The sequence below is a fragment of the Micromonospora sp. NPDC049559 genome (assembly GCF_040676675.1).
GTDB lineage: Bacteria > Actinomycetota > Actinomycetes > Mycobacteriales > Micromonosporaceae > JBFAPK01.
Map to the genome: position 1 here is coordinate 36,927 of NZ_JBFAPK010000004.1, position 112,330 is coordinate 149,256.

Below are 112,330 nucleotides of genomic sequence, written 5' to 3' on the forward strand. Positions count from 1 at the left end.
GTGTTCAATCCCGGAAAACCCCTGTATTGTAAAACAACACACCCGAGGATTTGCCCTAGATCGACGGGGTCAGTGGTCCAGGTTGAGCTGCCAGGAGACGCCGAAGCGGTCGACCAGCCAGCCGAACTTGGCGCTGAAGCCGTACGACCCGAGCGGCATCAACTCCTGGCCCTTCTCGACCAGCGCCGCGTACCGCCGGTCGAGTTCGCTCTCGCTGTCGCACCGCACGTAGAGCGACATCGCCGGGGTGAACGTGAACCCGTGCGACACGCTGCTGTCGATGCACATGAACTGCTGCCCGGCGAGCGTGAACGTGGCGTGCCGGACGGAGCCCTCGACCCCTTCCTCGCCCGGACCGTAGCGCGACACGGCGAGGACCTCGGAGTCGTCGAAGAGTGAGGTGTAGAACGTCATCGCCTCCTCGGCGCGCCCCTCGAACATCAGAAACGTGGTGACCTTCTGCGCTGGCATGCTCGACATGGCCGCAGTATTTCGGTGCGGACTTATATAAGTCAAGCCCGGTACTTACTCCGGCGTGTCTCCCCGTCGATCTAGGGCAAATCCGTGCTAGTTGATCTCCAATCACGAGGATTTGCCCTAGATCGACGGTGTCAGTGCGGGGCGGCGCCCATCCGGGTGGCCAAGTCGGCCACGGCCGGCGGGGGAGTGCCCCGGACGCGCCGCCGCGCGTCGGACATCACCTCGTGGGCGACCGGCCGGTACCGGATCTCGGCCGGGGCGAGCCGGTCGCCCGCGACCGGCGCCGCCCCGGCGCTCGCCGCGTCGCCGACCTGGGCGTACGCGTGGGCGAGGTCGAGCAGGTGCTGGGCGCGGCGCTCGGCCGGCAGGGCGGCCAGCTCCGGCGCCGGGATCTCCTGGTGTACGCGTACCGCCCGGCCGCCCTCGCCCAGCTCCACCGCGGCGGCGACCCGGTGCAGCGCCACGTTGGTCGGGCCGAAGCTGGTCCAGTAGTGGTTCCGCCCGTCGCCGACCACGGCGGCGGCCCGCTCGGCCGCGTGGAGCAGCTCGCGTACCATCTCGCCCTCGCCCTGCCGGGCGGCGGCCATCGCGGCCTGGAGCAGCAGCTGCCCGTGCACCGCGAGCCCGGCCGGCTCGGTCGGCGCCGGGCCGCCCGGGGCGAGCCGGTGTGCGACGGTGAGCTGCGCCTCCAGCGCCGAGCGGGTCCGCCCGAGCGCGAGCAGCGCGTTGCCGGCCCGGGAGGCGGCGACGCCGGCCAGCAGCGGATCGTCGGCGCGCGCCGAGACTGCGGTCGCCCGGTCCGCGGCGAGCCAGGCCAGCTCGGGCGCGCCCAGCTTGCGCAGCACCGACGAGGCGATCTGGTACGCCTGCCCGAGCAGGTGCGCGGCGTCGCGTCCCGCCTCGTCGCCGTTCCGGTGGTGGTGCGCGTCGGCGGCCTGGGCGTGCTGCAGCAGCCCGGGCAGGCTGCGGACCAGCAGGTCGTACCCGGCGTGCTGGAAGCCGAGCCAGGCATGGTCGACGGCCTTGCGCAGCTCCCGCAGGTCGGGCTGCGGCAGGTCGCGGTCGAGGCACCAGCTCGCCGGCGGGTACCGCTCCAGCGCCGTCCGCAGCGCGTCCCAGTCGAGCCGCGCCGGGCCGCCGCCACCTCCACCGCCGCTGCTGCCGCTGCCGGCTCCCGATCCGGCCGCCAACAACAGTTGTACGTCGATCCGCAGCGCGCCGGCGACCTGTTGCAGCACGGAGAACCGGTCGAGCGTACGGACGCCGCGCTCCACCTTCTCGACCCAGCTCTTGGACCTGCCGAGCTGGTCGGCGAGCAGTTGCTGGGTCAGGCCCCGCCCGTGCCGCCAGTACGCGACCCGCTGCCCGATCGGCATCGTTAATTCCTCTGTCATATTTGCGTTTTGCTTTCGCGGCTCGTCGCCGCCCTTTGTTGCCCGGCCCTTCGCCTCCACGCCATTCCCTCCGCCGTTTCGGGGTGGATGGGCCGCCCGCATTCGGGTCGCGGGCGGCCCGCGGTTTAGCCCGTCCCCTAATGCCGATCATCGTCGGGGGAGAAGGCGACGACTTCTCGGAAAATCCGAGCGATTCCGCTGGGAACACTCTGGACTCGGGCCGGGTCCACGAGGGAGGATGCTGCGGGTACTACCTGGGGTGACCGCGTACTTACGACCGGAGTGTTGGATGAACCTCGACATGTGGATTCGCGCGTTGAAGGCCGCGCGGGCGAGTGCGGACATCTCTCAGGAGGGGTTGGCGAGCCTGGTCAAATGGAGCAGCTCCACCGTTGCGGCGATCGAAACGGGTCGTCGCCGGCCGACCATGGAATTCGCCGTCGCCTCCGACGAGATGCTCGGCACCGGTGGCCTGCTCGCCGAACTCCTGCCGATGGTGGATCAGCAACTTTCGCCGATCTGGTTCGCGCCGTGGCGCGGCTACGAGGCGGACGCGCTGCGGCTGCGCACCTTCGAGCCCTGCCTGGTGCCGGGGCTGTTGCAGACCGAGGCGTACGCCCGGGCCATCATCGGGGCCGGCGGACTGAATCCGCCCGACAAGATCGAGGAACTGGTCGCGGTCCGGATGGAGCGGCAGGAGCTGTTGCACCGGGAGGACCCGCCCGAGTTGCTCTTCATCCTCGACGAGGCCGCGCTGCGCCGCCCGGTCGGCGGCCCCGAGGTGCTCGACGCCCAACTCGGCCACCTGCTGGAGGTGGCGCGGCTGCGGCACGTCCGGCTGCACGTGATCCCCGCCGACGCCGGCGCGCACGTCGGGCTCACCGGGGGCTTCATCGTGGCCGACATTCCCGACGACGAGCAGGTGGTCTACCTGGAGAACGTGGCCCGGGGGCAGGTCGTCGACGACCCGGAACTGGTCCGGCTGATCCGCCGGAAGTGGGATAGCCTGCTCGGAGAAGCGCTCTCCGAGCGCGCCTCGCTGGAGCTCATCAAGAGTCTGAAGGTGACTTATGATCGATGACCCCCGGACCAGCGACTTCCGCACCGACTCGGCCGCCACTCCGCGCTGGCGCACGTCGACCCGCTCCGGCGACACGGGCGGCAACTGCGTGCAGGTGGCGGACAACCTCCCCGGCCGGGTGCTGGTACGCGACAGCAAGGACCGTACCGGCGGCACCCTGACCTTCGATCCGGCGGCCTGGCGTTCCTTCGTGGACTACGCGAAGGCATCGCGCCGGGCTGGATAAGACACGGCGCCCAGCGGCGCGCGCGGGGTTGGTGGCCTGACCGAGACATGGACGGCCGCACGGTCCCTTGGTCGCGTCGATCGAGGGCGCCCGTGCGGCCTTCCCTCGCGCCGACGGGCGGCTCGCTGCCGCTATGGTGCTCGCCGTGAATCGATCACTCGCCGTCGTCGCCGTGATTGCCGCCGTCGTAGGGCTGGCCGGCTGCGGAGCCGACAACTCCCCGGCAGCAAGCCCCTCCAGCGGCGCGCCGACTCCCACCAGGAGCCCGAGCTGGGCGGCGCAGCGCACCCCACCCGCGTGGGCGAACTACACCGCGGGCGATGGGAAAGCCCAGGAGGCGTGCAAAGGTACTGCTGGCGCGCAGCATTTCAAGCAGGATGGCGACCCAATGATCATGGCGGTCACTGCCGGCAACGCCAAGCGGTCGAAGGTCGAGCCGATCCGCGACGCCGGGCAGCGCGTGCTCGAAGCCGCCCAACTCGCCAAGTTTCGCGAGGGAGAGCCCGGCGAGGCGGAGGCCCGTGCCGGCCTGGTGAAAGCAACGGCCTCCTTGCGCGCCGAGTGCGTGAAACTCGGGCTGACGTACGAGGGGTATTTCCGGTAGGCGCTACTTCTGCCCGGGTACGACCAGCCCGGTCTCGTACGCGGTGATCACGGCCTGCACCCGGTCGCGCAGGCCGAGCTTGGTGAGCACGTTGCTGACATGCGTCTTCGCGGTGTGGGTGCTGATCACCATGGCGGCGGCGATCTCCGGATTGGACATGCCCTGCGCGAGCATCCGCAGCGTCTCGCGCTCCCGACCGGTCAGCACGGACAGCCGCTCCGCGGGCAGCGGACGGGCCACGCCGCCCGTGGTGAACTGCTCCACCAGCCGGCGGGTCACCGACGGCGCGAGCAGCGATTCACCCTCCGCCACCACGCGTACGGTGTGCACGAGGTCGTCGCGGCGCACGTCCTTGAGCAGAAAACCGCTGGCGCCCGCCCGCAGCGCGTCGAAGACGTGGTCGTCCTGGTCGAAGGTGGTCAGCATGACGACTCGGCAGTCGGTCTCGGCGCCGATGATCCGGGCGGCCTCGATGCCGTCCATGCCCGGCATCCTGATGTCGAGCAACGCCACGTCGGGGTGATGGTCGCGGACGGCGGCGACGGCCTGGAAGCCGTCACCCGCCTCGGCGACCACCTCGATGTCGGCCTGCGCGTCCAGGATCATCGCGAAGCCGGCGCGCACCAACTCCTGGTCGTCGGCGACCACTACCCGGGTCACAGCGGCAACCGCGCGCGTACCGTGAAGCCCGTGGGGCCCGGACCCGCCGACGCGGTCCCGCCGCACGCGGCGGCGCGCTCCCGGATGCCGACCAGGCCGTTGCCGCCGGACGGCAGCCCGGCCCGGGCGCCCCGGCCGTTGTCCCGAATCTCGATCGCCAACTCCCGCTCCCGCCAGCTCAGCCGCACGTCGACGCGGGACGCGTCAGCGTGCTTGACGACGTTCGTGAGCGCCTCCTGAGTGATCCGGTAGACGGCCGCCCCCACGTCCGGCGGCAGCGGCCGGGGCTCGCCCGCCACCTCGTACCCCACCTCGAACCCGGCCCCCGCCGCCTGCCGCACCAGGTCGGGCAGGTCCTCGACGGCCGCCCGCGGAGCGCCCGACCCCGGCTCCTCCCGGAGCACCGCGAGGATGCGGCGAAGCTGGTCCATCGCGTCCCGGCCGGCACCGGCGATGGCGTCGAACGTGGCCACGGCCCGCTCCGGGTCGGCCCGCACCACCACCGGCCCGGCCTCCGCCTGCACCACCATGAGGCTCACGGCGTGCGCCAGGATGTCGTGCATGTCGCGGGCGATCCGGGCCCGCTCCCGCTCGGCGGCCCGTTCGGCTGCCAGCGTCCGCTCCCGCTCAAGTCGGGCGGCCCGCTCCTCCAGGACGGCGGCGTGCGCCCTGCTCCCCGCCGCCGCCCGACCCAGGGCGTACGCGGTCACGGAGACGACGACGCCCCGAAGCGCGGTGTCCGAGGATCCGACCGTGAGCAGCCCGCCACCGAGGATGACGATGAGCGCGCCCCAGCGCACCCGCCGTCCGGACCGCGCGGACACCGTGTAGAGGGCGATGAGCGGCCCGTACCAGAGCGGCTGCGGCGCGACGGCGTCCACCAGGTCGTACGAACCACTGAAGGCGTAGGTGACGAACAGTACGGGCAGGGCCGCCCTCCGCCGAACCACCAGCGGCAACGCGGAACCGACCGCGACGACGTACCCCCACCAGTGCCACGGACCGTCCCGGGACAGCAGCGGCCAGAGCTGCGCCACCGCGGCACATACCGCCAGCGCGGCATCCGACCACGGCGAACGCGCCCACCGACCCCACCACACGGTGCGCCATGCTGTCATGCGGTCGCGGGAGTCCGCCGGGCGAGGGTGACCAGCGCGACCAGGATCAGCAGGCCGGCCACCGGGAGCAGATCCAGACTGGTCACCGCGACCCCGATGCCGAGCAGCAGCACCACCGGAACCCACGCCGCGACGCGCCGCCGCACCGCGAGGTGGACGACCAGCGCGAGCAGCCCGACGTAGAACAACGCCGGCCCCGGCCCGTAGACGGCCACCGTGACACCGGGCACGTCCTGCACCTGGCCGAACATCTGCCGCATGCCGGCCTTGTCGTCGGCCGCGAGCCCCACCACGACGTCGATGCCGATCTGCGCGATCGAACAGACCAGACCGGCCACGCCGACGACGGCGGCGGTGGTGGCGATCCTGCCGCCGCCGGTCGTCCGGCGCGCGGCGAGCAGCACGAACCCGAAGAGGACCAGGGCGACGAGGAAGGCGAGATGCCCCAGGGTCCAGAGGAGACCGGGGCCGTACCGCCCGTCGAGCCCGTCCAGCAGCCGGACCAGGCCGTAGACGATCGTGAGAGCGGGCGCGACGACGAAGGAGAGGTGAGTTTTCCGCACGCGGTCGATCGTGGTCCGTACGCGGCCCGGAAACCTCGCCGACGTCGGCGATCTTCCGGCTCACCCACACGACCCGGTACGGATGCACCGGTCGCCTGTCGAGCCAGCTCGTCGCCGGTCAGGCGGTGGTCGGGTCGCTCTCCGGGCGCCAGATCCAGTTGCGGCGGTCGTACCGGGGCCGCAGCCCGAAGCGCAGCATGTTGTTCAGCGAGCTGTTGGAGGCCCCCTCGGCCGGACGGCCGGTCTCGCCGACCAGCCACCGGCAGCCGGCCTCGGCGGCGGCGCGGGCGCGGGCGGCCAGCAGGGCGGACTGGGCTCCCCGACCCCGGTGGTCGGGCCGGGTGGCGCCAGAGTTGAGCGAGGCGACCTCGCCGTGCAGGTAGAGGTTCGCCCCGGCCACGATCTCGTCGCCGTCCCAGGCGGCGAAGGGGCGGAAGTGCGGGTGCTCGACCGTGGCGGCGACCATCCGGCTCAGCCACTCGTCGGACATCCCGAAGGTGTCGCAGATCAGCGTGGCCCACTCCCGCGCGTCCGCCGGGCCGACCGGCCCCACCCGCAGGTCGGTACGCCCCGGCGTGACGTCCTCGACCGGGGCGGCGAGCTTGACCCAGCAGCCGCCCTCGGCGATGCCGTACGCGGCGCGGATCTCGTCCCAGTCGGCCGGCAGCGCCTCCGGGGCGATCTGCAACGTGGCCATCGGGCTGCCGTGCTCGCGGTGGAAGTCGACGATCTCGCCGATCAGGGGCGCCGTCACCGGCTCGGTCAGCCCGATCCCGAGGGACTTGCACCAGTAGCCGCCGCTCGGGTCGGCGCGCATGGCGAGCGAGACGCCGCCGCCGATCCGCCGGGCGGTGATGCCGAGCGCGGTACGGACCGGCTCCGGCGCGGACGCCTCGTACTGGAACATGAACTCCGCCTCGACGGACTCCGCGAGCGCGGTCAGGTTCTCTGTCACGGTGCGTTCCGATCGGCGCGGCGGGACGGGCGGGAGGCGTACCCGGGTAAGGCGTACCCGATCATCCAACCCGCCCCGGGCCCACCGCCCACCGCCGGGCCCGCGGGTGTGACCTGGGACGCGTCCGCGTCAGGGGGTCAGCTCGGTGTAGGCGGCGAGCACCTGCCCGTCCGGCCCGTACGCCACCAGCCGCCCGTGGGCCAGGTTCGCGCTGCGGAAGGAGAACTCCCGCCCGCCGGGGTGCAGGTCGAGCAGCGGGATCACCCGGGGCGCCCCGCCGGGCGCGGACTGGTACTCCAGCCGGGCGACGCCGGCGTCGACCACGCCGTTGACGCGTACCTTGGTCTTCTCGCGCACGACGCCGAAGTGCACCGCGGCGGCCGGGGCGGCGCAGCCCTCCCGCGGGCGGCAGAAGAAGAAGTAGCGCGGGTTGCCGGCGTCGGCGAGCGTGTACGCCTTGAACGTCGGGTCCGCGCCGGCCGGCAGCGGCAGCACGGCGAAGCAGGCCAGCGTGGCGGTGAGCGCGGTGGCCGCGCGCAGCCACCCGCGCCCGGTCCCGGCCCGGCCACTCCCGGCCCGGCGGACCGAGCCGACCGTGACCGCCGCGGCCCCGCCGAGCCCGGCCAGGCAGACGCCGACCGCCCCGAACGCGCGGGCGTTCTCCAGCAGGAACTGGAGCCCGGGAAAGGTCGAGACGTCGCTGAGCAGCGCGCCCAGCGAGAGGGTCATGGCCACCAGCAGCAGGACCCCGGCGACCCGGCGCGGCAGGCCGTGCGTGGCGATCATGAGCATCGCGGCGAGCACGGTCCAGACCTGGTGGTGGGTCCAGGAGACCGGGGAGGCGACCAGCGTGGCGCAGCCGACCAGTACCGCCGCCCGGGCCGGTTCGTCCGCCAACTGGATCTGCCGGGCCCGCAGCAGCGCGACGCCGCAGACCAGCGCGACGAGCGCCGCCCAGACGATCGGCAGCGTGTCGGGGGCGACGCCGACACGCATGAGCATGCCGTGCACGGACTGGTTGCCGAGTGAGGCGAGGTTGCCGATCCGGGACGTCTCCAGGACCGTCCCGGTCCAGTACGTCCAACTGTCGGCGGGGAACACGAGCGCGGCGAGCGCGGCGCAGCCGACGAACGCGGCGGCGGCGCGGGCGGCGTCCCGGTACCGGCGGGAGACCAGGAAGAAGACCACGAAGAGCAGCGGAGTCAGTTTGATCGCGGCGGCGACGCCGACCAGTACGCCCCGGTAGCGGGCCGGGGTGACGCCCACCGCGTCGGCCAGCGCCAGGAGCACGATGAAGACGCTGACCTGCCCGAACCTCAGGTTGCTCTGCGCCGGCGCGGAGAGCAGCAGCGCGCAGGCGACCGCCGCGACAACCAGCGGGCGCCGCCGCGGCGCCGTGGTGATCGCGTTGCCGAGCACGGTGGCGATGGCGGCGACCGCGGCGCAGACCAGGGCCAGCCAGATCACCTGCACCGCCGGCTCGGGCAGCGCCGCGATCGGGCGGAGCAGCAGCATCGCGAAGGGCGGATAGGTGAACGGGCCGCCGTTGGCGGCGGCGTACTCGTACAGCGGCCGGCCGGCCTCGACGGTCTGCGCCGCGCCGTAGTAGATGTGCAGGTCGGAGAGGCGGTCGCCGGCAGGGCGGAGCAGCACCAGCACCGACGAGGCCGCGCCGATCGCGGCGAAGAGCAGCCACAGCAGGCGGGCGCGGCGCGCCACCATCGGCTCCGGCCGCGCCCGCATTGACCCAGATCGCGCCACCATCGGCCCAGATTACCGGCGGAAGGCGCCGGATCACGGCCCGTCCACAGCGGAGTTGTGCGGTGTGTCCTCACCCAGGCCGGCCCTCACCCCGGCCGGCCCTCACCCCGGCCGGCCCTCACCCCGGCCGGCCCTCACCCCGGCCGGCCGGGAGCCGGCGCGGCCGACGCGCCCGGGACCCTCCGGTCCGGATGCCGGACCGGCGCCTGAATCCCGCTCGACATGATCGACAGAACGCGGCCTAATGGCACGGTGAGATCACCCGACACCGGCGAGGAACTGTTGTCGATCGGTCAGCTCGCGGCCCGGTTCGGGCTCGCCACCCACGTGCTGCGGCACTGGGAGGCGATGGGGCTGCTGACCCCGGCGGCCCGGATCAACGGACGGCGCTACTACGGCCGGGAGCAGCTCACCCGGCTCGGCGTGATCCGGTTGGGCAAGCGCGCCGGGCTCGGCCTGACGGAGCTGCGGCAGCTGCTCGCCGGCGGCGACCGCGCCGCCCGGGACGCCATCCTGCGCCGCCAGTTGGCCGCGCTGCGGCAGCGGATCGAGCAGGCCAGGGCTTCCCAGCGGCTCATCGAGCACGCCCTGGACTGCCCCCACCCGGACTACCTGAGCTGCCCCGACTTCCAGCGGGCGGTGGCCGCGGCGGTCCCCGCCGCACCCCGAGGCGCGGCTTGACTTCAGGTCGACCTGAAGTTGCAGGGTGGGGCCATGACCGAGATCGACGAACGGCCCCGGCCGGAATCCCCGACGGAATCGCTGGTACGGCGGCTGGACGCCGCCGAGACGTTGCCGGAGGCGGTACGCCTGCGCGAACGCTCGTACGAGCTGCTGCGGGTCGTACCGGGGACGACCGTGCTGGACGTCGGCTGTGGCGCCGGCCGGGCCGTCGCCGAACTCGGCGCGCGCGGCGCCCGGGCGGTCGGCGTGGACGTGCGGGAGGAGATGGTCGCGGTGGCGCGCGACCGCTGGCCGGACGGTACGTTCCGGACCGGCGACGCGTACGACCTGCCCTTCGCCGACGGGGAGTTCGCCGCGTACCGGGCGGACAAGGTGTACCACGAACTCGACGCCCCGCCCCGCGCCCTCGCCGAGGCACACCGGGTGCTCGCCCCCGGCGGGCGCGTCGTCCTCGTCGGGCAGGACTGGGACGCCTTCGTGATCGACTCCGACGACCCCGGGCTCACCCGGACGATCGTGCGGGCCCGCGCCGACACGATCGCCTCCCCGCGCGCCGCCCGGGGCTACCGCAACCTGCTGCTCGACGCCGGCTTCGAGGGAGTCACGGCGGAGGTGCGCACCGGCGTCTTCACCGACGCGACCATGCTGCCGATGCTCGCCGGGCTCGCCGACGCCGCCCGCGCCTGCGGGGCGGTGACGGCAGAGCAGGCCGACGCGTGGCGCGCGGAGCAGGCCGGGCGGGCCGAGGTCGGGCGGCTCTTCCTTGCCGTACCGATCTTCCTGGCCGCCGGGCGGCGCCCCTGACCCCCTCGTCCCGCCCGGTCGTCCCGCCCGGTCGTCGCGGCACCGGAACGGGGACGGTACCTTTGCGGACCGGGCGCCCGGTCCGGTCGCCTGCTGTTCGAGGACGGCGCCCCACGACGGCGCCCCACGACGGCGGTGGCCGCCGGGCGGACCAGTCCGCCCGGCGGCCACCCGACACCGGGGTCTCACCCGACGTCGACAGGTCTCAGCCGACTCTCACTCGACGTCGACGCAAGGCAGGCCGCGCGACTCGTACCGGCCGCCGCCGATGGACGCCCAGCCCTGGGCGCAGACGGCGCCCACCCCTCGGCCGTTGCCGCTGACCGTGGGCGAGGGCCCCTCGGGACCGTTCCGGAAGGGCAGGCCCGGTCCCCAGAGGTCCACGTGACCGTAGAAGTAGTCGTCGGCGTAGCCGATCGCGGAGTAGCCGCCGGCACCGCCGTACATCTCGATGCAGGTGTCGCGGCTGCACCCCGAGTCGTCGAGCGGTGCGGCGGCGGCGCCCTGCGGAACGTACCTGAGGCAGACGTCGCCGTCGCAGCTCCAGCCGGTCGCCCGGGGCACGGATTCCGCCGGCGCGGCCGACGCGGCCGACGCGCCGCCCAGCACCAGCAGGGGTACGGCCAACAGGACGGCCGCCAGTCGAGATCGAAGCATCCTTGATCCCCTTCGCGAAGGTGACCACCCCCGTCAGGCGGTCATCGATGCGGGAATCGAACCAACGGCCAGCTTCAATCGGGCGTCGGTTCGGCTTCACCGGGCGGCCCGTGGGGCGCGGGTGCCCGGCGCGGAGGTGGGTCCGGTGCGGCGCGGGTGCCCAGCGCGGAGGTGGGTGTTCAGCCGGGCCGCGATCGTGGCGGCATCTTTGCAAAGAGTGCCTTTGCAAACCGGCGCGCTATATTCGCGGCGTGACCGACGAGACCGCCGCCGAGCTCGCCCTGCGGCACCCGCTGCGAGCGGCCCTGCTCCGGCTGGTACGCGAGGTGGGGACGGTGACGTCGAACGACGCGGCGCGCCGGTTGGGGGAGAGCTCCGGCGCCTGCTCCTTCCACCTGCGCCAGCTCGCCCGCTACGGGTACCTGGAACAGGCCGGCGACGGCCGGGGCCGGACCCGGCCGTGGCGGCTGCGTACCGGCCCGGCAGGCGAGGGAGTGGCCACGATCGAGCAGGCGGCTACCGTCGAGGGGGCGGCCACGGCCGGTAAGGCCCCCACCGATCTCGAACTCGGGCCGCTCGCCCGCGACCTGGAGGACGAGGGCTACCGGCGCTGGCTGGCCCTGCGCCCGGCGGCACCCGAGCGCTGGCAGCGGGACGAGGCGTTCAGCACCGTGCTCTACCTGACCCCCGACGAGCTGGCCACCGTCTCGGCCGCCGTACGCGACGTCCTGGCGCCGTACCAGCGGCGCGAGGGCGACCCGGGGCAGCGGCCGGCGGCGGCCGGGCCCGTCGCGTTCGTGACCCGGCTCTTCCCGCTGCTGCCCGCCGAGCGGGCCGACGGCGGCGCGACCGAACGGTAGCCCGGCGCCGGGCCTGGCCCTCGGGTCACGCGGTGGTGTACGCCAGGTCGCGCAGCAGCTCGGAGGCCGTGACCGGGTCGAGCACCCCGAACGGCGTGCTGCGCGGCGCGTCCCAGCGGCCGTGCGCGGGACGGATCCAGATCTCCTCGAAGGTCTGTGCGGGGTGCATCGTCGGGTCGTCGAGCGCGATGCCCGGCTCCAGCCGTACGGTGAGGACGCGCCCGTCGGGCAGCGCCCGCTCCATCGAGTCCTGCCGCCCGCCGTCGCCGGCGACCCGCAGCCAGCCCCGCCGCTCCAACCCGACGATCTTGACGCTCTGCGCCTTCACGCCGTCGAACCGGGTCAGCCGGGTCGACTCGCGTTCGGCCTCGGTCAACCGCTGGACCTCCCGTCCGAGCTGCTCGAACGGTTGCAGGATCTCGTAGTCGGCCAGCAGTTCGCTCCAGGCGGACAGGTCGGCACCCAGCTCCGCCGGATGGGCGACGCCGATCATGGCGTCGTCCTCGACGGTGACCAGGTCGTCCTCGACGTCAGCGAGGCTGCGGTCCTCGGCCACGCGCAGCGCCGTGAGCATCTCGGCGTCCGGGCGGTACGTCGCCCAGACCAGCCGGCGGGCGAGCGGGTAGAGCAGCGGGTGGCGCAGGAACAGCCCGCGGAACTCGGCCCCGCTCCACCGCCGCCGGGAGACCATCGCCTGTTCCAGCCGGCGCACCTGCTCGGTGGTCGTCGTGCGTACGCTCCGCTTCAGCGCCGTGAAGCGCCGGTACGCCGCCGGCGCCAGCTCGGGGTCGTCGCTCGCCGCCGGCTTCGGCAGCTCCCCGCGGCGCGTACCGTCCTCGTTGGTCACGTACGGCCGGAGCTGCTCGTCGAAGCCGACGACGAACCGGCGCGGCCCGTAGTCGAGGCCGAGCGTACGGTCGTCCGCGAGGCCGAACCGGGGCACGATCCGGTCGGCGAGCTGCTCCGGCAGCAGACCCCGCGCCTGGGCGACGTCGCGCAGCCTCGCCTCGGCGCGGGTCCGGACCGCCTTCGCCTTCATCTTCGTGGCGATCTCGTGCAGCTGCGTCAACGCCGCGTCGGTGCCGAGCCCGGCGAGGACGTCCAGGCCGGCGGCGGTGCGGGCGTGCGCCCCCTCGTACGGCCACTCCCGCACGAGCCGGCCCAGCTCCCGCGCGGTCTCGTCGTCGCCGAGAAACGCCTGCGCGGTGAGCGCCCAGCCCTGCCGGGGCGGTGCGTCGGCGCGCAGCCAGCACGACAGCAGCGCCCGGGCGAACGCGCCGAGGCTCTCCGGGGTGCACGCGTCCCGGACCACGGCCAGCCCGGCGTACGGGGCGTCGAGCGTCGAGATCGCGCACATGGTGAGCACGTGCCGGACCGCCTCGACGGGCAGCGCGCCGGACCCGTTCCGCAGCCGGATCGGGGGCAGGGCCGCCGCCTCGGCCCACTCCGGCAGGGCCGGAATCCTCGCCGGCAGCAGCTCCAGGGGATCGCCGTCGAGCAGCTGCTCGATCGCGCTCGCCGCCGGGGCGCCGTACCCCCGGGCGGTGGCCAGGACCAGCTCGCGGTGCCCGGCCCCGGCGAGGGCGACGAGGGCCCCACCCGCGTACCGCCGGTCGGCTCCCGGTTTCGCGAGGGCGGCCGGTACGAGTGCCCGCGCCGCCGCGTCGGGATGCCGGTGCAGCCAGGCCAGCGCGTGCTGCCGCGCGGACTTCAGCCGGCCCAGCCACTGCGCCATCAGCAGCGCGACCTCGGGGCTGCGGTACGGCAGCAGGTGCGGGCCGGCCTCGGCGGGGCTGCGGCGGGCGAGCGCCACCGCCAGCGGATAGGCGGCGAGTTCGAAGCGCGCGACCACCGACGGCAGCCACCACGACACCCACCACAGGCGTTCGGGGCGCCACTGCGCCAGCAGCGGGGCGGCCAGCTCCTCCGGCGCGGTCTCGAAGAAGTCCTGCGCCTCAACGTGGTTGGCGGTACCGGCCTTGATCCGCGCGGCGACGGCCTCGACGTCGCGCCAGCTGCCCCGGGGCGCCGACGACCCCCGCCACCGTTCCCGTTCCCCGGGCTCCCAGGCGATCGTCGGCTCGTCCGCGCAGCGCAGGTCCGCGAGCACCACCGGCTTCCCCGCCTTCCGGCGCACCGTCCACGGCGGAGTGGTCAGCAGGGCCGGCAGCGACTCGACCGGCGCCACCACCGTGGCCGTCGGCGCCACGGGCACGGCGGCCCGGATTCGCTCGGCCGCCCCGGTCGGCAGGTCGGGCAGCATCTCCTCGACCAGCTCCGGGTGCCGCGCCACGTGCCGGCGGAGCAGCTCGGCCGCCCTCGGCCCGTCCGCCGCCTCCGCGAGCAGGCGCAGCGCCCGGCGCGGGTACCGCTCGGCGGCCTCCGCGACCGCCGCCGGCACGTACCGGGTGTCGAGGTGGTCGAGGAGCGCCCGGAAGGCCGGGTCGCTCGGCAGCGCCGCGAGCACCGACAACAGGGCGCGTCGGGTGGCGGTGTAGCCGTAGCCGCGGTTCCACCAGCGCAGGAACGTCCCGGTCCCGTCGGCGCCGAGCCCCTCGGCGAGGGTGTGCAGCATGGCGGGGTCGTAGAGACCGGCGTAGAACGGCTGGTCGATGACGGGCTCGACGAGCTCCACCTGCCGTGCCGCGGTGACGGAGGCCATCAGCAGCAGCGCGGCCGGGTTGTCGCGGCGGCGCTCCGCGACGGCTCGGACGTCCTCGTCGACCCAGTCGGCCCGGTCGGGCGCGAGGAAGGAGGTGGCGATGCGGGTCCGGAGCGTGCCGTCGCGGTAGCCCAGCAGCGCCGCGCGGGCGGCGGCGTGGACGTCGTCGGGGGCTGCCGCCAGCGCCGCCCGGACCCGGGCGAGGACCTCCACGACCCCCGGGCTCAGCCGGTTGTCGTCCAGGTCGACCGGCTGGAGCGGCTGCACCGCCGGCGTGAGGTGGTGGCCCGGCCCGCACCGCAGACCGGTCAGCTCGACGGCGGCCCGGACCGCGAACTCGATGCCGGGCCCGGCGATCCAGCCGTCCGCGATCAGTCGACGGTCGAGGTCCCGGTACGCGTACGGGCCGATCAGCGCCATCGCGGCCGCGGCCGCCCCGAGCGGCGTACCCTCGCCGGGGCCGGCCAGGTAGGCCAGCCCCGCGGCGCCGACGTGGCCCCGGGTGTCCGGATGGGACAGCGACTCGTGCGGGCCGGGCCGGTCGGCCAGCAGGCCGGCGAGGCGGGCCGGCGCGTCCGGCTCCGGGGCGTAGCCGACCGGCGCGCCCCCGCGTCTGGGGTGGAGGTCGCGGTACCACGCCGCCGGTACGACCAGCGTCTCCTCGTCCGTCATCGCTCGCCTCTCCGGTGGGGTGACGGCCGACACGCTAACCGCGACCACCGACACTTCCGCCCCCGCCCGGGGGAACGGGAGTCTCAGGCGGCGGTGAAGAGCAGCGAGACGTTCTGCCCGCCGAACCCGAAGGAGTTGCTCAACGCCGCAACGAGCTGCTGCTTGCGCGGCTCGCCGCTGACGATCTCCAGCGCGACCTCGGGGTCCTTGCGGTCCAGGTTGAGGGTGGGCGGGATGACCCCGTTGGCGACCGAGAGCAGGGTGACGATCCCCTCGACCGCGCCGGCGGCGCCCACGAGGTGGCCGATGCTCGACTTGGGGGCGGTGAGGACGACGTCGTCGCCGAGCGCCTGCCGGATCGCCGCCGCCTCGCCCACGTCGCCCACCACGGTGGACGTCGCGTGGCAGTTGACGTGCGGCACGTCGGCCGGTCGCAGCCCCGCGTCCTCGACGGCCCGCAGGATGGCGCGGATCTGACCGGCGCCGGTCGGGTCGGGGCCGGTGATGTGGTGGGCGTCCGACGTGACGCCGTAGCCGGCCAGCCGCCCGAGCACCCGGGCGCCGCGCGCGGCGGCGAAGTCGGCCCGCTCCAGGATCATGACGCCGGCGCCCTCGCCGAGGACGAAGCCGTCCCGGTCGACGTCGAACGGGCGGGAGGCCCGCTCCGGCTCGTCGTTGCGCTTCGAGAGGGTACGGGCCTGGGCGAAGCCGGCGATGGTCAGCGGCGTGATGGCGGCCTCGGCGCCACCGGCGATCACCACGTCGGCCTCGCCGGCGCGGATCAGGCGGGCGCCCAGGGCGAGCGCCTCGGCGCCGGAGGCGCAGGCGGAGACGGGGGTGTAGACGCCGGCGCGGGCGCCGTACTCCAGGCTGACCCAGGCGGCCGGCCCGTTGGGCATCAGCATCGGCACGGTGAGCGGCGAGACCCGCTGCGGGCCCTTCTCCTCGATCAGGTCGTCCTGGTCCAGCAGCGTGTTGACGCCGCCGATGCCGGTACCGATCACCGCGGCGAGCCGTACCGGGTCGACCTCGGGCGCGCCGGCGTCGGTCCAGGCCTGCTGGGCGGCGACGAGCGCGGCCTGCTGGCAGCGGTCCATGCGCCGCGCCTGGACCCGGGGCAGCGCCTGGTCGGGGGAGGCGGCCATCGGCGCGGCGATCAGGCTGGGCAGCGCCTCGGCGTGCGCGTACGACGACACCAGCTCGTCGATGCGGCGTACGCCGGAGCGCCCGGCGAGCAGGCCCTGCCACAAGGAGTCGACATCCGGCCCGAGCGGGGTGGTCGCGCCGAGTCCCGTGACGACTACGTCCTGGGCGCTCATCTTCGTTCTCCTCGTGAGGGGTGGCGTGGCGATTTGGCGATCACAGTTGTATCGCATACAACTACGAGGTGTCCACTTCCGAACAGGCCGGGGCCGGGCGTACGCGCCCGGCGAACATCCCGCCGGAGCCCACCGGCACCGGGCTCACCAGGGCCGAACCGCCCCGGGCGCGGGGGCGGCGCACCCGGGCGCAGATCCTCGACCGGGCCGTGGCGCTCTTCACCGAGCGTGATCTTGATGCGGTGAGCGTGGCCGAGATCGCCGCCGCCGCGGGGGCCCACCCGAACCAGATCACCTACTACTTCGGCTCCAAGGACGCGCTCTTCGTGCACGCGGCCTTCCTGATGCTGCTGCGCGACGCGGAGCGGCTGGAGCCGATCGGCCACCGTCAGCGCAGTCCGGAGGCGTTCCGCGCCACGCTGGCCCGCGCCGCGCTCGCCCTGCCGGCGGTACCGGTCGCCGTGCAGGCGATGTCGATCACCCGGCGCCGGCCGGAGCTGCGGCCGCTGGCGGCGCAGAACCTCGCGCTGCTGTTCCGGCAGGCCCAGCGCTACCTCACCGAGATCCTCGAACGGCACGACTGGGTCATCGACCGCCCCGCCGACGCCGAGGCGCGCACCTTCTGGAGCGCGGTGCTCGGCGCCCGGCTCATCTCCGAGTCCGGCTTCGGCGGCCGCTCCGGCGACGTCGACCTCGCCGGCGTGCTCACCGTCCGCGCCCGCGCCGGCGCCGCCGAGACCCGCCGCCGCTGAGCCCCGGCCGCCGCCGCGCGCGCCGGCCGTACCGGCCGGGGCCCTGCCCGTGCCCGCCCTGCCCGTGCCCGCCGGTGCCGGGCCCGGTTCCGCGTCCGGCGTAGCGGCCGCACGCTGCTGCAACCCGCCCGCCGACCCACCCGTTAACCGGACAAACAGCCGGACGGGGAGGAAGGGTGGCTGGCGATGCGTGACCCGACAAGCTTCGACGAGTTCTACCGGGTGACGTCGCCCCGGATGCTGCGCTACGCGATCGCGCTGACCGGTGACCGCGTCGAAGCGGAGGACGCGGTGCAGGAGGCGTACACCCGCGCGTGGCGGCAGTGGCGCAGGTTGGCCACCCACCCCGCGCCGGAGGCCTGGACCCGGCTGGTGGTCAGCCGGCTCGCGACGGACCGGTGGCGTCGGCTGGACGGGCTGCGGGCGGCGCTGGCCCGTCGGGGTCCGGCGCCCGTCGCCGTCCCCGGCCCGAGCGAGGACAGCGTCCTGCTCGTACGCGCGCTGCGCGACCTGCCCGCCAACCACCGCCAGGCGCTGGCCCTGTTCTACCTGTACGACCTCGCCGTGGAGGAGATCGCCGACGAACTCGCCGTCACGGCGAACACGGTCAAGTCATGGCTGTTCCGGGGTCGTACCCGGCTCGCCTCGGTCCTCGGTGACCTCGCTCCCGAGCCGCAGCTGGAGGTAACTGATGTCTGATCTCAACCGGTTGTACGCCGAACTCGCCGAGGCGGCCCGGGCCAACACGCTCCCGACCGCCGCCGAGCTGCGCCGGCGGGCCGACCGCCGGGCCCGGCTGACCATGGTGCTCGGTACCGCCGTGGCGGCGCTCGTGGTGCTGGTGGCGAGCGTGGCCACGGCCCGGGTCGTCCTCTCCGGACCGGACCCGATGCCGCCACCGCTGGGGGCCAGCCTGAACCCCACCCCGAGCGCCACCGCCACCAGCCCCGACCCCACCGGCACGCCGACGGCGGACCCGGGGACGCCGACGGGCGACCCGGTCCCGCCCACGGGCGTACGGCCGGGGCGCACCCCGGCGCGGAACGCCCCGGCCGGCCCGCCCCGGTCCGTCCCGGACCGGGCGTTCCTGGTCCAGCCGCCGAACACGCAGCACGGCGAGCCGCGCATGGAGGTCCGCGACGTCGCGGTCCTGCCCCGGCTCTGCGGCGCCCGGTACGGCAGCGACGGCGCCCTCGCGGCCCGCCGGACCATGCGGCACCTGTACTGGCTGCCGAACTCGCCGGACGACGCCGTCCCGCACGGGACCGTCTTCCAGACGATCAGCACCTACCGGGACCGGGGCGCGGCGGACTTCGTGGACCAGCTGGCGCGGGCGGTCCGGGCCTGCCCCCGGGAGACGGCCGGCGGGCTGTCGCGGCGGTACAGCCTGGTCGAGGCCGGGCAGCGTGGCGACCAGGCGCTGCTGATCCGGGAGGAGATCGACGTCACCGACGTCAACGGCGACCCGGGCGGCACGATGGTGCGGCAGACCTCCGTCGTACGGGTCGGCGCCGTGGTGACCGTGCTGCGCGACGAGGGCTGGGAGGGCGCCGACACCGTACCGTCGCTGCTGGGCGAGTTCACCCGCCTCGCCGTCGTCGCCATCCGCGACTGGCTCCGCTGAACTCTCGCCGCCGCGAGCCGCAGCGGCCACCTCCGGGTCTCGCGGGTCCGCGCGGTTCGCCGCCGGGACGGGGCCCGTCCCGCGCCGGTGCGTCGACGGCGGGACAGGCCCCGAGGTAGGGGTCGGACCTCCGGTCAGCCGATGGTGCAGCTGATCGGCGGCGTGCCGGCGCCCGCGCCGTTGACCAGGAAACCGAAGCTGGTCGAGCCGCCCGCGGGGAGCGCGCCGTTGTAGCTCACGTTCCGGGCCGTGACGGTCGCGCCGCTCTGCGACAGGGTGCCGTTCCAGGACTGGGTGATCGTGTGCCCGGCCGGCAGCGTGAAACGTACCGTCCAGCCGGTGATCGGCGCGGTGCCGGTGTTGCGGACGCTCACCTCGGCCTGGTAGCCGCCCTGCCACTGGCCGACCAGGCGCCATTCGCCGGCGCAGGTGAGGCCGGTGGGCGGGGGCGTCGGGTCGCTCGGCGTCGGGCCGGCGGTACGGGTCGCCGTGGGCGTCGGGGTCGCCGTACGGGTGGGGCTGGCGGTCGGGGTGACCCCGTTGATCGCGGCCGTCAGCGCCGGGTACCAGCGGTCGGACATCTTCTGGTCCCCGCTGGCGTTCGGGTGGACTCCGTCGTAGGTGTCGGCGGCCGTGCTGAAGCCGGTCCACTGGTCGACCACCACCACCGGCGACTGGGCCGTGGTACGGGCCGCGGCCCAGGCCGGGATGGCGTCGTTGAGCGCGACCGCCCGCTGGCCGCACGCCGGGCAGCTGCTCGGCGCCATCGGGATGATCTTCGCGACCAGGATCTTCATGGCCGGGTTGCTGGCCCGCATCTGGTCCACCAGCCTGGTGTACGCCGCGAGGATGGTGGCCGGCGCGATGTTGCTCCAGACGTCGTTGGTGCCGAAGTGCATGAGCACGATGTCGGGGCGGGTGGCCGAGAGCCAGCCGGGCAGCTGGTTCTGGTTGGCCACATTGGTCACCAGGAAACCGCCGTGACCTTCGTTGTCTCCGTCGTACGGCTGCCCACAGCCCTGCGGCCCGAGCGTACCGACGAAGTCGATGTTGGTGTATCCGGAGTTCTGGAGACGGTTCCAGAGGATCGAGCGCCAGCAGCCGGGCGAGCCGGTGATGGAGTCGCCGAGCGGCATGATGCGGGTCGGTGCCGGGGCGGCGGGGCGCGCCGGGCTGGCGAGGCCGGTGCCGACGAGGAGGGTCGCGAGCGCGGCCACGGCGGCGAGGAAGAGGGGCCGGCGGAGCATGGTGGTCTCCTGTCACGAGGTGAGATGGGTACGTGACGGCCCGGCGCTCCCGTTGTATTGAAACAGGACGATGGCCGGGACTCAACCGGTTCAGCTCGATCGCCGGGTGGCGTCCGTACCGCCGGATTCGCTGCTGGCGAATCGACGTGCCGTCCGGGCCGCGGGGCGGTCAGGATGATCGGATGACGCGCAGCGGGGCGGAGATCCGCCGACTGGACCTGGGGTACTTCGTCCGCCCGGCGAGCGAGACCGGCGGTGAGCACCCCCGGGTCGAGCCGGTCTACGGCTACCTGGTCCGCCGCGACGAGGGGCTGCTCCTCTTCGACACCGGCATCGGCGCGGCCGACCCGGAGACCGAGGCGCACTACCGGCCGCGGCGCCGGCCGCTGGCCGAGGCGCTCGCCGCCGCGGGCGTACGCGCCGAGGAGATCGCGCTGGTGGTCAACTGTCACCTGCACTTCGACCACTGTGGCGAGAACCCCCGCTTCGCCGGGACGCCGATCGTGGTGCAGCGGCGGGAGCTGGCGACGGCCCGGGGCGCGGACTACATCTTCCCGGAGCTGGTCGACTTCCCGTCGGCGCGGTACGAGCAGCTCGACGGCGCGGCGGAGCTCTGGCCCGGGGTCCTGGTCCTGCCGACCGCCGGGCACAGCGCCGGCCACCAGTCGCTGGCGGTGCGCCAGCCCGACGGTACGGTGCTGCTGGCCGGGCAGGCCCGGGACACCGCGTCGATCTTCGCGGCCGACGTCCTCGCCCGGCGGGCCGCCGCCGAGGGGGTCGCCGCGCCGCTGCCGCCCGTACCGCCGTGGCTGTCCCAGATTCTCGACCTCGACCCGGCCCGAGTACTCTTCGCACACGACGGCTCCGTCTGGGAGCCGGTTTCGCGCTGAGCCGGCGCCGCCGGTGGCGGCCCTCGGGCGGTCGCGCTCACGAAAAGTGACCGAGATTGCCTCCCAGGTTCCGGGAAAACCTATAAACCCGGTAGGTTTTATCGGCTAGTCTGTCCCGTGGTTGTCCCACTCAGTGACGAGGACTGACGATGGTTTCCCTATCCCGGAGGCGGACCGACCTGCTCGCGGTCGCCCGCCGGTACGCCGCAGATCCGGCATCCTGGCCGGAGCCCGTCCGATTCGACCCGGTCGAACGGTGGTACCGCCGCCTCGCCGGCGGCGACGAGCACGAGGTGTGGTTGCTGACCTGGCTTCCGGGCCAGGGCACCGACCTGCACGACCACGGCGGCTCCTCCGGCGCGTTCGTGGTGGTCGCCGGTGCGCTCACCGAGGAGATCCCGGTCGGCGCCGAACTGCGTCCCGCCACCCTGGCGGTCGGCCAGGGCCGGCGCTTCGGCCCCCGGTACGTGCACCGGGTCACCAACCGCGGCGACCAGCCGGCGGTCAGCGTCCACGCCTACTCTCCCGCGCTGCTGCGGATGACCCGCTACGACTTCGACGGCGGGCGCCTGCGGGTCGCCGAGGTGGCCGAGGCGGGGGTGGCCTGGTGAGCGGCGCGACGACGACGGGCACGAACGGCGGGGCAGCCCGATGCGGCACCCGGGGAAGGGGAACTCGATGAGCCAGCCGGGGAAGGGAGACCCGATGCAGCAGACCGAGTGTTCCGGCGCGACGCCGCCCGCCGGATCGCGCGGCATCGACCAGATCCTCGCCGAGGCCCGGGCGCGGTTGCGCCGGCTCGATCCCGAGGCCGCGCACCTGGCGTACCGGGCGGGCGCCGTGCTGGTCGACATCCGCCCCGCCGCCCAGCGGGCCGCGCACGGCTGGATCCCGGGCGCGCTGATCGTCGAGCGCAACGTGCTCGAGTGGCGCTTCGACCCGCGCAGCGGGGCGCGCCTGCCGATCGCCGACCGGTACGACCTGCCGGTGATCATCTACTGCCAGGAGGGCTACACCTCCTCGCTGGCCGCCGCGGCCCTGCAGGACCTCGGCCTGCACCTGGCCACCGACGTCGCCGGGGGCTTCGAGGCCTGGCGACTGGCCGGACTGCCGGCCTTCGGCCCGAGCGACGTCTTCGCCCAGTTGACGAACCTGCCGACGGCAACCGCCCGGCAACCGATCCCCTGAACCATCCCGTCCCGGACGGCACCGGCGCTCCGGTACGGGATCCGTTGCACCCCTAGGAGGGCCCCATGTCGGTCGTCGCCATCTCGCCTCGTACCTACCCGCCGGGCGGGACGGTCCGTTCGGCGCTGGCGCGCCGCCGCCCGGCACCGGGCGGTTCCCCGTCGGTGCTGACCGTCACCATCGACCTCACCCTCGGCGGCGAGGCGCTGACACCGCAGGCGTCCCGGGTGCTCGAACTGCTGGAGGAACTCGTCCAGCGGGGCGACGGTACGGTCACCGTGGCGGGCTCCGGAGCCCCGCCGCCGGTCGTGGAGCCGGCGCGTCCGGTCGCCCTCGACCCGGTCCAGCCGGGGGAGCTGCGCGTGCTCGCGGGCTCCCGCGTGGTGCTCCGCGACGGCGAGACCATCCCGCTGACCCGGCTGGAGTTCGACCTGCTGCACTTCCTCGCCCAGCACCCGCGTCGGGTCTTCACCCGGTTGCAGCTGCTCAACAGCGTCTGGGGCTACCACCACGCGGTGGCCCGCACCGTCGACGTGCACGTGCGACGGCTGCGCGCCAAGGTGGGGGAGTCGACCCCGCTGGTGACCACGGTCTACGGCGTGGGCTACCGGCTGGCCGACGAGGCCCGGGTCAGCGTCGACCCGCAGCGCTGACCCGGCCGCCGGCGGGCGTCGACCCGCACGAAGCCGAGCGGCCGGGTCGGGCGGGGCGAGCGCCCGCCCGGCACCGGCCGCGCCGGTTCAGGTCAGCGCGGTACGCAGCCCGAGCGCGACCAGCACCGTGCCGGTGGTCCGGTCGAGCGCCGTCCGGAACCGTCGGGAGCGCAGCACCCGGGCGGCCCGGCCGATCACCACGGTCCAGCCCAGCAGCCAGAGGGCGATGAGCAGCACCTGGGCGGTGGCGAGCACGAGCACCTGCCCGACCAGCGGCCGGCGCGGGTCCACGAACTGCGGTACCAGGGTGAGGAAGATCGACGCCGCCTTCGGGTTGAGCAGGTTGCCGAGCAACGCCTGCGGGTACGCGGAGCGACCCACCCAGGGCAGCGTCCGGCGCCGTCGGGCCGGGGCGGCGGTGCGCCGGGCCGAGGCGGCCCGCCAGCTCCAGAGGCCGAGCCCGACCAGGTAGGCCGCGCCGGCGTACCGGACCGCCGCGAAGACCTCGCTGGAGCGCATGACCAGCGCGGAGAGGCCGGCCGCGGCGAGCACGGCGTGCACGTACAGGCCGGTGGCGGTGCCGAGCACGACCGGTATGGCCGAGCGGGGCCCGTCGGCGCCGACCCGCTGGGTGAGCAGCGTGAGGCTGGCGCCCGGGGTGACGATCAGGGGAAGGATCGCGGCCAGGAAGCCCGCGACGGCGGCGGGATGCATGGGAACCTCCGTCCGCCCGGCTCAGTGCACGGCCCGGTAGTGGGTGGTGAGGGTTCCCTCGTCGTCGAGCACGTGGAAGGCGATACCGGGCGCCGCCTCCCGGTCCGCGGGCGCGTCGCCCTCCCACGGCAGCCGCAGCGTCCAGGTCACGCCGGGGGCGACCCGCAGCGGCCGACCCGCGAAGGTGCTCGCCGCCGCGGTGTGCGCGTGCCCCACCAGCACGGCGGCCACCTGCGGGTATCCGGCCAGCAGGTCGGCGAGGCGGGGCGCGTCGGTCAGCGGGAACCGGTCCGGCAGCGGATGGTGCACCGCGACCGGGGTGTGGTGGAAGGCGACCAGCGCCGGGGTCCGCGGTCCGAGGGCGTCGAGGGTCGCGGCCAGCCAGCCGAGCGTCTCGTCGCCGAGCTGGCCGTCGTCGTTGTCCGGGATCGTCGAGTCGCACATGAGGACCGCGGTGTCGCCGATCCGGTGCATCCGGTTGACCGGCCCGTCGGCCGCCGGCTCGCCCAGCAGCGCGGTGCGGTACGCGGCCCGGCGGTCGTGGTTGCCCGGACACGGCAGTACGGGGAACGGCGCGGCGAGCAGGGCGGCGGCCGCCCGGTACTCGGCCGGGTCGCCGTGGTCGGCGATGTCGCCGGTGACCAGCAGGGCGTCGACCGGCCGGGGCAGCGCCCGCAGGTGGTCCATGACCCGCGACACCCGTTCGGTGGACCGCGCGGTGCCGTCCAGGTGCAGGTCGCTGATCTGGGCGAGCAGCAGCATCTTCGTACTCCCGTGATCTCGGTCCGTCGGCTTCCGGCACGGTGCGCCTACCGGTTCTAACGGAAACTGGTTCGTTAACCGTTAGGTACGGTAGAGTGTTCGGGTGGCCCGAGGCAAGTCGGACCGGCCGCGCGGCGGGCCCGCGGTACGGCGGCGCGACGGGCGACCGGGAAGAATCCCGGGCGGCGCGGACGAGAGGGGTGGGCGATGGAGCGGTACCTGGCCCTGGAACTGGCCGGCACCATCCGGCACGACGGCAACGGCGGCGTCGCCGACGACCTGTCGGACGTCGCCGGGCTCGACGCCTGGATCGCCGAGCGGGTCGCGCTCCTCGACGGCGTGGACGCCCGGTCCCTCGTCGCCGACGAGGCGGCCCGCGCCGCGGTCGTCGCGCTGCGCGCGGCGGTGCGGGCCCTGTTCGCCCGCGCGGTGCGCCCCGGGCCGCCGAGCCCGGCAGACGCGCACCGGCTGCTCCCGGTCGAGGAGGCACTGCGCCGGATCAACGCGGCCGCGGCGGCCCAACCGGTCACCCCGTGGCTGGACTGGCCGGAGGCGCTACCGCCGGCGCGGCGGCTCGCACCGTCCCCGGTGGACCCGCTGACCGGCCTCACCGCCGCGCTGGCCCGCGATGCCGTCGACTTCCTCGCCGGACCGCTGCGGGAGCGGCTGCGCGCCTGCACCGCGCCGCGCTGCGTCCGCTACTTCCTGCAGGAGCACGGGCGGCAGGAGTTCTGCAAGGCGTCCTGCGGCAACCGGGCCCGCGCGGCCCGGCACTACCGGCGGCACCGCGCCGCTCAGCCGAGCCAGGCGGCGAGCGGTTCGGCTCAGTCGAGCCACGGGGTGAGCGGTTCGGCTCAGCCGAGCCAGGCGGCGATCAGCGCCAGCGACACCCCGCCGGCCACGGTGGAGAGCACCACCGCGTCCCGCGCCAACGACTCGGCCCGCCCGTAACGGGTGGCGAAGACGAAGACGTTCTGCGCGGTGGGCAGGGCCGAGGTGACGACCCCGGCCAGCAGCGCCGGCCCGCCGAGGCCGAGCCCGAAGCGCCCGATCGCGTACGCCAGCGCCGGCTGCGCCACCACCTTGAGTACCACCGCGGTGTACCGTTCCCGCGCCTGCGGACCGGCCGCCAGCGCGCGGCTGCCGGGCAGCGACATCCCGAGCGCCAGCAGCGCCAGCGGCACCGCGGCCGAGCCGACCAGCTCGAACGGGCGCATCACCTCGACCGGCGGCCGCCAGCCGGCCACCGACACCGCGAGCCCGGCCGCACAGCCCAGCATGATCGGGTTGCGGGCCGGCAGCAGCGCCAGCCGCCGCGGCGAGGGGCGCCGGTCGGTGCTGCTGCTCGCGTCCAGCACCGCCAGTCCGAGCGGCGCCGCCACCAGCACCTGGAACAGCAGCACCGGGGCCACAAAGGAGACGTCGCCCAGCACGTACGCCGCCACCGGCACGCCGAGGTTGGCGGCGTTGACGTACGAGGCGCTCAGCGCGCCCACGGTCGCCTCGCCGACCGGGCGCCGCCAGGCCCAGCGGGCGATCACGAGGTAGACCGCGGCGACGATCGCGGTGCTCAGCACGAAGACGGCGAGCGCCGGGGTGAACACGTCGGCGAGCGACGACCGGGCCAGCGTGGTGAAGAGCAGCGCCGGGGTGGCGACGAAGAAGACGAGCCGGGCCAGCACCCCCGTGCCCTCCGCACCGAGCACCTTGTACCGACTGATGAGATAACCGGCCAAGGCGACTGTCCAGATTCCGACGAAACCCGTCAGCACTCCGCGCATGCGATCATCCTGCCGGCTCCGGCCCCACCAGCGATTCCTGGTACTCAGAGCAAGCGATCGATTCCGGTGTGTTTGTCAAATGTCACAGTCGCGCAACGTGGTCTCCCCTTGACCCCCGCGCGAGCGGCCGGAACCATCATTGCGAGCGGCGTCCCGGCGTCGCGATCGAGACGCTGGAACCTGCCCAAGGAGGGCCATGTCGGTCAGCCCCGCCCCGTCGCGTGCCGGCCGGCACCTGTCCCAATCAGCGGGACCCGGCCGTCCGCCCGTGGCCGTACGCCGTCCGTCGAACCCCGGCACCCCGTCGCTGACCGTCACGCTCTCCATCCCGCTCGTCGGCGAGGAGGAGCTGACGCCGCCGGCGCGCCGGTTGCTCGACGCGGCGCTGGAGCTGCTGGAGCGGGGCGAGGGGATGGTCAACGGGGTGTCGGCGAGCGCCGAGCGCCGCACCGAGCCGGCGCCGCCGGACCGGCCCGTGGAGAACGGATCCGACCGGCGCACCGACGCGCCGCCGCCCGAGCCGCGCGCCGAGCGGGCGCCGTCCGAACCGGTCGCGCCCCGACCGCGTACGGCCGAACCGGCGCCCGGACCGCGCACCGAGGCCCCGCCGTCCGAACCGGTCGCGGCTGCCGAGCCGGTCGCGCCCGCGCCTTCGGCGTCGCGCCCCGCGACCGCCGGCACCGTACCGACGGTGCACATCCTGGCGGCCTCCCGCTCGGTGCTGCTCGACGGCGCGCCGCTGCCGTTGACCCGGCTCGAGTTCGACCTGCTCATGCACCTGGTCGCGTACCCCCGCCGGGTCTTCACCCGGTTGCAGCTGCTCACCGCCGTCTGGGGCTACGAACACACCGGGGTGCGCACCGTGGACGTGCACGTACGCCGGCTGCGCGGCAAGTTCGGCGCCGACGTCCCGCTGGTCACCACGGTCTACGGGGTCGGCTACCGGCTCGCCGACGACGCCCGCGTCACGATCGACCGTAACGGGTGAGCGGCACATGTCTGCGGTCGCGGCTCCGGTGCACGATAGGCGGGTGAAGATCCGTCCGATCAGTCCCGAGCTGCTCGTGGACGAGCTGGCCGACCGGCTCGCCGCCGTCGACCCCACCGGCTGGCTGCGGGTCGCCGTCGACGGCCCCGCCGCCGCGGGCCCCGACCGCCTCGCCGACGCGCTCGTGACCCCGCTGCGGGTACGCGGCCGACCCGCGTTGCGCGTCCGCGCCGAGGACTTCCTGCGCCCCGCGTCGCTGCGCCTGGAGCAGGGGCGGCAGAACCCCGACGCCTTCTACGCCGGCTGGCTCGACGAGGCGGGACTGCGGCGCGAGGTGCTCGACCCGGCCGGTCGCGGCGGCTCCGGCCGCGTCCTGCCCACGCTCTGGAACGCGCGGACCGACCGGGCCAGCCGCGCGGAGTACCTCGCCCTGCCGCCGCGCGGCGTCGTGCTCGTCAGCGGCCCGCTGCTGCTCGGCGGCGGCCTCCCGTTCGACGTGGCCGTCCATCTTCTGCTCACCCCAGGGGCGCTGGCCCGCCGTACCCCGGCGGAGGAACAGTGGACCCTGCCGGCGTTCGCACGGTACGCCGAGGAGGTCGCTCCGGCGACCTTCGCTGACGTGGTCGTCCGCATGGACGATCCGCGACACCCCGCGTTGGTGGAATCGGGTCAGGCCGGATGATCCCGCGAAAATCACCGGTTTGCCCGGCCCACCCGGCGGGTATTCGCCCGGCTCACAGCGGGCCGTCAACCGGGTCTCCACCCGGATGTCGGGCCCTTCATTCTCCCGGAAAGGCAGGCAGCCAATGGTCGTCAACGAATCGGTCGGCAAGGGCCGTTCTCAGGCGGACATCGACAAGATCCGCCTCTCCCTTCGGGCTCGGTACGACGAGCTGACCAGCGAGTACGACCAGGCGGTCGCGCAGAGCCAGGTCCTGCGGCTGGTGGAGGTCGGCGACACCGCCGGCGACGACCAGGCTGACAGCGGCACCAAGACCGCCGAGCGGGACACCGCGCAGTCGCTGCTGCGCAGCATCCTCGACCGGCGGGCCCAGTTCGAACACGCGCTGACCCGGCTGGACGAGGGGACCTACGGCTGGTGCGAGGGGTGCGCCGACCCGATTCCGGTGGAGCGGCTGGAGATCTTCCCGTCGGCGACCTCCTGCGTCTCCTGCAAGCAGTCGCGCGAGCGCCGGGCGGCGTGAGCCGGGAGAACCCGTGACCGGCCGACCGGGACGCGCGTTCGGGCGCTCCCGGCGGCCGACCCGCGCCGGCGGGCCCGTCGGCGCGGGCGGTGCCACCGGCGCCGGCACCGAGGCCGCCGTCGAGGCGGCGCCGGCCGGGCCGGTACGGCGGAGGAGTGGACCACCGGCGTGGGCGAGATAGCGGTCGGTACGGCCTCCTGGACGGACCGGACGCTGCTGGAGTCCGGGTGGTATCCGCGTACCGCGGACACGCCCGAGAAGCGGCTCGCCCACTACGCCAAGCAGTTTCCCCTCGTCGAGGTGGACGCCACCTACTACTCGCCGCCGTCGGAACGCAACGCCGACCTCTGGGTGCAGCGCACCCCGGTCCACTTCACCTTCAACATCAAGGCGTTCAGCCTGCTCACCGGCCACCCGACCAAGGTCTCGGCGCTCTACGAGGACCTGCGCCCGCCGGTGGACAAGGCGAACGTCTACCCGGGCGACCTGCACCCCCGGGCGTACGAGCAGGTCTGGACGCGGTTCCTGGCCGCGTTGGAGCCGCTCGCCGAGGCGGGCAAGCTCGGGGCGATCCTTTTCCAGTTCCCGCCCTGGTTCACCATCCGGCGCAGCAACAAGCAGTACCTGCTGGAGGTGCGGAAGCGCTGCCAGCCGCTGCGCGCCGTCTTCGAGCTGCGGCACGCCTCCTGGTTCGCCGGTGACAACCGCGACGAGACGCTGGACTTCCTGCGCGAGCACGAGTTGCCGTACGTCTGCGTGGACATGCCCCAGGGACATCGTTCGTCCGTACCGCCGGTGCTGGCGGCGACCGCGGACCTGGCGGTGGTGCGCTTCCACGGCCACAGCGAGCGCTGGACCAGCCGCGACATCCACGAGAAGTTCGGTTACCACTACTCGGACCGGGAACTGGCCGACTGGGCGCCCCGGCTGCGCGAACTGGCCGGGCAGGCCGAGCGCACCCACGTGATCATGAACAATTGCTACCGGGACTACGCGCAGACCAACGCCGCCACCCTCGCCCGCCTGCTCGACGCCGGCTGACCCGGGCGACGCGGGCGACGCGGGCCATGTGAGCGCCGGGGCGGGGAATACCGCGGGCCGCTCCGGGTACGCGCCGCCGCGACGGCAACGCGCGAGGGGGCAGCAGATGACGACGGGACGGTTGAGCGGCAAGACGGCCCTGATCACCGGCTCCGACTCGGGGATCGGCCAGGCCACCGCGATCGAGTTCGCCCGGGAGGGCGCCGACGTGGTGGTGCACTACCTGCACGACGGGGAGGGCGCGTCGCACACCCGGGACGTGGTCGAGCAGGCCGGCCAGCGGGCGGTGGTGGTCCAGGGCGACATCGCCGACGAGGGCCAGGTGGAGGCGATGTTCGACGCGGCGCTCGCGGAGTTCGGCGCGCTGGACATCCTGATGAACGACGCCGGGGTGGACGCCTCCGGCATCCCGGTGGCCGACATGGAGACCGAGACCTGGGACACGGCGATGCGGGTGAACGTCTACGGGGCGTTCTTCTGCTGTCGCCGGTTCATCCGGCACCGCAAGGAGATGGGCGGGTACGGGAAGATCATCAACGTGACCTCCGTACACCAGGAGGTGCCGCGGGCCGGCGGCAGCGACTACGACGCCAGCAAGGGCGCGCTGCGCAACCTGACCAACAGCCTGGCCCTCGAACTCGCCCCGCTCGGCATCAACGTGAACAACATCGGGCCGGGCATGGTGCTCACCCCGTTCAACCAGCGGGCCATCGACGATCCGGGGTACCTGGAGGAACAGGTGCAGAGCATCCCGATGCGGCGGGCGGCGCAGCCGGCCGAGATCGGTCGACTCGCCGTCTTCCTGGCCAGCCGGGACGCCGACTACGTCACCGGATCGACGTACTACATGGACGGCGGCCTGATGCAGAACCAGGGCCAGGGCGCGTGAGACGGCTCGCCCGCCGACGGCGGTTCATCCCGGGCGGGTGAACGGGGTTCACCCGGTGCCGGCGGACCATGGCGGCGAGGACGGTAGGAGTTCCGCGATCACGGGACGGGGGGATACAAGTGGCCAGCAAACCGGACGCGACGTTCGAGACCTCGTTGGAGAAGACCAACCTGATCCTCAAGGACATCGAGCAGACGTACGGGTGGTCCAAGGACCAACGGAATCAGTCGTTCGCCGCCCTGCGTACCGTGCTGCACCTGCTGCGCGACCGGCTCCCGGTGCAGGAGAGCGTGGAGTTCGCCGCCCAGCTGCCGGTGCTGGTGCGGGGCGTCTACTTCGACGGCTGGGACCCGAGCCTGGTACCGATCAAGCTGAACCGCGAGGAGTTCCTCTACGAGGTGCGGCAGGGCTTCCCGTACGAGGTGCAGGGCGGCGTCGAGGGCCTGGTCCGGACCGTACTGCACGCCCTGCGCCGGCACGTGACCGAGGGCGAGTGGGACGACGTGAAGTCCAACGTCCCGAAGGACCTGAGCCGGATCATGCCGTAGCGCCGGTGGGCGTGCGGCTGACCGGGAGACCGCGTCGCCGGGCGATCCCGGCCAGGGCCGTCGCGTCGACGACGGCGGCCCCGCCCGGATCGTTGTTGAAGTAGACGTAGACCGGTTCCCGCTCGTCGTACACCGCGGCGACGCGGGTCAGCCAGGAGCCCAGCGCGGTCGGGCCGTACCGGGGCCGGGGTTCGGCCCGTCCCTCGTGCAGCCGCAGGTAGCCGAAGCCGGCGGTGCGCCACAGCGGCGCGACCGGCCGGCTCCGGCGGTCCGCCCAGCAGAGGGCGGCGCCGCGCGCCTCCAGCACCCGCCGGGTCTGGGCGGTCCACCAGGACGGGTGCCGGGGTTCGACCGCCACCCGCACCCCGGCGGGGAAGCGGGCCAGGGTCGCGTCGAGCGCGGCCACGTCGGCGCGCAGGTTCGGCGGCAGTTGCAGCAGCACCGGCCCGAGCCGGTCGCCCAGCGCCTCGGCACGGCCGAGGAACCGGGCGACCGGCTCCTCGGGTTCGCGCAGCCGCTTGATGTGGGTGAGGTAGCGGCTCATCTTCACCGCCACGCAGAAGTCCGCCGGGGTCCGCTCCCGCCACTGCGCGAAGGTCTCCCGTTCGGGGAGCCGGTAGAAGGCGTTGTTCACCTCGACGGTGGCGAAGCGTTCGGCGTAGTGCTCCAGCCACCGTCGCTGCGGCAGCCCGGCCGGGTAGAACCGGTCGCGCCAGTCGCGGTACTGCCATCCCGAGGTACCGACGAGGATCATCTCGTCCGCCAGTATCGCCGGGGCACCGCCAGGTCGCGACCGGAACCCGCCGCCGGGGCGGTGGTCAGCCGAGGGTGACCTCCGCGGTGAGCCGGCGGTCGTGGCCCACCCGGCGCTCCGGCCCGACCAACCGCAGCCGGACCCGGTGCCGGTGCTCCACGCTGGAGGCGGAGAGCCGCAGCTCCAACTCGCCGGGCTCGACCAGCCGGTGGCCGTCGCGCCCCGTGAAGGCGGAGAGGTCGGCGTGCACCCGGAAATCGACCCGCCGGGCCTCGCCGGGGGCCAGCGCGACCCGGGCGTACCCGGTGAGGCGGTTGACCGGGCGGGTCACCTGCGCCACCGGGTCGTGCAGGTAGAGCTGGACCACGTCCGCCCCGGCGCGCTCGCCCGTGTTGCGGACCGTCAGCGAGACCGTCACCGCCGCGTCGGTGGCCAGCTCGACCACCTCGCCGTCGCGCGCGGGCACGCCGTCCACCAGCGGGCCGTCCCAGGCGAAGGAGGTGTACGACAGGCCGTGGCCGAAGGCGTAGATCGGGGTCGGGTCGATGTTGCTGACCGCGGTGCGCCCGGCCAGGTGCGGGGCGAGGTAGCCGGAGGGCTGGCCGCCGGGATCGCGCGGCACGGCCACGGGCAGCCGCCCCGAGGGGTTGACCCGGCCGGCGAGCACCCCGGCGACGGCGGCGGCCCCCTCTTCGCCGGGGAAGAACGCCTGCACGGCCGCGGCGAGCCGGTCGGCAAACCGGCCCAGCGCGTACGGCCGGCCGCTGAGCAGCACCAGCACCACCGGCGTACCGGTGTCGAGCAGCGCCTCCAGCAGCCGCGCCTGGTCGCCGGGGAGGCTCAGGTCGGCCGTGTCGGAGCCCTCGCCGGAGGTGCCGTGGCCGAACAGCCCGGCCCGGTCGCCGAGGACCGCGACGCAGACCTCGGCCCCCTGCGCGGCGGCCACCGCGGCGGCGAGCGCGGCGGGCTCCGAGCGGTCCACGGAGCCGCCGGGGGAGTGGACGACGGTCGCCTGGGGCAGTTCGGCCCGCAGCGCCGCCAGCGGTGTGGGGATCTCGACGCCGTCGGGTACCTGCGGGTGCTGCCGGCCGACGTGGCTCGGGAAGGTGTAGCAGCCGAGCATGCCGGTGACGTCGTCGGCGAGCGGCCCGACCAGCGCGATGCGCGAGCGTGGCGGCAGCGGCAGCGCGCCGGTGTTGGCCAGGAGCACCACCGACTCCTCGGCCAGTTCCCGGGCCACCGCCCGCGCGGCGGGCGGGTCCAGGTCGATCGTGCCCTCCGCGGCGGCGAAGTCCTGGCCGGGTCCGGGCCCGGCACCGTTGCCGCCGGCCCCGGTCCCCGGTGCGGTCTCCGTCGGCAGCGGCGACCAGTCCGGGTCGAGCAGGCCGAGTTCGCACTTCTGCCGCAGCACCCGGGCGGCGGCGCGGTCGACCAGCCGCTCCGGTACGGCGCCCCCGCGAACCGCGTCGACGAGCGGCGCGCCGTAGCAGCGTACGGCCGGCAGCTCGACGTCGACCCCGGCGGCCAGCGCCAGCCCGGCGGCCTCGGCCGGACCCGAGGCGACGTGGTGCAGGGTCTCCAGGAACGAGACGCCGAAGTAGTCGGCCACCACGGTGCCGGTGAAGCCCCACCGTTCGCGCAGCAGCTCGGTGAGGAGCACCGGGTCGGCGGCGGCCGGTACGCCGTCGACCTCGGTGTAGGCGTGCATGACCGAGCGGGCCCCGCCGTCGCGGATCGCCATCTCGAACGGCAGCAGCAGCACGTCGGCGAACTCGCGCCGGCCCACCGCGACCGGGCCGAAGTTGCGGCCGGCCCGGGACGCGGAGTAGCCGGCGAAGTGCTTGAGGGTGGCGACGACGCCGCCGGCCTGCAGCCCGCGCACGTACGCGGTGCCGACGGTCGCCACCAGGTACGGGTCCTCGCCGATGGTCTCCTCGGTACGACCCCAGCGGGGATCTCGGGTGACGTCCAGCACCGGTGCCAGTCCCTGGTGCACGCCGAGCCGGCGCAGCGTGTCGCCGATCTGCGCGGCCATCCGTTCCACCAGCTCCGGGTCGAAGCTGGCGCCCCAGGCCAGGGGCGTCGGGTAGACGGTGGCGCCCCAGCTCATGAGGCCGGTGAGGCACTCCTCGTGGACGACGGCCGGGATGCCGAAGCGGTTCGCCGCGACGATCTCGCCCTGCAGGCGGGCCAGGGCCTGCGCGCCGAGCGCCGGGTCGACCGGCGCGGTACCGAACGGCCGGGTGAGCTGGCCGAGACCGAAGCGGATCAGCTCGCTCCACTCCGGCGTCTCCTCGGTGAAGTCGTGCTGGTGCGGGGCCATGTCCTCGCTGGTCACCGAGGCGCCGAGCCAGAAACTGTAGAGCTGGGCGGCCTTCTCCTCCAGGGTGAGCCGGGCGAGCAGGTCGTCGACCCGCTCGTCGACCGGCCGGGCGGGGTCCTGCCAGGGCGGCAGCGGCGTCGCCGTCGTGGACCGGCCAGCCTGCGCGGCGTTGCCGTTGCTGCTCACGGGCAGCCTCCTCGTTCAGTCTCTCCGGCATCCCCGTGATCCACCGACCTTCTGTCGACGGTGGACGGCTGCCGCTACTTCCGACATGTTTCCGGAAATTTCCCGCGCCGTCGAGAGGGGACGTCTCTCGACCATGAACCCGAGGGTGCCTGGAGAGACAGGTTTTGACCGTCCGTTCATGCCCCCGCCGCGTGCGGCACATCACCTCGAATTATCGGACCAGGACCGAAAATTACGGCGGCGCGTCGGAGGCCACCCGGCCGGACCGGCGGCCGGCTCGCGCGTTCTCATCCGACCGGCTGTGCGTCCGGCGGGGTCGCCGCTCCGGTGGCCGGCCGCAGCGCCGCGAGGCGGCGCGGCAGCCAGGGCTCGGCCAGCAGGATGGCCAGGGCGAGCGCGGTGAGCACCCCGCCGGCCAGCGCCACGCTGCGGATGCCGAGCTGGTCGACGAGCGCGCCGCCGAGCAGGGCACCGGCCGCGATGCCGACGTTGAAGGCGGAGCTGACCCCGGCCGAGGCGAGGTCGAGGCTGCCCGGGGCGATCTGCAGGGTGCGGTTCTGCACGGCGACGGCCAGGGCGCTGAAGGAGAGCCCGCAGACGGCGAGCACGGCGACGGCGACCGGACGCAGCCAGCCGAGGGCGTAGAGGCCCAGCAGCGCGCCGGTGAGCAGCACCAGCGGCGTCATCAGCGCGGCGCGCGGCCGCCGGTCGAGCACGGTGCCGACGGCGAGGGTGCCGGCGAGCGCGCCGACGCCGGAGACGAGCAGCAGCGGCCCGAGCGCGGTCGGGGCGAACCCGCCGACGTCGAGCAGGAACGGCGTGACGTAGGTGTTGAAGGTCAGGAAGCCGGTGACCCCGATGGCGGTGCCGGCGACGAGGACGGCGTACCCGCGTCGGTCCGGGGTGGACCCGGTGGCGAGACCCCCGTCGGTGGCCGCCCGCTCCGGCAGCAGTACGGCGACCGCCGCGCAGAGCAGCGCGCCGATGCCGGCCAGCACGGCGAAGGAGGTGCGCCACCCCGCCTGCTGTCCGAGCCAGGTGCCGGCCGGGATGCCCAGTACCGGGGCGAGGGCGGTGCCGATCGCCAGGCGGGCGACCACGCGTCCCCGTACCGCCGGCGGGAAGAGGCCGGTGACCGTCGGCGGGGCCACCGACCAGAACAGCGCCTGCGACGCCGCGACGACCAGCCGGGAGGCCATCAGGACCGGATAGCTCGGCGCGAGCGCCGAGACCAGGGTCGCCGCCGCGAGGACGCCGAAGGTGGCGGCGAGCAGCCGGCGGCGGGGCAGCCGGTAGGTGAGCCGGGTCAGCGGGAGCGAGGCGAGCACGACGACGGCGGCGTAGCCGGTGACGAGCAGGCCGACCTGCGACTCGGTGCGGCCGAGGTCGGCGGCGATCACGGTGAGCAGCCCGATCGGCAGGACCTCGACGGTCACGTAGCTGAACGTGGCGACGCCGAGGACCACGAGCGCGGCGTTGGCTCGGGCGGGGGCGACGGGTGGCGACTGGAGTGGGGTGGTCATGCTGACGTCCATCCTTGATTCCAGCTATTCGGATTTTGATGGTAGCTTTGCATCCATGGATGCGTCAGGCAACCCGGAGTTGCGTCTGGTCGGCGGGCACCCGGCCCTGGACCTGGTCAACACGGTCGCGCCGCGCCGGCCGGACGACGCCGACCGGCACGAGTACCTCGCCGGGCCGGACGAGCTGATCGCCTGGGCCGAGCGCGCCGGGATCGTCGACGCGACCGAGGCGGACGCGGTCGCGCGGGCGTGGCGGGGCGCGCCGGACGGTGCCGAGCAGGCCCTGCGCGCCGCCGTGGACGTCCGCGAGGCGACGTACCGGGTGCTGCTGGCGCGGCAGGGCGTGCCGGGCGCCCCGCAGCCGGAGCCGGCGCTGGAGCGGCTGGCCCTGCGCTGGGCCGCGGCGGCGGCGCGCAGCGAGCTGCTGCTCGACCCGACCGGCGCCGGCGCGGTCCGGCTGCGCGTCGGCACCGCGCCCGCGCTGCTCGTACCGGACCGGCTGGCGTACGCCGCCGTCGAACTGCTGCGCACCGTCGACCTGGGCCGGCTGCGCACCTGCCCGCTCGACGAGGGCGGCTGCGGGTGGCTCTTCCTCGACTCCAGCCGCAACGGCTCCCGGCGCTGGTGCGCCATGGCCGACTGCGGCGCGCACGCCAAGGCGCGCCGGCTCACCGCCCGCCGGCGCGCCGCCCGGCTACCGGCGTAAGCCGTGTAACCGGTAGCGTTGCCCGGCCCGTATCCGAGTCGCCCACCGAAGGACGGCGCGCGGGTCCACCCTGGATCGGCGTGCGGGTCCGCCGCGGCGCTCTCCGCCGTGATCGTCGGCGCGAAGGACCGGGACCGCGCGGTCAGCGCAGGGCGAGCACGAGGGCGACCGCGGCCCCGAAGGCGACCACGACGGTACGCAGCACGTTCGCCGGCAACCGGCGGGCGACCCGCGCGCCGAGTACGCCGCCGAGCAGGCTGGCCGGGGCCATCACCGCCACCACCGTCCACTGCACCGGGCTGAACAGCGCGAACGCCAGCAGCGCGACCGTGTTGACGACCAGCGAGAGGACGCTGCGCAGCGCGTTGATCCGGTTGAGCCGCTCGGGTAGCAGCACCCCGAGGATGCCGAGCAGCAGCACGCCGAGCCCGGCGCCGAAGTACGCGCCGTAGACCCCGCCCAGGAACATCCCGCCGTGCAGCAGCGTTCCGGACAGCTCGGTCCGGGCGTCGCGTACCGGCCGGGGCCGGGCCGCGGTCGTGGTGGCCGCACCGCCACCGGCCGGTACGAGCTCGAACTCGGCGTCCCAGTCCACCGACCCCTCCGGGCCCGAGCGGTCCGAGCCGTCCCGGCCGTGCAGACCGTCCGGGCCGTGCAGACCGTCCGGGCCGTGCAGACCGTCCGGGCCGGAGGTGGCCGGTCGCGGGCCGGACCCACGGGCCCCGGGGCCGGGCCGCTCGGTCAGCCGGCGCACGGCCCGGCTCACCCACGGCTGCGCGCCGAGCAGGCCGCAGGCGAGCAGGATCAGCAGCGGCACCACCGCGTCGAAGAGGTCGCCGGGGGTGACCGCCAGCAGCAGACAGCCGAGGGCCGCGCCGACCGCGGCGGTCACCGAGTAGCGGGCGGTACGCGGCCCCTGACCGTCCAGGTCGGCGCGGAAGCCGACGACCCCGCCGACGTACCCGGGCCAGAGCGCCACGGTGTTGGTGACGTTCGCGGTGAGGCTGGGATAGCCGGCCGCGACCAGGGCGGGAAACGAGAGCAGGGAGCCACCTCCCGCGATGGCGTTGACCGCGCCGGCGGCCACCCCCGCCCCGAGGAGCAGGGGGAGACTTGCGAGGTCCATCTACCGGCCGACCGCGTATCCCTGCGCGCCGCGCGGGTTCGCCGCCGCCAGCAGCACCTCGCCGTCCCGGGCGACCGCCGAGAGCCGGCCGAGGGCCCAGTCGCCGGCCAGCTCCACCTCGTGCCCGCGGCGACGCAGCTCGGCCACGACCGCCGGGTCGAAGCGCTCCTCGAGCAGCAGTACCCCCGGGCGGGACTCGCGCGGGTAGAACGAGCTCGGGAAGTGTGCCGAGTGGAAGGCCGGCGCGTCGATCGCCGCCTGCAGGTTCGGTTCGGCGTGCACCACGGAGAGGAAGAAGTGCAGGCTCCACTGGTCCTGCTGGTCGCCGCCGGGCGTACCGAAGGCCAGCCAGGGCCGCCCGTCGCGCAGCGCGAGCGACGGGGAGAGCGTGGTACGCGGGCGCGCGCCCGGCCGGATCGAGGCGGGCAGGCCGGGCTGCACCCAGAACATCTGCGCCCGGGTACCGAGGCAGAAGCCGAGCCCGGGGATGGTCGGCGAGCTCTGCAACCAGCCGCCGCTCGGGGTGGCCGAGACCATGTTGCCCCAGCGGTCCACCACGTCGACGTGGCAGGTGTCGCCGCGGGTGCTGCCGTCGGTGCGTACCGTCGGCTCGCCCGTACCGCCGGCAGCCACCTCGGCGGGACCGCCGCCGGCCACCGGGTCGGGGAGCACCGGCCGCCGCCCGTCCGGGCTGCCGGGGCGCAGCTCGCGGCTGGCCTGCGCGCCGACGAGTTCCCGGCGCGCCGCGTTGTACTCGGGGGAGAGGAGCGTGGCCAGCGGTACGTCGTAGTGGCGCGGGTCGCCGTACCACGCCTCCCGGTCGGCGAAGGCGAGCTTGCCGGACTCGACGATGGTGTGCACCCAGTCGGCCGAGAGGTGTCCGGCCGCGCCCAGGTCGACCCCGGCGAGCAGGGCGAGCTGCTGCAGGAAGACCGGACCCTGTCCCCACGGGCCGGTCTTGTGGACCGTGTGGCCGTGATAGTCGAAGCTGGTCGACTCCTCCACCGTGGCTGCCCAGCCGGCGAGGTCGTCGCCGGTGAGCAGGCCCCCGTGCGGCCGCCCGGAGCTGTCGCGCCAGGCGGTACCGGCGGAGAACTCGGCGATCTGTTCGGCGACGAAGCCGGAGTACCAGCTGTCGCGGGCCGCGTCGAGCTGCGCGTCGCGGTCGCCGGAGCGGGCCTGCGCCTCGGCGACGATGCGCCGGTAGGTGGCGGCCACCCCGGGCTGCCGCAGCCGGGCGCCGGCCGGCGGTGGGGTGCCGCCGGGCAGCCAGGTCGCCGCCGAGGTGGACCAGTCGGCCTGGAACATCGGCGCGACGGTGGCGATGGTGGTGGCGATCTGCGGCAGCACCGGGAAGCCGCGCTCGGCGTAGCCGATCGCGTACTCCAGCACGTCGGCGAGGGGCCAGGTGCCCCACTGCTGGAGCAGCCGCAGCCAGCCGCCGAACGCGCCCGGCACGGTCGCGGCGAGCAGCCCGGTGCCGGGCACCGTGTTCAGGCCCAGTTCGGCGAAGCGTTCCGTGGTCGCGGCGGCCGGCGCGACGCCCTGCCCGTTGACGACGTGCACGCGCTGCTCGGACTCGCTCCACAGCAGGATCGGCACCTCGCCGCCGGGGCCGTTGAGGTGGGGCTCCACCACCTGCAGTACGAAGCCGGCGGCGGCCGCGGCGTCGAACGCGTTGCCGCCGCGTTCGAGCACGCTCATGCCGGCGGCCGAGGCCAGCCAGTGGGTGCTGGCGACCATGCCGAAGTCGCCGGAGAGCTGGGGCCGGGTGGTGAACACTCAGGTTCCTTTCGTGAGCAGCGGTGCGTCGCCCTCGGCGGTGACCAGGTGACACGCGGTCAGGTGGTCGGTACCGAGCAGGGCGGGTGGTTCGGACCGGCAGCGGTCGACGGCGACCGGGCAGCGGGTCTGGAAGTGGCAGCCGGCCGGCGGGTGCGTCGGGCTCGGCGGGTCACCGCTGAGCACCACGCGGCGCCGTTCCCGCTGCCGGACGGGGTCGGGCAGCGGCGCGGCCGACAGCAGCGCCTGAGTGTACGGGTGGCGCGGGTCGGCGAAGATCCGCTCCCGTGGCCCGGTCTCCACGATCCGGCCGAGGTACATCACCGCGATCCGGTCGGCGAGGAACTCCACCACCGACAGGTCGTGCGTGATGAACAGGCAGGAGAAGCCCATGTCCTGTTGCAGGTCGGCGATCAGGTTGAGGACGGAGGCCTGCACCGAGACGTCCAGCGCGCTGACCGGCTCGTCGGCGACGATCAGCTTCGGCCGCAGGATCAGGGACCGGGCGAGCCCCACCCGCTGGCGCTGGCCCCCGGAGAGCTCGTGCGGGTAGCGCTGGGCGAGTTCCGGGCGGAGGCCGACCCGGTCCAGCATCGTGGCGACCTGTTCCTTCGCGTCCCGTCCGCTGGCCAGCCGGTGGTGGCGCAGCGGCTCGCCGACGATCTGCCCGATGGTCATCCGCGGGTTCAGCGACGAGAACGGGTCCTGGAAGACCATGTGCACGTCGCGGCGTACCGGGCGCATCGCCCGCCGGGACAGCGCGGTGATGTCCCGGCCGTCGACGCGTACCGTGCCGGCCGTCGGGTCGGTCAGCCGAAGCACGCACTTGCCCACGGTGGACTTGCCGCTGCCGGACTCGCCGACCAGGCCGAGCACCTCGCCCGGGCGGATGGCCAGCGACACGCCGTCCACCGCGCGCACCACCTGCCGGCCCCCGGTGTGGTAATGCTTGACCAGGTCGGTCACCTCAAGGACGAACTCGCTCACCCGACCTCCTCCGGATGCAGGCACGCGACGACGTGATCAGGGCCGGCCGGCGAGAGTACGGGCCGCCGGCTGGCGCAGTCCGACTGGGCGCGCGGGCAGCGTGGCCGGAAGGCGCACTCGTCGGGATCGGAGTAGGGCGCGGGCACCAGACCCGGGATCTCGGCGAGCCGGCGCCGGCCGTCGGCGCCGACCGACGCGGCGGCCGGCAGCGCCCCGAGCAGCCCCCTGGTGTACGGATGCCGCGGCGCGGCGAAGAGCTCGCCGACCGGGGCACGTTCCACGGCGCGCCCGGCGTACATCACCACCACCTGGTCGGCGATGTCGGCCACGACGCCGAGGTCGTGCGTGATGAGGATGATCGCGGTGCCCAACCGGTCCCGCAGGTTCCGGAAGACGTCCAGCACACCGGCCTGGATGGTGACGTCGAGCGCGGTGGTGGGCTCGTCGGCGATGAGTACCTTCGGCGAGCAGGCGACCGCCATGGCGATCATCACCCGCTGCCGCATCCCGCCGGAGAGCTGGTGCGGATACTCCCGTACCCGCCGTTCGGGAGCGGCGATGCCGACCAGCCGGAGCAGTTCGACCGCGCGGTCCCGGGCGGCCCGCCGGGACATCCTCTCGTGCCGGCGCAGCACCTCCACGATCTGGAAACCCACCGAGTACGCCGGGTTCAGCGAGGTCATCGGCTCCTGGAAGACGACCGAGACGTCCCGTCCCCGGATGGCCTGGATCTCCCGTTCGGAGAGCGCGGTCAGCTCCCGACCGTCGAGCCGGATCGAACCGGAGATCCGGGTCGTCTCCGGCGGCAGCAACCGGGGGATCGACATGGCGGTGACCGACTTGCCGCAGCCGGACTCACCGCACAGCGCCAGAATCTCGCCGCGTTCGACGGCGAGGGAGATCTGCTTGACCGCGCGGACCTCGCCGTCCTCGGTGTCGAAGCTGACCGCCAGATCCGTGACTTCCAGCAGGCTCATCGGCCACTCCTCGGGTCGAGCACGTCGCGCAGCCCGTCGCCGAGCAGGTTGAACCCGAGCGTGGCGAGCGCGATCATCACACCGGGCCAGATCGCCAGCCAGGGTGCCTGCGTGAAGAACTGCTGGGCAGTGGTCAACATCCCGCCCCAGGACGGCGCCGGCGGTCGCACTCCCAGCCCGAGGAACGAGAGCGTGGCCTCGCCGAGAATTCCCGCCGGGATCGCCACGGTCGCCTGCACGATGAGCGCGCTGGTGGCGTTGGGGAGGACGTACCGGAAGAGGATGGACAGGTCACCGGCGCCGTCGGCGACGGCGGCCGAGACGAAGTCCAGTTCCCGGATGGCCAGCACCTCGCCCCGGGTGATCCGGATGATGCCCGGGATCTGCGAGACGGCGAGCGCGACCACCACGTTGCGCAGCGACGGCCCGAGGATCGCCGCCAGGCCGACCGCGAAGACGAGGAACGGGAAGGCCAGCAGGACGTCGACCAGCCGCATCACCACCGGGTCCAGCCAGCGCCGGTAGAAGCCGGCGACGAGGCCGATGGGGACGCCGACCAGCATGGCGAACGCGGTGGAGAGCACCCCGGCGGCCAGCGAGACCCGGGCACCGGCGGCGACCCGCGCGAGCAGGTCCCGCCCCTGGTCGTCGGTGCCGAGCGGATGCGACCCGGACGCCGGCTGGAACGCCGCGAGGAAGTCCTGCTTCTCGGGGTCGCCGAGGAAGACCGGGACCACGAGCGCCAGCAGCAGGAACGCCACGACGAGGACCAGGCCGAGCATCGCCAGCCTGCGGCGCCGTAGCCGGCGCCACATCCGCCGCCGTCGGTCGGCCCGACCGGCGCCCGTCGCGGGGCCGGGGGCGGTCACGTTGCCGGGTACGAGCGTGGAGGCCGGCGCGGGCGCACCGCGTTCGCTGCCCTCCGCCAACTCGTCGACGTCGGCTATCTCGTTGGTGTCAGCCATGTCGCGCTCCGGAGAGTCGCACCCTCGGGTTGAGCAGGCCGTAGGTGACGTCCACCAGCAGGTTGACCACGATGTATCCGATGACCGTGACCAGCACGACCGCCTGGATCACCGGGTAGTTGCGGGTGAGCACGGCGTCGATGGTGAGCTTGCCGAAGCCCGGGATGACGAAGATCTGCTCGGTGACCACCGCGCCGCTGATCAGCGCCCCGAGCTGCAGCCCGAGTACGGTGACCACGGTGGTCAGGCTGTTGCGCAGCGCGTGCACGCCGACCACCCGGGCGCCGGAGAGTCCCTTGGACCGGGCGGTGCGTACGTAGTCGCTGGCGAGCTGGCCGAGCATCGCCGAACGGGTCTGCCGCATCAGCACCGCCGCGAAGCCGGTGCCGAGCACCAGCGCCGGCAGGATCATGCGGCGCAGGTTCTCGCCCGGGTCCTCGCTGAACGGCACGTACCCCGACGCGGGCAGGATCTTGAGCTGGACGGCGAAGAAGAGCACCGCCAGCAGCCCGAGCCAGAAGTGCGGTACGGAGAGGCCGATCAGCCCGAATCCCGTCGCCACGTAGTCGGCGGCGCGGCCTCGACGGATCGCGGCGACGATGCCGGCCCCGACGCCGATGACGATCGCCACCAGCATCGCCAGCAGGGCGAGTTCGAGCGTGATGGGCAGCCGCTCCAGCAGGATCTGGCTGACCGGCAGCCTGTCCTGGGTGGACCGCCCGAAATCGCCGCTGAGCACCTGGCGGAGGTAGTCGACGTACTGCACCGGCAGGGGCCGGTCCAGTCCGTACTGGTGGCGGATCTGGGCGAGGAGTTCCGGGGTGGCGCCCTCCCCGGCGAGGACGACCGCGGGGTCGCCGGGGAGAGCGCGTACGCCGAAGAACACCAGCACGCTGGCGATCAGGGCCACGATCAGGGCGGCCCCGGTACGGCGAAGGACGAACCAACCCATCGTCAGGCCGCGAATCCGGCGGTGGCGAAGCGCGGGATGCCGTCGGCGTAGTACCGGATTCCGGCGATGTCGCCGGCGGTGCCGAGGAAGTAGCGCTCGTGGTAGAGGTAGATCACGCAGTGCTGTTCCTGCTGCGCCTTGATCGCCGTGGTGTACAGCTCCCGGCGCTTGGTGTCGTCGGTGGTGGCCGCCGCCTGGTGGATCGCGTCGTCGATCCGCGGATCGTGCAGGCCGCTGTAGTTGTTCGAGCCGCCGGTGGTGATGAGGTCGTTGACGTTGCCGTCCGGGTCGACCCGGCCGGACCAGCCGACCTGGATGGCGTCGAACTTGCCGGACTTGGCCTGGTCGAGCGAGGTGACGAACTCGGTCGGCTGCAGTTTGACGTCGAACCCGGCCTCCTTGGCCATGCCCTGGACGACCTCGCCGAGGCGCTGGTTGACCGGCGCGGCGGTGATCAGCAGGGTCACCGGGATCGGGGTGGGCACCCCGGACGCGGCGACGAGCTGCTTGGCCTTCGCCACGTCACGCTTGGTGCAGGTCGCGGCCGGGTCGCGGTACGGGCTGTTCATGGGCAGCGGGTTGCAGTCCGCCTCGTACAGTCCGTTGAAGACGACCTTGTTGATCGTGTCGCGGTCGAGGGAGAGTTCGAAGGCCTCCCGGAGCTGGACGCTCTTTCCCAGTGGCGTATTGACGGTGCCCGGCGCCTTGTCGGTGCCGGCCACGTTGAAGGCGTTGAGCGTGATGCCCTGGTAGCTGAGGCCGCCACCCACCAGCAGCTTGAACTTGCTGTCGGCCTGGAAGGCCGGTACGTCGTTGGTGGCCAGCCGCTCGGCCACCTGCAGGTCGCCGGAGCGCAGGTTGGCGGCGCGGACGTTCGAGTCGGTGATGATCTTGTAAACGATCTTGTCGAGCTTGACCTGGTCCTTGTTGTAGTACTTGTCCGACTTCTGCACCACGATCTCGCTACCCGAGGTGCGGCTGACGAACGAGAACGGGCCGACGCAGACCGGCTTGGCGCCGAAGTTGTCGCCCTCGGCGGCGAGCGCGGCCGGCGACATGATCATGCCCGCGCGGTCCGCGAGCTGCGCGGCCAGCGGCGCGAACGGCCGGGACAGGGTCAGTCGTACCGTGCTCGGGTCGACGACCGCGACGTCGCTCACCGCGCCGAGCTCGCTCCTGCGGGCCGAGTCCGCCTTGGTCCGGTTCCGGTCGAGGGTCTTCTTGACCGCCGTGGCGTCCATCGGCGTGCCGTCGTTGAAGAGCACGCCGGTGCGCAGCTTGATCGTGACGGTCTTGCCGTCCGCGCTGACCTCGGGTGCCGCCGCGGCCAGCTGCGGCACGATCTTCAGGTTCTCGTCGATGTCGTAGAGCTTCTCGCAGATGCTCGCGAAGACCTCGCGGCCGACGAAGGTGTTGGCGGTGGTGGGGTCCAGCGCGTCCGGGTCCTGGGAGAGGGCCACGTTGATCGTGCCGCCGGCCTTGACCGGGCGGGCGTCGAAGGTCGCGCCGGCCGGCGGGGCGATGGAAGGCGATGCGCCGCCGGAGCCGGAGGAGCAGCCGGCGAGGGCGATCGGCACCGTCATGGCGAGTACCGCGATGAACTTCCGGGTACGCATCAAGTGCACTCCTTGGGAGTCTCTCTCGTCCACAGTGGGGGATCTGCTACAGCGAGTAACATCGTCGGACCCGCTCGCCGGGAGACTGTATCCAAAACTTGGGGCGGGGTCACGAAAGTTTCTTAATCGTGATCACGGCTGGAGCTGCTCAATCGATGATCATTTCCGGCGACAACGCCGAGAGGTACGAACGGCGGGCCGCCTCCACATGCGCCACGGCGTGCTGCTCGGCGGCGGACTCGTCACCGTCCGTGATTGCGACGAGCAGGCCGACGTGCTCGGTCCACGAGTGCGGTGCGCGCGCCCCGGCGGTCTGCAGGAAGACCCACTGGGCCCGGCGCAGCATCGGTCCCGCGACGAGGTTCAGGTACGCGTTGCCCGCCGCCTCGGCGACGGCCGTGTGGAACTCGGTGTTCAGGTCCGCCACCGTGAGCAGGTCGCCACCCTCCACCGCGGCGCGGGACCGGGCCAGCAGGTCGCGCAGTTTCTGGATCGCGGCGGGGGACTGCTTCCGGGCCGCCAGCCGGGCGGCGAGTCCCTCCAGCGCCATCCGTACGTCGAACAGCTCCTCGGCCTCCTCGGCCGAGAGCCGGCTCACCGCGGCCCCGCGACGCGGGGTCACCTCGACGAAGCCCTCGGCCGACAGGACGCGGATCGCCTCGCGGACCGGGTTGCGGGAGACGCCGAGTAGTTCGGCGAGGCGGTCCTCGACGAGCCGCTCGCCCGGGACGAACTCACCGACGAGGATGCGCCTCCGCAGATCTTGGGTGACGAGGTCGCGCAGGGGCAGGTGGGAGCTGCCGAGGTTTCCGTTCATAGTGCTGACCACGGTAGGCAACGGTTCTGGCCGGTCCCCGGGTGGGTGCTGACCGGCGGTACCCACCCGGCGATGATAAATTGACGAACATCACTGCAGTGGAGGGAGGAAGTGGCATGAGAAGTCGTACCGCCGTCGTCGGCGTCGCCCTCGCCGCGAGCCTCGGGGCGGGAGGGCTGGCCGCGGCGGCGACCACGGCCGGACCGGGCGCCCCGGGCACGCTCGCGGCCGGGGACTTCGATTTCACCCGGCCGGAGGTGGTCGCCACCGGGCTGGCGACCCCGTGGGGCCTGGCGTTCCTGCCCGACGGGAGCGCGCTGGTCGCCGAGCGCGACAGCGCCCGCGTGCTGCGGGTACGCCCCGGGCAGGCGCCGCAGCAGGTCGCGCAGCTCTCCGGCGTGGCGCCCGGTGGCGAGGCGGGGCTGCTCGGGCTGGCCGTCTCCCCGACGTACGCCCAGGACAGCTACGTCTACGCCTACTACACCTCCAGCAGCGACAACCGGATCGTGCGGTTCCGGCTGGCCTCCCCGCAGACCCAGGAGCCGATCCTCACCGGGCTCGCCCGGGCCAACTTCCACGACGGCGGGCGGATCGCGTTCGGCCCCGACGGCATGCTCTACGCCGGGGTCGGCGACGCCGGCGTGACCGCGAACGCCCAGGACCCGCAGAGCCGCAACGGCAAGATCCTGCGACTGCGTCCGGACGGCGGCGTCCCGGCCGACAACCCCACCGCCGGCTCCCTGGTCTACAGCCTCGGCCACCGCAACGTGCAGGGACTCGCCTGGGACGGCCAGGGCCGGCTCTACGCCAGCGAGTTCGGGCAGAACACCTGGGACGAGGTCAACCAGATCGTCCCCGGCGGCAACTACGGCTGGCCGACGGTGGAGGGACGCGGCAACGACCCGCGCTTCCGCAACCCGATCGTCACCTGGAGCACCGCCGAGGCGTCGCCGAGCGGCGCGGCCATCGCGGGGAACCGGCTCTTCGTCGCGGCGCTGCGCGGTACCCGGCTCTGGACGGTACCGCTGGACGGCAGCGGCGGCGCCGGCACGCCGGTCGCCCAGCTCGCCGGCGCGTACGGTCGGCTCCGCACGGTCGCGGTGGCACCCGACAACACGCTCTGGGTCACCACCAGCAACCGGGACGGTCGGGGCACGCCGGCCGCCAACGACGACCGGATCCTGCGCTTCCCGCCCGTCGGGGCGACGACCACCCCGCCCACCGGCACCCCGACCGGCACCCCCACCACCCGGCCCCCGACGACACCGCCGAGCACGCCGCCGCTGACCGACACGCCGCCGCCGGTCTCGTGCTTCGTGACCTGGCAGGTCAACCAGTGGTCGGGCGGCTTCACCGCCAACGTGACGATCACCAACCGCGGCCCGGCGTTGAACGGCTGGACGCTGACCTGGCAGTTCCCGGGCGACCAGCGGGTCACCAACGCGTGGAACGCCCAGGTGAGCCAGCAGGGCGCCGCCGTCACCGCCCGCAACGTGGCCTACAACGCGAACATACCCACCAACGGCAGCGTGACCTTCGGCTTCCAGGCCAGCTACACCGGCACCAACACCCGGCCCGCCTCGGCCCAGTTGAACGGGGCGACCTGCGTCGTCAGCTGACGCGGCACGGTTCTCCCACGGCGCGGCCCGTCCCCGACGGGCCGCGCCCGCCGTCCGGCGTCGCCCATGCCCGCCGGTGGCTCTGTGACACGTTCCCTACGCGGTCACCGGAGACAGTTCCGGGCGGGCCTGCCGGATCGGGGTCAGCACGCCGACCATGGCTATCAGCACGGACGCCACGCCCGCGACGAGGCAGGTGGCGGCGGAGCCGTACCGGGCCGTCGCCGCGGTGAGCGTGGCGGCGCCGAGCGGCCCGAGCGCGGAGTGCACGGTCCAGAACGCCGAGGTGACCCGGCCCAGCAGGTGGTCCGGAGTCACCTGCTGCCGCAGCGACATCGAGCAGATCCCGGCCGCCCCGGCCGCGAACGTGTAGGTCGCCACGAGGGCCGCCACCACCGGTACGTCCGTGGCGACGCCGACCGCGGCGACGGCGATCCCGCCGGTCACGTTGGCGCCGATCCAGCAGGCGCCGAAGCCGAGCCGGCGGCGGGCGGGCGCCACGACCAGGGCGGCGACGACCGTACCGACGGCCGCCACGGCCAGCACGTAACCGACCGTGCCGTCGGAGCGCCCGAGGTCCTGCTTGAGGTGGTAGGTGAAGATGTCGGTCAGGCCCGTCGCCAGGAAGGTGAGCAGGGCGAGCAGCACCGTCAGGGTCCGCAGCACCGGGTGGCGGACGAGGAACCGGATGCCGACCAGGAGGTCCCGGCGGTACCGGGCCGCGCCCCGCTGCTCGGTGGTGCCGTCCGGCGCGATCGGCGGTGCCGTCACCCGCAGCCGTACCAGGGCCAGGCCCAGGGCGGAGACGCCGAAGGTCGCCGCGTCGACCGCGACGGCCGTGGTCGGGCCGGCCGCGGCGGAGACCAGCCCGGCGAGGATCGGCCCGACGACCCCGGCCACGGCGTATGTGGCGGAGAGCCGGCCGTTCGCCTCCGTGATCCGGTCGGCCGGGACCAGGCTCGGTACCGCGGCGACGTAGCCGACCTGGAAGATCATGCCGAGCGCGGCGCCGAGCGGTACCACCAGGTACAGCAGCCAGATCTGCGGCTGGATCAGCCAGAGCAGCGGTACCAGGGCGTACAGGCCGGCCCGGACCAGATCACAGGTGATCAGCAGGGCGCGCCGGTCGACCCGGTCGACCAGGACCCCGGCGAAGATCCCGGTCACCACCGCCGCCGCCCCGGCGAGCGCCGTGAGCAGACCCATCTGCGCGACCGAACCCGTCATGTGCAGCACGAGCAACGGCAGCGCCAGGGACGAGAAGGAGTCGCCGGCGACGGAGAGCGTCTGGACCAGCCAGAAGATGCCGAAGTCGCGCTCGCGCCACCCGCCGCGCCCGGTCACGCCCGCCCCCGTTCTGTGTCGCGTCGGCATGCTCCTCGATGGTGCTCAGTCTCCGCCGGCGCCGCCCGGCGCGATCTCCGTCCCGGCCGGGTCCGGCCCGTCGCCGGTCCCCGGGCCGTCGGGCGCCGGCAGCCCGATCGGGTTGGCCGGGGGCAGCGCGGCCCGGCAGACGCGGGCGATCGGGGCCAGCAGAGCGGCGGCGTGCTCCGGGTCGATGCCGGTCCACGCGGCCGCGGCGGCGTCGTCGGTCGACTCCTCGATCCGCGCGTACGCCGCCACGCCGACGGGCGTGGGAGTCCCCCGCTCGTCGAGCCAGCCGCGTTCGACGAGCCGCGCGGTGGCGGCGTCCCACTCGCCGTCGGACCAGCCCCGGTTGGGCTGCAGGACCTCGCGGCCGAGGTCGCGGGCGGCCCGCCAGACCAGCGGCTCGCAGCCACCGAGCCCGGCCGCGACCAGCGCCGCGACGTGCCCGTCCCCGCGGTGCTCGCGCAGCGTCGTGGCGGCCTGCCAGAGCCGGGCCAGCGGCTCCCGTGGCACCGGCAGCGCCGCGTTGGCCGCGCCGAGCGCGCGACCGGCCGGGTCGAGGCGGCCGACCGCCTCGGTCAGCAGGTCGGCGGCGGCCTCGATCGCGCCGCTCGGGATGCCGGCGGTCAGCCGCGCGAGCGTGTCCGCGGCACCGGCCAGGCGCGCCGCGAGCGTCTCCGCCGGGGTCGCCCGCCGCCAGACGTCGGGCAGGGCGCGGGCGACCATGGCGGGCGCGAAGTTGAAGAAGAGCGCGACCACCGGCGCGGCCCCGACCGGCCCGAGCGGGGCCGCCCGTCCGGCGAAGTAGCCCCGCCAGTAGCCGCGCAGCCCGGCCGCCTCGTACGCCTGCCGCGCCTCGGGCGCGAAGTGCGCGACGGCGTGCACCGGTTCGTAGAGCGTCCACATTCGTCGCGAGGTCCTCATCCGGCCAGCATCTCACCTCACGCCGTACGGGCCGCCCGGCCGCCGTCCCCGTCCGCCGGCCACCGTCGGGCACGTGTGCGCCGCCGGTGGGGTCGGGCGGGGCCTCTCGATAGATAAAGCTCGATTCTCTGTGGTTGCCTCGGCTGTCCGTTAGGTGGTGCAATGGTCGGTAGAGCCACGGTGCGGGGGCAACCGCACCGTAGGGCGTAGCCGGGAGCACGCGCAGCGGTGGCCGCCGGATCGGGCGGCCGGACCGGGCATTCCCCCTTCGCGGGTCGACGGGCGTCATCCTCCAGCGCCGTACGCCGAGCCGCATCCCAGGAAGGAACCACCGTGCACCTGCTCCGCAAACTCGCCGTGGCCGGCGTCGCCGCCGCCCTCGCCGCCGGCGCGCTGACCGTACTGGCGCCCACCGGGGCGAACGCCCACGGGGCGCTGATGGTCCCCGGCAGCCGTACCTACCTCTGCTACAAGGACGGCCTGACGCCCCAGGGCAACATCGTGAACAAGAACCCCGGCTGCATCGCGGCGGCCAACATCGGCGGTACGTCGCCGCTCTACAACTGGTTCAGCGTGCTCCGCTCCGACGGCGCCGGCCGTACCCGCGGGTTCATCCCCGACGGGCAGCTCTGCAGCGGCGGCAACTCGACGTTCCGCGGGTACGACCTCGCGCGCGCCGACTTCCCGACCACCCGCGTCACCTCCGGGGCCACCGTGCAGTTCCGGTACAGCAACTGGGCCGCCCACCCGGGCCGGTTCGACCTGTACGTCACCAGGAACACGTGGAGCCCGACCCGCCCGCTGTCCTGGAACGACATCGAGACCACGCCGTTCGTCTCGGTGACCAACCCGCCGCAGAGCGGTGGTCCCGGCAGCAACGACGGGCACTACTACTGGAGCGGGCGGCTGCCCACGGGCAAGAGCGGCCAGCACATCATCTACTCGGTCTGGACCCGTTCGGACAGCCAGGAGACCTTCTACGGCTGCTCGGACGTGACCTTCGGATGACCGTACGCCGGACGGAGCGCAACCGATGACCACCTTCCGCGGGTTGCCGGCGTTGCTGCGCAACCGGTTCGTCTGGGTCGCCGTGGTCCTGCTGGCGGTCTCGACCACCGCCGTGGTCCTGCTGCGTACGCAAGACGCCGCCGGCCGCCCCGAGGACCTGCGCGGCCAGCTCACCACCCGGCTGGTCGCGCTGCTGGAGCAACTGCCGCCCGACCAGCACCAGGGCCACGGGCACCACGCCGGGGCCAGCCCCGGGCCCGCACCCACGGTCGTCTGCGGGGTCCGGGTCTTCGGCTTCGAGCCGGCCGACGCCACCACCGTCTCCGCCGTCGACACCGTCTACGCGTTCCACTTCTGCGGCGTCGCCGAGCAGGGGACGCCGTGGGACTGGGCGGTGAAGCTGGTCGGTCCGGTGGTGGTGGGGCTGACCACGAACCCGCCGTCGGTGCAGGTCGCCCAGGCGACCGAGACGGTCAGCTTCCGTGACCGGGTCCAGCAGCTGTTCCCCGAGCGGTACCGCGAGGACGCGGTCAACGAGTCCCTCGGCGAGGAGGGCATGCGGGACCTCCGCCGGCGGTACGAGAAGGCCGCGCGGGTGTAGCCGGTACCCGGCGGCCGGGACGGACGATCCCGGCCGCCGGGTCGGCTCAGCGCTCGGTACCGGCGTCGAGCACCGGCTTCACGTCCAGCACGGGCGTGCCGTCCAGCGCCTCCAGGTCGCGCACGAGCATCCGCGTGCCCTCGACGGACAGGATCGTCACCCGATGCAGGCCGATCGGATTGGGCCGGTCGGGGGAGCGGGTGCTGAAGACGCCGGTCTCCGGCCGGCTGGTCTCGCCCCTCGGGTGTACCGCGAGCACGTCCCGCCGCGCCCGGTCCAGCCAGGTCAGCACGAGTACGTCGCTGCCCACCGCGAGGTCGCGCAGGCCCCGTTCGACGGACCCGTCGAAGACCAGCCAGGCGTCCGGTGAACCCTCGTCGCCCTGTCGCGGCGCCGCCGCCCGGTCCACCAGCGGGGACTCGACCCGCCCGATCGGTCGCACCAGATAGTCCGCGTCCACCCGCATCCGCCCTCCGGCTCGTTTCGGGCGAGGGTACCGTCCATCGCCGGGAATCGCGGGCGCTCCGGCCGGCGGCGTGTGCGCCGTCCATGCGCCCGCCCGCGTCCCGGCCGGGCGGTCCCGGCCATGCGGTCACTCGCCCCCGGGGCCGCCCGCACCACGGGGCGTCTCGCCGCCGGGCTGGTCGTCGCCGGTCTTCCCGTCGCCGGGCTCCTCGCCGCCGCGTTCCCCGCCGCTAGGCGTCCCGTCGCCGGGCCTCTCGTCGCCGGGTGTCGGCGCGCCTCCGCCGAACAGTTCGGCCTGCGCCTCGACGACGGCGCCGGTGGTGAGGGTGTGTCGCGGCGCGGGCCGGCGTACCTCCGGCAGCCGGCTGTGCAGCGAGCCCGTGCCGGCGCCGCCGCGCCGGGTCGTCACCGTGCAGGTGACCATCCGTACCGGCGGGGGCGGCGGGGTGAAGCCGCGGCTGCCCCAGCGCAGCCAGATCCCGATCCGCCCGGCCTCGATCTCGGCCCGCAGCTTCTCCACCGAACGCTGGCGGTCGGCCCGGTCCACCTCCACCACGACCGGCGGGCCCTGCGGGCGGGCGCAGGCGACGTCGAGCACCGAGCGCAGGTGCGCGTACGGCGGCGGGAGCGGCAGTACGCTCGCCGCCCGCCGGTAGACCCGCCACCCCTGCGCGGCGGCCCAGTCGGCGACGGTGTCGATCAGCAGCGCGGTCACCTCCTCCGTCGACCTGTCGACGAAGGTCAGCGTGGCCAGCCGCGCCGCGAGCGAGGCGGCCACCCGATCGGCGTCGGCGGTACCGTCCATGCCGTTCACGCTACGAGGCCCGGCCCGCGGACCGGTACCGAGGTGCCTCGCGCCGTTCCCACGGCCGGAGGCGGCGCGGCACCCTCGGCGCGGGGGGCGCCGCCCGGACGGCCGAGGTCCAACATCGACGGTCGGGTAAGCTGCCGGCGTTCGATACGCGGCGGAGGGAGACGATGTGTCGCGCAGCGGTAGCGGTGCCCCGCAGGAGCGTCCGGCCTCCGCGATCGACACCACGGTGCCGCACGCCGCCCGCGTGTACGACTGGTGGCTCGGCGGCAAGGACAACTTCGCGGTCGACCGCGCCGTCGGCGCGGCGATGATCGAGGCGATACCCCACCTGCGCACCATGGCCGGTGAGAACCGCCGATTCGTCCACCGGGTCACCCGCTACCTGGTGCGGCACGCCGGCATCCGCCAGTTCCTCGACATCGGCACCGGCATCCCCACCCGGCCGAACCTGCACGAGGTCGCCCAGGAGTTGGCCCCCGAGACCCGGGTGGTCTACGTCGACAACGACCCGATCGTGCTGGCCCACGCCCGCGCGCTCATGGTCAGTACGCCCGAGGGGCGGAGCAGCTACGTGCACGCCGACCTGCGCGAGCCGGAGAGCATCCTCGCGGCCCTCGGCGACACGCTCGACCTGGACCAGCCCGTGGCGATGACGCTGCTGGCGATCCTCATGCTGGTCGCCGACGCCGACGACCCGGTGGGCAAGGTGCGCGCCCTGATGGACCGGCTGCCGTCCGGCAGCTACGTCGCGATCACCCACGCCACCCCCGACTTCAACGCCGACCAGGTGAACGCCGCCGTGGCCGCCGCCACCCGCACGGGCGCCACGCTGGTACCGCGCCCCCGCGCGCACGTGGAGCGCTACTTCGAGGGGTGGGAGATGGTCGAGCCGGGCCTGGTGCCGGTCATGTCCTGGCGCCCCGACGGCGAGCCGCCGGCCGACCCGTACACGGCCTACTACTGGGCCGGCGTCGCCCGCAAACCCTGACCTCGCCGACTGCCGGTCAGTCGACGTCGCCGAGTCCGTGACCCGTTCCCAGCGCGGGTAGCGGGGCGGATGAGCTTGGCGTGCATGTCCTCGCGCCCGATGGTTACCTGTACGTCTACCGAAATGGCGGGATGAGCTTTTGGGCCCGACGGTGCCCCTGAAGGGTCACCGGTCACGGGTGGGGCTGGTGGGATTTTCGGCCCGGAGGTGGCCGGTGATGGGAGAACTTTGATGAAACGTGTTGGCTTTTTTGGCTCCGCCGAGGAAATCGCTGGTGCGACAGCGGACGTGGCGCACAGCTGGGAACCGTCGGTGACAGATTACCTGCGGCAAGGTGCCGTCGTCCTTTCATCCCCCGGCTGGGAAGATGACAGGTTGAATGAGGACGTGAAGATGATTAGTGGGTCTGCTGCTGTCCTGACGGATGGTGAGTGGATTTGGCCGGGAAGCTTGGCGTATTACGTGAGTACGTATCACGTGAATCTGCCTGGCGAATTTATTGATCATGTTGCATCTCATGGCGGAAAGGTGGCAAGCGTTGGCACCGAAGCCCTTGACGCGATCGCCGATTGGCTGATGATGGGAGAGGAGCCGGGTGTCATGGAGGCGTCGTCAAGGCGGCCATCGACGTGATGTGCTGAGAGTCGAGAGAGCGCGGGAAGCCGGGCGGGCGGGAAGTCGGCCACCGCGCCCACCTCGTCGGTTCCGTGGCGGTGGGTGAGCTGGCCGAGGAGCCGCGCCGCCCGACCCGTGGGTACCGCCCAGATCGCGTCATACCGGTCGTCCGCGCCGCATTCCGGGCGGGCGCCACCGGCGCGCCCGAGCCGGAAACCCCGGCGGTGTGTACTATCGGCCGCGCGAAGGCGTTGATGGGGACGAGTAACGCCGCACGCAGCCAGGAGCGACCCGGGGACGGTGGAAGCCCGGGGGTGTGCGCGGCGCGAAGATCACCCCGGAGCCGCCGGAAGAAAGGCTCCCCGGAGCCGAGTAGAACCGGTCGCACCGAAGTGAGTGGGCCGCGGGTGGCGTACGCGGCCAAGGAGGGTGGTACCGCGGGGCCGACGGCCTCGTCCCTCCGTTGGTGAGTGGACCCGACGGAGGAAACGATGTACCGGCCCGTACCGGCCCAGGTGGACCTGCCCGCCCTCGACCACGAGGTCCTGGACTTCTGGCACACCAACGGCGTCTTCGCGCGCAGCCTCGAACAGAGCGAGGGGCGGCCCGACTGGATCTTCTACGAGGGGCCGCCGACCGCGAACGGGATGCCCGGCACGCACCACATCGAGGCGCGCGTCTTCAAGGATCTCTTCCCGCGCTACAAGACGATGAAGGGCTTCCACGTCCCGCGCAAGGCCGGCTGGGACTGCCACGGGCTGCCGGTCGAGCTGGCTGTCGAGAAGGAGCTCGGCTTCACCGGCAAGCAGGACATCGAGGCGTACGGCATCGCCGCGTTCAACGCCAGGTGCCGCGAGTCGGTCACCCGGCACACCGACGCGTTCGCGCAGCTGACCGAGCGCATGGGCTACTGGGTGGACATGGACGGCGCGTACCGGACCATGGACCCCGGCTACGTCGAGTCGGTCTGGTGGTCGCTCAAGCAGATCTTCGACAAGGGCCTGCTGGTCGAGGACTTCCGGGTGGCGCCCTGGTGCCCCCGCGACCAGACCGCGCTCTCCTCGCACGAGCTGGACCAGGGGTACGAGCGGGACGTCGACCCGTCGGTCTACGTCCGGTTCCCGCTCACCTCGGGGCCCCTCGCGGGGGAGGCGTCGCTGCTGGTCTGGACCACCACCCCGTGGACGCTGGTCTCGAACACGGCCGTCGCGGTGCACCCCGACGTCACGTACGTGGTGGCCACCGACGGTGCCGAGCGGATCGTGGTCGCCGACCCGCTGGTGGAGGAGGCGCTCGGCGAGGGCTGGACCCGCACCGGCCAGACCTTCACCGGCAAGGAGCTGGAGCGCTGGACCTACCGGCGCCCGTTCGACCTGGTCGACGTGCCGGACGCGCACTTCGTCATCCTCGCCACCTACGTCACCACCGACAGCGGTACCGGGCTGGTGCACCAGTCGCCCGCGTTCGGCGCGGACGACCTGGCCAGCTGCCGGGCGTACGGGCTGCCGATGGTCAACCCGGTGCGCCCGGACGGCACGTTCGCGCCCGAGGTGCCGCTGGTCGGCGGGATGTTCTTCAAGGCCGCCGACGCCACGCTCGTCGCCGAGCTGCAGGCCCGGGGCCTGCTCTTCCGCGAGCTGCGGTACGAGCACAACTACCCGCACTGCTGGCGCTGCCACACGCCGCTGATCTACTACGCGCAGCCGTCCTGGTACATCCGTACCACGGCCGTCCGGGACCGGCTGCTGCGGGAGAACGAGCGCACCAACTGGCACCCCGAGACGATCAAGCACGGCCGGTACGGTGACTGGCTCACCAACAACGTCGACTGGGCGCTGTCGCGGGCCCGCTACTGGGGCACGCCGCTGCCCATCTGGCGCTGCCCCGAGGGGCACCTCACCTGCGTCGGCTCGCTGGCCGAGCTGGGCGAGCTGGCCGGCCGCGACCTGACCGACCTGGACCCGCACCGGCCCTTCATCGACGAGGTCACCTTCGCCTGCCACTGCGGCGCCACCGCCACCCGCGTCCCCGACGTGATCGACGCCTGGTACGACTCGGGCGCGATGCCGTTCGCCCAGTTCGGCTACCCGCACCGGAACAAGGAGCTGTTCGAGCGCAGCTACCCGGCCCAGTTCATCTGCGAGGCGATCGACCAGACCCGCGGCTGGTTCTACACCCTGATGGCCGTCGGCACGCTGGTCTTCGACCGCTCCGCGTACGAGAACGTGGTCTGCCTCGGGCACATCCTGGCCGAGGACGGCCGCAAGATGTCCAAGCACCTGGGCAACATCCTCGAACCGATCCCGCTGCTGGAGCAGCACGGCGCCGACGCGGTCCGCTGGTACATGGCCGCGGCCGGCTCGCCGTGGGCGGCCCGCCGGGTCGGGCACGGCACGCTCCAGGAGGTCGTCCGCAAGACGCTGATGACGTACTGGAACACGGTCGCCTTCCAGGCGCTCTACGGGCGTACGGCGAACTGGGCCCCCTCCGCGGCGGACCCGGCGCCGGCGGACCGGCCGATCCTCGACCGCTGGGTGCTCTCCGAGCTGAACGTCCTCGTGCGCCGGGTCGACGAGGCGATGGCCGCGTTCGACACCCAGGAGACCGGCCGGCTGCTCGCCGCCTACGTCGACGACCTCTCCAACTGGTACGTCCGCCGCAGCCGCCGCCGGTTCTGGCGCGGCGACCCGGCCGCCCTGGCCACCCTGCACGAGGCGCTGCGCACGGTGACCCTGCTGCTCGCCCCGATCACCCCGTTCGTCACCGAGAAGGTGTGGCAGGACCTGGTCGTACCGGTGGAGCCGGCGGCGGCCCGGTCGGTGCACCTGGCGGCCTACCCCGAGCCCGACGAGACCCTGGTCGACGCCGGCCTCGGCGAGCGGATGGCCCTGGTCCGGCGCCTGGTCGAGCTGGGCCGTACGGCCCGCGCCGAGTCGGGCGTGAAGACCCGCCAGCCGCTGGCACGCTCGCTCGCCTCGGCCCAGGGCTTCGACACGCTCGGCCCGGAGTTGATCGCCGAGATCGCCGCCGAACTCAACGTGGCCACCGTGCTGCCGGTCTCCGCCTCCGGCGACTCGCTCGTCGACACCAGCGCCAAGGCGAACTTCCGGCCGCTCGGCAAGCGCTTCGGCAAGGCCGTGCAGGACGTCGCCAAGGCGATCGCCGCCGCCGACGCGGCCGCGCTCAAGCGAGACCTCGCCGCCGGTACGGCGACGGTGCTGGTCAACGGCGAGCCGGTCGAGCTGAACGCGGACGAGGTCTTCATCACCGAGACGCCGCGCGAGGGTTGGGCGGTCGCCTCGGAGGCCGGCGCGACCCTGGCGCTGGACCTACACCTGACGCCCGAGCTGCGCCGGGCCGGCCTGGCCCGGGACGCGATCCGGCTGATCCAGGAGGCCCGCAAGTCCAGCGGCCTGGAGGTCTCCGACCGCATCGAGCTGCGCTACGTCGCCACCGTCGACGAGACGGCGGCGGCGCTGGCGGAGCATCGCGACCTCGTCGCCGACGAGGTGCTGGCCACCAGCTTCGAGCCGGGGGAGCCCGGGTGGGAGGCGAAGCCGCACGAGGACGAGGAGCTGGGCCTCACCTTCTGGCTCCGCCCGGCCTGAGCCCGGAGCACGGACCCGCGGAGGGGGCCACCCGCCAGCACGGCCCTCTCCGCACCGCCGGGCCCTCCGCACCGCCCGTCGCGGCCCCGCCGGCGCGAAAATGCTCTGCGGCGCGGCCGATCGGCGGCCAAGATTGGGCATGCTTGTCGATCACTATCCGATGCTGGCGCTGCGACTGACCACGCCCCGGCTCGAGCTGCGCCTGCCCGCGCCGGAAGAGTTGAGCGCCCTGGCCGACCTCGCCGCCGAGGGCATCCACCCCCCGGACGTCATGCCGTTCTCCGAACCGTGGACCGACCAGGCGCCCGCCGAGCGAGCCCGGAGCGTGGTACAGCACCACTGGCGCCACCTGGGTAGCTCCACACCGGACGACTGGGCGCTGAACCTCAGCGTGTTCGCCGACGGCGTCGTCGTCGGGATGCAGAGCGTCGGGGCCCGGAACCTGCGGGTCAGGCGGGAGGTGGCGACCGGCTCGTGGCTGGGGCAACGGTTCCAGGGGCAGGGCATCGGCACGGAGATGCGGGCCGCCGTACTGCATCTCGCCTTCGCCGGGCTCGGCGCCGAGGCGGCGGTCTCCACCGCCTTCGCGCACAACCCGGCCTCGCAGGTGATCTCCCGCAAGCTCGGTTACCAACCGGACGGCACCGATCGGTACGAGGTACGCGGCGCCCTCGCGATCCTGCACCGGTTCCGCCTCACCCGTGAGTCCTGGGAGCGGCACCGGACGGTTCCCGTGACGATCGAGGGGCTCGCCCCGTGCCTGCCGTTGCTCGGCGCCGAGGCGGGGTAGCCCGGCGGACTCCGCCCGACCGCCCGCCACCTGCACTTTCTCTGTGTAGTGACGGACGTCACTTCCCGCGGCACTCATGATCATCCATGCTGGCGTGCGCACGTTATCCCTCGGGCAGGCGCCGGCTCCCCTCGCCGGGGAGTCGGCCCTGGCGTACGGCAGGAGACCGCATGCCCCGTAGACCGCGGCAGGGAACGGCGTTGATCGCCGCCACCGCCCTCGTCCTCACCCTCCACTCGGGAGCCGCGGTCGCGGCTCAGCCGACCTCCCCGGGCGCACCCGCGGCACCGGTGAACCCGATGTCCGGGCGGGAGGTGACCCTGGTCACCGGCGACGTCGTCCGGGTCGACGCGGGCGGCAAGGCGGTGGGCTTCCGGCCCGCGAAGGGTCGGGAGTCGATCCCGGTGACCATGACCGAACTCAAGGGCCACTCGTACGTCCTCCCGGCCGACACGAGCGCGTTGATCTCCGCTGGCCAACTGGACCGGCGGCTCTTCGACGTCACCGGGTTGACCGACCCGGCCTACCAGCAGCTCACCGGCGGCGGCGTACCGGTGATCGTCCGGTACGCCGACGGCGCCGCCCAGCGGTCGGCCGCCCGTAGCACGCTGCGCGCCAACAGCGGCGCGGACGTACGCGCCGACCTGCGGTCGGTGAACGCCGAGGCGCTGACCGTACCCGAGGAGCGGGCCGCGTCCGCGTGGTCGTCCCTGACCCGGCCCTCGGCCCGAGGCCGCACCCTCGCACCGGGCGTGACCGGGATCCGGCTGGACGGCGTGGTGCGGGCGTCGCTCGACGTGAGCGTGCCCCAGATCGGCGCACCGGCGGCGTGGGCGGCCGGGTACGACGGCGCCGGCGTGAAGGTCGCCGTCCTCGACAGCGGCATCGACACCACCCACCCGGACCTGGCTCCCCAGGTCGTCGCCTCGGCGAACTTCACCGACACGGCCGACGCGCTGGACCACTACGGCCACGGCACCCACGTGGCGTCCATCCTGGCCGGCACCGGGGCCCGGTCGGACGGCAAGTACCGGGGGGTCGCCCCCGGCGTGCGACTGCTCAACGGCAAGGTGATGAACGACCGGGGCGCGGGCACCGAGTCCTCGATCATCGCGGGCATGCAGTGGGCGGTCGACCAGGGCGCCAAGGTGGTCAACATGTCCCTGGGCGGCCCCGACCAGCCCGGCCTCGACCCGCTGGAGGAGGCGGTGAACCGCCTCTCCGACCGGGCGCTGTTTGTCGTCGCCGCGGGCAACTCCGGTCCGTTCGACGCCACGGTCGGCACCCCGGCCAGCGCGGACGCGGCGCTCACCGTCGGCGCGGTCGACCGGACCGACGCGCTGGCCGAGTTCTCCTCCCGCGGTCCCCGCGTCGGCGACAGCGCGCTGAAGCCCGACCTGACCGCTCCCGGCGTGGACATCACCGCCGCGGCGGCCACCGGCAGCCAGCTCGACGGCACCCTGCCACACCCCGCGCCGGGCTATCTGACGATGCCGGGAACCTCGATGGCCACCCCGCACGTGGCCGGTTCTGCCGCGCTGCTGGCGCAGCAGCACCCGGACTGGGGTCCGGCGCGGCTCAAGGCGGCGCTCGTCGGCTCGGCGAAGCCGGGCGCGTACCGCCCCATGCAGGGCGGCAGCGGGCGGGTCGACGTGGCGCACGCCATCACCCAGGACGTCCTCGCCGAGCCGGCGTCGCTCAGCTTCGGCGCCGCGCTCTGGCCGCACGCCGACGACGCGCCGATGACCAGGACGCTGACCTACCGCAACCTGGGCGCCGCCCCGCTCACCCTGGAACTGGCCGCACAGGGCACCGGCCCGGACGGAACCCCGACCCCCGACGGGTTCTTCACCCTCTCCGCCACCCAGCTGACCGTGCCCGCGAACGGCACCGCCTCGGTCGAGGTGACGGCCGACACCCGGATCGGCGGAAGCATCGAGGGCGTCTACGACCTCGCCGTCACGGCGACCGGTGCCGGTCGGAGCGTACGGACCGTCGGCGCCGTCAACCGGGAGGGTGAGATGTACGACCTCACCTTCAAGGCGACCGCCCGCGACGGCTCCATTCCGGACCAGGACGAGTGGTACGGCTGGGTGTACGACTTCGCGCGCGGCTTCATGACGGAGGTCTCCGGCGACGGCGGCACCGCGCGGCTGCGGCTGCCCAAGGGCACCTACACCGTGCTCGGCGAGGTGCCGTTGATCGACCCGGAGACCCAGGTCTACGTGGGCGACGACCGGGTGGGCGCGCCCGAGATGCGCCTGACCGCCGACACCACCATCCCCGTGGACGCCCGCACCACCCGACCGATGGACATCCGGCCCCCCGACGCCGGCGCCCAACTGGGCAACGCCTACTACACGCTCACCGGCAAGGACGGCAGCAACCCGGTGAGCAACTACCTCAGCGACATGCCGCAGGGACACCGGACCCGGTGGGTCGGTCCGACCCCGCCGCGTGGCACCGCGTACACCACCCTCATCGCCACCTTCGCGAACCCCGACACCGGTACGTCCTACCACCTGACCGATGTCACCGAGGGCTTCTACACCGGCGTGGTGCTGCACCCGCGCCTGGCCGACCTGGCCCGGCTGACGGTCCACGCCGGCGCCACCAAGCCCAACCGCTGGGCGTACCTCATCTCCACACCCGCCATCAAGGCACCGGCCGCCTACCACGCCCCCGACCTGCCGTCGACCACGACGGTGTACCTGACGGGCAACCAGCGTTGGCAGCGGACGTTCGAGCAGCGCTTCGGCGCGGCGGAGGCCGCGTACGCCGAACCGTTCCGCTACTACCGGGCCGGGCACACGTACCAGGAGTACTGGAACGCCCCCGTCTTCGGGCCCGCGCTGGCACCGGACGCGATCACCGGCGCCCCGGCCGGTCTGACCAGGGACGGCAACCGACTCACCGGCGCCGTCAACCCCTTCGCCGACGGCGCGGGACACGACGGTAAGAGCCGGTACGACGCCACGCTCTCGTCCACCGTCCTCTACCGCAACGGCCGGGAGTACGCGAGGGCGAGCGACATCCTCGACGCCATCGGATTCGACCTGCCGGCGGACCGGGCCACGTACCAGCTGGTCACCACCGCCGACCGGACCGCGAGCGGCGTCTCCACGGGCAGCGGGAAGGTCACCTGGAGCGCGACGTTCACCTCGGCGCGCACCGCCGCGGCCACGCGCATCCCGGTCGGCGTCGTCCGCTACGCCCCCGACCTGGCCGCCGACGGCACCGCGACGGCCGGAGTCCGCGACGACGTGAAGGTCACCGTGCAGGGCTCGACCGACTCCTGGCGGCTGGCCTCACTCACGGTCTACGCCTCCTACGACCACGGCGCCACCTGGCAGCGGCTGAAGGTCCACGGCGGGGAGGTCACCGTCGCGAATCCGCCGGCCGGCGGCACCGTCTCGTTCAAGGCCGACTTCCGCGACCGGGACGGGCACACCTACACGCAGACCGTCGTCGACGCCTACACCACGAGGTAACTCCGGCAACACGGCCGGCCCACCGGACGCCGCACCCGGCGAACCGGTGGGCCGGCCGGCCGCGCCGCCGGGTCCGCGCCCGGCGGCGACGGGCGTACCGGGTGTACCGGGCGGTGTGGGCGTACCGGGCGTACCGGTGCCGTCAGGGCCGACGGCGGGGCAGGGCGCTGAACAGCGGCGGTGACTCCCAGGCGGGCTCCCCGCGGCCCTGCCAGCGCTCCAGGTCCGGCGTCACCAACCGGAGGCGGCCCGACAGGTACAGCGCGATCCCGCCGACGAACCCGACCACCGTGATGGCGAGACAGATCCAGAGCGCGCCCCGGGTACCGGACGTCTGGTCACCGCCGAGGGCCCCGGCGAGGAAGATCAGGATCGGGGCGGTCAGGAAGGCGGTCACGGCCCGCAGCAGCTCGATCAGGGCGAAGACCCGCTGCAGCATGTTCGCCCGCAGGGAGAGCCCCGCCAGGAAGAGGGCCGGGGAGACGGCCGCCGCCACGCCCAGCCCGATCAGGCCGGTGGCCGCCGGGAGGGCGGGACCGACCTGCGGGAGCGCGACCACCAGCAGCACCGTCGCGGCCGCCACCATCAGCATCCCGAAGGCGGTCAGCACCGGGGTGAACCGGGTCCGGAACAGCGCCGCGAACAGCGTCGCGACCGCGATCGCGGCGACGAACTCGGGGAGGAAGACAAGCGCGGCGGTGAGCGGCGTGCTCTCGGTACGCAGCACCGTCAGGAGCAGCTCCATGGCGCCGAACGCGGCGGCACTGGTGGTGAGCGCCGCGAAGATCCCCGCGAGGGGCACCGAGGAGGCGAGCGCCCGGACCGGTACGAACGGGTTGGGCAACCGGTACTCGTAGACCACCAGGCACACGATCAGCGCGGCCCCCACGATCAGGGGGACCAGCGACCGCGCGTCGGCCCGCATGCCGGCCTGGAGCTGGCCGGCGCCGTAGAAGGCCGCGCCGCAGCCCACGACACCGAGCCCCAGCGCCACGAAGTCCCAGGGCGCGCCGGGGTCCTGCGGTGGTAGGTCGCGGAAGGTCAACACGGAGAAGAGCAGCGCCAGGCCGGCGATCGCCGCGACGGCCCAGAACAGCCAGCGCCAGCCGTGCGCGTCGGCCTGCAGCGCGCCGACGGTCGGGCCCACGGCCACCGCGCCGAAGATGCAGAGGTTCAGGATGCCGGCGCTCACCGGCATCTTGCGGGCCGGCCAGGAGGTGACCAGCGGGGGCAGCGCGGCGATCAGCATCAGGCTGGTCAGCAGCCCCTGGGCGATGAAGGCCGGGATGAACACCGTCGCGTTGGGGGCCGCGGCCGCGAGCACGGACGCGACGAGGAAACAGCCCTCGTAGACGACGAGCATCCGTCGCGGCGGGAGGTGCATGGCGAACTGCGCGGCCAGCAGCGTGCCGACGGCGTACGCCCCGGCGGAGAGGCTGACGGCCACCTGCAACGTGGCGCGGGAGATGCCCAGGCTCGCGGCGACGAGTTCCCCGAGCGGAAGGACGGCCACCGTCAGGACCAGGTACGGGACCAGCGAACAGACGACGAGGGCCACCGCCCCCGGGTAGCTCTTCGCGAGAGGTCCCTGACGCACGTGCGGGCTTACCCGGGGCGTACCCGGGCAAACCGGGAGCGACCTCAGCCCGGGCGGTCCGCCGCCGACGCCTCCCGGCGCGCCCTTCGCCGGACAACCGGACCGCCGGCGCGCGTCGGCGAAAACCCCGAGGGGATCCGCGTACCCGGGCGGTAGCGTGTGCCGGTGGACATCGATCCGGTGGCGCACAACCGGCAAGCCTGGGACCGGCAGGTCGAGCGGGGCAACGAGTGGTCGCGTCCGGTCTCCCCGGAGACCGTCGCCAGGGCGCGCGCGGGAGACTGGTCCGTGGTGCTCATCGGCTACCAGGCCGTCGACCGGTCCTGGTTCCCGGCCGACCTCGCCGGTGTCGACGTGCTCTGCCTCGCCTCCGGTGGCGGCCAGCAGGGCCCGACGCTCGCCGCCGCGGGCGCGCGGGTCACGGTCTTCGACAACTCGCCGCGACAGCTCGCCCAGGACGAGCTGGTTGCCCGACGGGACGGCCTGGAGCTGCGTACCGTCCTCGGCGACATGCGCGACCTGTCGGTCTTCGCCGACTCCTCCTTCGACCTGGTCTTCAACCCGGTCTCGAACCTGTTCGTCCCCGAACTCGCCCCGGTCTGGCGGGAGTGCTTCCGGGTGTTGCGCCCGGGCGGGACGCTGCTCTGCGGTTTCCTCAACCCCGACGTCTACCTCTTCGACCAGGCGGCGATGGACGAGCGCGGCGAACTGGTGGTGCGTCACCGGCTGCCGTACAGCGACCTGACGCACGTACCGGCCGAGGAGCGCGAACGCCTGTGGGGCGCCGACGCACCCCTGGAGTACAGCCACAGCATGGCCGAGCAGATCGGCGGCCAGCTCGCCGCCGGCTTCGCCGTCGTCGGGTTCGAGGAGGCGCCGCACCACTCCGACGCCACCGCCGGCTGGCTGCCCGGCTACTTCGCCACGCGGGCGGTCAAGCCCTGACCGCTCTGGTGGGACCCTCGTTCCGGGGGTGCTTCTCCTTGTGCTGGCGCACCTCTTCGTCCCAGGCGCGTTGGTCGTAGCCGGGGTCGGGTGGTACCCACCTGTGGGAGCCGCCGGGGGTAACGGGTCGTTCACCAGGACGGAATGTGATCCACAACATGCCGGCCGAAGCTGGGAATGCGTTCGCGCCGATGGGTCTTGTTGCCGTTTGCTACGTCGGGTGCCGCTCTCCTCGCCGGCCCGGATGCCCGAGAAAGGGGCGACATGACCAGTGTCCAGGAACCCGTGGACTCGTTACGGCAGCCGGTCACGCCGCTGCTGCGCGAGCCGGGCGGGGCGGCGGCCCCCCAGAGCCACCTGCGGCTCGTACTGGTGCTCGGCGCGCTGATCGCGCTCGGGCCGCTGACCATCGACACGTACCTGCCCGCCCTGCCGACCATCGCCGGCGACCTCCGTACCACCGACACGGCGGCGCAGCTGACGTTGACCGGTACGCTGGCCGGCCTCGGCCTGGGGCAGCTCTTCCTCGGCCCCCTCTCCGACGCGGTGGGTCGCCGCCGCCCGCTGCTCGCCGGCACGGCCGTGCACGTGCTCGCCTCGCTGCTCTGCCTGGTCGCCCCGAACATCCTGGTGTTGGGCGCGGCGCGCGTGCTCCAGGGGCTGGGCGCCGCGGCGGCCTCGGTGATCGCGGTGGCGATGGTCCGCGACCTGACCTCCGGTACGGCCGCCGCCCGGCTGCTGTCCCGGCTGATCCTGGTCATGGGCGTCGCGCCGGTGCTGGCGCCCAGCCTCGGCGGCGCCCTGCTTCGCTACACCAACTGGCGCGGGGTCTTCGTGGCCCTCGCGGTGCTCGGGCTGGCGCTGATCGGCGTGGCGGTCTTCGGGCTGCGCGAGTCGCTGCCGCCGGAGCGTCGGCGCAGCGACGGCGTGCTCGGCACGCTGCGGGTCTATCGCGCGCTGCTGCGCGACCCGATCTACCTGGGCCTGGTCTTCGTCGCCGGGCTGGCCATGTCGGCGCTCTTCGCGTACGTCTCCGGCTCCTCCTTCGTCTTCCAGGAGGAGTACGGGCTCAGCCAGCAGCAGTTCGCGCTGGTCTTCAGCAGCGGCGCGGTCGGCCTGATCGGCGCCACCCAGCTGAACGTACGACTGCTGCGGCGCTACCGGCCGCAGCAGATCCTCGGCTCCGCGCTGCTCGCCGGCATGCTGGCCGCGGCCGCCCTCTTCGCCGTCGCGGCGACCGGGGTGGGCGGGATGTGGGCTCTGCTGGTCTGCCTCTGGGCCGTGCTCACCGCCTGCGGGCTGGCCCTGCCGAACGCCCCGGCGCTGGCGTTGGCCGGCTACGGCGAGGCCGCCGGTACGGCCGCCGCGCTGCTCGGGGCGTTGCAGTTCGGGGTCGGTGCCGTCTCCTCGCCGGTGGTGGGCGCGCTCGGCAGCGGCAGCGTGGGCATGGCGGGCACGATGCTCGGCGCGATGGCCCTCGCGTCCGGGCTGCTCCTGCTCGTGGCCCGGACCGGCCGGCTGGAACTGCTCGACACGTCGGACGCCGGCGCGGCCGGGGCCCACTGACCTCCCGACTCCGTCACGGCCGTGGCGCGCCGGGCTTTCCCGGCTCCGCCACGGTCGTGGCGCGGAACATCCGCACGTTCCGCGACCGGCGTGAGGTGATCATCGGGGCCCGGAAGACCTTCCGGCCCGGCGTGGAGATCGGCGGCTTCGTCCTACAGCTCGGGCCACTCGTGCGGCTCCTGGTAGGCGTGCTCGCCCCGGAAGAACCAGTCGGCCAGGTCGGCGACGCGTTCGAGACAGTCCTCGTAGTACTCCCGCGGCTGCGGCCGGGGAAAGTTGGGGTGCCCCGTCCAGTCCGGGACGAAGTGGCTGACCTCGTAGAAACCCTCGGCCAGCCAGCGTTCGAAGACCTCTCGCCCCTGCTGGCGTACGCAGGCCGCGCGCATCGCCCGCTCCAGCCGCCGGAAGGCATCCCGGTCCCACTCCAACCGGCCGCGCAGCCCGAGCAGGAAGCTGCCCTCCTCGGCGTCGAACTCCCGGCGCAGGACCGCCAACGCGTCGTCGTCCACGGGGGAATCCTGCCGCCCGGGTACGACAACGTCCGCGAGCGGCCGGCACCCTCAACCGACCCGGCGCGCTCCGGCCGGCCGGCGGTTCAGCCGAGCCGGACCGCGAGGAAGCGTTCGATCATCGCGTTGACCTGGTCCGGTACCTCGCGGTGGGCGAAGTGCCCGGCGCCGACGGTCTGGCCCGTCGTCACGTACGGCCGCCCGTCGCGCAGGCCGCGCTCGACCGTGTCGGCGTGCAGGATCAGCAGCGGCACGCTCGCCGCGTCCAGCGCGGAACCGCCGTCGAACTCGGCCATGCCGCGCATCGCCGCCGCCGCGACGGCCGGCGGTACGCGGCCCATGCCCGCCAGCACCTCGTCCCGCGCGGCGGTGTCGGTGGCCAGGAAGAGCCGCTCGGCGAAGGCGGTGCGCCACGAGGCGTCGGCGTCGACGGCCACCTCCGGCGCCGAGCGGGCGAAGTAGCCCTTGGCCCGCTCGTTGCGGACCGGGGCCGGGTCGACCAGCACCGCGGCCCGTACCGCGCCCGGGCGGGCCGCGCAGGCGAGCGCGACGAGCCCGCCGAGGCTGTGCCCGACCACGACCGGCCGGACGAAACCCGCCGCCGCGGCGACTGCCAGCACGTCGTCGGCGAACGCCGGCACGTCGTACGTCCCGTCGTCCGGCTCGGGCCGGTCGCTGGCGCCGTGCCCGCGCAGATCCAGCGCCGCGACCGCGTGCCGGCGGGCGAAGTGGGCGAGCTGCGGCGCGAACGAGCCCCGGTCGCCGCACCACCCGTGTACGAAGACCAGCGGCGGATCGCCCGCGCCGGCCACCTCGTACGCCAGCCGGATCCCGCCCGCCGTCCGCGCGTACTCCACCCGGTCCACGGTCCGCCCCGTCCGCTCGATCATTGCCGGGCCACCGCGAACTGTCGGTCGTCGTAGGCTCGGCGGGCGGCGGCAACGGCGGGCCTGCTGCGCTTGGCCCAGTCCGCCAGCGCCTCCAGCGGCTCGATGATCTCCTCGATCAGGGGTGTGGTGGCGTACTCGACCCGGGGTGGCGAGTCCGGATAGACGGTGCGGAGGACCAGCCCGTTGCGCTCCAGGTTGCGCAGACTCAGGGTCAGCATCCGCCGGCTGATGCCCTCGATCGTCCGTTCCAACTCGGTGAAGCGGCGTGGGCCGGTACCGAGTTGCACCAGCACCTGGGCGCTCCACTTGTCGCCGATCAACGCGAGCACCTCGCGCAGCGCGCAGGTCTCGCCGGAGGGGTCTGCCGCCACGGCGGCCGTGGCCTGGTCTGTAACAGCAGTGTGCCGTTGCGACAAGAAAGTGCCTCCTTTCGGGCGCGACCCATACTGGCCCAGAATGGCTGCTGTTACAAGGCGTAACGTTCCTGGTAGGCGCCCACTTCGGCCGGTACCAGGAGGATCGAAGAGTCATCACGGACGAGGAGCGGTCAGTGCCGGTCGCGCGCAGCAATGGTTACAAGGTTCACTACGAGGTCTCCGGGGACGGGGACCCGCTGGTGCTCCATCCGGGCATGTTCCAGGACGGCGCGCACTGGGCCCACAGCGGCTACACGGCTGTCCTGGCCGCCAACCACACGGTGATCGCCATCGATCCGCTCGGCCTTGGCGACAGTGACGCGCCGCACGAGGTCGAGGCGTACACGCTGTCGCGCCGGGTCGACTACGTCACGGCGGTACTCGACGACGTCGGCGTCGCCCGGGCCGCGTTCTGGGGGTATTCGCTGGGGGCGATGACCGGTTACGCGGTCGCCGCGTACGCCCCCGAGCGGTTGACCCGCCTCGTCGCGGGGGCCTTCGATCCGATCGGCGGGTTCCGGTCGGCGGTGGACCAGGCGATTCGGACGCTCGGACTGCCCGGGGACGTCGACGCGTACGAGATCATGAAGCAGGGGGCGTGCGCCGACCCGTACCAGGCCGCCCTGATCGGGGCCGGCGACCGCGCCGCCTTCCGGGCGAACTACGACGCCTTCGCCCGCCAACCCGGCCTGCACGCGGAGTTGGCGTCGGCCGGCGTGCCGACCCTGATGTACGCGGGCACCGCCGACCCGTGGCACGAGCCGATGCGCGCCTTCGCCGCCAGCACCGGCATCGAGTTCTTCTCGATTCCCGGCGCCGATCACAAGGGCGGCTGGGACCGCTCGGCGGAGGTGCTCACCCGCGCCCTACCGTTCCTGGCCTTGGCCGGCTGACCGTCCCGCCCACCGTGTCGATGGCCGGGCGGGTTCGGGCGGCTGGCTATCCTCCCGGGTTGTGCGTGACGTCTCCGCCCCGGTACCGCCGCAGCCCGCCGGATCGCGGCTGGAGCGGCGGGTGATCGCCGCCGCCCAGGCCGTGCTGGCCCGGCACCGCTCGGTCGGACCGGTCGAGGTCTTCCACCGGATGGACTGGCTGCCCGGCACCTTCGTCGACGACTGGGAGCGGGGCAGGGTCGCGTACCTGGAACAGAAGGCCGCGGTGCCGCCCGCGCGGCTGGCCGAGGCGCGGGCGATCTTCGAGCGCTGGGCCCGGGCCGAGGGGCTGCGGCCGGCCGAGGTGCCCTACGTCTCGGCCACCCGCGACCGGCACCCGCTGCGCTTCACGGCCGACGGCGACCCGGCCGTCGAGCGGGCGTACCGGACAAAGTGGACCTCGCCCGCGCTCTCCGACGCCGCCCGCGACCGGCTGATCCAGCGGCAGAGCGCCCCGCCCGACCTGGTGGTCTTCTCGGCGGTACGGGACTGGACCTGCGCGGAGTGCGGCGACACCGGCGAGCTGCTCGTCTCGGAGCACGAGCAGACCCTCTGCCTGGCCTGTACCGACCTGGACCACCTGGTCTTCCTGCCGGCCGGGGACGCCGCGCTGACCCGCCGGGCCAAGAAGGCGAGCACCCTCTCCGCGGTGGTGCAGCGCTTCAACCGCTCCCGCAAGCGGTACGACCGGCTCGGGCTGCTGGTCGAGCCGGCCGCGCTGGAGGCCGCGGAGCGGCAGTGCCTGGGCGACGAGGAGGCCCGGCTGCGCCGCCGCGAGCGGGACCGGGAGCTCCGGGCGCACCAGGACGTCGAGCTGATGGCCCAGATGGCCGAGGAGATCCTGCGGCTCTTCCCGGGCTGCCCCCGGCCCCGCGCCGAGGCCATCGCCGCGCACACCGGGCTGCGGGGCAGCGGCCGGGTCGGCCGTTCCGCCGCCGGCCGGGCGGTCCAGCAGGACGCGATGACGCGGGCCGTGATCGCCTCGATCCGGCACGAGGACACCGAGTACGACGGCCTGCTGATGTCGGGCGTCGCCCGCGCCGAAGCCCGGGAGCGCATCCGCGCCGACATCGACCGCGTCCTCGACGCCTGGCGGCGCGGCGCCTGACGGGCGCGTTCGCCAAACTCTCGACCCATCCTGGACCGGCCGCCGACCGACGTCGGCCTCGGCGGGCCGACCCTCGACCGGCCGCCGACCAACCCTCGACCTCGACCTCGACCCGAGCCTCAGGGTCGGGTCGTACCGCGGCCCGACTAGGTTGTTGCGCTATCTAGATGGTGCCGCTATGGTTCCCGGCGATGACCATGAAACTGACCCGGCGGGGCGCGCTCGTCGCCGCCGCGACCGCCGGCCTCGTCACGGCGACCGGTCGGCCGGCGCCGGCCCGCGCGCGGCTGCCGGAAGAGCTCTTCACCCTGGGCGTCGCCTCCGGCGACCCCGCACCGGACGGCTTCGTGCTCTGGACCCGGCTCGCGCCGAGACCGTTCGAGCCGGCGGGCGGGATGCCGGCCCGGCCGGTACCGGTGCAGTGGCAGGTCGCCGAGGACGCGCGGTTCGGCCGGATCGTCCGCAGCGGGGTCGAGACGGCGGTACCCGAGTCGGCGCACGCGATCCACGTCGAGCTAACCGGTCTGGCGCCGGGGCGCGAATACCACTACCGCTTCCGGGTCGGCACCCGGCTCAGCCCGCCGGGGCGTACCGCCACCCTGCCCGGGTACGACTCGTCGCCGGCGGCGTACCGCTTCGCCGTGGCGTCCTGTCAGGACTGGCAGAACGGCTACTACGCCGCGTACCGGCACGTCGCCGCCGACGACGTCGACCTGGTCCTGCACCTCGGTGACTACATCTACGAGGGGGAAATCTCCGCCGCCGGCACCCCGGACACCCCCGGCTACGCCCGCGCCGAGCTGCCGCCCGAGCCGGTACGCGCCGAGCCGTACACGCTGGAGCAGTACCGGCTGCGCCACGCGCTCTACAAGACCGACCCGCAGTTGCAGCAGGCGCACGCCGCCGCGCCCTGGGCGTTGACCTGGGACGACCACGAGGTGGCGCCGAACTGGGCCGGTGGTCTCCCCGCCGATCCCGCCTTCGCGGCGCGGCTGGCCGCCGCCCGCCAGGCGTACTACGAGCACCTGCCGCTGCGGGCCGCCGCCCGCCCCGGCCCCGACTTCCGGCTCTACCGGCGGCTCACCGTCGGCGACCTGGTCCGCTTCCACGTCACCGACACCCGCAGCCACCGGGGCGACGGCGACATGCTCGGCCCCGCCCAGGAGTCCTGGCTGCTGGACTCGCTCGCCACCTCGCCGGCCCGGTGGAACGTGACCACCGCCCAGGTGCTGATGGCGCGACTGGACTACCAGCCCGGTCCCGGCCAGGGCTTCGACCCGGACAAGTGGGACGGCTACCCGCTGAGCCGGTCGCGGCTGCTGGGCGCGCTCGTCGAGCGGGGCGTACGCAATCCGGTCATGCTCTCCGGGGACATCCACGTCAACCTGGTCAGCGACCTGAAGCTCGACTTCGACGACCCCGGCTCGGCGACCGTCGCCACCGAGTTCACCGGCGCGGCGATCGCCAGTCGCGGATCCACCGCCGAGGAGGAGGTCGCCATGCGGACGCTGGTGCTGCCCGAGTCCCCGCACATCCGCTACTTCGCCGGGTACGACCGGGGATACCTGCTCTGCCGGCTCGAACGCGGCCTGTGGCGGACCGACGTCCGGGCGGTACGCACCGAGGGCTGGCGCGGGCAGGTCACCAGCCCGGACGCCGACGTGCGTACCCTCGCCTCCTTCGTGGTGGAGGAGGGCCGGCCCGGTGCCGTACAGGATTGACCCGAGGGGACGGTGTTAGCTTGCCCGGCGTGGATGCCGAGCGGCGGGCGCAGTGGCTGCGCGGGGTGCTCGACCTGGCCGTCCTGGCGCTGCTCGCCCGGGGCGAGTCCTACGGCTATGAGCTGTCCCAGGCGCTGAAGGCGAGCGGGCTCGGCACGGTGCAGGGCGGCACGCTCTATCCGGTGCTGCTGCGGTTGCAGCGGGCCGGCCTGGTGAACGCGCACTGGCGGGAGGGCGCCTCCGGGCCGGCCCGCAAGTACTACCGGATCAGCGCGGCCGGCAGCGAGGCGCTGCGCGCGGCCGCGACCGACTGGACCGCCTTCGCGGGCAGCGTGGGCGCGATACTGAGAGAGGTGCCGAAGCCGTGAACCACGATGCCTGGCTCGCCGCCCTCGCCGGCGAGCTACGCCGGCACGGGGTGGGGCCCGACCTCACCGGACACGTGGTCGCCGAGGCGGCCACCCACCTGCGCGACAGCGGCGAGTCGCCGCTGCGGGTCTTCGGCCAGCCCGAGGCGTACGCCCGGGCCGTCGCCGACAGCCTCGGCGGGCCGGACCTGCGCCCGCCGCCCCGGCAGCCCGGCCCGGTACGCCTGGAGGCGCGCGGCATCAGCAAGCGCTACCGCCGGCAGCGGGTGCTGGACCGGGTGGACCTGACCGTACGGGCCGGCCAGATCGCGGCGGTGGTCGGCGCCAACGGCTCCGGCAAGAGCACCTTCCTGCGCGTCTGCGCCGGTCTGGTCAGTCCGGACGCCGGGACGGTACGGGTGCACGGCACGCTCGGCTACTGCCCCCAGGAGGGCGGTACGACCGAGTTCCTCGACCCCGACGAGCACTTCGTACTGGTCGGGGCCGGTCGGGAACTGTCCCGGGCGGACGCCCGCCGGGCCGGCCGGGCACACGCCACCGCGCTGGACTGGCGCCCGTCGGCCGGTACCCAGGCCCGGCACCTCTCGGGCGGGACCCGGCAGAAGCTGAACCTGGTGCTGGCCCGGCTCGGGGAGCCGGACGTGCTGCTGCTCGACGAGCCGTACCAGGGCTTCGACCGGGGCACCTACCTCGACTTCTGGCACGAGGTGTGGCGCTGGCGCGACGCCGGCAAGGCGATCGTCGTCGTCACGCACCTGCTCAACCAACTCGACCGCGTCGACATCGTGCTCGACCTGACCTCCGCCCGGGAGCCGGTGGCATGACCAAGACCCTCACGGTGGCCGAGGCCGCGCTGCGCGAACTGCTGCGCCGCCGTTCCGTGCTGCTGATCCTGCTGCTCCTGCCGCTCGCCTTCTACCTCAGCCGCCGGGGCGACCACCTCGGCCAGTCCATCCGCTTCGTCTGCCTCGGGCTGGGCTGGGCGCTGAGCACCGCCGCGCTCTTCGCCGGCAGCGCCGCGCGCGGCATCGAGCCCCGGCTGCGCCTCTCCGGGTACCGCAGCCGGCACCTGGTGGTCGGGCGGCTGCTCGCCCTCTGGGCCGTCGGCCTGCTGCTCTCCGCGCCGTACTTCGTGCTGATCCGCCTCGACCAGCACGACGTCCGGTACGGCGCCATCGCCCTGATCATGCTGCTGATGGTGGTCGTGGCGGCGCCGTTCGGGCTGGTGCTGAGCGCCGTGCTGCCCCGCGAACTGGAGGGGACGCTGGTGCTCCTCACGGTCGTCGGACTACAGATGATCATGGATCCGGCCAGCAGCTCCTCCCGGGTGCTGCCGTTCTGGTTCAGCCGGGAGATCGGCACCTACGCCATCGACCACACCGACGCGGGATACCTCAACCGGGGGCTGGGGCAGGGGATCGCCTTCGGCGTCGTCCTCACGGCGCTCTTCGCGCTCGCCGCGAGCGTACGGCTGCGTCAGCGCGGCCACCTGCGCGTCTCCCCGCGCTAGCCGCCCGCCCCTGCCCGCCCCGTCGTCTCCTGCCCGCCCCTGCCCGCCCGGTCGTCTCCCGCGTCGATCATGGAGTTGTGGTCGTCCGAACGTGGCGCATCGCGGCTTCTGTCGGCGCGACAACTCCATGATCGGCGGTGCGGGGTGCGGAGCGGTCAGGAGGTGTGGGCGAGCGGGTCGAGCTGTTCGGCGGTGACCTCCTCGTGGTCGGTGCTGACCGTCAACTCGCGCCACCGCGCGTCCGACTCGGCGCGGGCCCGGGCGACCGCCTCGGCGTACCGGAGCGCGTCGCTGCCGAGCAGCAGCCGTACCGGCGGCTCGTCGAGGTCGGCCACGGTCAGGACCACCTGGGCGACCTTCGCCGGGTCGCTGGTGGCGGTGCCCTGGCCGTGCCCGAGCATCCGGGCGATCGGGCCCACCGTGCTGTCGTACGCGTCGCCGACCGGGTGGATCGTCATCGAGGCGCCGCCCCAGTCGGTACGCATGCCGCCCGGTTCGAGCACCGTGACCCGTACGCCCAACGGGGCGACCTCCTGGGCGACCACCTCGGAGAAGCCGCCGACCGCCCACTTGGCGGCCTGGTACGCGGAGAGCCCGGGAGTCGCCATCCGTCCGCCCAGCGAGGACACCTGGATGATGTGCCCGGAGCCCTGCGCGCGCAGCACCGGCAGCGCCGCCCTGGTCACGTTGACCACCCCGAACAGGTTGGTCTCGACCTGCGCCCGGAAGTCGTCGGCGGCCATCTCCTCCAGCGCGGCGAGGTTGGCGTACCCGGCGTTGTTGACCACCACGTCCAGCCGGCCGAACGTCTCGACCGCCGCCCGTACCGCGGCGTCCGCGGCGGCGGCGTCCGTGACGTCCAGCGCGAACGGGCGCACCTGGTCGTCGCCGTACCGCTCGACGAGGTCGGCCAACTGCTCGGGGCGGCGGGCGGTGGCGACCAGCCGGTGACCGGCGGCGAGCACCGCCTCGGCGACGGCCCGGCCGAGACCGCGGGAGCTGCCGGTGACCAGGAAGACCTTCGACATGGAACCAGCCCTTCGAGAGGAATGTCCGGTCCGGCCCGGCGACGAGCTACGCGACGCGGGCCGGGTCCGTGCTGACTAACTAGATAGTTGAAGAGTGGCACGCGGACCGGGCGAGCGTCAACTATCCGGTTAGTCGCAGGTATGCTTCCCGCCATGGCAGGGGACGCGGAGGCGACGCGGCGGCGACTCATCGAGGCGGCCGCGGCCGAGTTCGCCGCGTACGGCATCGCCGGCGCCCGGGTGGACCGCATCGCCGCGGCGGCGCGCAGCAACAAGGCGCAGATCTACCACTACTTCGGCAGCAAGGACGGGCTCTTCGACGCGGTCTTCAACGCGCTGGTGGTGCGCGGTGTGCGCGAGGTGCCGATCGACGCCACCGACCTGCCCGAATACGCCGGCCGGCTCTTCGACTCGTACGAGCGGTACCCGAAGGTGGCCCGCCTCGCCGCCTGGTACCGGCTGGAGCGGCTCGACACCAAGCAGCCGCTGGAGCTGGTGCTCGCCAGCTACCGGGACAAGATCTCGGCGATCGAGCAGGCGCAGCGCGACGGCGCGGTGCCCGCGCACTGGGACCCGGTGGACCTGCTCGCGCTGGTCACGCACCTGGCCGCGCTCTGGACCGCGAACACGCCCGAGTTCACCACCCTGCTCGGCGACCGCTCCCGCGCGCACCGCCGCCGGGTGGTCACCGACGCCGTCGCGGCCCTGCTCGCCAGGTAGGCCGCAGGGGTGCGCGGCCCCGCTCGGCGACACGGCCCAACCGCACGGGTGGGCGGCACCGCGCGACTCAGTCGCCGCGGCGGCTCAGCCGTGGACCAGCTCCCGGTAGTCGTACCAGTCGACCTGGACCGTCCCGGCCGCCGCGTACGGGCCGATGACCCGGCCCGTGAACCCGCCGGCGACCTCGGTGGAGAGGTACCGACCGTCCAGCTCGGCGAGGGCCACGAACTCCCCGCTGCCGTCCTCGAAGCCGAGCCGGACCACGTCGGGCTCCTGGCGCGGATGGTCCATGCCGGGGCCGGAGGCCAGCGTCTCCACGCCCAGCACCACCGGCCCGTCGGGCACCCGCCGGGCGGCGACCCGCTGCGCCAGCGGACCGATCCGGGCCCGGACCCGTACCTCGCCGGGGACCAGTTCGACCGAGTAGTGGTGCTGCTCGTCGAGGCGTACCGCCAGACCACCGCGCCCCCGCGCGGCGTCGACCAGCGCGCGGACCCGGGCGTCGTGGTGCTCCTGGCGTCGGGCGACCAGGGTGACCGCCGGGTCGTCCAGCCCCCGCCCCCGGGCGTGCAGGGTGAGCCAGCCCGGCCGCTCGGCCAGCGAGACCGCCTCCGGCGGGCGGGAGCGCACCGAGACCCAGCGCGGGTGCAGCCGCGCCGAGTCGAAGTCGTCGCGGCTCGGCGCGGCCGGGCCGGTGGGCGGTACCGGCGGCGGTGCGGCCGAACCGATCTCCCCGATCACCGGCCAACCGTCCATCCAGGAGACCGGGGCCAGGAAGGTCTCCCGGCCGAGGACGTGCCAGCCGGGCGTGCCGCCGCGCGGGCGCGTGCCGAGCAGGACCAGCCACCACGAGCCGTCGGGCGCCTGGACCAGGTCGCCGTGCCCGGTGCTCTGCACGGGATGGTCGGTGCCGCGGTGGCTCAGGATCGGGTTGGCCGGACAGGGCTCGAACGGTCCGTCCGGGGCCGGGCCGCGGGCCACCGAGATGGCGTGCCCGCGCTCCGTGCCGCCCTCGGAGATGAGCAGGTACCAGTACGCGCCGACGCGGTAGAGGTGCGGCGCCTCCGGGTACCGCGCGCCGGGCGTACCGGACCAGATCCGGCGCGGTTTCTCCAGGGCCCAACCGCTGACCGGGTCGATCCGCGCCTGCTCGATGCCGGCGAAGGTGCACCAGCACCGGCCCTCCTCGTCCCAGGCGAGGTCGGGGTCGACGCCGGGGATCTCGGGCAGGAAGACCGGGTCCGACCAGGGCCCGGCCGGGTCCTCGGCCGTGACCAGCATCGTCCCGCCGTGCGGCACGCTCGCGGTGACCAGCCAGAACCGGCCGTCGTGGTGGCGCAGCGTGGGCGCGTAGATGCCGCCCGAGGAGGGGGTGCAGGCGGGGAGCGGGAGCTGACCGGGCCGGTCGAGGACGTTGCCGAGCTGCGTCCAGTGCACCAGATCGCGGCTGTGGAAGATCGGTACGCCCGGGAAGAACTCGAAGCTGGAACAGGCCAGGTAGTAGTCGTCGCCCACGCGGCAGACGCTCGGGTCCGGGTGACAGCCGGGGATGACCGGGTTGAAGAGGGCGGTCATCATCGGGCGGGAACGGGGGCGACGGGGGACGGGAGAGTCACCGACATGAGATTCCTCTCGGGGGTGACAATGTTCGCGGTGGCGGAAATTTTCCGGAACAGTTCCGTAACTTGGTTGGAACGCTAAGGGTCGTCCGGACGGGCCGTCAAGCCTGGAAACTGGGCGGGGTTGACGGCCGAAGCGCCGGCCGGTGCCGGATCGACCTCGAAAGTGTTTCGGCCGTAGGCTGGAAGCTTCGATGAAGGAGTTGCTCGTGACGGTCGACGAAGGACGCAGGATCACGATCACGGCGATCGCACAGGAGGCCGGGGTCTCCGTACCGACCGTCTCCCGGGTGCTCAACGGCCGCAACGACGTCGCGCCGCAGACCCGTGAGCGGGTGGAGGAACTGCTGCGTCGGCACGGCTACCGCCGCCGCGCCACCCGGGCCCGGGCCGGCGCCAGCCTGATCGACCTGGTCTTCAACGACCTGGACAGCCCCTGGGCGGTCGAGATCATCCGCGGGGTCGAGGACGTGGCGCACGCCGCCGGGGTCGGTACCGTCGTCTCGGCCATCCACCGGCGCTCCACCTCCACCCGCCAGTGGCTGCAGAACCTGCGTACCCGCGCGACGGACGGGGTGATCCTGGTCAGCAGCGACCTCGCCCCGCCGGTGCACGCCGAACTGCGCCGGCTCAACGTCCCGATGGTCCTGGTCGACCCGGCCGGGGTGCCGAGCCTGGACATCCCCACCATCGGCGCCACCAACTGGGCCGGCGGGCTGCGCGCGACCGAGCACCTCCTCTCGCTCGGGCACCGCCGGATCGGGCTGATCGCCGGACCGCCGCGCCTGCTCTGCAGCCGGGCCCGCCTCGACGGGTGCCGGGCCGCGCTGGAGGCCGCCGGGGTGCCGCTCCCCGAGGAACTGGTGATGCCCGGCGACTTCTACCACGAGTCCGGCTTCTCCGGTGCCACGGCCATGTTGGACCTGCCCGAGCCGCCCACGGCGATCTTCGCCTCCAGCGACCAGATGGCGTTCGGGGCGTACGAGGCGGTCCGCCGGCGCGGGCTGCGCGTCCCCGACGACATCAGCGTGGTGGGCTTCGACGACCTGCCCGAGGCGCGGTGGGCCTCCCCGCCGCTGACCACCGTCCGCCAGCCGCTGGCCGAGATGGGCCTGCTCGCGGCCCGTACCGTGCTCCGCCTCGCGCAGGGGGAGCCGGTGGAGACGCCTCGGGTCGAACTCTCCACCGATCTCGTGGTGCGCGACAGCACCGCCCCGCCGGCCAACCGCTGAACCCGGCCGGCCGACGTTCTTACCGGGAGATTTCCGGTACTCCATTGACGCGTCGATCCGAGGACGCCAATACTTGGGAACGCTCCCAAAGAAATTGGTACCCCGGGGCCCGCTGCGGGTCGGCGCGTAGCGGGCCCCGTTCCGAGCGAACCTTCCTCGACCCGTTCCCTCCCGGCTCCCCAACCGCACCTCCCGCCCCACCGCACCGCCCCCACCCCGGCCGCCGCGTCCGCGCGCCGCCGGCCTCAGCCGCGCCTTGCCGGCCTCGCCTGCGCCTTGCCTGCCGTGCGGCGCTCGTCGTCGGCGGCGACGTCCGGTCCGCACCGCCGGGTTAGACGTGATCGTGCACGGGGTACCAGGCCAGGCATGACGCCCGAGCAGACCGAATCCGGGCGCGGGAGCCTAGGGAGCGTCCATGCGACTCGATGATGACGACATCCGTTCGACCGGTGGCGGTTCGGCGGAGGGTCCGGCCGACGGTGGTGCCACGCCGGGCCAGCATGACGGTGGCGCGGACGGTTCGGCCGAGGGGCCGGCCGACGGGGGTGCGACCCCGGGCCAGCATGACGGTGGCGCCGACGGTTCCGCGGAGGGTCCGGCCGACGGGGGTGCGACCCCGGGCCAGCATGACGGCGGCGCCGACGGTTCGGCCGAGGGCCCGGCCGACGGCGGCGCGACCCCCGGTGTGCGCGACGGCGGCGCCGACGGCGCGGCCCGTTGACCGGTCGGCGAGCCGAGATGACGAGCGACACGCCGGGCGGCCCGCGCCGCCCGGCGTCCGCCACGACCGGGGCGGAGAGCGGCATCAGCCCCGGCCGCGACGACCGTGCCGCGGGCGGAGTCGCCTCGCCCCTGGGCGCGAACGCCCTGGCCCGCTGCGTGGCCGTCGAGCCGGCGAAGTTCGCCACCGCCCACTGGGGGCGTACGCCGCTGCTCTCCCGCGCCGCCGAACTCGGCAACCCGCTGGGCTTCACCGACCTGCTCAGCCCGGACGACGCCGACGAACTGCTCAGCCGGCGCGGTCTGCGTACCCCGTTCCTGCGCGTGGCCAAGGACGGACAGCTGCTGCCGGCGGCGCGGTACACCGGTTCCGGCGGCTCCGGCGCCGAGATCGGCGACCAGGTCCTCGACGAGCGGGTCCTCGACCTGTACGCCGGCGGCGCCACGCTGGTGCTGCAGGGCCTGCACCGCAACTGGCCGCCGCTGGTCGACTTCGCGCGCGAACTCGGCGCCGCCCTCGGACAGCCGTTGCAGGTCAACGCGTACCTGACCCCGGCCGGCAGCCAGGGGTTCGCCACCCACTACGACACCCACGACGTCTTCGTGCTCCAGGTGGCCGGCCGCAAGCACTGGCGGATCCACGAGCCGGTGCTGCCCGACCCGCTGGAGCGCCAGCCGTGGGGCGGTCGCGCCGACGAGGTCTCGGCCGTCGCCGAGGGGCCGCCCGCGTTGGACGTGACGCTGGCCCCGGGCGACGCGCTCTACCTGCCGCGCGGCTGGCTGCACAGCGCCCAGGCGCAGGAGGAGAGTTCGCTGCACCTCACCGTCGGAATCCGGGCCATGACCCGGTACGCGCTGGTCGAGACGCTGCTGGAGCTGGCCGCCACCGATCGTCGGCTGCGCGCCTCGCTGCCGTACGGGCTGGACGTGGCCGACGCCGACCAGGTCGAGCCCGAGCTGACCGAGACCGTCGAGGCGCTGCGCGACTGGCTGGTACGCGCCGACCCCGTCGCCGTGGCCGCGCGGCTGCGCGAGCGGGCCTTTCCCGCGTCCCGGCCGGCGCCGATCCGCCCCCTGGCGCAGGCGCGGGCCATCGCGGAACTCGACGCGCGGACCCCGATCGCCCCGCGCGCCGGCCTGCGCTGGCAACTCGACGACGAGAGTTCCGGCGACGGGCCCGGCGACGCCGCCGGTGCCGGCCGGGTCGTGCTCCGCGTCTTCGACCGTACGGTCAGCTTCCCCGGCCAGTGCCGCCCGGCGCTGCGGGCGCTGCTGCGCGGCGAGGTGGGCCGCGTCGGCGACCTGCCCGGTCTCGACACCGACGAGGACCGGATCGTGCTCGCTCGCCGCCTGCTCCGCGAAGCCGTCGCCGTCACCCCCTGACCCGCCGCGCCGCCAACCGCCCGGACGCCGAGCCGCCGGACGGGGCGGCCACGGCCGCGCGAGCGGCGGCGGGCGCCGAGCCGGGGGAGGGCTGGACGGCCACGAGCGGCGGACGGGCGCCCGGCCGGAGGGGTTGGGGGCGGATCGCCCGCGACGGGATCAAGCGTGACCGCCCAGAGCGGGTGATCCGCCCCCAACCCCCACCACCGCGAGCCGCGAGCGCGACCCGCGAACCAGCGCTCAGCGCACGAGCGCGAAGAGCAGCCCGGTGGTGACCAGCCCCGCCGCCACCACCACCGCCACCGGACGGGGACCGAGCGCGGCGTGCCGCCGGTCGGCGAGCAGCTTCGCCGGCGCCAACCCGACGAACGGCCCGAGCAGCGCCACCACCAGCGCCAGCACCGGCATCCCCACCGCCAGGTCGCCGCCGTACCGGTCGCCGACCAGCCGCGCCCCGGCGCCCAGGGCGTACGCGGCCGCCGCGCCGAGCACCCCGAAGAGCACCAGCAGCGGGTTCGTCGAGCCGGGTAGCTCCTCGGGCCGCTTGGCGCGCTCGATCAGCTCGCGTACCCCGTCCAGCAGCGTGACCGGCGCGGCCGTGGCCCCGGGCGCCGGGGCCGGCGGGTCACCCAGCCGCCCGGCCGCGCCGAGCCGGCTGCGGAACAGCTGCCACAGGTGGGCGGCCTCGGCGTCCACCGCCTCGACCTCCTCCGTGGCGGCCGCCACCTCCTCCTCGGCCCGGCGTACGGCCTCCGTCGCGGCGCGCACCGCCCGGTCGGCGGCGGCGCACTGGTCGGCGTACCAGGTCTCCGCCTCGGCGCGCTGGGCCTCCACCCGGGCCGTCAGCTCGGCCAACTGCCGGATCAGCGCCGGGTACGACTCGCTCATCTGGCCCGCCCAATCGGATCGTGCGGCCGACTCCGCGGGGCTCACGCGGACGGCCCGTACGGGATGATCACCTGTCCGGTGCGGTGCACCGCCCGGTCGAAGTAGAGCCCCCGCCAGGGCCGGGGATACCAGTCCGGCCCGCCGGTGCCCGGGTACAGCGACGAGGTCAGCTCCGCGCCCTGCACGTCCAGCGCCACCCAGGCGCCGATCTGGTCGGTACGCGACGCCGGCCCGCCCAGGTCGGCGCGCATCCGGGCGACCCCGCGCCACCAGGCGAGCACGTGGGTGCGCCGCTCCGGCCCGTTGTGCAGGACGTGCCGCAGGTGCTCCAGCCCGGAGCGCTGGCCGGCCCGCGCCGCCAGCTTGCCGGCCGCCGCGTCCACGGCGAAGAGGAGCAGGTAGTGCGGTTGGCCGGGGGTGGCGCCCGCGCCGAGCCCGGTGGCCGTCTCGGCCATCAGCTCGCCGACGGTCTCCTCGTCGTACCAGGCGGCGTCGGCGCCGAGCGCGTCGTAGAGCGCCCGGGCGGCGGTGTCCGCGTCCGGATCGAGGCAGGCGATCGAGAACCGGGCGGTGCCGGGCGCGTGCTGCCGGTGCAGCGAGCGGGCCGCCGCGTCGAGGATCGCGCACGCCTCGTCGACCCGGGTACCGAGCACCGCGAGGTTGCGTCCGGGCGCCCGGGGCAGCCGCATCCCCGCCGACCGCGCCTGCACGTCGATGATCTCGCCGAGCAGCGCGACCGGTCCCCGGGCGCCGCCGGCCGCCCGCGCCGCGCCCGGCTCGCCCGCCCCGGACGCCTCGCCCGGTCGCAGCGCCACGAAGTCGGGCGCGTCGGCCAGCCGGGGGATCGCGTCACCGTCGAAGAGCCGGGCCGGGGCGGCGTCCTGCGGACGCATCCGCCACAGCCGGTGTTGCAGCTCGCTCCAGGTGCCCCAGTCGCTGGCCGACGGGATCCGGGCCACCTGGTTCCCCTCGGCCATCCCCGACTCGGCGTTGACGACGGCGTGGTGCCGGGGCAGGGACTGGGCCGCGTCGTTGCGCTCGGCCAGGATCCGCAGCGCCTTGGGCAGCGCGATGCGGAGGGTGAACTGGGCGACCAGCGCCGGGCGGCCCCAGAGCGCCTCGATGCCCCGTACGTCCTGCGAGGCGAGCACCAGGTGGATGCCCTGCGACCGACCCCGGCGGGCCAGGTCCTCCAGCAGGTCGGCGGCCTCCCGGGCGACCGCGTCCCGCCCGGCGAGCAGCATCTGGAACTCGTCGACGACCGCGACGATGCGCGGCCAGCGGCCCTGCGGGTCGACCGCCCGCAGCTCGGAGAGCTTGGTGACCTCGTGCCGCTTGGCCGCGTCCGCCCGGCGGCGCAGCTCCTCGGCGAGGAAGCGCAGCAGCGCCAGCCCGAACTCGCGGTCGGTGTTGACGTTGATGCCGACCAGGCGCATGTGCGGCAGCCAGCTCGGGTCGCGCCGGCCCTGGGCGAACCGGGCGAAGGAGACGCCCTCCTTGAAGTCGAGCAGGTAGAACTCCAGCTCGGCGGGGGAGTAGCGGGCGGCCAGCGCGCCGATCCAGGCGAAGATCAGGTTTGTCTTGCCGGTGCCGGACGGACCGCCGATCAGCGCGTGCGGGGGATAGTCGCCGAGGGTCAGCAGCACCGGCCGACCCTGCGGACCGTCCCCGATCGGCGCGGTCAGGCCGGTCGCCGAGCTCTCCCGCCAGAGCTGGTCGTCCGGCGGGAGCAGGTCGGTGAAGGGGGTCGGCGGCGGTCCGGCGGCCACCTCGGCCGCGACCTGCCGGCTCGTCTCGGTGACCAGGCCGGGCGGGGGCGGGGGGTCCAGGCGTACCGGCAGGCCGGCGACGCCGCCCAGCCGGGTCCCGCCGGCACCGACCACCACCCGCTCGACGGCCGGTTCGTCGGGCAGCGCGATGCCGCGTACCACGAGGTGCACGCCGCAGGCCGGTCCGGTGCGGACCACCCGGTCGAGCTGGCCGCGCTCGTGGCGGGAGAGTTCGTCGCCGCCGAGCAGGACCGCGACCCGCCACGGTTCGGGGCGCCGCCCGGTCGCGGCGGCCAGCTCCCGCAGCGACCCGTGCTCGCCGGCGAGCACGGTCTCGTTGATCCGCCGGATCTGGTCGACCAGGTCGTCCAGGAGCCGACCCAGCCCGCCAGGGCCCACGAAGGTCAGCAGCCCGGCGGTGGAGAGCGGGGCGAAGCCGGCCAGCCCGCCGCCGAGGTGCTCCGGGTCGTAGCCGATCAGCCGTACCGCGCCGGGCCCGGCCCGCCCCACGGCCCGCAGCAGCAGGGCGGAGACGACGCTGTCGCAGCCGGCCCGGTCGTCGCCGGAGACGTGTACGTGCCCCCGGTCGAGCAGCGGCACCAGCGCGGGAACCGGATCGGTACCGGGCAGCGGTACCACGCCGATGCGCAGGGCGCCCGGGGGCTCGCCGCGTACCGCCGGGGTGGGCCGCCACTGCGACCAGGACGCGCCGGCGGCGCCGGGGGCCTCCTGCTCGGCCGCCTTCGCGGCGCGGCGGGCCAGCGTGGCGATCTGCTCGGCGTACCGGTCGTTGATCTCGTCGAGCCGACGGTCCCGTTCCGCGCCGACCCGCTCCGGCACCCGCCGCGCGGCCTGCCGGGTGCGGGTCAGCCGGGTCTGGGCCGCGTCCAGTTCGGAGCGGGCCGCGGCCAGCCGTCCGCGGGTGGCGCCGAGCGCGTGCGACAGCATGCCGCGGACCCGGACGGCGAGCTGGGTCCGTACGTCAGGCATGGGGCTCCCGGGAGGTGGTGATGACCGTACGGGCGTCGCCGCCGACGCGGTCCAGCAGCAGTCCGGTGAGGACCCCCGCGGCGACCGCGGGATCGGCCGGATGCGGCTGCTCCGGCGGGTTGCGCCCGTTGTCCTCGCGCCGGGGCGGCGGCATCCGGCACAGCCGGGTCAGCAGCGTCTCGAGCACCCCCGGGGGCAGCCCGGGGAGCAGGTCGCGTACCCGGTTGTCGACGGCGCGCCGCAGCTGGGGCAGGTCGTCGGCGCGCGGCGGGTGACCCAGCATCCTGGTGGCGAGTTCGCGCAGCACGGGCGGGGCGACGGCGGCCAGGTCGAGCCCGACGTTGGCGTCCACCCCGCGCAGTTCGGCGTGCAGCCGCCCCCGGTCCCCGGAGCGGACGTTGGTGGCGACGCGGCGCAGCAGTTCCTCGGGGTCGGTGACCCGGCCGTCGGGCTTGTCGGACGGCGTGTCCCGCCCGCCGGTCAGCTCGGCGACCCGTACCGACCACCACCGCCGTACCGTCGGCGCCTCGGTCGGCTCGGGTTCCGGCGCGGTCGGGTCGACCGGCGGCTCGTCCACGATCCGGTCCGGCTCGGCCCGCCGGGCGGCGGCGCCGTCGCCGGTCAGGCCGATGGCGGCCAGGTACGTGGCGAGCTGGTCCTGCGCGACGCGCAGCGTGTGTCCGGCGCTCTCGGCGTGCTCCAGGGCGGCGGAGAGCTCCGGCACGCCCATCGGGTCCGCCGACTCCTGGCGCACCCAGCGCAGCCGGTCGGAGGCCTGCCGCAGGTGGTCCAGCGCGGTCATCAGCAGCCCGACCGGCAGCTCGTCGGCGGCCGACCGGACCTGCGCACCCAGCTCCTCGACGATGGACATCGGCGGCTCAGAGCGTCGCGACGTACTGCTGTGCCTGCTCCACCGCGGAGAGGGTGGCGGCGAGGCACTCCTCCAGCTCCTGGGCGGCCTGCGAGAGCGAGGCCTGTGCCGCGGTGACTGTCTCGTGCCCGCTGCCCTCCAGCGCGCCGGCGAGGGTCTGCTGCGCCTCGGCGAGCTTCTCGCTGGCCGCCTGTACCGCGGCCTGACCGTCGCCGATCTGCTGGAGCGCGGCGTCGATGGCGGACTTCAGCTCGGCGACGCTCGCCACGATGGAACCTCCTGGGGGCGGGGAGGGCTCTATTAGAGCCTATCCCCAACCGGATGGCCGGGTCAGTAGCCGGCGAGTCGGTCAACGGGAATGAGCCGGGCATGAAACCGGCATCCCCACCGGCCCGCCCGGTGCTCGGCTCAGCCCCCGCCGGACCCGCCGTCCGGGCGGGCCCGCCCGGTGCCCGGATCAGCCCGCGTCGGCCCCGCCGTCCGGGCCGCCCGCGCCCCCGCTGCGCGCCGCGGTCGGGCTGACGGAGACGCCGAACGCCCGCTTCGACACCGTGCTGATGGGCCGGGGCAGCTACGACCCGGCCCGCAAGGAGGGGATCGCCAGCCCGTACGCCCACCTCACCCAGTACGTCTTCAGCCGCTCGCTGCCGCCCGCGCCGGAGTGCGGGGTGGAGATCGTCGCCGGCGACCCGGTCGGCTTCGTCCGCGACCTCAAGCGGCGCGAGGGGGGCGACATCTGGCTCTGCGGCGGTGGTCAGCTCGCCGGCCAGCTCCTTCCGGAGATCGACGAGTTCGTGGTCAAGCTCAACCCGGTCCTGGTCGGCCGCGGCGTCCCGCTGGTGGACCGGGAGTTCGACCCGAGCCGGTTCGCCCTGGTCGAGGCGCGCCCGTTCGACAGTGGCGTGGTGGTGCTGCGCTACCGCCGGGCGTAGCGCCCCCGCCCGTCGCCCCCGCCCGTCGATCTAGGGCAAATCGTTGTGATTGGAGATCAAACAACGCTGATTTGCCCTAGATCGACGGTGGTGGTGTGGCGGCGGTCGGCGGGTCCGGGCGCAGCCAGCGCGGGCCGCGTACCTCGGCGCCGAGCGCCGCCACCCGTTCCCGCAGCTCCCGGTCGGCCGTCACCACCACGACCCGGTCCCGGTGCCCCGCCTCGGCGCGGACCAGCTCGACGATCGCGTCGTCGCCGGAGCGGGGCGCCGCGAGCACCCGTACGTCGTCGGTCGCCGGCACGTGTCGGGCCGCGCCCTCGACCACCAGCGTGACCTCGACGGGCGGCGGCAGCCCCGGCCGGCCGGTACGGGCGATCGGCGCCAGGTCGTCGCGGAGCCGGGCGGTCGCCCCGGCCCGGTCCCGCCACCAGCCGTCCGGCCGGGATCCCACGACATTGGCGGCGTCGACCACGAGCAGCGGCTCCGAATCCATGCGCCCCAGCGTGCCACCCGGGCACGTTTGTCGGGCCGGGCGCCGGGTAGCCCACGCCGACCGTGTCGCGCCCGTCGAGGGAGAGATCATGACGCAGGGACCGGGTGATTTCGGCGTCGACCCGTGGGACGAGTTCCTGGCCCGCTACTTCGGGCGCGGCGAGGGACGTCGGCCGATGCACCGGGTGGACATCACCCGGCTGATGACCGCCGACGCCCGGGAACTGCTCGCCGACGCGGCCCGCCGGGCCGGGCAGGCGGGCAGCAACGACCTGGACACCGACCACCTGCTCTGGGCGGCGCTGCAACGCGAGTCCCTGCGCGACCTGCTCCGCCGGGCCGGTGCCGACCCGGACGCCCTGTTCAACGCGCTCGGCGGCCCGGCGGAGGGCGAACCGGCCCCGCGCGGCGAGCTGCCCGGCAACCTCTCGCTCACCCCGGCCGCCAAGCGGGCCCTGCTCGACGCGCACCAGCTCTCCCGCGCGATGGGCGCCTCGTACATCGGTCCGGAGCACATCCTGATGGCGTTGCCGCTCAACCCAGAGTCGCCGGCCGGGCGGATGATGGCCGCCGGCCGGATCGGGCCGCAGGCGTTGCAGTCGGCGAGCCAGCAGCGCGGGCGGATCACCGCGCCCGCGCCGGACCGGGGTACGCCGACGCTGGACCAGTTCGGGCAGGACCTCACCGAGCTGGCCCGGGCGGACGAGATCGATCCCGTGATCGGTCGGGCCGACGAGATCGAGCAGGCCGTGGAGATCCTGTCCCGGCGTACCAAGAACAACCCGGTGCTGATCGGCGAGGCGGGCGTCGGCAAGACCGCGATCGTCGAGGGGCTCGCCGAGCGCATCGCCGACGGGGACGTGCCCCGTACGCTGCTCGGCAAGCGCGTGATCCAGCTCGACCTGGCCGGCCTGGTCGCCGGTACCCGCTACCGGGGCGACTTCGAGGAGCGGGTCAAGAAGGTCATCGACGAGATCCGCTCCCAGGGCGACAACCTCATCGTCTTCCTCGACGAGCTGCACACCCTGGTCGGGGCGGGCGGCGCCGGCGCCGAGGGCGGGATGGACGCCAGCAACATGCTCAAGCCCGCGCTGGCCCGCGGGGAGCTGCGGGTGATCGGCGCGACCACGCTCAACGAGTACCGGCGCAACATCGAGAAGGACGCGGCGCTGGCCCGACGGTTCCAGCCGGTCCTGGTGCCCGAGCCCACGGTCGACGACACGGTGGCGATCCTGCGCGGGCTGCGCGACCGGTACGAGGCGCACCACCAGGTCCGCTTCACCGACGAGGCGCTGGTCGCCGCGGCCGAACTCTCCGACCGGTACATCACCGACCGGTTCCTGCCGGACAAGGCGATCGACCTGCTCGACCAGGCCGGTGCCCGGGTCCGGCTGCGCACCCGTACCCCGGCCGGGGACGTGCGCGACCTGGAACGCGAGCTGGAGGAGGTGCAGCGGGACAAGGACCAGGCGGTCGCGCACGAGCAGTACGAACGCGCCTCCTCGCTGCGCGACCGGATCCAGCAGGTGCAGCGGCGTATCGAGCAGGCCCGCGGCGACGGCGGCCCGGAGGAGGTGCCCCAGGTCCGGCAGGAGGAGATCGCCGAGGTGGTCTCCCGCGCCACCGGCATCCCGGTCGCCCAGCTCACCGAGGAGGAGCGGGACCGGCTGCTGCGCCTGGAGGGCCACCTGCACGAGCGGGTGATCGGGCAGGACGACGCGGTCAACGCGGTGGCCGAGGCGGTGCGGCGGTCCCGTACCGGCCTGGCCGACCCGGACCGGCCGATGGGCAGCTTCCTCTTCCTCGGCCCGACGGGCGTGGGCAAGACCGAACTGGCCCGCGCGCTGGCCGAGGCGCTCTTCGGCGAGTCCGACCGGATGGTGCGGCTGGACATGAGCGAGTTCCAGGAACGGCACACGGTGAGCCGGCTGGTCGGCGCGCCGCCCGGCTACGTCGGGTACGAGGAGGCGGGCCAGCTGACCGAGGCGGTGCGCCGCCGCCCGTACGCGGTGGTGCTGCTCGACGAGATCGAGAAGGCGCACCCGGACGTCTTCAACATCCTGCTCCAGGTGCTCGACGAGGGGCGGCTCACCGACAGCCAGGGCCGTACCGTCAACTTCCGCAACACCGTACTGATCATGACGAGCAACCTCGGCTCCGAGCTGATCACGGGTACCCAGCGCAGCGTCGGGTTCGGCGCCGACGGCGGCGGCGAGGGGGAGAGCAGCGAACTGCGCGAGCGGCTGATGCGCCGGCTCCAGGAGAGCTTCCGCCCCGAGTTCCTCAACCGGATCGACGAGATCATCATCTTCCGGCGGCTGGAGACCGAGCAGCTGCGCCGGATCACCGGGCTGCTGCTGGAGGAGACCCGGCGCCGCCTGCACTCGCAGGACATCACCGTGGAGTTCACCGAGGCCGGGGTGGACTGGATCGCCGAGCACGGGCACCAGCCGGAGTTCGGCGCCCGCCCGCTGCGCCGGACCATCCAGCGGGAGGTGGACAACCGCCTCTCCCGGATGCTGCTCGACGGTTCGATCTCGCCCGGCCAGCGGGTGGTGGTCGACGCCCGCGCCGACGCGCTCGCCTTCGACGTCTCCGGCGACCCCGCCCACCCCCGCCCCACGGCCTCCGCCTCGGCGGTCTGAGAGGAGCCCGACGCGTGACCGAGCCCGAGGAGAACCAGGAGAAGACCCCGAAGACCGACGCGATCCTCAGCCCGCGGGAGCTGCGCCATCCCCCGAGCACGGCCAACCCCTCCCGTACCCGGGTGCCGGCCGAGGGTCTGCGGCCGCCCCGCCCGCCCGAGGAGGCGGAGGAGGAGGGGCGGCGCGAGGAGGCGGCGGCGGACGACGCGGCCGAGTCGCAGGACGAGGACAAGGAGGAGTGATGGCCCGGGACCAGCGCGTCGAGCCCGAGGTGGAGCTGCTGTGGCAGGACTTCCACGACCGCGTGAACGTCACCTCCGAGCGGTTGCGTACCTGGCTGCTGACCCAGGGGTCGGGGGAGGAGACCTTCACCGCCGAGCCCCACCTCGACCTGCCGGAGCCCGGCCGGTCGATCCTGGCCGTGCTCCGCAAGCGCAAGGTCGACCTGACCGACGGGGACATCCAGGTGATGCGGGAGACGATCGAGGAGATCGACGGACTGCTCGACGACCGGCCCGAGGCCGGGGCCACCGACGACGACTGGCGGCGCGCGCTGCTGGACCTCGGTCACGATCCGCTGTTGGAACGCTGACCGGCCCGCTTCCCCTCGGGGCGCGGTTTCGCCGCGCGCCTGCGCCCCGCCCCCGCAGGCCCGTACGCCCGCCGCACGCCCCCGCCGCCGCACGTCCCCGCCGCCGCACGCCCGCCGGCATGCCTGCCGCCCGCCCGCATGCCCGCCGCCGCCCGGCCCCGGGCGCGGTCGGTTCCCGCGCGGCCGGCTGACGGGGTACGCGGCCCTCACTCGGACTCGACGCTGAGTATCTGCAGCCCGGCGGCGTCCGTCGCGTCCTGGCGCTCCGCGCGCAGCGCCTCCTCCCGCGCGATCAGGTTGGTGTACTCGGCGATGTCCGCCGGCGCCGGCACCGCCGGTACCCGACGCAGGAACGCCTCGATGTCACGCGAGGCGGCGGTGTGGGCGGCGGCGATACGACGAGCCGTCTCCCGGTCGTCCTCCGGCACGTTGAGATCGGTCATGCGCTACCGGTACCCGGCACGCCCGCTCCCTACCGCGATTCCGGGCCCCGTGATTACCCGGAACGAGCCGGCCGCCGGCCGGCACCCGGCGGCGCCCGCCTGCCCGCCCCGAGCGGACGCGGCGGCGGCCGGCCGCCACGCATGATCGCGCAACTGCGGGACAGTAGGACCCTCGCGCGCTCGCGAGGGGCCTACTGCGGGGAAACCGTGCGATCAGCGAGCGTGTGCGGCGGACGAGCACCCGCCACACCGCCGCGGGAGGGAGGGTGCCGCCTCCCGGCGCCGCGAAGCGCCCGGGCGCGCAGACTCAAGCGGCGGCGCGCTGTTGGGCGCCGAAGTTCGGGTGGCGGCTCAGCCAGGCCCGGTAGCCCGGGTTGCGCGCGAGCGAGTCGACGTACGCGGCGGTGGCGTGGCCGAAGACGCGGTCGCCGGTACGGGCCGCCGGGGCGTCGGGGTGCCAGCCCAGCAGCAGCCGCCAGCGCAGCGGCGCGCCGGCCAACGGCCGGGTGACCAGCCCGGAGACGGGCCGGAAGGTGGCCTGGCAGAGCGCGATGGCCTCACCGGCTTCGACCAGGTCGAGCCCGCTGAGCACGTCGGTCTCGTACACCTTGCGCGGGGTGAAGCCGGCGCGGGCGCAGGCGGCGGCGAAGCAGTCACCGAAGCAGCCGTCGCCCGGGGCGGCCACCCAGCGTTCCTCGCCGAGCAGGGCCAGGTGCACCTCGTCCCGGTCGGCCAGCGGGTGCGCCTCGGGCAGCAGGACGAAGACCGGGTCGACCGAGACCGCCCGCCAGGTCAGCCCGAACTCGCCCGGCGGGGTCGCGTCGCCGCAGACGCCGACCAGCGCGTAGTCGAGGCGGCCGTTGAGGACGAGCTGGGAGAGCTCGTCGACGTACCACGAGGCGTACGTGCTGATCTGCGCGTGCGGATGTTCCTTGGCGAGCCGGTGCACGAGCCGCCCGAGGATGGGGCTGTTCGCGCCGCCGAAGCGGTACCGGCTCATCGCCGTGCCGGCGCCGGCCAGCCGTGCCGCCTCGTCCTGCAGCCCCTTCATGGCCGGCAGCAGGACCCGGGCGCGGGCCAGCACCAGCTCGCCGAGGGCGGTCGGCCGGGCGCCGCGCCGGTCCCGCTCGAACAGCGGGCCGCCGAGCGTGCGCTCGATCCGCTGGAGCTGCGCGGTGAGGGCCGGTTGGGCCAGGCCCAGCGTCGAGGCGGCCTTGGTCACGCTGCCGGTCTCCGCGATGGCGCAGACCACCTTCAGGTGCCGCAGCTCCAGGTTCATAGCGAGACGGTAGGACCAGAATGGGATCTACGGGAAGACCCCCGGCCAGTGAAAGACGACCGATCCGGGCGGCAAAACCAACCGAACGGGGAACTTCGGGCTAACGCGCCGCCCACAACAGGCCACGCTCGGTGATGGTACGGATCTCCGGTACGGTCAGGTCGTCGACCTTGTGCCCGACGGTGGAGACGAAGACCCGGCCGGCGCCCCAGTTCCGGGTCCAGACGGCGGGCAGGGTCACCGGCTCCCGCCAGGGGGTGTCCGGCTCCGGCTCGTACGTGACGGTGGCGAGCACGTCGTTGAGCGGGTCGCTGAGCACCCAGTACTTCTCCGTGTGCAGCCGGACCGTGCCGATGCCGGCCACCAGCGGGTGCTCCGCGCGCTCGGGCAGCACGGTCAGCGTGTGGTCGAGGAAGCCCGGCGGGTGGTGTACGAAGAGGCCGCCGGTCAGGTGCTGGTACCGGTTGTGGTGGAACGAGCCGACGATGCCGCCGTGCCAGCCGGCCAGCCCGGTGCCGGCCCGTACCGCCGCGTCGAGGCCGGCCACCTGCTCGTCGGTGACGGTGCCGATGGACCAGCACTGCAGCACCAGGTCCACCCGCGACATCCGGTCGGCGTCGGTGTAGACGTCGAGCCGGTCGTGCACCTCGACCGCGAAGCCCCGCTCCCGCAGGAACGGAATGAACAGCTCGGTCGCCTCGACCGGCACGTGGCCCTCCCAGCCACCCCGTACGACGATCGCGTCCCGCACCGGCGCCTCCCCGATTCCATCGATCCGCCGCGTCCCGCGCGCGGCGGATACGATCATCACATCTTCGGGGGCTCGGTGAGATCCTCGACGTACGTCTCGCGCCGGGTGACCGCGTCGCGTACCTTGTCGACCACGCCGACGGCCGGGTCCACCACCTTGTTCCAGGGCGGGGTGGCCGGGGTGCCGGGGTGGGGCCGGGTCGGCGCCGCCTCCTCGGCGATCTCGACCCGGTTGCCGAGCCGGATCAGCTCCTCCTCGCTGGCGGTCTCGCGCAGCTCCGGGAAGATCTCGGCGGTCGCGGCGCGCACGTGCCGCTCCAGCTCCTCGGCGACCTCGCGGGCGATCTCCACGAAGTGCGGGTCGTCGGGACCGGCGCCGGAGAGCCGCTGGAGCGTACGCAGCAGCGCGTTGTCGGCGGCGACCTCCCGGTCGGCCAGCGGCTCCCCGTCGGCGAGCGCCGAGCGTACGGTCGGGTAGAGGTACTGCTCCTCGGCGGAGAGGTGCCGGGTGGTCGTGGCGACCAGCACCTCGGTCACCTGGCGGCGGTGCTCGACGGTGCCGGCCGGCCCGGTCAGCTCGCGGCAGAGCCGGCGCAGCTGCTCGTGCTCGTCGGCGAGCATCTCGACCATGCTGCGTCCGCCGGGGCGGTAGGCATCCTCGGCGGCGTCCTCGACCGGCGGCAGGGGTGGCAGGGGGACGGTCATCGCGACCCTCCTTCTCGTGCTCGTGCTACGACTGCGGAATGCCAGCGGCGGTACCCGGGGCCCGGCGCGGCGAAACGCGGCCCAGGCCCGGTGGCGCCGGGCCCGAGCCCGGGCCGGGTCTCCCGCCCCCGGCACCCGTGCGCCGCCTCCGCACCTGGCCGCCGCGCCGCGTCCGCGCCCGTCCGCCGCGGCCCGTCGGCCGGCCGTAGGGGCGCCGGCGGCCGCCGGGCTGGTATGAAGAACCGCATGACGAGCGACGCCCCCCTGCACCCGAGCGCCACCGACGAAGTCGTCGAACTCTGCGCCGACCTGCTGCGTATCGACACCACCAACACCGGGGACAACGACACCAGCGCCGGTGAGCGGGCCGCCGCCGAGTACGTGGCGGCCAGCCTGGCCGAGGTCGGCGTCGAGGCGCGGATCCACGAGTCGGCGCCCGGCCGGGCGAACCTGGTCGCCCGGATTCCCGGTACCGACCCGGGGCGCGGCGCGCTGCTGGTGCACGGTCACCTGGACGTGGTGCCGGCCGACGCGAGCGAGTGGTCGGTGCACCCCTTCTCGGGTGAGCTGCGCGACGGCTACCTCTGGGGCCGGGGCGCCATCGACATGAAGGACTTCGACGCGATGGTGCTCGCCGTGGTCCGGCAGTGGCAGCGTACGGGGGTGCGCCCGCCCCGCGACATCGTGCTCGCGTACACGGCCGACGAGGAGGCGGGCAGCGACTACGGCGCCCGCTACCTGGTGCAGCACCACGCGGACCTGCTCGAGGGATGCACCGAGGCGATCGGCGAGGTGGGCGGCTTCTCGTACACGGTCAACCAGGACCTGCGGCTGTACCTGATCGAGACCGCCGAGAAGGGCATCGACTGGCTGCGGCTGCACGCCAAGGGGCGCCCCGGGCACGGGTCGATGGTGCACGACGACAACGCGGTGACCGCGCTGGCGGAGGCGGTCGCCCGGGTGGGCCGGCACCGCTTCCCGGTGGTGGTGACCCCGACCGTGCGGGCCTTCCTGGAGGAGGTCTCGGCGGCGCTCGGCGTCGAACTGGACCCGGACGACCCGGAGACCGCGATCGCCAAGCTCGGCCCGATCGCGAACCTGATCGGCGCGACGATCCGCAACACCGCCAACCCGACCCGGCTGGCCGCCGGCTACAAGGACAACGTCATCCCCGGCCGGGCCAGCGCCACCATCGACTGCCGGAGCCTGCCCGGCCAGTCGGAGCTGCTGCTGGAGCAGCTGCGCGAGGTGGTCGGCCCGGACCTGGAGATCGAGTACATCCACCGCCAGGCCGCGATCGAGACCACCTTCGACGGTGCGCTGGTCGAGGCGATGTCGGCGGCGCTGCGGGCCGAGGACCCGGGGGCGCGCCCGGTGCCGTACATGCTCTCCGGCGGTACGGACGCGAAGGCGTTCCACACCCTCGGCATCCGCTGCTTCGGTTTCGCCCCGCTGCGGCTGCCCGCCGACCTGAACTTCAGCGCGTTGTTCCATGGCATCGACGAGCGGGTACCGGTGGACGGACTACAGTTCGGCGTGCGGGTACTCGACCGGTTCCTGCGGAACTGCTGACGCGGGTCGACCAAGCAGGGGAAGGCGCGGCCGACCCGGTCGGGCGGGAACCGGTCGGGCACCGGCGACGCCGCGGGCCGTCACGACCACCCGCGCCATCGACCTCGAAGGGATCGCAAGATAATGACGGACCAGTACGCCGAGCTGGACGCTGCCCTGGAGCGGGTCATCGCGACCGCCCGGGATCACCTGGCCGCCGTCAAGGCGGCGCAGGGGCGGATCGACGACGACGACGTCTGGCAGGCGTACGTTGCCCTCAACAACGCCTCCTACGAGTACGACGAGCGGCTGCTGGACGCGTTCGGCGAGGTCACGCCCTGGGACGTGGAGTCGATCGACCCGGACGAGGCCGACGAGCGCTTCGGCGTGGGCCTCGGCGGCGCCGACGGAGCCGAGCCTCTCGACCCGCACCCGCGGGTGCTCTCGGTGCGCCAGCGGCGCGACTACCGGGTGCCGAGCGTGGCGGCGCTGATCCGGGTGGCCCAGGCGGCCCGGCGGGCCGCGATGCCGGAGGGCGACGAGCCCGAGCCGGTCGAGGGGGTCGGCGAGGCGGTGCTGGAGCTGCTCCAGGCCGGCGACGGGTCGCTCGGTGCCCTGGACATCCCGGAGCTGGAGCCGCTCGACGGGGTGGTGATGCTCAGCGAGACCGACGCGCCGATCGACCTGGAGGCGTTCGACGACGAGGACAGCGCCGGGCCGTTCCAGCCGGGGCCGGACGACCGGCTCGTCGGGCGCCTGGACGAGCACCCGTTCCTGCCCGACACCGACGAGGCCGACGAGGTCGAGCGGGCCCGCTGACGGCCCGCCGGCCCGAGGGCCGCTGGCCGAGGTCTCCCGGCTGCCCCGCTCACCGGCGGGGCGGCCGGCGGACCGGTCAGTAGGAGAGACCGGGCTGCGGCTTGTTGACCAGGCGCCGGCGGAGCACCACCTGCCGGGTACCGTCCCGGAAGAGCCGGACCCGGGCCAGCTCCCAGCCGGAGAACTCGGCCTGAATCGCCAACTGCGCCTGCGCGGTCACCCGGTCGACATTCGGCGGTAACCGCAGCGGCGCGTACTCGTAATCCATGCAACCATCCTGCCCACCGCCGCCGGGCGGCACCAGTCCTTCCGGCCCGCCGGGTGATCCCCGCCACGTGACCGGCGGCAGGTCAGCCGTCGCGCTCCGGATAGGCGACCGGTACCGACGAGACGTCGTCCAGGGCGCGGGCGATCTCCTCCGGCAGGGTCATCCGCTCCACCTGCAACGCGCCGAGGAGCTGCCCGACGGTGCGGGCGCCGAGGATAGGGGCGACCACGCCGGGCCGGTCGCGGACCCAGGCGAGGGCCACCTCCATCGGCGAGACGCCGAGCCCGCCGGCCGCGGTGGCGACCGCCTCGACGATGCTGGAGCAGCGCGGTTCGAGGTAGGTTGCGACAAATCGCTCGAAATGCGGCGAGGCGGCGCGGGAGTCGGCCGGTCGGCCGTGCCGGTACTTGCCGGTGAGCACCCCCCGGCCCAGCGGCGACCAGGGCAGCACGCCCAGGCCCAGCGCCTCGCAGGCCGGCAGCACCTCCCGCTCGATGCCGCGTTCCAGCAGCGAGTACTCCATCTGCGCGGCGACCACCGGGGCCCGGCCGGGGTAGGCCGCCTGCCAGGTGGCGGCCCGGGCGGTCTGCCAGCCGGAGAAGTTGGAGACCCCCACGTAGCGCGCCCGCCCGCTGTTGACCGCGTGGTCCAGCGCCGCCAGCGTCTCCTCCAGCGGCGTGTCCGGGTCGTAGCCGTGCACCTGCCAGAGGTCGACGTGGTCGGTGCCGAGCCGGCGCAGCGAGGCGTCCAGCGTGCGCAGCAGGTGTCCCCGCGAGCCGTCGCGGCGCCGGGCCGCGCCGGGCCGCAGCCCCGCCTTGGTGGCGATGAGCAGGTCGTCCCGGGGCACCAGGCTGCCCAGCAGCGACCCGATCACCGCCTCGGCGTCGCCGTCGCTGTACACGTCGGCGGTGTCGACGAGATTGCCCCCGGCGTCCAGGAAGCTCTTCAACTGGGCGGCCGCGTCGTCGGCATCGGTGTCCCGACCCCAGGTCATGGTGCCGAGCGCGAGCCGCGAAACCGCCAGCCCGCTTCGGCCGAGCGGTCGCTGTTGCATGGTTGAACCTTATTCAGAACATGCCCGTACCGACATCCTCACACCCGGCGATCCGCGGCGTGTCTTCCCAGGTGATCTCGCTCGGACCACCGCTCCGGGCGCCCCACGGGACGGCCGGAGCGGCCAGCGGCGCGTTGGCCCACCGGTCGTCGGTCCCGGCGCCGGCATTGCGTAACCTGATGCGACTCTTGTGCGGGATGGGGGAGGACCAGTTGCGACTCGCGCTCAACCTCGGATATCAGACGGCGTGGAGTACTCCCGCCGACCACCTGGCGCTGGCCCAGGAGGCGGACCGGCTGGGCTACTCGGTGGTCTGGGCGGCCGAGGCGTACGGGTCGGACTCGCCGAGCATGCTGGCCTGGATCGCGGGGCAGACATCGCGGATCGACGTGGGTAGCGCGGTGATGCAGATACCGGCGCGCAGCCCGGCGGCGACCGCGATGACGGCGGCGACCATCGACACCCTCTCCGGCGGACGGTTCCGACTCGGCCTGGGGGTCTCGGGGCCGCAGGTCTCCGAGGGCTGGCACGGCGTGCGGTACGGCAAGCCGCTGGCCCGCACCCGCGAGTACGTCGACATCGTGAAGCTCGCCCTGGCCCGCAAGCAGGTCGAGTACCACGGTGAGCACTACACGCTGCCGCTGCCCGACGGACCGGGCAAGGCGCTGCGGCTCAGTTTCCACCCGCCCCGCGAGCACATACCGCTCTACCTGGCCGCGGTCGGACCGAAGAACCTGGAGCTGGCCGGGGAGATCGCCGACGGCTGGCTCGCGATCTTCTACGCGCCGGACCACGCGGCCGAGCAGCTCGCCGCGGTGGCCGCGGGCCGGGCCCGCGCCGGCAAGGAGCTGGCCGGCTTCGACGTGGTGCCGTCCGTGCCGGTGGTGGTCGGCGACGACGTCGCCGGCTGCGCCGAACTGGTCCGCTGGTACGCGGCGCTCTACGTGGGCGGCATGGGCAGCCGGAAGCAGAACTTCTACAACCAGCTCGCCACCCGAATGGGCTACGGCGACGCCGCCCGCGAGGTGCAGGACCTGTACCTGGCCAAGCGGCACCGCGACGCCGCCGCGGCGGTACCGACGGAGTTCGTCGACCGTACCTCGCTGCTCGGGCCGAAGGAGCGCATCGCCGACGGGATGCGCCGGTACGCCGAGTCCGGCGTCACCACCCTGGCGCTGACCCTCTTCACGGCCGACCGGGACAGCGGCGTGGCCACCCTGCGTACCTGCGCCGAGGCCCTGGAGCTGGCGGGAGTGGGCGAATGAGCTGGATCGAGGCGATCGTGCTGGGCATCGTGCAGGGGCTCACCGAGTTCCTGCCGGTCAGCTCCTCGGCGCACCTGCGGATCACCTCCGCGATCTTCTTCAAGGAGGACGCCGGCGCGTCCTTCACCGCGGTCACCCAGCTCGGTACCGAGGCGGCCGTGCTGGTCTACTTCGCCCGCGACATCTGGCGGATCACCCGTACCTGGGTGGTCGGGATCTTCGACCGCTCGGTACGCGGCAGCATCGACTACCGGATGGCCTGGTACGTGATCGTCGGCTCGGTGCCGATCGGCGTCTTCGGCCTGCTCTTCAAGGACCAGATCCGCAGCGGTGCCCGCAACCTCTGGCTGGTCTCGGCGGTGCTGATCGGCTTCGCCTTCGTGCTCGCCTTCGCCGAGTACTGGGGGCGGCAGACGCGCACGATCAACCACTTCAAGCTGAAGGACGGCGTCGTCATGGGCTTCGCCCAGGCGGCGGCGCTGGTGCCGGGCGTGTCGCGCTCCGGCGGTACGCTCACCGCCGGGCTCTTCCTCAGCCTCACCCGGGAGGCGGCGGCCCGCTACTCGTTCCTGCTGGCGATCCCGGCGGTGGTGATGTCCGGGGTCTTCAGCATCCCGGACGTCTTCGAGCCCAGCGCCGAGGGCTCGATCCCGACGGTCGCGCAGATGGTGGTCGCCACCATCATCGCCTTCGTGATCGGCTACGCGTCGATCGCCTGGCTGCTGCGCTATGTCGCGCATCACACCCTCTACGTCTTCGTCCTCTACCGGGTGGCCCTGGGCAGCCTGGTGCTCGCCCTGCTGCTCACCGGCACCATCAGCGCCACCTGAGCCGATCCGCCGGGAGGCGACGGCCGGTGTCCCAGGGGTGCGCCGACCCGGCGGCCGGCCGGCCGTAGGCTGACGTCGTGGCAACCCTCCTGCTCGTACGACACGGCCGGACCACCGCGAACGCCGACGGTGGCCTGGCCGGCCGGCAACCGGTCGAACTCGACGAGACCGGCCGGGCGCAGGCCGTCGCCGTCGGCGCCCGGCTGAAGCAGCTCCCGCTGGCCGCCGTGATCACCAGCCCCCTGGTCCGCTGCCGGCAGACGTTGGAGCTGGCGCTGCCGGGCGTCCAGCCGGTCGTCGAGGAGGACCTGACCGAGTGCGGGTACGGGGAGTGGGAGGGCCAGCCGCTCAAGAAGCTGGCCAAGGATCCACTGTGGCCGGTGGTGCAGCACCACCCCAGCGCGGTGGTCTTCCCCGGGGGCGAGGCGATGGCCGCGATGGCGGCCCGGGCGGTCGGGGCGGTACGCCGCTGGGACGCCCGGCTCACCGCCGAGCACGGCGCCGAGGCGGTCTGGCTGGCGTGTAGCCACGGCGATGTGATCAAGGCCATCGTCGCCGACGCCCTCGGGCTGCACCTCGACCAGTTCCAGCGGATCGTGGCCGACCCGGCCTCGGTCACGGCCATCCGCTACACCCCGACCCGTCCGTTCGTGCTGCGCCTCAACGACACCGGCGGCGACCTCGGCAACCTCGTGATGCCCCGGCGTCCGCGCAGGCGCCGCGCCCGCCCGACCGACTCCGACGCCCCCGTCGGCGGCGGCGCCGGAACGGGCGCCACCGGCACCGACCGCTGAGCCCGGGCCCCGGGGGTCCCGGGCCGGTCGGGGAGCCGACCGCGGATCGGGGGAAACGGGGCCGCGGAACCGGTCCCGGCGGCCGGGACGGGTGGGACGATTGTGCCGGACGGTGCCGGGGCGAACACGACGCGTACCCGTCGGGCCGCCGCCCGCGCCCACGGCGGCGATTCGGGTCGGTGCGCTGCGCACCCGCGCGGCCGGCCGGATAGGGTCGTGGGTATGACCCACCAGGTGCACGCATTCGAACCGCCGGAGCGGTTCGTCGCCGGAACCGTGGGCGCGCCGGGGGAGCGGACGTTCTTCCTCCAGGCGCGCGGCGGAGGCCGGCTGGTCAGCGTCGCGCTGGAGAAGGTCCAGGTGTCGTTGCTCGCCGAGAAGCTGGAGGAACTGCTCACCGAGGCGCAGCGCCGCTTCGGTGTGGAGGTGCCCGAGGCGCCGGCGACGGTCTCCGACAACGACCCCCTGGACACCCCGGTCGATGAGGAGTTCCGGGTCGGCACGCTGGGACTGGCGTTCGACGTGGATACCGCGACCGTGGTCATCGAGGCGATAGCGGCCGGTGAGCGGGAAGCCGAGATCGATCTCGGTGGCGAGAGCGATGACGACATCGACGAGGACGACGAGGACGAGGAGCCCGACGACGACCTCGACCGGCTCCGGGTGCGGCTGACCCCGCAGGCGGCCCGGGAGTTCATCGAGCGGGCCCGCCGGGTCGTCGCGGCCGGTCGTCCGCCGTGCCCGCTCTGCGGCCAGCCCCTCGACCCGGCCGGTCACCTCTGTCCCCGGCACAACGGCTACCACCGGTGACCTCGACGGACCTGCAACCGGTGCTCGACGAGAGTGACGCGCTGCGGCTGCTGCGCGGCGGCGAGTTCGAGCTGGAGGGACGGCTCGTCGACGCCTCCAACACCACGCTGCGGGGGTTCCTGACCCTCGACGGCGTGACGGCCCGCTGCGTCTACAAGCCGATCCGCGGGGAGCGCCCGCTCTGGGACTTCCCGGACGGCACCCTGGCCGGGCGGGAGGTCGGCGCCTACCTGGTCTCCCGGGCCACCGGCTGGGACGTGGTGCCGCCGACCGTGCTGCGGGACGGACCGTTCGGCCCCGGCGCCTGCCAGCTCTGGATCGACGAGCCGGAGGAGGTCGAGGCCCTGGTCGGCTTCGTACCGGCGCAGAGCCTGCCGCCGCGCTGGTTCCGCATCGCCGGCGCGGTCGACGACGACGGCGAGGAGTACGCCCTGGCGCACTCCGACGATCCCCGGCTGGCCCGGCTCGCGGTCTTCGACGCGGTGATCAACAACGCCGACCGCAAGGGCGGGCACATCCTCGTCGGCCGGGACGACCGGCTCTACGGCGTCGACCACGGCGTCTGCTTCCACGTCGAGGAGAAGCTGCGTACGGTGCTCTGGGGCTGGACTGGCCGCCAGCTTCCCCCGGACGCCGTCGAGGTCCTCGGCCGGCTCGCCGCCGAGCTGAACGGCGGGCTGGGCGAGGAGCTGTCGGAGCACCTGACCATCAGCGAGGTCGCGCAGGTCGCGGCGCGGGTGGCCCGGCTGCTCGCCGACGGGCGCTTCCCCGACCCGCCGTCCGACTGGCCGGCGGTACCGTGGCCGCCCGTCTGAGGCCGTCCGCTCCGGGGTAACTGTCGTATCGATCACCGGCCCCCCGGCCGGCATCCGTGCCCGCGCCGGGCTGGTTAGGCTGGCGGACATGGAATCTTGGACGGGGCACGAGGTGCCGCGGCTGCCGGGAACGGCACAGCCGCTCGCGTTGTACGATTCGGCCCGCCGCACCGTCCTGCCGACCGCTCCGGACGGCCCGGCGACGATGTACGTCTGCGGCATCACCCCGTACGACGCGACCCATCTCGGGCACGCGGCCACGATGATCACGTTCGACCTCGTGCAGCGGATGTGGCGGGACGCCGGCCGGCCGGTGAGCTACGTGCAGAACGTCACCGACATCGACGACCCGCTGCTGGAGCGCGCCGAGCGCGACGGCGAGGACTGGGTGGTCCTCGGCATGCGGGAGACCGCCCTGTTCCGCGAGGACATGGAGGCGCTGCGGATCATCCCGCCGGAGCACTACGTGGGCGCGGTCGAGTCGATCCCCGACATCGCGGCCCGGGTCGTCGAGCTGCTCGACGACGGCGCGGCGTACCGGCTCGACGACGGTACGGGCGACGTCTACTTCGACATCGCCGCGGCACCCCGCTTCGGCTACGAGTCCAACCTCTCCCGCGAGGAGATGCGGGAGCTCTTCGCCGAGCGCGGCGGGGACCCCGACCGGGCCGGTAAGCGCGACCCGCTGGACCCGTTGCTGTGGCGCGGCTCCCGCGAGGGCGAGCCGGCCTGGAACGGCGGTCCGCTCGGCCCGGGCCGGCCCGGCTGGCACATCGAGTGCGCCGCGATCGCCCTCAAGCTGCTCGGCGCGCGGCTCGACGTGCAGGGCGGCGGCAACGACCTGCTCTTTCCGCACCACGAGTGCTCGGCCGCGCACGCCGAACGGCTGACCGGCGAAGAGCCCTTCGCCCGGCACTACGTGCACGCCGGCATGATCGGCCTCGACGGCAGCAAGATGTCCAAGTCCAAGGGGAACCTGGTCTTCGTGTCCCGGCTGCGGGCCGACCGGGTGGACCCGATGGCGATCCGCCTGGCGTTGCTGGCCGGCCACTACCGGGCCGACCGGCAGTGGACCGAGGAGCTGCTCAAGCTCGCCACGCAGCGCCTGGGCCGCTGGCGCGAGGCGGTTCGCGCGGCCGCCGGGCCGTCCGGGGCCGAGCTGCTGGCCGGCGTACGCGAGCGGCTCGCCGACGACCTCGACACGCCCGCCGTGCTGGCGCTCGTGGACGCCTGGGCCGAGGCCGCGCTGGCCGGTACCGGCACCGACCCGGAGGCGCCGGCGCTGGTCGCCCGCACCGTCGACGCGCTGCTGGGGGTACGCCTGTAGCACCGGCACCGCCCGACCCCTACCCGGCCCCGCCCGCCCTCCGGCGAGCGGGGCCGGCGCCGTTGCGCCCTCCGGTGGGCGGCGGGCCGTGCCGCGGCCGGCGGGGTTCCGTGCCGACCGCCCGGAGGCCGGTCCGTGGGCCCTCAGCCGAGCACCAGGCCCTCAGCCGAGCACCAGGCCCGGGTCCGGGTCGGCGTCCGGCACCGGTCCCGGGATCTTGTACTCCTCGGTCAGCGTGGTCATCGGTCCGGGCCAGGTCGCCTGCGCCACCTCGATCGGCTTGTGGGCGGCGTCGTACGCCACGTGCAGCAGGTGCAGCACCGGGGTGTCCGGCCGGATCCGGAGCAGTTCGGCCTCCTCCCGGCTGGGCTGGCGGGCGCTGATCTGGTCGGTGGCGGAGACGTAGCGCCGGCCGATGGCCTCCTCGGCCTCCTGGTAGAGCGGGCGCCCGAACGCCTCCAGGCGCTCCAGCGAGGTGCCCGCGGCGTCCGCCACCCGGAACCAGGAGGCGCCCACCTCGACGGGCACCTCCTCGGTACGCACCAGGTGTCGGCGTACCACCAGCTCCGTACCGTCGGAGACGCCGAACGCGTCGGCGACCTCCGGGGGCGCGGGCGCGCGGCCGACCTGGACCAGCTGTTGGCGGTACCGGGCGGCGAGGTCGGTGTGGTAGCCGCGGTGGCCGCCGTAGCGCCCCCGGGAGAGCCGGTTGAGTCGCCGGCGGGTACCGCGGACGTACGTCCCGGAGCCGGGCTTGGTGATCAGCACGCCCTCGACCCGGAGCTGGTCGACGGCGCGCTGCACCGTCTGCTTGGCCACGCCGAACAGTTCGGCGATGGCCGGGATCGAGGGCAACCGCTCGCCGGGTGCCCAGTCGCCCCGGCGGATCCGGGCCTTGAGCTGCGCCGCGATCTGCCGGTGCGGAAACTCCGCCGCCCCGGGATTGATCTCCATGCCAACTCCTCCCACCCCAATGACGCTAGGTTCCTAGGATGCCGTACGGGGTGTGCGCCCGCCCACCCCGACACGCCGCATCACGGCCACAAAATCCACGCCGGCAGCCTCGCTGACCGCACAGAAGCCCCGAGCAGGAGCCCCGGGCAGGAGGCGCCTGATCGCACAACAGCCCCGCGGTAGGCCCCTCACGCGTCGGCGAGGGGCCTACCGCGGGGAAACCGCGAGATCAACAATCTCGGACGAGCGCGCGGGGCTGGGCGGCGGCGCCCCGAGCCGAGGAGCGCGCCGCGCAGGCTTCCTCAGCGAGCAAGCGCAGCGGCGCCGGTGGTGTCTGGACCGACGCGTCGCGGCGCAGAACCACTCACCCACGCCGCCGCGGAGGGGAAGACACCACCTCTCAGGCGCCGCGAAGCGCGCGAGCGCAGCAGCTCAGCTACCAGGAGCCGGCGGTGGGGCCGGCGGAGCCGCCGCGACGGCGGAGGTACTTCTCGAACTCCTGGGCGATCTCGTCGCCGGTCAGCGGCTGGATGCCGGCGTCACCGACGCGCTCCTCCAACTCGCGGACGTACTCGCCGAGTTCGGCGTCCTGCTCGGCGGCGGTACGCACCCGCTGTTCCCACTCGGCGGCCTCCTCGGCGAGGTCGGTCATCGGTACCGGCAGGTCGAGCACCTCTTCGACCCGGTGCAGCAGGGCCAGGGTGGCCTTGGGGCAGGGCGGGTTGTTGGCGTAGTGCGGTACGTGCACCCAGAAGGAGACGGCGTCGAGCTCGGCGCGGCTGGCCGCGTCGTGCAGCACGCCGACGATGCCGGTGGGTCCGTCGTAGCGGGTGGGGGTGAGCTGGTACCGCTCGGCCATGCCCTTGTCCGAGGCGCTGCCGCTGATCGGGAGCGGCCGGGTGTACGGCACGTCCGCCAGCAGCGCGCCGAGCAGGACGATCCGGTTGACCTCGAGGCTGTGGCAGAGTTCGAGCACCTGCTCGCAGAACGTGCGCCAGCGCATGCTCGGCTCGATGCCGCGGATCAGCACGACGTCGCGGTCGGTACCGGCGGGGCTGGCGACGGTGAACCGGGTGGTGGGCCACTCGACCCGGCGCGTCTCGCCCTCGGCCATGGCCACGGTGGGCCGGCTGACCTGGAAGTCGTAGAAGTCCTCCGGGTCGAGTTCGGTCACCGGTCGCGCCTGCCAGACCTGCTCCAGATGCTCGACGGCGGCGGTGGACGCGTCGGCGGCGTCGTTCCAGCCCTCGAAGGCCGCGATGGCGACCGGCGACCGCAGCACGGGGAGTCCGTCGAACTCGCTCACGCCGACACCTCGCTGTGCTCGACCGCGCCGAGCCGGCCGGTGGCCGACCCGACGATCCTCGTGCCCTGCCGTCCAGCGGTGGCGTCCCTGTTGTCCCTCACGGTCGTCAGCCTACGTCCCGAGCCGCGGTGCGGCCCGCCGGCCGCGCCGGTCGGCGGCGCCGCGCCCGCCGGGGTACCGGTCGGGGGGTGCGGTACCGCCCCGAGCTGGGACATGCCGGGCGGAACCGGCAAGATTGGTGATCATCTAAGCTTGCTCCGGCGGGGGACGCCCCGGCCCGGATGCGCCCGCCGGGCCCCCGGCCGCGCCCGCCCGGGCGGTGGCGGGGGAGCGGCATGGTGGTAGGTATGCCGGGGTACAGCGGCTTGGTCGAGGGTCGAGGAGGGCACCGTGTCGGCACGCAGCGGGTACCGGTCGAGGATGCTGGCGCTGGTGGGGCTGCTGGTCGCGGCGCTGACGGCGCTCGCCTGCGGGATCGGCCCCGCCGGGCCCGGGCGGCCGGGGGCCGGTGGCGGCGGGTCGACGGGCGCGGCGCCGGGCGGGTCGGCGAGCGACCAGGCGGACGGGACGATGACCGTCGAGGAGTTCAAGCGGGACACCTCCGGCGCGGTCGCCGTCGCCGAGCGGTACTGGACCGGGCGTTTCCAGGAGTCGGGGCAGCGGTTCCAGCCGATCCGGCGGATCATCCCGTACGAGCGGACCGGCGAGGTGGACTGCGGCGGGGAGGCGTTGGGGCGCAACAACGCCGCCTACTGCCCGGCGGGTGACTTCATCGCGTACGACGTCAACTGGGCGGTCGGCGCGTTCCGGAAGATCGGCGACGCGTTCCTGTTCTACCTGCTCGGTCACGAGTACGCCCACGGGGTGCAGGTCCGGTTGGGGATCCGGTACCAGTTCACGATCCAGCAGGAGTTGCAGGCCGACTGCATGGCGGGGGCGTACATCGGCGACTCGGTCAAGGACCGGGCGTTGACGCTGGCGGACGGCGACCTCGACGAGCTGCGGCAGGGGCTGTTCGCGGTCGGCGACGCCCCGGACCAGCCCTGGTTCGCCGAGGGCGCGCACGGCAGCGCGGAGCAGCGTACGGAGTCGTTCTTCCGGGGGTACGAGCGGTCGCTGGACGCCTGCGACCTGACCTGAGCTGGCGCCGCTGGGCCGGTGACCGGCCGGCGGTGGCGGTGAGGTTTCGGCCACAGTTGGCGGTACGGCCCCGGCCGGTCGGCGGGCGGTTGGCAGGATCGGCAGGGTACGCCCGGGGCCGTTCCGGGCGCGTCCGCCGCCCCGGGAGGTTCCGCTGAACCCGCGTCACCCCGCCGCAGTCCTGTTCGACATGGACGGCACGCTCGTCGACAGCGAGAAGCTCTGGGACGTCGCCCTCGACGAACTCGCGCGGCGGTACGGCGGTGAGCTGTCGTCGGCGGCCCGGCTGGCGATGGTCGGTACCAGCATGGGCGAGTCGATGGAGATCCTGCACGCCGACCTGGGCCAGCCGTGGCGGGACCCGGAGGAGGGCGCGGCGTGGCTGCACCGGCGGATGGCCGAGCTGTTCCGGACGGGGCTGCGGTGGCGGCCGGGCGCGGTGCAGCTGCTGCGGGCGGTGCGGGCGGCCGGCATCCCGACGGCGCTGGTCACCTCCACGGCCCGGGCGCTGGTGGAGGTGGCGCTGGAGACGTTGGGGCGGGACAGCTTCGACGTGGTGGTCTGCGGCGACGAGGTGCTCGCGCCGAAGCCGGCCCCGGAGCCGTACCAGACGGCGGCGCGGCTGCTCGGGGTGCCGATCGGCCGGTGCGTGGTGGTGGAGGATTCGCCGGCCGGGGTGGCGAGCGCGTTGGCGGCCGGGGCCGCGGTGCTGGCGGTACCGGGTGACGTGCCGCTGGCCGCCGCGCCCGGCGTACACCTGCGGGAGAGCCTGACCGGCGCGGACCTGGAGCTGCTGGCGGCGCTGCTGCCCTCGGCGGAGCTCTCGGGCTGAGCCGCCGGGCGGGCGGCGCGGGCGTCACCGCCGCGCTCGCACGTCGTGGCGGGCCCGCGCTCGCGCGCAAGGCTGGTGCCCGGTGCGGGCCGCCGGCACCCCCTACCGGCGGCCCGCCCGGCGTCACTCGTGGGCGATCGCGGCCAGTACGTCGATCCGGGCGGCCCGGATCGACGGCAGCACCGCGGCGATCACTCCGATCACCGCCGCGAGCCCCACGAAGAGCCCCATCTGCGACCAGGGCAGGGTCAGCTCGGTGATCCCGTCCGACTCCAGGGCGTGGACCACCGCGGTGCCGAGCCCGGCGCCGACGACCACGCCGAGCAGGGCCCCGAACACCGAGATCACCACGGCCTCGACGGTGATCATCCGCATGGTCTGGGCCCGGCGCAGGCCGATCGCCCGGAGCAGGCCGAGTTCCCGGGTGCGTTCCAGGACCGACAGGGCCAGGGTGTTCACGATGCCCAGCACCGCGATGAGGATGGCCAGCGCGAGCAACATCTGGATCATCCTGAGCAGGGTGTCGAACTGTCCGCTCTGCTGGTCGATGTAGGCGGCCCGGTCGGCGACGGAGACCTCGGGGCTGTCCGCGAGCAGCGCCTCGACCTGCGGTTGTACCTGGCCGACCGGTACGCCGTCGCGTAGTTGCAACAGCCCGAGGAAGGGCTGCGGGTTGGCGAAGTCGGTGGTGGCCTCGCGGGGCAGCAGGTAGCTGCCGGGCAGCGCGTCCTGCGGGTAGAGGGCGCTGACCGTGTACGTGTGCGGTTCGCCCCGGGACAGCTGCACGGTCACCTTGGCGCCGAGGGCGAGGCCGCGCTTGGCGGCCGTCTCGTCGGAGATGGCGATCTGGTCGGGGGCGAGCCGGTGCAGCGTACCGGCGGTGGCGGTGGCGCCGTAGATGGCGCCGAGCGCCGACAGGTCGGTGGTGGCGTTGAGGTAGCTGCGCTCTCCGTTCACCATCGCCTGGTCGTTGTAGACGCCGGCGACGGCGGCCATGCCGGGCAGGGCGGCGGCCCGGTCCAGTACCGCCGGGTCGAAGCTGGGCAGCCGTGGGCCGGTCTGCGCCCCGGAGATCACCAGCTGGGCGTGCAGGGTCTCCTCGGCCTGCGCGGCGAGGCTGGACTTGGCCGAGTCGAGGATCACGGTGACGCCGGTGACCAGGGCGATGCCGACCATCAGCGCCGCGGCGGTGATGGCGGTGCGGCGCGGGTTGCGGCCGGAGTTGAGCCGGCCGAGCTTGCCCGGTACCGACCAGGAGAAGAGGCGTCCGAGCAGCGCGACCACGGGCCGGCTGATCAGCGGGGTCAGCAGCGCCACCCCGATGAACGCGACGAGCACCCCGCCCAGGATGGTCCAGAGCGTGCTGTCCCCGGTGCGGCCGGAGAGCCCGAGGGTGAGCAGGGCGCCGCCGGCCGCGCCGACCACCGCGCCGGCGACGGAGATGCGGGTGAGTGGCCGGTCGGGGGTGGCGGCGTCCTGGAGGGCGGCCACGGGTGGGATGCGGGCGGCGCGCAGCGCCGGTAGCGTCGCGGCGATCACGGTGACCAGCAGGCCGACGGCGAACGCGCTGATGACGGCGGCGGCCGGGAGTCCGACGCCGGCCAGTTCCAGGCCGCCGCCGAGCTGGCCGAAGGCGAAGGCGAGCAGGGCGCCGACGCCGATGCCGGCGCCGAGGCCGAGCGCCGAGGCGACCAGGCCGATCGCCACGGCCTCCAGCAGGACCGAGCCGATGATCTGGCGGCGGCTGGCGCCGACGGCGCGCATGAGGGCCAGTTCGCGGGTGCGCTGCGCGATGATGATCGAGAACGTGTTGAGGATCAGGAAGATCCCCACGAAGAGCGCCACGGCGGCGAATCCGAGCAGGATGTTCTTGAAGAAGGCGAGTCCCTGCTTGAGGCCGGCGGAGGCGTCGTCGGAGAGCTGGGCGCCGGTCTTGACCACGTACCCGTCGCCGAGGGTGGTGGCGATGCGGTCGCGCAGCTGCTCGGGGGTCACCCCGTCGGCGGCCTTGACGGTGATGCTGTTGTAGACCCCGGTCTCGCCCAGCATCAGCTGCTGCGCGGCCCGGTCGGTGAAGGCGACCTCCTGTACGCCGCCGAGGCTGTCCCGGTCGCCGCTGTAGCCGAAGACGCCGACCAGGGTGAACTGTCGCTTCGGCGCGAGGGTGAGGACGCCGACCCGGTCGCCGACGGAGAGCTTGGCCGCCTTGGCCACCTCGGCGTTGACGGCGATCTCGTCGTCGGCGGTCGGTCCGCGCCCCTGGCGCAGCCTGACCAGGTCGCTCTCGCCGGTCCAGTTGCCGCCGAGCTGGGGCGGACCGAACGAGGTGATGACCTTGCCGTTGGCGCCGATGACGCGGGCGCCGTCGGCGGAGACGAGGCCCGTCGCCTGGGCCACCCCGGGTACGCCGCGCACCCGCTCCACGGCCGAGGCCGGGAAGTTCGCGGCGACCTGCTCGCCCTCCATCTCGCTCACGCTGATCTTGGGTTTGGCGCTGACGCCGACGTCGGTGCCGGAGTAGGCGTCGCTGAAGACCGAGTCGAAGGAGCGGCTGAGGGTGTCGGTGACGACGAAGGAGCCGGAGACGAACATGACGCCCAGCACCACGGCCAGGCCGGAGAGGATCAGCCGGACCTTGCGGGCCAGCAGGCTGGAGAGGGTCGCGCGCAGCATCAGGCCGCCGCCCCGGCCAGCCCGTCGAGCTTCTTCATCGTGTCCAGCACGGTCTCCGGGGTCGGCTCGACCAGCTCGGAGACGATCTGCCCGTCGGCGAGGAAGACCACGCGGTCGGCGTACGAGGCGGCGACCGGGTCGTGGGTGACCATGACGATGGTCTGGCCGTGCTCGGCCACCGAGTTGCGCAGGAAGTTCAGCACGTCGGCGCCGGATCGGGAGTCGAGGTTGCCGGTCGGCTCGTCGGCGAAGATCACCTCGGGTCGGGCGACCAGGGCCCGGGCGCAGGCGACCCGCTGCTGCTGGCCGCCGGAGAGCTGGCTGGGGCGGTGGCCCAGCCGGTCGCCGAGGCCGACGGTGGTGATCACGGTGTCGTACCAGTCGCGGTCGGGGCGGCGCCCGGCGATGGAGAGCGGCAGCAGGATGTTCTCCCGCGCGGTGAGCGTCGGCAGCAGGTTGAACTGTTGGAAGATGAAGCCGACCTTGTCGCGGCGCAGCTTGGTCAGGCCGCTGTCGCCGAGCCCGGTGACGGTGGTGTCGCCGATCTGGATCGTGCCCCGGGTCACCGTGTCGAGGCCGGCGAGGCAGTGCATCAGGGTGGACTTGCCAGAGCCGGACGGGCCCATGATCGCGCTGAACCGGCCGCGTTCGAACTCGGCGCTGACGCCGCGTAGTGCGGTCACCTGCGCCTCGCCCGTGCCGTAGACCTTCCAGACGTCCGTCGCGCGGGCCGCCACCCCCGAATCGCGGCCTACCGTCGCTGTCACTGACTCATCCCTCCATGCGGGTTGTCGTGGTCCGGCCGGGCCGTGGTCCGGCCGGCAGCTCCCATCGTCGGTGCCGCCGGCGGTGCCGACGTCCACCCGGGGACGGAACCCGGGCGCAACTTTCGTTGCGGGTCGGCCCCTAGGCGCAGCTCAGGGTTGACCCTGAGCCGGCGACCGGGTGGGCCGGTGCGGTACCGGCCGTCGGGAGCGCGCGCGGCTCGACCGGCGGTTGAGCAGCGCAGACTACGGAGCGTACGTCAGCGGCTACGCGATCTAGGGCAAATCCGTGCTAGTGAATCTCCAATCACCGCGATTTGCCCTAGATCGGCGGGAGGCGGGAGGGGCGTGCGGGGCGGGCGGTCAGCCGCCGGGGCGCACCAGGCCCGACTCGTACGCCAGCACGACCGCCTGGACCCGGTCGCGGAGACCGAGCTTGGTGAGCACGTGCCCGACGTGGGTCTTGATCGTGGTCTCGCTGACCGAGAGGGCGCGGGCGATCTCGGCGTTGGACAGTCCCCGGGCGACCTGCACCAGCACCTCGCGCTCCCGCTCGGTGAGCACGCTCAGCGACTTCGGGGGCGCCGCCGCCGGGTCGGGCAGCGAGTCGGCGAAGCGGTCCAACAGCCGCTTGAGGATCCGCGGGGCGACCACCGCCTCCCCGGCCGCGACCGTGTGGATCGCGGTCACCAGGTCCTCGGCCGGTACGTCCTTGGCGAGGAAGCCGCTCGCCCCGGCCCGCAGTGCGCCGACGACGTACTCGTCCAGGTCGAAGGTGGTGAGGATGAGCACCCGTACCGGCAGTCGGGCGTCGACGATGGTGCGGGTGGCGGCCACCCCGTCCAGCCGGGGCATCCGGATGTCCATCAGCACCACGTCCGGCAGGAGCCGCCGGGCCAGGTCGACGGCCTCGGCGCCGTCGCCGGCCTCGCCGACGATGTCCAGGTCCTCCTCGGCGCCGAGCACCATCCGGAAGCCGGTACGCAGCAGCGGCTGGTCGTCGGCGAGCAGGATGCGTACCGGTCGTCCGGCGGTCCTGGTCTCGGTCATCCCGCCTCCCCGGTGTACTCGGTCATCGCGCCCGTCCCCGTGCCGTAGGAACCCGGTCGTCGCACCGGGCCGTCGCGCCGCCACGCGGCCGTCCCGCCCGCGTCGGCACCGGTCCGCCGGTCCGTCCGCGTCACGCCCCGCCCCCGCCGCCGGTGGTACCGCGTCCGTCGGTGCCGCCCAGCTGGTCCACCGGAAGTTTCGCGTAGACCCGGTAACCGCCGCCGGGCCGGGGGCCCGTGCGCAGGGTTCCACCGTAGAGGGCGACCCGTTCCCGCATGCCGACCAGACCGTGTCCGACCCGCCCGGAGTCGGGTACCGGACCACGCCCGGTGTCCGATATTTCCACGATCATCCAGTAGACCCCGAAGCTGAGCCGTACCGCCGCCGTGGCGCTGCCGGCGTGTTTCAGCGTGTTGGTCAGCGCCTCCTGCACGATCCGGAAGATGGTCAGCGCGACGCCCGGGTCGAGCGGGGCGGGCACCCCGTCGACCCGCAGCGTCACCGGCAGGCCCGCCTCGCGTACCTGCTCGACCAGCGCCTCGATGCCGGCCAGCCCGGGCTGCGGGGCCAACTCGGCGGCCGGCTCCGCCTCCGTACGCAGCACGTCCAGCAGCCGGCGCAGCTCGCGCAGCGTGCCGCGGCTGGTGTTCTCGATGGTGCCGAGCGCCTCGTCGGCGGCGTCCGGGTCGCGGCGCAGCACCCGCCGGGCCCCGGTGGCCAGCACCCCCATCACGCTGACGTGGTGGGCGACGACGTCGTGCAGCTCGCGGGCGATGCGCCGGCGCTCCTCGGCGACGGCCTGCTCGGCCAGGGAGCGCTGGTTCTCCTCGGCGACCCGGGCCCGCTCGCGCAGCGCGTCCGTCGAGGTGCGCCGCGCCTGCACCGTGCGCCCCACGAAGAACGCGACGAGCGCGACGAGCAGGTTGTTGAGGACCGCGACCTGCCGGGAGCCGGCCGGCAGGGCCGCCAGCGGCGCCGGAGCGAGCACGTTGGCCGCCAGTACCGGCGCCCAGAGCAGGAGCGCGGCGAGCAGCGCCGGCCGGGGCGGACGGTGCGCGGCCATCGTGTAGGTGAGCACCACCGGGACCAGCGGGGCCAGGTGCGGGGCGATTGGAATCGCCTGGGTGCCGGCGACGAGGCCGACGGCGAACCAGGGGGCGGCGCGCCGCAGCGTCACCGGGACCGTGCGCAGCACGCTCAGCAGCAGCGCCACCGGCAGGTTGGCCGGCGGGTGGTCCGCCGACGGCAGCACGGTCAGGGCGGCGTCGGCGGCGAGCAGCACGGCCGCGAGCGCGCCGTCGGCGAGCAGCGGCCGGCGCCGCCACCACTGGCCGAACCGCTCCGTCATGCCAGCGACGCTAGTGGCTGTGCCGGGCGGCGGATCGGCGCCGGTGCGGAGGCGGGTCTCCTTCTCACGGAGGAGACCGTCTCGTCCGCGCCCGGGGTCGGGGACCGCGCCGGGCGGGCCGCGTCAGTCGTCGACGCCCGGTGCGGCGGGCGCCTCGGCGGCCGGCGCGCCCGGCGCCCGCTCCGGAAAGGGCGGGGGAGTACCGCCGAAGGAGGGGCAGCGCTCCTGGTGGCTGCACCAGTCGCAGAGCCGGCTCGGCTTGGGGCGGAAGTCCCGGGCCGCCGTGGCCTGCTCGATCGCCCGCCACAGCGCCACCACGGTCC

106 protein-coding genes and 2 pseudogenes (1 of these 108 running past the window's edge) are annotated in these 112,330 nt (G+C 74.0%); 55 read left to right on the forward strand and 53 right to left on the reverse strand.

Annotation, left to right across the window (positions count from 1 at the left end; translation table 11 throughout):
• Positions 1-69: 69 nt before the first annotated feature.
• Positions 70-480 (reverse strand): VOC family protein, encoded by a 411-nt coding sequence (locus AB0J86_RS07415; RefSeq protein ID WP_363853983.1) that lies wholly within the window; start codon positions 478-480, stop codon positions 70-72.
• 131 nt (positions 481-611) lie between these two features.
• Positions 612-1,874: a helix-turn-helix domain-containing protein gene (locus tag AB0J86_RS07420; RefSeq protein WP_363853985.1), complete on the reverse strand. Its 1,263-nt coding sequence runs from the start codon at positions 1,872-1,874 to the stop codon at positions 612-614.
• Positions 1,875-2,163: 289 nt separating this feature from the next.
• Here AB0J86_RS07420 and AB0J86_RS07425 point away from each other — a divergent pair, with 289 nt between their 5' ends.
• From AB0J86_RS07425 to AB0J86_RS07435, 3 genes are all read left to right on the forward strand, one after another.
• Positions 2,164-2,955, forward strand: coding sequence for a helix-turn-helix transcriptional regulator (locus tag AB0J86_RS07425; protein WP_363853988.1), 792 nt, complete (start codon positions 2,164-2,166; stop codon positions 2,953-2,955).
• Entirely contained in the window at positions 2,945-3,181 is a 237-nt protein-coding gene (locus AB0J86_RS07430; RefSeq protein WP_363853990.1) for a DUF397 domain-containing protein, read from the forward strand. The genes AB0J86_RS07425 and AB0J86_RS07430 overlap by 11 nt, the downstream gene beginning before the upstream one ends.
• Positions 3,182-3,326: 145 nt before the next feature.
• Positions 3,327-3,785, forward strand: coding sequence for a hypothetical protein (locus AB0J86_RS07435; RefSeq protein WP_363853993.1), 459 nt, complete (start codon positions 3,327-3,329; stop codon positions 3,783-3,785).
• Positions 3,786-3,788: 3 nt separating this feature from the next.
• Here the strand turns inward: AB0J86_RS07435 and AB0J86_RS07440 are convergent, their stop codons facing one another.
• The 5 genes from AB0J86_RS07440 to AB0J86_RS07460 form a co-directional block, all read right to left on the reverse strand.
• A complete protein-coding gene (locus tag AB0J86_RS07440) occupies positions 3,789-4,445 on the reverse strand; it encodes a response regulator transcription factor (protein WP_363853995.1) in 657 nt (218 codons plus the stop codon).
• The gene (locus tag AB0J86_RS07445; RefSeq protein ID WP_363853998.1) at positions 4,442-5,482 is read right to left on the reverse strand and encodes a histidine kinase; all 1,041 of its coding nucleotides are present in this window, start codon (positions 5,480-5,482) and stop codon (positions 4,442-4,444) included. The genes AB0J86_RS07440 and AB0J86_RS07445 overlap by 4 nt, the downstream gene beginning before the upstream one ends.
• A 77-nt stretch (positions 5,483-5,559) precedes the next feature.
• Positions 5,560-6,126 carry a hypothetical protein gene (locus tag AB0J86_RS07450; RefSeq protein ID WP_363854001.1) on the reverse strand — a complete coding sequence of 189 codons (567 nt, stop codon included), beginning with the start codon at positions 6,124-6,126 and terminating at the stop codon, positions 5,560-5,562.
• A gap of 118 nt (positions 6,127-6,244) precedes the next feature.
• A complete protein-coding gene (locus AB0J86_RS07455) occupies positions 6,245-7,081 on the reverse strand; it encodes a GNAT family N-acetyltransferase (RefSeq protein WP_363854003.1) in 837 nt (278 codons plus the stop codon).
• A 129-nt stretch (positions 7,082-7,210) separates the two neighbouring features.
• Complete coding sequence (locus AB0J86_RS07460; RefSeq protein ID WP_363854006.1) at positions 7,211-8,845, reverse strand: glycosyltransferase 87 family protein; 1,635 nt, start codon at positions 8,843-8,845, stop codon at positions 7,211-7,213.
• Between the two features lie 249 nt (positions 8,846-9,094).
• Between AB0J86_RS07460 and AB0J86_RS07465 the strand changes: the two genes are divergently transcribed.
• Positions 9,095-9,523, forward strand: coding sequence for a MerR family transcriptional regulator (locus AB0J86_RS07465; protein WP_363854009.1), 429 nt, complete (start codon positions 9,095-9,097; stop codon positions 9,521-9,523).
• A gap of 33 nt (positions 9,524-9,556) precedes the next feature.
• A complete protein-coding gene (locus AB0J86_RS07470) occupies positions 9,557-10,330 on the forward strand; it encodes a methyltransferase domain-containing protein (protein ID WP_363854011.1) in 774 nt (257 codons plus the stop codon).
• A 216-nt stretch (positions 10,331-10,546) separates the two neighbouring features.
• Here AB0J86_RS07470 and AB0J86_RS07475 read toward each other — a convergent pair whose 3' ends face one another.
• Positions 10,547-10,987: a hypothetical protein gene (locus AB0J86_RS07475; RefSeq protein ID WP_363854013.1), complete on the reverse strand. Its 441-nt coding sequence runs from the start codon at positions 10,985-10,987 to the stop codon at positions 10,547-10,549.
• A 251-nt stretch (positions 10,988-11,238) separates the two neighbouring features.
• Between AB0J86_RS07475 and AB0J86_RS07480 the strand changes: the two genes are divergently transcribed.
• Positions 11,239-11,847, forward strand: a complete 609-nt coding sequence (locus tag AB0J86_RS07480) for a winged helix-turn-helix domain-containing protein (protein WP_363854016.1) — start codon at positions 11,239-11,241, stop codon at positions 11,845-11,847.
• A 25-nt stretch (positions 11,848-11,872) separates the two neighbouring features.
• On the opposite strand, the gene AB0J86_RS07485 is transcribed toward AB0J86_RS07480, so the two are convergent.
• Both AB0J86_RS07485 and AB0J86_RS07490 read right to left on the reverse strand, forming a co-directional pair.
• Positions 11,873-15,181: a DUF4132 domain-containing protein gene (locus tag AB0J86_RS07485; protein ID WP_363854019.1), complete on the reverse strand. Its 3,309-nt coding sequence runs from the start codon at positions 15,179-15,181 to the stop codon at positions 11,873-11,875.
• A gap of 83 nt (positions 15,182-15,264) precedes the next feature.
• Positions 15,265-16,500: a beta-ketoacyl-[acyl-carrier-protein] synthase family protein gene (locus tag AB0J86_RS07490; protein ID WP_363854022.1), complete on the reverse strand. Its 1,236-nt coding sequence runs from the start codon at positions 16,498-16,500 to the stop codon at positions 15,265-15,267.
• 68 nt (positions 16,501-16,568) lie between these two features.
• Here AB0J86_RS07490 and AB0J86_RS07495 point away from each other — a divergent pair, with 68 nt between their 5' ends.
• From AB0J86_RS07495 to AB0J86_RS07505, 3 genes are all read left to right on the forward strand, one after another.
• Positions 16,569-17,252: a TetR/AcrR family transcriptional regulator C-terminal domain-containing protein gene (locus tag AB0J86_RS07495; RefSeq protein WP_363854025.1), complete on the forward strand. Its 684-nt coding sequence runs from the start codon at positions 16,569-16,571 to the stop codon at positions 17,250-17,252.
• A 186-nt stretch (positions 17,253-17,438) separates the two neighbouring features.
• A complete protein-coding gene (locus AB0J86_RS07500; protein ID WP_363854026.1) occupies positions 17,439-17,951 on the forward strand; it encodes a sigma-70 family RNA polymerase sigma factor in 513 nt (170 codons plus the stop codon).
• Positions 17,944-18,876 (forward strand): hypothetical protein, encoded by a 933-nt coding sequence (locus tag AB0J86_RS07505; RefSeq protein WP_363854029.1) that lies wholly within the window; start codon positions 17,944-17,946, stop codon positions 18,874-18,876. The genes AB0J86_RS07500 and AB0J86_RS07505 overlap by 8 nt, the downstream gene beginning before the upstream one ends.
• A gap of 134 nt (positions 18,877-19,010) precedes the next feature.
• On the opposite strand, the gene AB0J86_RS07510 is transcribed toward AB0J86_RS07505, so the two are convergent.
• Entirely contained in the window at positions 19,011-20,123 is a 1,113-nt protein-coding gene (locus tag AB0J86_RS07510) for a cellulose binding domain-containing protein (protein ID WP_363854031.1), read from the reverse strand.
• A gap of 182 nt (positions 20,124-20,305) precedes the next feature.
• On the opposite strand from AB0J86_RS07510, the gene AB0J86_RS07515 reads away from it, so the two are divergent.
• The 4 genes from AB0J86_RS07515 (at position 20,306) to AB0J86_RS07530 (ending at position 22,854) form a co-directional block, all read left to right on the forward strand.
• Positions 20,306-21,013 carry an N-acyl homoserine lactonase family protein gene (locus AB0J86_RS07515; RefSeq protein WP_363854034.1) on the forward strand — a complete coding sequence of 236 codons (708 nt, stop codon included), beginning with the start codon at positions 20,306-20,308 and terminating at the stop codon, positions 21,011-21,013.
• A 149-nt stretch (positions 21,014-21,162) separates the two neighbouring features.
• Positions 21,163-21,624 (forward strand): cysteine dioxygenase family protein, encoded by a 462-nt coding sequence (locus tag AB0J86_RS07520; protein ID WP_363854036.1) that lies wholly within the window; start codon positions 21,163-21,165, stop codon positions 21,622-21,624.
• A 94-nt stretch (positions 21,625-21,718) separates the two neighbouring features.
• Positions 21,719-22,201 (forward strand): rhodanese-like domain-containing protein, encoded by a 483-nt coding sequence (locus AB0J86_RS07525; protein ID WP_363854038.1) that lies wholly within the window; start codon positions 21,719-21,721, stop codon positions 22,199-22,201.
• Positions 22,202-22,266: 65 nt separating this feature from the next.
• Complete coding sequence (locus AB0J86_RS07530) at positions 22,267-22,854, forward strand: winged helix-turn-helix domain-containing protein (RefSeq protein ID WP_363854041.1); 588 nt, start codon at positions 22,267-22,269, stop codon at positions 22,852-22,854.
• Positions 22,855-22,941: 87 nt separating this feature from the next.
• Here the strand turns inward: AB0J86_RS07530 and AB0J86_RS07535 are convergent, their stop codons facing one another.
• The gene (locus AB0J86_RS07535) at positions 22,942-23,568 is read right to left on the reverse strand and encodes a LysE family translocator (RefSeq protein WP_363854042.1); all 627 of its coding nucleotides are present in this window, start codon (positions 23,566-23,568) and stop codon (positions 22,942-22,944) included.
• 21 nt (positions 23,569-23,589) lie between these two features.
• Positions 23,590-24,330 (reverse strand): metallophosphoesterase, encoded by a 741-nt coding sequence (locus tag AB0J86_RS07540; protein ID WP_363854045.1) that lies wholly within the window; start codon positions 24,328-24,330, stop codon positions 23,590-23,592.
• 207 nt (positions 24,331-24,537) lie between these two features.
• Between AB0J86_RS07540 and AB0J86_RS07545 the strand changes: the two genes are divergently transcribed.
• Positions 24,538-25,281: an ABATE domain-containing protein gene (locus AB0J86_RS07545; RefSeq protein ID WP_363854048.1), complete on the forward strand. Its 744-nt coding sequence runs from the start codon at positions 24,538-24,540 to the stop codon at positions 25,279-25,281.
• Here AB0J86_RS07545 and AB0J86_RS07550 read toward each other — a convergent pair.
• The gene (locus AB0J86_RS07550) at positions 25,185-26,111 is read right to left on the reverse strand and encodes an AEC family transporter (protein WP_363854050.1); all 927 of its coding nucleotides are present in this window, start codon (positions 26,109-26,111) and stop codon (positions 25,185-25,187) included. The two genes, AB0J86_RS07545 and AB0J86_RS07550, sit on opposite strands and share 97 nt — an antisense overlap.
• Positions 26,112-26,379: 268 nt before the next feature.
• On the opposite strand from AB0J86_RS07550, the gene AB0J86_RS07555 reads away from it, so the two are divergent.
• The 6 genes from AB0J86_RS07555 to AB0J86_RS07580 all read left to right on the forward strand — a co-directional run bounded on the left by AB0J86_RS07555 (position 26,380) and on the right by AB0J86_RS07580 (position 30,782).
• Entirely contained in the window at positions 26,380-27,099 is a 720-nt protein-coding gene (locus AB0J86_RS07555; protein ID WP_363854053.1) for a winged helix-turn-helix domain-containing protein, read from the forward strand.
• A 43-nt stretch (positions 27,100-27,142) separates the two neighbouring features.
• Positions 27,143-27,781, forward strand: a complete 639-nt coding sequence (locus AB0J86_RS07560; RefSeq protein ID WP_363854056.1) for a uridine kinase — start codon at positions 27,143-27,145, stop codon at positions 27,779-27,781.
• Between the two features lie 124 nt (positions 27,782-27,905).
• Complete coding sequence (locus AB0J86_RS07565; protein WP_363854057.1) at positions 27,906-28,304, forward strand: TraR/DksA C4-type zinc finger protein; 399 nt, start codon at positions 27,906-27,908, stop codon at positions 28,302-28,304.
• Between the two features lie 168 nt (positions 28,305-28,472).
• Positions 28,473-29,345, forward strand: a complete 873-nt coding sequence (locus AB0J86_RS07570) for a DUF72 domain-containing protein (RefSeq protein ID WP_363854060.1) — start codon at positions 28,473-28,475, stop codon at positions 29,343-29,345.
• Between the two features lie 106 nt (positions 29,346-29,451).
• Positions 29,452-30,234 (forward strand): glucose 1-dehydrogenase, encoded by a 783-nt coding sequence (locus tag AB0J86_RS07575; RefSeq protein ID WP_363854063.1) that lies wholly within the window; start codon positions 29,452-29,454, stop codon positions 30,232-30,234.
• Positions 30,235-30,353: 119 nt separating this feature from the next.
• Complete coding sequence (locus tag AB0J86_RS07580) at positions 30,354-30,782, forward strand: DUF2267 domain-containing protein (protein ID WP_363854066.1); 429 nt, start codon at positions 30,354-30,356, stop codon at positions 30,780-30,782.
• Here the strand turns inward: AB0J86_RS07580 and AB0J86_RS07585 are convergent.
• From AB0J86_RS07585 to AB0J86_RS07595, 3 genes are all read right to left on the reverse strand, one after another.
• Positions 30,772-31,536 carry a DUF72 domain-containing protein gene (locus tag AB0J86_RS07585; RefSeq protein ID WP_363854069.1) on the reverse strand — a complete coding sequence of 255 codons (765 nt, stop codon included), beginning with the start codon at positions 31,534-31,536 and terminating at the stop codon, positions 30,772-30,774. The two genes, AB0J86_RS07580 and AB0J86_RS07585, sit on opposite strands and share 11 nt — an antisense overlap.
• Before the next feature lie 64 nt (positions 31,537-31,600).
• Positions 31,601-34,045, reverse strand: a complete 2,445-nt coding sequence (locus AB0J86_RS07590; protein WP_363854072.1) for a glycoside hydrolase family 3 N-terminal domain-containing protein — start codon at positions 34,043-34,045, stop codon at positions 31,601-31,603.
• Between the two features lie 287 nt (positions 34,046-34,332).
• On the reverse strand, positions 34,333-35,568 hold the full coding sequence (locus AB0J86_RS07595; protein WP_363854075.1) for an MFS transporter: 1,236 nt from the start codon (positions 35,566-35,568) through the stop codon (positions 34,333-34,335).
• A gap of 55 nt (positions 35,569-35,623) precedes the next feature.
• On the opposite strand from AB0J86_RS07595, the gene AB0J86_RS07600 reads away from it, so the two are divergent.
• Positions 35,624-36,274: a CGNR zinc finger domain-containing protein gene (locus AB0J86_RS07600; protein ID WP_363854078.1), complete on the forward strand. Its 651-nt coding sequence runs from the start codon at positions 35,624-35,626 to the stop codon at positions 36,272-36,274.
• Positions 36,275-36,416: 142 nt separating this feature from the next.
• Here AB0J86_RS07600 and AB0J86_RS07605 read toward each other — a convergent pair whose 3' ends face one another.
• The 8 genes from AB0J86_RS07605 to AB0J86_RS07640 form a co-directional block, all read right to left on the reverse strand.
• Entirely contained in the window at positions 36,417-37,400 is a 984-nt protein-coding gene (locus tag AB0J86_RS07605; protein ID WP_363854081.1) for a TSUP family transporter, read from the reverse strand.
• Entirely contained in the window at positions 37,401-39,182 is a 1,782-nt protein-coding gene (locus AB0J86_RS07610) for a gamma-glutamyltransferase family protein (protein WP_363854084.1), read from the reverse strand.
• Positions 39,183-40,169, reverse strand: a complete 987-nt coding sequence (locus tag AB0J86_RS07615; protein WP_363854087.1) for an oligopeptide/dipeptide ABC transporter ATP-binding protein — start codon at positions 40,167-40,169, stop codon at positions 39,183-39,185. It lies immediately after the preceding gene.
• On the reverse strand, positions 40,166-41,146 hold the full coding sequence (locus tag AB0J86_RS07620; RefSeq protein ID WP_363854089.1) for an ABC transporter ATP-binding protein: 981 nt from the start codon (positions 41,144-41,146) through the stop codon (positions 40,166-40,168). The genes AB0J86_RS07615 and AB0J86_RS07620 overlap by 4 nt, the downstream gene beginning before the upstream one ends.
• Positions 41,143-42,111, reverse strand: coding sequence for an ABC transporter permease (locus AB0J86_RS07625; protein ID WP_363854092.1), 969 nt, complete (start codon positions 42,109-42,111; stop codon positions 41,143-41,145). Before AB0J86_RS07625 ends, AB0J86_RS07620 begins: the two co-directional genes overlap by 4 nt.
• Positions 42,104-43,063: an ABC transporter permease gene (locus tag AB0J86_RS07630; RefSeq protein WP_363854095.1), complete on the reverse strand. Its 960-nt coding sequence runs from the start codon at positions 43,061-43,063 to the stop codon at positions 42,104-42,106. Before AB0J86_RS07630 ends, AB0J86_RS07625 begins: the two co-directional genes overlap by 8 nt.
• A gap of 2 nt (positions 43,064-43,065) precedes the next feature.
• Positions 43,066-44,679, reverse strand: coding sequence for an ABC transporter substrate-binding protein (locus AB0J86_RS07635; RefSeq protein WP_363854098.1), 1,614 nt, complete (start codon positions 44,677-44,679; stop codon positions 43,066-43,068).
• Positions 44,680-44,827: 148 nt separating this feature from the next.
• Positions 44,828-45,496, reverse strand: a complete 669-nt coding sequence (locus tag AB0J86_RS07640; protein ID WP_363854101.1) for a GntR family transcriptional regulator — start codon at positions 45,494-45,496, stop codon at positions 44,828-44,830.
• 116 nt (positions 45,497-45,612) lie between these two features.
• On the opposite strand from AB0J86_RS07640, the gene AB0J86_RS07645 reads away from it, so the two are divergent.
• Entirely contained in the window at positions 45,613-47,115 is a 1,503-nt protein-coding gene (locus AB0J86_RS07645) for a PQQ-dependent sugar dehydrogenase (RefSeq protein WP_363854104.1), read from the forward strand.
• Between the two features lie 96 nt (positions 47,116-47,211).
• On the opposite strand, the gene AB0J86_RS07650 is transcribed toward AB0J86_RS07645, so the two are convergent.
• Positions 47,212-48,489 carry an MFS transporter gene (locus AB0J86_RS07650; protein ID WP_363854107.1) on the reverse strand — a complete coding sequence of 426 codons (1,278 nt, stop codon included), beginning with the start codon at positions 48,487-48,489 and terminating at the stop codon, positions 47,212-47,214.
• Positions 48,490-48,504: 15 nt separating this feature from the next.
• Positions 48,505-49,407 (reverse strand): hypothetical protein, encoded by a 903-nt coding sequence (locus AB0J86_RS07655; RefSeq protein WP_363854110.1) that lies wholly within the window; start codon positions 49,405-49,407, stop codon positions 48,505-48,507.
• A gap of 357 nt (positions 49,408-49,764) precedes the next feature.
• Between AB0J86_RS07655 and AB0J86_RS07660 the strand changes: the two are divergent.
• Both AB0J86_RS07660 and AB0J86_RS07665 read left to right on the forward strand, forming a co-directional pair.
• Positions 49,765-50,409 (forward strand): annotated as a pseudogene (locus AB0J86_RS07660) (lytic polysaccharide monooxygenase); the annotation flags it as partial.
• A gap of 31 nt (positions 50,410-50,440) precedes the next feature.
• On the forward strand, positions 50,441-51,016 hold the full coding sequence (locus AB0J86_RS07665) for a hypothetical protein (RefSeq protein WP_363854113.1): 576 nt from the start codon (positions 50,441-50,443) through the stop codon (positions 51,014-51,016).
• A 46-nt stretch (positions 51,017-51,062) separates the two neighbouring features.
• On the opposite strand, the gene tsaA is transcribed toward AB0J86_RS07665, so the two are convergent.
• Both tsaA and AB0J86_RS07675 read right to left on the reverse strand, forming a co-directional pair.
• Positions 51,063-51,482 (reverse strand): tRNA (N6-threonylcarbamoyladenosine(37)-N6)-methyltransferase TrmO, encoded by a 420-nt coding sequence (gene tsaA / locus AB0J86_RS07670; RefSeq protein WP_363854116.1) that lies wholly within the window; start codon positions 51,480-51,482, stop codon positions 51,063-51,065.
• Between the two features lie 126 nt (positions 51,483-51,608).
• Positions 51,609-52,286: a hypothetical protein gene (locus tag AB0J86_RS07675; RefSeq protein WP_363854119.1), complete on the reverse strand. Its 678-nt coding sequence runs from the start codon at positions 52,284-52,286 to the stop codon at positions 51,609-51,611.
• Between the two features lie 175 nt (positions 52,287-52,461).
• Between AB0J86_RS07675 and AB0J86_RS07680 the strand changes: the two genes are divergently transcribed.
• The 5 genes from AB0J86_RS07680 to AB0J86_RS07700 all read left to right on the forward strand — a co-directional run bounded on the left by AB0J86_RS07680 (position 52,462) and on the right by AB0J86_RS07700 (position 61,787).
• Positions 52,462-53,283, forward strand: a complete 822-nt coding sequence (locus AB0J86_RS07680; RefSeq protein ID WP_363854122.1) for an SAM-dependent methyltransferase — start codon at positions 52,462-52,464, stop codon at positions 53,281-53,283.
• 231 nt (positions 53,284-53,514) lie between these two features.
• Positions 53,515-53,916, forward strand: a complete 402-nt coding sequence (locus AB0J86_RS07685) for a hypothetical protein (RefSeq protein ID WP_363854125.1) — start codon at positions 53,515-53,517, stop codon at positions 53,914-53,916.
• A 473-nt stretch (positions 53,917-54,389) separates the two neighbouring features.
• Entirely contained in the window at positions 54,390-57,506 is a 3,117-nt protein-coding gene (ileS, locus tag AB0J86_RS07690) for an isoleucine--tRNA ligase (RefSeq protein ID WP_363854127.1), read from the forward strand.
• A 139-nt stretch (positions 57,507-57,645) separates the two neighbouring features.
• Positions 57,646-58,296: a GNAT family protein gene (locus AB0J86_RS07695; RefSeq protein ID WP_363854129.1), complete on the forward strand. Its 651-nt coding sequence runs from the start codon at positions 57,646-57,648 to the stop codon at positions 58,294-58,296.
• Between the two features lie 170 nt (positions 58,297-58,466).
• Positions 58,467-61,787, forward strand: coding sequence for a S8 family peptidase (locus AB0J86_RS07700; protein ID WP_363854131.1), 3,321 nt, complete (start codon positions 58,467-58,469; stop codon positions 61,785-61,787).
• Positions 61,788-61,929: 142 nt separating this feature from the next.
• Here AB0J86_RS07700 and AB0J86_RS07705 read toward each other — a convergent pair whose 3' ends face one another.
• On the reverse strand, positions 61,930-63,384 hold the full coding sequence (locus tag AB0J86_RS07705) for an MFS transporter (RefSeq protein ID WP_363854134.1): 1,455 nt from the start codon (positions 63,382-63,384) through the stop codon (positions 61,930-61,932).
• A 165-nt stretch (positions 63,385-63,549) separates the two neighbouring features.
• Here AB0J86_RS07705 and AB0J86_RS07710 point away from each other — a divergent pair, with 165 nt between their 5' ends.
• A complete protein-coding gene (locus tag AB0J86_RS07710) occupies positions 63,550-64,329 on the forward strand; it encodes a methyltransferase domain-containing protein (RefSeq protein ID WP_363854136.1) in 780 nt (259 codons plus the stop codon).
• A 264-nt stretch (positions 64,330-64,593) separates the two neighbouring features.
• Entirely contained in the window at positions 64,594-65,895 is a 1,302-nt protein-coding gene (locus tag AB0J86_RS07715) for a multidrug effflux MFS transporter (RefSeq protein WP_363854139.1), read from the forward strand.
• Positions 65,896-66,047: 152 nt separating this feature from the next.
• On the opposite strand, the gene AB0J86_RS07720 is transcribed toward AB0J86_RS07715, so the two are convergent.
• From AB0J86_RS07720 to AB0J86_RS07730, 3 genes are all read right to left on the reverse strand, one after another.
• Positions 66,048-66,404: a hypothetical protein gene (locus tag AB0J86_RS07720; RefSeq protein ID WP_363854141.1), complete on the reverse strand. Its 357-nt coding sequence runs from the start codon at positions 66,402-66,404 to the stop codon at positions 66,048-66,050.
• Positions 66,405-66,490: 86 nt separating this feature from the next.
• A complete protein-coding gene (locus AB0J86_RS07725) occupies positions 66,491-67,294 on the reverse strand; it encodes an alpha/beta hydrolase (RefSeq protein ID WP_363854144.1) in 804 nt (267 codons plus the stop codon).
• Positions 67,291-67,665 (reverse strand): helix-turn-helix domain-containing protein, encoded by a 375-nt coding sequence (locus AB0J86_RS07730; protein ID WP_363854758.1) that lies wholly within the window; start codon positions 67,663-67,665, stop codon positions 67,291-67,293. Before AB0J86_RS07730 ends, AB0J86_RS07725 begins: the two co-directional genes overlap by 4 nt.
• 179 nt (positions 67,666-67,844) lie before the next feature.
• On the opposite strand from AB0J86_RS07730, the gene AB0J86_RS07735 reads away from it, so the two are divergent.
• From AB0J86_RS07735 to AB0J86_RS07760, 6 genes are all read left to right on the forward strand, one after another.
• A complete protein-coding gene (locus AB0J86_RS07735) occupies positions 67,845-68,603 on the forward strand; it encodes an alpha/beta hydrolase (protein WP_363854147.1) in 759 nt (252 codons plus the stop codon).
• Between the two features lie 61 nt (positions 68,604-68,664).
• On the forward strand, positions 68,665-69,750 hold the full coding sequence (locus tag AB0J86_RS07740) for a DUF2293 domain-containing protein (protein WP_363854150.1): 1,086 nt from the start codon (positions 68,665-68,667) through the stop codon (positions 69,748-69,750).
• A 191-nt stretch (positions 69,751-69,941) separates the two neighbouring features.
• Positions 69,942-71,471 carry an alkaline phosphatase D family protein gene (locus AB0J86_RS07745; protein WP_363854153.1) on the forward strand — a complete coding sequence of 510 codons (1,530 nt, stop codon included), beginning with the start codon at positions 69,942-69,944 and terminating at the stop codon, positions 71,469-71,471.
• A 29-nt stretch (positions 71,472-71,500) separates the two neighbouring features.
• Positions 71,501-71,839 carry a PadR family transcriptional regulator gene (locus tag AB0J86_RS07750; RefSeq protein WP_363854156.1) on the forward strand — a complete coding sequence of 113 codons (339 nt, stop codon included), beginning with the start codon at positions 71,501-71,503 and terminating at the stop codon, positions 71,837-71,839.
• Positions 71,836-72,663 (forward strand): ATP-binding cassette domain-containing protein, encoded by an 828-nt coding sequence (locus tag AB0J86_RS07755; RefSeq protein ID WP_363854158.1) that lies wholly within the window; start codon positions 71,836-71,838, stop codon positions 72,661-72,663. Before AB0J86_RS07750 ends, AB0J86_RS07755 begins: the two co-directional genes overlap by 4 nt.
• Entirely contained in the window at positions 72,660-73,349 is a 690-nt protein-coding gene (locus AB0J86_RS07760) for a hypothetical protein (protein ID WP_363854161.1), read from the forward strand. The genes AB0J86_RS07755 and AB0J86_RS07760 overlap by 4 nt, the downstream gene beginning before the upstream one ends.
• A gap of 155 nt (positions 73,350-73,504) precedes the next feature.
• On the opposite strand, the gene AB0J86_RS07765 is transcribed toward AB0J86_RS07760, so the two are convergent.
• The gene (locus AB0J86_RS07765; RefSeq protein ID WP_363854164.1) at positions 73,505-74,377 is read right to left on the reverse strand and encodes an oxidoreductase; all 873 of its coding nucleotides are present in this window, start codon (positions 74,375-74,377) and stop codon (positions 73,505-73,507) included.
• Positions 74,378-74,530: 153 nt separating this feature from the next.
• Here AB0J86_RS07765 and AB0J86_RS07770 point away from each other — a divergent pair, with 153 nt between their 5' ends.
• Positions 74,531-75,097, forward strand: a complete 567-nt coding sequence (locus AB0J86_RS07770; RefSeq protein WP_363854167.1) for a TetR family transcriptional regulator — start codon at positions 74,531-74,533, stop codon at positions 75,095-75,097.
• An 84-nt stretch (positions 75,098-75,181) separates the two neighbouring features.
• Here the strand turns inward: AB0J86_RS07770 and AB0J86_RS07775 are convergent, their stop codons facing one another.
• A complete protein-coding gene (locus tag AB0J86_RS07775) occupies positions 75,182-76,672 on the reverse strand; it encodes a glycoside hydrolase family 43 protein (RefSeq protein ID WP_363854170.1) in 1,491 nt (496 codons plus the stop codon).
• Positions 76,673-76,925: 253 nt separating this feature from the next.
• Here AB0J86_RS07775 and AB0J86_RS07780 point away from each other — a divergent pair, with 253 nt between their 5' ends.
• From AB0J86_RS07780 to AB0J86_RS07790, 3 genes are all read left to right on the forward strand, one after another.
• On the forward strand, positions 76,926-77,948 hold the full coding sequence (locus AB0J86_RS07780; protein WP_363854761.1) for a LacI family DNA-binding transcriptional regulator: 1,023 nt from the start codon (positions 76,926-76,928) through the stop codon (positions 77,946-77,948).
• A gap of 415 nt (positions 77,949-78,363) precedes the next feature.
• Positions 78,364-78,669 carry a hypothetical protein gene (locus AB0J86_RS07785; RefSeq protein WP_363854173.1) on the forward strand — a complete coding sequence of 102 codons (306 nt, stop codon included), beginning with the start codon at positions 78,364-78,366 and terminating at the stop codon, positions 78,667-78,669.
• 17 nt (positions 78,670-78,686) lie between these two features.
• Positions 78,687-80,051 carry a cupin domain-containing protein gene (locus AB0J86_RS07790; protein WP_363854176.1) on the forward strand — a complete coding sequence of 455 codons (1,365 nt, stop codon included), beginning with the start codon at positions 78,687-78,689 and terminating at the stop codon, positions 80,049-80,051.
• Between the two features lie 240 nt (positions 80,052-80,291).
• Here the strand turns inward: AB0J86_RS07790 and AB0J86_RS07795 are convergent, their stop codons facing one another.
• Genes AB0J86_RS07795 through AB0J86_RS07810 form a run of 4 tightly spaced genes read right to left on the reverse strand, consistent with a single transcriptional unit; the run spans position 80,292 to position 84,837 of the window.
• The gene (locus AB0J86_RS07795; protein WP_363854179.1) at positions 80,292-80,939 is read right to left on the reverse strand and encodes a hypothetical protein; all 648 of its coding nucleotides are present in this window, start codon (positions 80,937-80,939) and stop codon (positions 80,292-80,294) included.
• A gap of 41 nt (positions 80,940-80,980) precedes the next feature.
• Positions 80,981-83,698, reverse strand: a complete 2,718-nt coding sequence (locus AB0J86_RS07800; RefSeq protein ID WP_363854182.1) for an FtsK/SpoIIIE domain-containing protein — start codon at positions 83,696-83,698, stop codon at positions 80,981-80,983.
• The gene (locus AB0J86_RS07805; protein ID WP_363854185.1) at positions 83,691-84,569 is read right to left on the reverse strand and encodes a hypothetical protein; all 879 of its coding nucleotides are present in this window, start codon (positions 84,567-84,569) and stop codon (positions 83,691-83,693) included. The genes AB0J86_RS07800 and AB0J86_RS07805 overlap by 8 nt, the downstream gene beginning before the upstream one ends.
• A gap of 7 nt (positions 84,570-84,576) precedes the next feature.
• A complete protein-coding gene (locus AB0J86_RS07810) occupies positions 84,577-84,837 on the reverse strand; it encodes a hypothetical protein (RefSeq protein ID WP_363854187.1) in 261 nt (86 codons plus the stop codon).
• Positions 84,838-85,108: 271 nt separating this feature from the next.
• On the opposite strand from AB0J86_RS07810, the pseudogene AB0J86_RS07815 reads away from it, so the two are divergent.
• Positions 85,109-85,501: pseudogene (locus AB0J86_RS07815) on the forward strand (dihydrofolate reductase family protein); the annotation flags it as partial.
• 76 nt (positions 85,502-85,577) lie between these two features.
• Here AB0J86_RS07815 and AB0J86_RS07820 read toward each other — a convergent pair.
• On the reverse strand, positions 85,578-85,994 hold the full coding sequence (locus tag AB0J86_RS07820) for a hypothetical protein (RefSeq protein WP_363854190.1): 417 nt from the start codon (positions 85,992-85,994) through the stop codon (positions 85,578-85,580).
• A gap of 88 nt (positions 85,995-86,082) precedes the next feature.
• On the opposite strand from AB0J86_RS07820, the gene AB0J86_RS07825 reads away from it, so the two are divergent.
• The 3 genes from AB0J86_RS07825 to AB0J86_RS07835 are packed head-to-tail and all read left to right on the forward strand — an operon-like array spanning position 86,083 to position 89,230.
• A complete protein-coding gene (locus AB0J86_RS07825; protein WP_363854193.1) occupies positions 86,083-88,638 on the forward strand; it encodes an ATP-dependent Clp protease ATP-binding subunit in 2,556 nt (851 codons plus the stop codon).
• 14 nt (positions 88,639-88,652) lie between these two features.
• Entirely contained in the window at positions 88,653-88,880 is a 228-nt protein-coding gene (locus AB0J86_RS07830) for a hypothetical protein (protein ID WP_363854195.1), read from the forward strand.
• The gene (locus tag AB0J86_RS07835; protein ID WP_363854198.1) at positions 88,880-89,230 is read left to right on the forward strand and encodes a DUF3140 domain-containing protein; all 351 of its coding nucleotides are present in this window, start codon (positions 88,880-88,882) and stop codon (positions 89,228-89,230) included. Before AB0J86_RS07830 ends, AB0J86_RS07835 begins: the two co-directional genes overlap by 1 nt.
• A 206-nt stretch (positions 89,231-89,436) precedes the next feature.
• Here AB0J86_RS07835 and AB0J86_RS07840 read toward each other — a convergent pair whose 3' ends face one another.
• The 4 genes from AB0J86_RS07840 to AB0J86_RS07855 form a co-directional block, all read right to left on the reverse strand.
• The gene (locus AB0J86_RS07840; RefSeq protein ID WP_363854200.1) at positions 89,437-89,673 is read right to left on the reverse strand and encodes a hypothetical protein; all 237 of its coding nucleotides are present in this window, start codon (positions 89,671-89,673) and stop codon (positions 89,437-89,439) included.
• 307 nt (positions 89,674-89,980) lie between these two features.
• Positions 89,981-90,952 carry a LysR family transcriptional regulator gene (locus tag AB0J86_RS07845; protein ID WP_363854202.1) on the reverse strand — a complete coding sequence of 324 codons (972 nt, stop codon included), beginning with the start codon at positions 90,950-90,952 and terminating at the stop codon, positions 89,981-89,983.
• Positions 90,953-91,052: 100 nt separating this feature from the next.
• On the reverse strand, positions 91,053-91,703 hold the full coding sequence (locus tag AB0J86_RS07850) for a ThuA domain-containing protein (protein WP_363854205.1): 651 nt from the start codon (positions 91,701-91,703) through the stop codon (positions 91,053-91,055).
• 56 nt (positions 91,704-91,759) lie between these two features.
• The gene (locus tag AB0J86_RS07855) at positions 91,760-92,407 is read right to left on the reverse strand and encodes a hemerythrin domain-containing protein (protein WP_363854207.1); all 648 of its coding nucleotides are present in this window, start codon (positions 92,405-92,407) and stop codon (positions 91,760-91,762) included.
• Between the two features lie 246 nt (positions 92,408-92,653).
• On the opposite strand from AB0J86_RS07855, the gene AB0J86_RS07860 reads away from it, so the two are divergent.
• A complete protein-coding gene (locus tag AB0J86_RS07860) occupies positions 92,654-93,979 on the forward strand; it encodes a M20/M25/M40 family metallo-hydrolase (protein ID WP_363854210.1) in 1,326 nt (441 codons plus the stop codon).
• Between the two features lie 123 nt (positions 93,980-94,102).
• Positions 94,103-94,777: a hypothetical protein gene (locus AB0J86_RS07865; RefSeq protein ID WP_363854213.1), complete on the forward strand. Its 675-nt coding sequence runs from the start codon at positions 94,103-94,105 to the stop codon at positions 94,775-94,777.
• Between the two features lie 76 nt (positions 94,778-94,853).
• Here the strand turns inward: AB0J86_RS07865 and AB0J86_RS07870 are convergent, their stop codons facing one another.
• Together AB0J86_RS07870 and AB0J86_RS07875 are read right to left on the reverse strand one after the other, a co-directional pair.
• Positions 94,854-95,045, reverse strand: coding sequence for a DUF5703 family protein (locus AB0J86_RS07870; protein ID WP_363854216.1), 192 nt, complete (start codon positions 95,043-95,045; stop codon positions 94,854-94,856).
• An 82-nt stretch (positions 95,046-95,127) separates the two neighbouring features.
• On the reverse strand, positions 95,128-96,099 hold the full coding sequence (locus AB0J86_RS07875; protein ID WP_363854219.1) for an aldo/keto reductase: 972 nt from the start codon (positions 96,097-96,099) through the stop codon (positions 95,128-95,130).
• Positions 96,100-96,311: 212 nt separating this feature from the next.
• On the opposite strand from AB0J86_RS07875, the gene AB0J86_RS07880 reads away from it, so the two are divergent.
• From AB0J86_RS07880 to mshC, 6 genes are all read left to right on the forward strand, one after another.
• Entirely contained in the window at positions 96,312-97,364 is a 1,053-nt protein-coding gene (locus AB0J86_RS07880) for an LLM class F420-dependent oxidoreductase (RefSeq protein WP_363854764.1), read from the forward strand.
• Entirely contained in the window at positions 97,361-98,194 is an 834-nt protein-coding gene (locus AB0J86_RS07885; RefSeq protein WP_363854221.1) for an undecaprenyl-diphosphate phosphatase, read from the forward strand. The genes AB0J86_RS07880 and AB0J86_RS07885 overlap by 4 nt, the downstream gene beginning before the upstream one ends.
• A gap of 77 nt (positions 98,195-98,271) precedes the next feature.
• Positions 98,272-98,988: a histidine phosphatase family protein gene (locus AB0J86_RS07890; RefSeq protein WP_363854224.1), complete on the forward strand. Its 717-nt coding sequence runs from the start codon at positions 98,272-98,274 to the stop codon at positions 98,986-98,988.
• A 222-nt stretch (positions 98,989-99,210) separates the two neighbouring features.
• Positions 99,211-99,798: a DUF3090 domain-containing protein gene (locus AB0J86_RS07895; RefSeq protein WP_363854226.1), complete on the forward strand. Its 588-nt coding sequence runs from the start codon at positions 99,211-99,213 to the stop codon at positions 99,796-99,798.
• Entirely contained in the window at positions 99,795-100,613 is an 819-nt protein-coding gene (locus AB0J86_RS07900; protein WP_363854229.1) for an SCO1664 family protein, read from the forward strand. Before AB0J86_RS07895 ends, AB0J86_RS07900 begins: the two co-directional genes overlap by 4 nt.
• 88 nt (positions 100,614-100,701) lie before the next feature.
• Positions 100,702-101,940: a cysteine--1-D-myo-inosityl 2-amino-2-deoxy-alpha-D-glucopyranoside ligase gene (mshC, locus tag AB0J86_RS07905; protein WP_363854232.1), complete on the forward strand. Its 1,239-nt coding sequence runs from the start codon at positions 100,702-100,704 to the stop codon at positions 101,938-101,940.
• A gap of 162 nt (positions 101,941-102,102) precedes the next feature.
• Here mshC and AB0J86_RS07910 read toward each other — a convergent pair whose 3' ends face one another.
• Together AB0J86_RS07910 and AB0J86_RS07915 are read right to left on the reverse strand one after the other, a co-directional pair.
• The gene (locus AB0J86_RS07910) at positions 102,103-102,894 is read right to left on the reverse strand and encodes a GntR family transcriptional regulator (protein WP_363854235.1); all 792 of its coding nucleotides are present in this window, start codon (positions 102,892-102,894) and stop codon (positions 102,103-102,105) included.
• Between the two features lie 436 nt (positions 102,895-103,330).
• A complete protein-coding gene (locus tag AB0J86_RS07915; protein ID WP_363854238.1) occupies positions 103,331-104,200 on the reverse strand; it encodes a PAC2 family protein in 870 nt (289 codons plus the stop codon).
• Between the two features lie 390 nt (positions 104,201-104,590).
• Here AB0J86_RS07915 and AB0J86_RS07920 point away from each other — a divergent pair, with 390 nt between their 5' ends.
• Both AB0J86_RS07920 and AB0J86_RS07925 read left to right on the forward strand, forming a co-directional pair.
• Positions 104,591-105,340 (forward strand): neutral zinc metallopeptidase, encoded by a 750-nt coding sequence (locus tag AB0J86_RS07920; protein WP_363854241.1) that lies wholly within the window; start codon positions 104,591-104,593, stop codon positions 105,338-105,340.
• Between the two features lie 154 nt (positions 105,341-105,494).
• Complete coding sequence (locus AB0J86_RS07925; protein ID WP_363854768.1) at positions 105,495-106,172, forward strand: HAD family phosphatase; 678 nt, start codon at positions 105,495-105,497, stop codon at positions 106,170-106,172.
• A gap of 123 nt (positions 106,173-106,295) precedes the next feature.
• On the opposite strand, the gene AB0J86_RS07930 is transcribed toward AB0J86_RS07925, so the two are convergent.
• From AB0J86_RS07930 to AB0J86_RS07950, 5 genes are all read right to left on the reverse strand, one after another.
• Positions 106,296-108,845 (reverse strand): FtsX-like permease family protein, encoded by a 2,550-nt coding sequence (locus tag AB0J86_RS07930; protein WP_363854244.1) that lies wholly within the window; start codon positions 108,843-108,845, stop codon positions 106,296-106,298.
• Positions 108,845-109,612 carry an ABC transporter ATP-binding protein gene (locus AB0J86_RS07935; protein ID WP_363854247.1) on the reverse strand — a complete coding sequence of 256 codons (768 nt, stop codon included), beginning with the start codon at positions 109,610-109,612 and terminating at the stop codon, positions 108,845-108,847. The genes AB0J86_RS07930 and AB0J86_RS07935 overlap by 1 nt, the downstream gene beginning before the upstream one ends.
• A 360-nt stretch (positions 109,613-109,972) precedes the next feature.
• Positions 109,973-110,659: a response regulator transcription factor gene (locus AB0J86_RS07940; RefSeq protein WP_363854250.1), complete on the reverse strand. Its 687-nt coding sequence runs from the start codon at positions 110,657-110,659 to the stop codon at positions 109,973-109,975.
• 130 nt (positions 110,660-110,789) lie between these two features.
• Complete coding sequence (locus AB0J86_RS07945) at positions 110,790-112,007, reverse strand: sensor histidine kinase (protein ID WP_363854253.1); 1,218 nt, start codon at positions 112,005-112,007, stop codon at positions 110,790-110,792.
• A 123-nt stretch (positions 112,008-112,130) separates the two neighbouring features.
• Positions 112,131-112,330: the 3' portion of a PD-(D/E)XK nuclease family protein gene (locus AB0J86_RS07950; protein ID WP_363854255.1), read on the reverse strand. Its footprint extends 760 nt past the window's final position; the window shows 200 of its 960 coding nt (coding positions 761-960); its start codon lies off the right edge, out of view; the stop codon is at positions 112,131-112,133.

Excerpts from the sequence above, each read along its gene's own strand:
- AB0J86_RS07855 (WP_363854207.1), bottom strand. The coding sequence starts at position 92,407 with ATGACCGTCCCCCTGCCACCCCTGCCGCCGGTCGAGGACGCCGCCGAG.
- AB0J86_RS07790 (WP_363854176.1), top strand. The coding sequence starts at position 78,687 with ATGACGAGCGACACGCCGGGCGGCCCGCGCCGCCCGGCGTCCGCCACG.
- AB0J86_RS07930 (WP_363854244.1), bottom strand. The coding sequence starts at position 108,845 with ATGCTGCGCGCGACCCTCTCCAGCCTGCTGGCCCGCAAGGTCCGGCTG.
- AB0J86_RS07545 (WP_363854048.1), top strand. The coding sequence starts at position 24,538 with ATGGAGCGGTACCTGGCCCTGGAACTGGCCGGCACCATCCGGCACGAC.
- AB0J86_RS07605 (WP_363854081.1), bottom strand. The coding sequence starts at position 37,400 with ATGGACCTCGCAAGTCTCCCCCTGCTCCTCGGGGCGGGGGTGGCCGCC.
- AB0J86_RS07805 (WP_363854185.1), bottom strand. The coding sequence starts at position 84,569 with ATGTCCATCGTCGAGGAGCTGGGTGCGCAGGTCCGGTCGGCCGCCGAC.
- tsaA (WP_363854116.1), bottom strand. The coding sequence starts at position 51,482 with ATGCGGGTGGACGCGGACTATCTGGTGCGACCGATCGGGCGGGTCGAG.
- AB0J86_RS07585 (WP_363854069.1), bottom strand. The coding sequence starts at position 31,536 with ATGATCCTCGTCGGTACCTCGGGATGGCAGTACCGCGACTGGCGCGAC.
- AB0J86_RS07685 (WP_363854125.1), top strand. The coding sequence starts at position 53,515 with ATGAAACGTGTTGGCTTTTTTGGCTCCGCCGAGGAAATCGCTGGTGCG.
- AB0J86_RS07420 (WP_363853985.1), bottom strand. The coding sequence starts at position 1,874 with ATGACAGAGGAATTAACGATGCCGATCGGGCAGCGGGTCGCGTACTGG.
- AB0J86_RS07525 (WP_363854038.1), top strand. The coding sequence starts at position 21,719 with ATGCAGCAGACCGAGTGTTCCGGCGCGACGCCGCCCGCCGGATCGCGC.
- AB0J86_RS07505 (WP_363854029.1), top strand. The coding sequence starts at position 17,944 with ATGTCTGATCTCAACCGGTTGTACGCCGAACTCGCCGAGGCGGCCCGG.
- AB0J86_RS07875 (WP_363854219.1), bottom strand. The coding sequence starts at position 96,099 with ATGCAACAGCGACCGCTCGGCCGAAGCGGGCTGGCGGTTTCGCGGCTC.
- AB0J86_RS07835 (WP_363854198.1), top strand. The coding sequence starts at position 88,880 with ATGGCCCGGGACCAGCGCGTCGAGCCCGAGGTGGAGCTGCTGTGGCAG.
- AB0J86_RS07820 (WP_363854190.1), bottom strand. The coding sequence starts at position 85,994 with ATGGATTCGGAGCCGCTGCTCGTGGTCGACGCCGCCAATGTCGTGGGA.
- AB0J86_RS07470 (WP_363854011.1), top strand. The coding sequence starts at position 9,557 with ATGACCGAGATCGACGAACGGCCCCGGCCGGAATCCCCGACGGAATCG.
- AB0J86_RS07770 (WP_363854167.1), top strand. The coding sequence starts at position 74,531 with ATGGCAGGGGACGCGGAGGCGACGCGGCGGCGACTCATCGAGGCGGCC.
- AB0J86_RS07870 (WP_363854216.1), bottom strand. The coding sequence starts at position 95,045 with ATGGATTACGAGTACGCGCCGCTGCGGTTACCGCCGAATGTCGACCGG.
- AB0J86_RS07645 (WP_363854104.1), top strand. The coding sequence starts at position 45,613 with ATGAGAAGTCGTACCGCCGTCGTCGGCGTCGCCCTCGCCGCGAGCCTC.
- AB0J86_RS07415 (WP_363853983.1), bottom strand. The coding sequence starts at position 480 with ATGTCGAGCATGCCAGCGCAGAAGGTCACCACGTTTCTGATGTTCGAG.
- AB0J86_RS07760 (WP_363854161.1), top strand. The coding sequence starts at position 72,660 with ATGACCAAGACCCTCACGGTGGCCGAGGCCGCGCTGCGCGAACTGCTG.
- AB0J86_RS07630 (WP_363854095.1), bottom strand. The coding sequence starts at position 43,063 with ATGGGTTGGTTCGTCCTTCGCCGTACCGGGGCCGCCCTGATCGTGGCC.
- AB0J86_RS07620 (WP_363854089.1), bottom strand. The coding sequence starts at position 41,146 with ATGAGCCTGCTGGAAGTCACGGATCTGGCGGTCAGCTTCGACACCGAG.
- AB0J86_RS07485 (WP_363854019.1), bottom strand. The coding sequence starts at position 15,181 with ATGACGGACGAGGAGACGCTGGTCGTACCGGCGGCGTGGTACCGCGAC.
- AB0J86_RS07430 (WP_363853990.1), top strand. The coding sequence starts at position 2,945 with ATGATCGATGACCCCCGGACCAGCGACTTCCGCACCGACTCGGCCGCC.
- AB0J86_RS07565 (WP_363854057.1), top strand. The coding sequence starts at position 27,906 with ATGGTCGTCAACGAATCGGTCGGCAAGGGCCGTTCTCAGGCGGACATC.
- AB0J86_RS07840 (WP_363854200.1), bottom strand. The coding sequence starts at position 89,673 with ATGACCGATCTCAACGTGCCGGAGGACGACCGGGAGACGGCTCGTCGT.
- AB0J86_RS07650 (WP_363854107.1), bottom strand. The coding sequence starts at position 48,489 with ATGCCGACGCGACACAGAACGGGGGCGGGCGTGACCGGGCGCGGCGGG.
- AB0J86_RS07675 (WP_363854119.1), bottom strand. The coding sequence starts at position 52,286 with ATGGACGGTACCGCCGACGCCGATCGGGTGGCCGCCTCGCTCGCGGCG.
- AB0J86_RS07695 (WP_363854129.1), top strand. The coding sequence starts at position 57,646 with ATGCTTGTCGATCACTATCCGATGCTGGCGCTGCGACTGACCACGCCC.
- AB0J86_RS07655 (WP_363854110.1), bottom strand. The coding sequence starts at position 49,407 with ATGAGGACCTCGCGACGAATGTGGACGCTCTACGAACCGGTGCACGCC.
- AB0J86_RS07825 (WP_363854193.1), top strand. The coding sequence starts at position 86,083 with ATGACGCAGGGACCGGGTGATTTCGGCGTCGACCCGTGGGACGAGTTC.
- AB0J86_RS07600 (WP_363854078.1), top strand. The coding sequence starts at position 35,624 with ATGGATGCGTCAGGCAACCCGGAGTTGCGTCTGGTCGGCGGGCACCCG.
- AB0J86_RS07595 (WP_363854075.1), bottom strand. The coding sequence starts at position 35,568 with ATGACCACCCCACTCCAGTCGCCACCCGTCGCCCCCGCCCGAGCCAAC.
- ileS (WP_363854127.1), top strand. The coding sequence starts at position 54,390 with ATGTACCGGCCCGTACCGGCCCAGGTGGACCTGCCCGCCCTCGACCAC.
- AB0J86_RS07775 (WP_363854170.1), bottom strand. The coding sequence starts at position 76,672 with ATGACCGCCCTCTTCAACCCGGTCATCCCCGGCTGTCACCCGGACCCG.
- AB0J86_RS07885 (WP_363854221.1), top strand. The coding sequence starts at position 97,361 with ATGAGCTGGATCGAGGCGATCGTGCTGGGCATCGTGCAGGGGCTCACC.
- AB0J86_RS07665 (WP_363854113.1), top strand. The coding sequence starts at position 50,441 with ATGACCACCTTCCGCGGGTTGCCGGCGTTGCTGCGCAACCGGTTCGTC.
- AB0J86_RS07515 (WP_363854034.1), top strand. The coding sequence starts at position 20,306 with ATGACGCGCAGCGGGGCGGAGATCCGCCGACTGGACCTGGGGTACTTC.
- AB0J86_RS07860 (WP_363854210.1), top strand. The coding sequence starts at position 92,654 with ATGACGAGCGACGCCCCCCTGCACCCGAGCGCCACCGACGAAGTCGTC.
- AB0J86_RS07745 (WP_363854153.1), top strand. The coding sequence starts at position 69,942 with ATGACCATGAAACTGACCCGGCGGGGCGCGCTCGTCGCCGCCGCGACC.
- AB0J86_RS07865 (WP_363854213.1), top strand. The coding sequence starts at position 94,103 with ATGACGGACCAGTACGCCGAGCTGGACGCTGCCCTGGAGCGGGTCATC.
- AB0J86_RS07845 (WP_363854202.1), bottom strand. The coding sequence starts at position 90,952 with ATGAACCTGGAGCTGCGGCACCTGAAGGTGGTCTGCGCCATCGCGGAG.
- AB0J86_RS07640 (WP_363854101.1), bottom strand. The coding sequence starts at position 45,496 with ATGAACGGAAACCTCGGCAGCTCCCACCTGCCCCTGCGCGACCTCGTC.
- AB0J86_RS07500 (WP_363854026.1), top strand. The coding sequence starts at position 17,439 with ATGCGTGACCCGACAAGCTTCGACGAGTTCTACCGGGTGACGTCGCCC.
- AB0J86_RS07425 (WP_363853988.1), top strand. The coding sequence starts at position 2,164 with ATGAACCTCGACATGTGGATTCGCGCGTTGAAGGCCGCGCGGGCGAGT.
- AB0J86_RS07765 (WP_363854164.1), bottom strand. The coding sequence starts at position 74,377 with ATGTCGAAGGTCTTCCTGGTCACCGGCAGCTCCCGCGGTCTCGGCCGG.
- AB0J86_RS07910 (WP_363854235.1), bottom strand. The coding sequence starts at position 102,894 with ATGGAGATCAATCCCGGGGCGGCGGAGTTTCCGCACCGGCAGATCGCG.
- AB0J86_RS07625 (WP_363854092.1), bottom strand. The coding sequence starts at position 42,111 with ATGGCTGACACCAACGAGATAGCCGACGTCGACGAGTTGGCGGAGGGC.
- AB0J86_RS07540 (WP_363854045.1), bottom strand. The coding sequence starts at position 24,330 with ATGCTGCTGCTCGCCCAGATCAGCGACCTGCACCTGGACGGCACCGCG.
- AB0J86_RS07795 (WP_363854179.1), bottom strand. The coding sequence starts at position 80,939 with ATGAGCGAGTCGTACCCGGCGCTGATCCGGCAGTTGGCCGAGCTGACG.
- AB0J86_RS07510 (WP_363854031.1), bottom strand. The coding sequence starts at position 20,123 with ATGCTCCGCCGGCCCCTCTTCCTCGCCGCCGTGGCCGCGCTCGCGACC.
- AB0J86_RS07460 (WP_363854006.1), bottom strand. The coding sequence starts at position 8,845 with ATGGTGGCGCGATCTGGGTCAATGCGGGCGCGGCCGGAGCCGATGGTG.
- AB0J86_RS07635 (WP_363854098.1), bottom strand. The coding sequence starts at position 44,679 with ATGCGTACCCGGAAGTTCATCGCGGTACTCGCCATGACGGTGCCGATC.
- AB0J86_RS07725 (WP_363854144.1), bottom strand. The coding sequence starts at position 67,294 with ATGATCGAGCGGACGGGGCGGACCGTGGACCGGGTGGAGTACGCGCGG.
- AB0J86_RS07475 (WP_363854013.1), bottom strand. The coding sequence starts at position 10,987 with ATGCTTCGATCTCGACTGGCGGCCGTCCTGTTGGCCGTACCCCTGCTG.
- AB0J86_RS07550 (WP_363854050.1), bottom strand. The coding sequence starts at position 26,111 with ATGCGCGGAGTGCTGACGGGTTTCGTCGGAATCTGGACAGTCGCCTTG.
- AB0J86_RS07700 (WP_363854131.1), top strand. The coding sequence starts at position 58,467 with ATGCCCCGTAGACCGCGGCAGGGAACGGCGTTGATCGCCGCCACCGCC.
- AB0J86_RS07800 (WP_363854182.1), bottom strand. The coding sequence starts at position 83,698 with ATGCCTGACGTACGGACCCAGCTCGCCGTCCGGGTCCGCGGCATGCTG.
- mshC (WP_363854232.1), top strand. The coding sequence starts at position 100,702 with ATGGAATCTTGGACGGGGCACGAGGTGCCGCGGCTGCCGGGAACGGCA.
- AB0J86_RS07945 (WP_363854253.1), bottom strand. The coding sequence starts at position 112,007 with ATGACGGAGCGGTTCGGCCAGTGGTGGCGGCGCCGGCCGCTGCTCGCC.
- AB0J86_RS07785 (WP_363854173.1), top strand. The coding sequence starts at position 78,364 with ATGCGACTCGATGATGACGACATCCGTTCGACCGGTGGCGGTTCGGCG.
- AB0J86_RS07940 (WP_363854250.1), bottom strand. The coding sequence starts at position 110,659 with ATGACCGAGACCAGGACCGCCGGACGACCGGTACGCATCCTGCTCGCC.
- AB0J86_RS07895 (WP_363854226.1), top strand. The coding sequence starts at position 99,211 with ATGACCCACCAGGTGCACGCATTCGAACCGCCGGAGCGGTTCGTCGCC.
- AB0J86_RS07535 (WP_363854042.1), bottom strand. The coding sequence starts at position 23,568 with ATGCATCCCGCCGCCGTCGCGGGCTTCCTGGCCGCGATCCTTCCCCTG.
- AB0J86_RS07575 (WP_363854063.1), top strand. The coding sequence starts at position 29,452 with ATGACGACGGGACGGTTGAGCGGCAAGACGGCCCTGATCACCGGCTCC.
- AB0J86_RS07715 (WP_363854139.1), top strand. The coding sequence starts at position 64,594 with ATGACCAGTGTCCAGGAACCCGTGGACTCGTTACGGCAGCCGGTCACG.
- AB0J86_RS07490 (WP_363854022.1), bottom strand. The coding sequence starts at position 16,500 with ATGAGCGCCCAGGACGTAGTCGTCACGGGACTCGGCGCGACCACCCCG.
- AB0J86_RS07520 (WP_363854036.1), top strand. The coding sequence starts at position 21,163 with ATGGTTTCCCTATCCCGGAGGCGGACCGACCTGCTCGCGGTCGCCCGC.
- AB0J86_RS07530 (WP_363854041.1), top strand. The coding sequence starts at position 22,267 with ATGTCGGTCGTCGCCATCTCGCCTCGTACCTACCCGCCGGGCGGGACG.